Origin of the sequence: Blautia argi (assembly GCF_003287895.1) — a bacterium.
In the GTDB taxonomy this organism is placed as follows: Bacteria; Bacillota; Clostridia; order Lachnospirales; family Lachnospiraceae; genus Blautia; species Blautia argi.
In genome coordinates this window covers 2763531-2878873 of the sequence record NZ_CP030280.1, presented here as the reverse complement: position 1 = coordinate 2878873, position 115343 = coordinate 2763531, and the positions used below count along the sequence as shown (strand labels likewise).

101 protein-coding genes, 10 tRNA genes, 7 pseudogenes and 1 other annotated feature (2 of these 119 cut by a window edge) are annotated in these 115343 nt (G+C 41.2%); of the genes and pseudogenes, 98 read left to right on the top strand and 20 right to left on the bottom strand.

The window, feature by feature from the left end; genetic code table 11:
* From DQQ01_RS13995 to DQQ01_RS13960, 8 genes are all read left to right on the top strand, one after another.
* Positions 1-105, top strand: the 3' portion of a protein-coding gene (locus DQQ01_RS13995; RefSeq protein WP_009247528.1) for a helix-turn-helix domain-containing protein. The gene continues 84 nt to the left of window position 1, outside the view; only the last 105 of its 189 coding nucleotides appear in the window; the start codon falls outside the window, past its left edge; the stop codon is at positions 103-105.
* A complete protein-coding gene (locus DQQ01_RS13990; protein ID WP_009247527.1) occupies positions 106-1197 on the top strand; it encodes a site-specific integrase in 1092 nt (363 codons plus the stop codon). It begins immediately after the preceding gene.
* Complete coding sequence (locus DQQ01_RS13985; RefSeq protein ID WP_009247526.1) at positions 1187-1522, top strand: plasmid mobilization protein; 336 nt, start codon at positions 1187-1189, stop codon at positions 1520-1522. Before DQQ01_RS13990 ends, DQQ01_RS13985 begins: the two co-directional genes overlap by 11 nt.
* The gene (locus DQQ01_RS13980; RefSeq protein WP_009247525.1) at positions 1512-2666 is read left to right on the top strand and encodes an AAA family ATPase; all 1155 of its coding nucleotides are present in this window, start codon (positions 1512-1514) and stop codon (positions 2664-2666) included. The genes DQQ01_RS13985 and DQQ01_RS13980 overlap by 11 nt, the downstream gene beginning before the upstream one ends.
* Before the next feature lie 355 nt (positions 2667-3021).
* On the top strand, positions 3022-4161 hold the full coding sequence (locus DQQ01_RS13975) for a plasmid recombination protein (RefSeq protein ID WP_019190307.1): 1140 nt from the start codon (positions 3022-3024) through the stop codon (positions 4159-4161).
* Positions 4162-4187: 26 nt separating this feature from the next.
* Entirely contained in the window at positions 4188-4565 is a 378-nt protein-coding gene (locus tag DQQ01_RS13970) for a TnpV protein (RefSeq protein WP_009247523.1), read from the top strand.
* 453 nt (positions 4566-5018) lie between these two features.
* Entirely contained in the window at positions 5019-6563 is a 1545-nt protein-coding gene (locus DQQ01_RS13965; RefSeq protein ID WP_009247522.1) for an ATP-binding cassette domain-containing protein, read from the top strand.
* Between the two features lie 84 nt (positions 6564-6647).
* On the top strand, positions 6648-7145 hold the full coding sequence (locus DQQ01_RS13960; protein WP_009247521.1) for a nucleotidyltransferase domain-containing protein: 498 nt from the start codon (positions 6648-6650) through the stop codon (positions 7143-7145).
* Positions 7146-7482: 337 nt separating this feature from the next.
* On the opposite strand, the gene DQQ01_RS13955 is transcribed toward DQQ01_RS13960, so the two are convergent.
* The gene (locus tag DQQ01_RS13955) at positions 7483-7914 is read right to left on the bottom strand and encodes a helix-turn-helix domain-containing protein (RefSeq protein ID WP_111920502.1); all 432 of its coding nucleotides are present in this window, start codon (positions 7912-7914) and stop codon (positions 7483-7485) included.
* A 176-nt stretch (positions 7915-8090) separates the two neighbouring features.
* Between DQQ01_RS13955 and DQQ01_RS13950 the strand changes: the two genes are divergently transcribed.
* The 7 genes and pseudogenes from DQQ01_RS13950 (at position 8091) to DQQ01_RS13920 (ending at position 14324) form a co-directional block, all read left to right on the top strand.
* Positions 8091-8279 carry a hypothetical protein gene (locus DQQ01_RS13950; protein ID WP_003019365.1) on the top strand — a complete coding sequence of 63 codons (189 nt, stop codon included), beginning with the start codon at positions 8091-8093 and terminating at the stop codon, positions 8277-8279.
* Positions 8280-8293: 14 nt separating this feature from the next.
* Positions 8294-9379 (top strand): site-specific integrase, encoded by a 1086-nt coding sequence (locus tag DQQ01_RS13945; RefSeq protein ID WP_111920501.1) that lies wholly within the window; start codon positions 8294-8296, stop codon positions 9377-9379.
* A complete protein-coding gene (locus DQQ01_RS13940; RefSeq protein WP_003019358.1) occupies positions 9372-9734 on the top strand; it encodes a plasmid mobilization protein in 363 nt (120 codons plus the stop codon). Before DQQ01_RS13945 ends, DQQ01_RS13940 begins: the two co-directional genes overlap by 8 nt.
* Positions 9735-9867: 133 nt before the next feature.
* Positions 9868-10879 (top strand): annotated as a pseudogene (locus DQQ01_RS13935) (AAA family ATPase).
* A 72-nt stretch (positions 10880-10951) separates the two neighbouring features.
* The gene (locus tag DQQ01_RS13930) at positions 10952-11185 is read left to right on the top strand and encodes a hypothetical protein (RefSeq protein ID WP_003019356.1); all 234 of its coding nucleotides are present in this window, start codon (positions 10952-10954) and stop codon (positions 11183-11185) included.
* A 257-nt stretch (positions 11186-11442) separates the two neighbouring features.
* On the top strand, positions 11443-12687 hold the full coding sequence (locus tag DQQ01_RS13925; RefSeq protein WP_111920500.1) for a plasmid recombination protein: 1245 nt from the start codon (positions 11443-11445) through the stop codon (positions 12685-12687).
* Positions 12688-13238: 551 nt separating this feature from the next.
* Entirely contained in the window at positions 13239-14324 is a 1086-nt protein-coding gene (locus tag DQQ01_RS13920; RefSeq protein ID WP_111917880.1) for a transposase, read from the top strand.
* 250 nt (positions 14325-14574) lie between these two features.
* Here DQQ01_RS13920 and DQQ01_RS13915 read toward each other — a convergent pair whose 3' ends face one another.
* On the bottom strand, positions 14575-15627 hold the full coding sequence (locus DQQ01_RS13915; RefSeq protein ID WP_052530472.1) for a helix-turn-helix domain-containing protein: 1053 nt from the start codon (positions 15625-15627) through the stop codon (positions 14575-14577).
* Between the two features lie 156 nt (positions 15628-15783).
* On the opposite strand from DQQ01_RS13915, the gene DQQ01_RS13910 reads away from it, so the two are divergent.
* The 30 genes and pseudogenes from DQQ01_RS13910 (at position 15784) to DQQ01_RS13770 (ending at position 39648) form a co-directional block, all read left to right on the top strand.
* Positions 15784-17166 (top strand): MFS transporter, encoded by a 1383-nt coding sequence (locus tag DQQ01_RS13910; protein WP_040351280.1) that lies wholly within the window; start codon positions 15784-15786, stop codon positions 17164-17166.
* A gap of 12 nt (positions 17167-17178) precedes the next feature.
* Positions 17179-19662 (top strand): glycoside hydrolase family 2 protein, encoded by a 2484-nt coding sequence (locus tag DQQ01_RS13905; protein ID WP_111920499.1) that lies wholly within the window; start codon positions 17179-17181, stop codon positions 19660-19662.
* 4 nt (positions 19663-19666) lie between these two features.
* Positions 19667-21199 carry a glycosyl hydrolase 53 family protein gene (locus DQQ01_RS13900; RefSeq protein ID WP_111920498.1) on the top strand — a complete coding sequence of 511 codons (1533 nt, stop codon included), beginning with the start codon at positions 19667-19669 and terminating at the stop codon, positions 21197-21199.
* Between the two features lie 502 nt (positions 21200-21701).
* Complete coding sequence (locus DQQ01_RS13890) at positions 21702-22034, top strand: DUF3784 domain-containing protein (protein ID WP_015542405.1); 333 nt, start codon at positions 21702-21704, stop codon at positions 22032-22034.
* Positions 22035-22063: 29 nt separating this feature from the next.
* Entirely contained in the window at positions 22064-22213 is a 150-nt protein-coding gene (locus DQQ01_RS16115) for a hypothetical protein (RefSeq protein WP_199797965.1), read from the top strand.
* A 485-nt stretch (positions 22214-22698) separates the two neighbouring features.
* Positions 22699-23115: an IS66 family insertion sequence element accessory protein TnpA gene (gene tnpA / locus DQQ01_RS13885; protein WP_111920497.1), complete on the top strand. Its 417-nt coding sequence runs from the start codon at positions 22699-22701 to the stop codon at positions 23113-23115.
* Between the two features lie 50 nt (positions 23116-23165).
* The gene (tnpB, locus tag DQQ01_RS13880; RefSeq protein ID WP_162624330.1) at positions 23166-23447 is read left to right on the top strand and encodes an IS66 family insertion sequence element accessory protein TnpB; all 282 of its coding nucleotides are present in this window, start codon (positions 23166-23168) and stop codon (positions 23445-23447) included.
* A 133-nt stretch (positions 23448-23580) separates the two neighbouring features.
* Positions 23581-25257 (top strand): annotated as a pseudogene (gene tnpC / locus DQQ01_RS13875) (IS66 family transposase).
* Positions 25258-25499: 242 nt separating this feature from the next.
* Positions 25500-26516, top strand: coding sequence for a DNA adenine methylase (locus DQQ01_RS13870; protein ID WP_111920495.1), 1017 nt, complete (start codon positions 25500-25502; stop codon positions 26514-26516).
* Positions 26506-27417 carry a Dam family site-specific DNA-(adenine-N6)-methyltransferase gene (locus DQQ01_RS13865; RefSeq protein ID WP_111920494.1) on the top strand — a complete coding sequence of 304 codons (912 nt, stop codon included), beginning with the start codon at positions 26506-26508 and terminating at the stop codon, positions 27415-27417. Before DQQ01_RS13870 ends, DQQ01_RS13865 begins: the two co-directional genes overlap by 11 nt.
* Positions 27398-28975 carry an AlwI family type II restriction endonuclease gene (locus tag DQQ01_RS13860; RefSeq protein ID WP_207657631.1) on the top strand — a complete coding sequence of 526 codons (1578 nt, stop codon included), beginning with the start codon at positions 27398-27400 and terminating at the stop codon, positions 28973-28975. Before DQQ01_RS13865 ends, DQQ01_RS13860 begins: the two co-directional genes overlap by 20 nt.
* A 3-nt stretch (positions 28976-28978) precedes the next feature.
* The gene (locus DQQ01_RS13855; protein WP_111920492.1) at positions 28979-29743 is read left to right on the top strand and encodes a hypothetical protein; all 765 of its coding nucleotides are present in this window, start codon (positions 28979-28981) and stop codon (positions 29741-29743) included.
* A 162-nt stretch (positions 29744-29905) separates the two neighbouring features.
* The gene (locus DQQ01_RS13850) at positions 29906-30862 is read left to right on the top strand and encodes a TIGR02677 family protein (RefSeq protein ID WP_111920491.1); all 957 of its coding nucleotides are present in this window, start codon (positions 29906-29908) and stop codon (positions 30860-30862) included.
* A complete protein-coding gene (locus DQQ01_RS18265) occupies positions 30828-31073 on the top strand; it encodes a DUF2399 domain-containing protein (protein ID WP_111920490.1) in 246 nt (81 codons plus the stop codon). The genes DQQ01_RS13850 and DQQ01_RS18265 overlap by 35 nt, the downstream gene beginning before the upstream one ends.
* Complete coding sequence (locus tag DQQ01_RS13840; RefSeq protein WP_111920489.1) at positions 31070-32803, top strand: ABC transporter ATP-binding protein; 1734 nt, start codon at positions 31070-31072, stop codon at positions 32801-32803. Before DQQ01_RS18265 ends, DQQ01_RS13840 begins: the two co-directional genes overlap by 4 nt.
* A 19-nt stretch (positions 32804-32822) precedes the next feature.
* On the top strand, positions 32823-34004 hold the full coding sequence (locus DQQ01_RS13835; RefSeq protein WP_111920488.1) for a pyridoxal phosphate-dependent aminotransferase: 1182 nt from the start codon (positions 32823-32825) through the stop codon (positions 34002-34004).
* Between the two features lie 101 nt (positions 34005-34105).
* Positions 34106-34537: a DUF1700 domain-containing protein gene (locus DQQ01_RS13830; RefSeq protein ID WP_111920487.1), complete on the top strand. Its 432-nt coding sequence runs from the start codon at positions 34106-34108 to the stop codon at positions 34535-34537.
* A 291-nt stretch (positions 34538-34828) separates the two neighbouring features.
* On the top strand, positions 34829-34990 hold the full coding sequence (locus DQQ01_RS15960) for a hypothetical protein (protein WP_162624328.1): 162 nt from the start codon (positions 34829-34831) through the stop codon (positions 34988-34990).
* A 175-nt stretch (positions 34991-35165) separates the two neighbouring features.
* Complete coding sequence (locus DQQ01_RS13825; protein WP_111920486.1) at positions 35166-35498, top strand: rhodanese-like domain-containing protein; 333 nt, start codon at positions 35166-35168, stop codon at positions 35496-35498.
* 47 nt (positions 35499-35545) lie between these two features.
* Complete coding sequence (yfcE, locus tag DQQ01_RS13820) at positions 35546-36088, top strand: phosphodiesterase (RefSeq protein ID WP_111920485.1); 543 nt, start codon at positions 35546-35548, stop codon at positions 36086-36088.
* Positions 36088-37266: a THUMP domain-containing class I SAM-dependent RNA methyltransferase gene (locus DQQ01_RS13815; protein WP_111920484.1), complete on the top strand. Its 1179-nt coding sequence runs from the start codon at positions 36088-36090 to the stop codon at positions 37264-37266. Before yfcE ends, DQQ01_RS13815 begins: the two co-directional genes overlap by 1 nt.
* The gene (locus DQQ01_RS13810; RefSeq protein ID WP_111920483.1) at positions 37263-37862 is read left to right on the top strand and encodes an XTP/dITP diphosphatase; all 600 of its coding nucleotides are present in this window, start codon (positions 37263-37265) and stop codon (positions 37860-37862) included. Before DQQ01_RS13815 ends, DQQ01_RS13810 begins: the two co-directional genes overlap by 4 nt.
* A gap of 38 nt (positions 37863-37900) precedes the next feature.
* The gene (locus DQQ01_RS13805) at positions 37901-38380 is read left to right on the top strand and encodes a metallophosphoesterase family protein (RefSeq protein WP_111920482.1); all 480 of its coding nucleotides are present in this window, start codon (positions 37901-37903) and stop codon (positions 38378-38380) included.
* 288 nt (positions 38381-38668) lie between these two features.
* Positions 38669-38743, top strand: a tRNA-Pro gene (locus DQQ01_RS13800).
* Positions 38744-38771: 28 nt separating this feature from the next.
* A tRNA-Gly gene (locus DQQ01_RS13795) sits at positions 38772-38842 on the top strand.
* A gap of 23 nt (positions 38843-38865) precedes the next feature.
* Positions 38866-38939, top strand: a tRNA-Arg gene (locus DQQ01_RS13790).
* 20 nt (positions 38940-38959) lie between these two features.
* Positions 38960-39033, top strand: a tRNA-His gene (locus tag DQQ01_RS13785).
* Positions 39034-39052: 19 nt separating this feature from the next.
* Positions 39053-39124: transfer RNA gene (locus tag DQQ01_RS13780), tRNA-Gln, on the top strand.
* Between the two features lie 15 nt (positions 39125-39139).
* Positions 39140-39212, top strand: a tRNA-Lys gene (locus DQQ01_RS13775).
* A 133-nt stretch (positions 39213-39345) separates the two neighbouring features.
* Positions 39346-39648, top strand: a complete 303-nt coding sequence (locus tag DQQ01_RS13770; protein ID WP_207657630.1) for a hypothetical protein — start codon at positions 39346-39348, stop codon at positions 39646-39648.
* On the opposite strand, the gene DQQ01_RS13765 is transcribed toward DQQ01_RS13770, so the two are convergent.
* Positions 39630-39710: transfer RNA gene (locus tag DQQ01_RS13765), tRNA-Leu, on the bottom strand. The two genes, DQQ01_RS13770 and DQQ01_RS13765, sit on opposite strands and share 19 nt — an antisense overlap.
* A gap of 135 nt (positions 39711-39845) precedes the next feature.
* On the opposite strand from DQQ01_RS13765, the gene DQQ01_RS13760 reads away from it, so the two are divergent.
* Positions 39846-41042 carry an MFS transporter gene (locus tag DQQ01_RS13760; protein WP_111920480.1) on the top strand — a complete coding sequence of 399 codons (1197 nt, stop codon included), beginning with the start codon at positions 39846-39848 and terminating at the stop codon, positions 41040-41042.
* A 77-nt stretch (positions 41043-41119) separates the two neighbouring features.
* Here the strand turns inward: DQQ01_RS13760 and DQQ01_RS13755 are convergent, their stop codons facing one another.
* Positions 41120-42190, bottom strand: coding sequence for a LacI family DNA-binding transcriptional regulator (locus DQQ01_RS13755; RefSeq protein ID WP_111920479.1), 1071 nt, complete (start codon positions 42188-42190; stop codon positions 41120-41122).
* Positions 42191-42496: 306 nt separating this feature from the next.
* Between DQQ01_RS13755 and DQQ01_RS13750 the strand changes: the two genes are divergently transcribed.
* The 6 genes and pseudogenes from DQQ01_RS13750 (at position 42497) to DQQ01_RS13725 (ending at position 49191) form a co-directional block, all read left to right on the top strand.
* On the top strand, positions 42497-43417 hold the full coding sequence (locus DQQ01_RS13750; protein ID WP_111920478.1) for an ABC transporter permease: 921 nt from the start codon (positions 42497-42499) through the stop codon (positions 43415-43417).
* A gap of 42 nt (positions 43418-43459) precedes the next feature.
* Complete coding sequence (locus DQQ01_RS13745; RefSeq protein WP_111920962.1) at positions 43460-44326, top strand: carbohydrate ABC transporter permease; 867 nt, start codon at positions 43460-43462, stop codon at positions 44324-44326.
* Positions 44327-44351: 25 nt separating this feature from the next.
* On the top strand, positions 44352-45965 hold the full coding sequence (locus tag DQQ01_RS13740; RefSeq protein ID WP_111920477.1) for a type 2 periplasmic-binding domain-containing protein: 1614 nt from the start codon (positions 44352-44354) through the stop codon (positions 45963-45965).
* Between the two features lie 35 nt (positions 45966-46000).
* A pseudogene (locus DQQ01_RS18260) lies at positions 46001-47483 on the top strand (glycoside hydrolase family 32 protein).
* A complete protein-coding gene (locus tag DQQ01_RS13730; protein ID WP_111920476.1) occupies positions 47483-48445 on the top strand; it encodes a carbohydrate kinase family protein in 963 nt (320 codons plus the stop codon). The pseudogene DQQ01_RS18260 and the gene DQQ01_RS13730 overlap by 1 nt, the downstream one beginning before the upstream one ends.
* Before the next feature lie 221 nt (positions 48446-48666).
* Positions 48667-49191 carry a DUF6512 family protein gene (locus DQQ01_RS13725; protein WP_111920475.1) on the top strand — a complete coding sequence of 175 codons (525 nt, stop codon included), beginning with the start codon at positions 48667-48669 and terminating at the stop codon, positions 49189-49191.
* A gap of 81 nt (positions 49192-49272) precedes the next feature.
* Here the strand turns inward: DQQ01_RS13725 and DQQ01_RS13720 are convergent, their stop codons facing one another.
* Together DQQ01_RS13720 and DQQ01_RS13715 are read right to left on the bottom strand one after the other, a co-directional pair.
* On the bottom strand, positions 49273-49710 hold the full coding sequence (locus DQQ01_RS13720; protein ID WP_111920474.1) for a cupin domain-containing protein: 438 nt from the start codon (positions 49708-49710) through the stop codon (positions 49273-49275).
* 197 nt (positions 49711-49907) lie between these two features.
* Entirely contained in the window at positions 49908-50624 is a 717-nt protein-coding gene (locus tag DQQ01_RS13715; RefSeq protein ID WP_111920473.1) for an ATP-binding protein, read from the bottom strand.
* A gap of 91 nt (positions 50625-50715) precedes the next feature.
* On the opposite strand from DQQ01_RS13715, the gene DQQ01_RS13710 reads away from it, so the two are divergent.
* Entirely contained in the window at positions 50716-51363 is a 648-nt protein-coding gene (locus DQQ01_RS13710) for a Crp/Fnr family transcriptional regulator (RefSeq protein WP_111920472.1), read from the top strand.
* 343 nt (positions 51364-51706) lie between these two features.
* On the opposite strand, the pseudogene DQQ01_RS18255 reads toward DQQ01_RS13710, so the two are convergent.
* Positions 51707-52051: pseudogene (locus DQQ01_RS18255) on the bottom strand (IS1634 family transposase); the annotation flags it as partial.
* Positions 52052-52368: 317 nt separating this feature from the next.
* On the opposite strand from DQQ01_RS18255, the pseudogene clpB reads away from it, so the two are divergent.
* The 20 genes and pseudogenes from clpB (at position 52369) to DQQ01_RS13600 (ending at position 75865) form a co-directional block, all read left to right on the top strand.
* Positions 52369-54967: pseudogene (clpB, locus tag DQQ01_RS18250) on the top strand (ATP-dependent chaperone ClpB).
* A 12-nt stretch (positions 54968-54979) separates the two neighbouring features.
* On the top strand, positions 54980-55153 hold the full coding sequence (locus tag DQQ01_RS13695) for a DUF4250 domain-containing protein (RefSeq protein WP_111920471.1): 174 nt from the start codon (positions 54980-54982) through the stop codon (positions 55151-55153).
* A gap of 120 nt (positions 55154-55273) precedes the next feature.
* Positions 55274-55942, top strand: coding sequence for a response regulator transcription factor (locus tag DQQ01_RS13690; RefSeq protein WP_111920470.1), 669 nt, complete (start codon positions 55274-55276; stop codon positions 55940-55942).
* A complete protein-coding gene (locus tag DQQ01_RS13685) occupies positions 55939-56952 on the top strand; it encodes a sensor histidine kinase (protein ID WP_111920469.1) in 1014 nt (337 codons plus the stop codon). The genes DQQ01_RS13690 and DQQ01_RS13685 overlap by 4 nt, the downstream gene beginning before the upstream one ends.
* 96 nt (positions 56953-57048) lie before the next feature.
* Complete coding sequence (locus DQQ01_RS13680) at positions 57049-57816, top strand: ABC transporter ATP-binding protein (RefSeq protein ID WP_111920468.1); 768 nt, start codon at positions 57049-57051, stop codon at positions 57814-57816.
* Entirely contained in the window at positions 57806-59830 is a 2025-nt protein-coding gene (locus DQQ01_RS13675) for an FtsX-like permease family protein (RefSeq protein ID WP_111920467.1), read from the top strand. Before DQQ01_RS13680 ends, DQQ01_RS13675 begins: the two co-directional genes overlap by 11 nt.
* Before the next feature lie 142 nt (positions 59831-59972).
* Positions 59973-60210, top strand: a binding site (T-box leader).
* A gap of 60 nt (positions 60211-60270) precedes the next feature.
* The gene (gene proS, locus DQQ01_RS13670; RefSeq protein ID WP_111920466.1) at positions 60271-61710 is read left to right on the top strand and encodes a proline--tRNA ligase; all 1440 of its coding nucleotides are present in this window, start codon (positions 60271-60273) and stop codon (positions 61708-61710) included.
* 2 nt (positions 61711-61712) lie between these two features.
* The gene (locus DQQ01_RS13665) at positions 61713-63032 is read left to right on the top strand and encodes a CCA tRNA nucleotidyltransferase (RefSeq protein WP_111920465.1); all 1320 of its coding nucleotides are present in this window, start codon (positions 61713-61715) and stop codon (positions 63030-63032) included.
* A gap of 84 nt (positions 63033-63116) precedes the next feature.
* Entirely contained in the window at positions 63117-64097 is a 981-nt protein-coding gene (locus DQQ01_RS13660; RefSeq protein ID WP_111920464.1) for a YutH/CotS family kinase-like spore coat protein, read from the top strand.
* Positions 64098-64197: 100 nt separating this feature from the next.
* Positions 64198-65934 (top strand): phospho-sugar mutase, encoded by a 1737-nt coding sequence (locus DQQ01_RS13655; protein ID WP_111920463.1) that lies wholly within the window; start codon positions 64198-64200, stop codon positions 65932-65934.
* A gap of 174 nt (positions 65935-66108) precedes the next feature.
* Positions 66109-66384, top strand: a complete 276-nt coding sequence (locus DQQ01_RS13650) for a non-specific DNA-binding protein Hbs (protein ID WP_111920462.1) — start codon at positions 66109-66111, stop codon at positions 66382-66384.
* A gap of 140 nt (positions 66385-66524) precedes the next feature.
* Positions 66525-66764: an RNA-binding S4 domain-containing protein gene (locus DQQ01_RS13645; protein ID WP_111920961.1), complete on the top strand. Its 240-nt coding sequence runs from the start codon at positions 66525-66527 to the stop codon at positions 66762-66764.
* Between the two features lie 75 nt (positions 66765-66839).
* Positions 66840-67124, top strand: a complete 285-nt coding sequence (yabP, locus tag DQQ01_RS13640) for a sporulation protein YabP (protein ID WP_111920960.1) — start codon at positions 66840-66842, stop codon at positions 67122-67124.
* Between the two features lie 3 nt (positions 67125-67127).
* Positions 67128-67616: a spore cortex biosynthesis protein YabQ gene (gene yabQ / locus DQQ01_RS13635; protein WP_111920461.1), complete on the top strand. Its 489-nt coding sequence runs from the start codon at positions 67128-67130 to the stop codon at positions 67614-67616.
* Positions 67567-67869 (top strand): FtsB family cell division protein, encoded by a 303-nt coding sequence (locus DQQ01_RS13630; protein ID WP_242980406.1) that lies wholly within the window; start codon positions 67567-67569, stop codon positions 67867-67869. The genes yabQ and DQQ01_RS13630 overlap by 50 nt, the downstream gene beginning before the upstream one ends.
* A 125-nt stretch (positions 67870-67994) precedes the next feature.
* A complete protein-coding gene (locus tag DQQ01_RS13625; protein WP_111920460.1) occupies positions 67995-69482 on the top strand; it encodes a SpoIIE family protein phosphatase in 1488 nt (495 codons plus the stop codon).
* A 9-nt stretch (positions 69483-69491) separates the two neighbouring features.
* The gene (gene tilS / locus DQQ01_RS13620) at positions 69492-70937 is read left to right on the top strand and encodes a tRNA lysidine(34) synthetase TilS (RefSeq protein WP_111920459.1); all 1446 of its coding nucleotides are present in this window, start codon (positions 69492-69494) and stop codon (positions 70935-70937) included.
* Positions 70930-71451, top strand: a complete 522-nt coding sequence (hpt, locus tag DQQ01_RS13615; protein WP_111920458.1) for a hypoxanthine phosphoribosyltransferase — start codon at positions 70930-70932, stop codon at positions 71449-71451. Before tilS ends, hpt begins: the two co-directional genes overlap by 8 nt.
* 25 nt (positions 71452-71476) lie before the next feature.
* On the top strand, positions 71477-73291 hold the full coding sequence (gene ftsH / locus DQQ01_RS13610; protein ID WP_199797962.1) for an ATP-dependent zinc metalloprotease FtsH: 1815 nt from the start codon (positions 71477-71479) through the stop codon (positions 73289-73291).
* 465 nt (positions 73292-73756) lie between these two features.
* Positions 73757-75865: a glycoside hydrolase family 13 protein gene (locus DQQ01_RS13600; RefSeq protein ID WP_111920456.1), complete on the top strand. Its 2109-nt coding sequence runs from the start codon at positions 73757-73759 to the stop codon at positions 75863-75865.
* Positions 75866-76088: 223 nt separating this feature from the next.
* On the opposite strand, the gene DQQ01_RS13595 is transcribed toward DQQ01_RS13600, so the two are convergent.
* The 3 genes from DQQ01_RS13595 to DQQ01_RS13585 form a co-directional block, all read right to left on the bottom strand.
* A tRNA-Leu gene (locus DQQ01_RS13595) sits at positions 76089-76175 on the bottom strand.
* A 13-nt stretch (positions 76176-76188) separates the two neighbouring features.
* Positions 76189-76270: transfer RNA gene (locus DQQ01_RS13590), tRNA-Tyr, on the bottom strand.
* Positions 76271-76328: 58 nt separating this feature from the next.
* Positions 76329-76880 (bottom strand): TetR/AcrR family transcriptional regulator, encoded by a 552-nt coding sequence (locus tag DQQ01_RS13585; protein ID WP_111920455.1) that lies wholly within the window; start codon positions 76878-76880, stop codon positions 76329-76331.
* A gap of 132 nt (positions 76881-77012) precedes the next feature.
* Between DQQ01_RS13585 and DQQ01_RS13580 the strand changes: the two genes are divergently transcribed.
* Both DQQ01_RS13580 and DQQ01_RS13575 read left to right on the top strand, forming a co-directional pair.
* Entirely contained in the window at positions 77013-77915 is a 903-nt protein-coding gene (locus tag DQQ01_RS13580) for a DegV family protein (RefSeq protein ID WP_111920454.1), read from the top strand.
* 93 nt (positions 77916-78008) lie between these two features.
* On the top strand, positions 78009-79346 hold the full coding sequence (locus tag DQQ01_RS13575; RefSeq protein WP_111920453.1) for a glycoside hydrolase family 30 protein: 1338 nt from the start codon (positions 78009-78011) through the stop codon (positions 79344-79346).
* A gap of 51 nt (positions 79347-79397) precedes the next feature.
* Here DQQ01_RS13575 and DQQ01_RS16735 read toward each other — a convergent pair whose 3' ends face one another.
* From DQQ01_RS16735 to DQQ01_RS13565, 3 genes are read right to left on the bottom strand one after another with little or no spacing between them, the layout of a single operon-like run.
* Positions 79398-80378 (bottom strand): helix-turn-helix domain-containing protein, encoded by a 981-nt coding sequence (locus DQQ01_RS16735; protein ID WP_242980405.1) that lies wholly within the window; start codon positions 80376-80378, stop codon positions 79398-79400.
* On the bottom strand, positions 80317-80988 hold the full coding sequence (locus DQQ01_RS16730) for a response regulator (RefSeq protein ID WP_242980404.1): 672 nt from the start codon (positions 80986-80988) through the stop codon (positions 80317-80319). Before DQQ01_RS16730 ends, DQQ01_RS16735 begins: the two co-directional genes overlap by 62 nt.
* A 28-nt stretch (positions 80989-81016) precedes the next feature.
* Positions 81017-82759, bottom strand: coding sequence for a sensor histidine kinase (locus DQQ01_RS13565; protein WP_111920452.1), 1743 nt, complete (start codon positions 82757-82759; stop codon positions 81017-81019).
* 237 nt (positions 82760-82996) lie between these two features.
* Here DQQ01_RS13565 and DQQ01_RS13560 point away from each other — a divergent pair, with 237 nt between their 5' ends.
* The 3 genes and pseudogenes from DQQ01_RS13560 to DQQ01_RS13550 all read left to right on the top strand — a co-directional run bounded on the left by DQQ01_RS13560 (position 82997) and on the right by DQQ01_RS13550 (position 86303).
* A complete protein-coding gene (locus tag DQQ01_RS13560) occupies positions 82997-84472 on the top strand; it encodes an ABC transporter substrate-binding protein (RefSeq protein WP_111920957.1) in 1476 nt (491 codons plus the stop codon).
* Between the two features lie 23 nt (positions 84473-84495).
* A pseudogene (locus DQQ01_RS13555) lies at positions 84496-85402 on the top strand (ABC transporter permease).
* Between the two features lie 10 nt (positions 85403-85412).
* Positions 85413-86303, top strand: a complete 891-nt coding sequence (locus DQQ01_RS13550; RefSeq protein ID WP_111920451.1) for a carbohydrate ABC transporter permease — start codon at positions 85413-85415, stop codon at positions 86301-86303.
* Positions 86304-86400: 97 nt separating this feature from the next.
* On the opposite strand, the gene DQQ01_RS13545 is transcribed toward DQQ01_RS13550, so the two are convergent.
* Both DQQ01_RS13545 and DQQ01_RS13540 read right to left on the bottom strand, forming a co-directional pair.
* Positions 86401-88092 carry an ABC-ATPase domain-containing protein gene (locus tag DQQ01_RS13545; RefSeq protein ID WP_111920450.1) on the bottom strand — a complete coding sequence of 564 codons (1692 nt, stop codon included), beginning with the start codon at positions 88090-88092 and terminating at the stop codon, positions 86401-86403.
* Positions 88093-88180: 88 nt separating this feature from the next.
* Positions 88181-88254: transfer RNA gene (locus DQQ01_RS13540), tRNA-Arg, on the bottom strand.
* A 247-nt stretch (positions 88255-88501) separates the two neighbouring features.
* Between DQQ01_RS13540 and DQQ01_RS13535 the strand changes: the two genes are divergently transcribed.
* Both DQQ01_RS13535 and DQQ01_RS13530 read left to right on the top strand, forming a co-directional pair.
* On the top strand, positions 88502-89203 hold the full coding sequence (locus DQQ01_RS13535; protein ID WP_111920449.1) for a DUF975 family protein: 702 nt from the start codon (positions 88502-88504) through the stop codon (positions 89201-89203).
* A 48-nt stretch (positions 89204-89251) separates the two neighbouring features.
* Positions 89252-89845: a hypothetical protein gene (locus DQQ01_RS13530; protein WP_111920448.1), complete on the top strand. Its 594-nt coding sequence runs from the start codon at positions 89252-89254 to the stop codon at positions 89843-89845.
* Positions 89846-89930: 85 nt separating this feature from the next.
* On the opposite strand, the gene DQQ01_RS13525 is transcribed toward DQQ01_RS13530, so the two are convergent.
* Positions 89931-90512, bottom strand: a complete 582-nt coding sequence (locus tag DQQ01_RS13525) for a TetR/AcrR family transcriptional regulator (protein WP_111920447.1) — start codon at positions 90510-90512, stop codon at positions 89931-89933.
* A gap of 201 nt (positions 90513-90713) precedes the next feature.
* Between DQQ01_RS13525 and DQQ01_RS13520 the strand changes: the two genes are divergently transcribed.
* The 3 genes from DQQ01_RS13520 to DQQ01_RS13510 all read left to right on the top strand — a co-directional run bounded on the left by DQQ01_RS13520 (position 90714) and on the right by DQQ01_RS13510 (position 94991).
* On the top strand, positions 90714-92069 hold the full coding sequence (locus DQQ01_RS13520) for a YhgE/Pip domain-containing protein (RefSeq protein ID WP_162624325.1): 1356 nt from the start codon (positions 90714-90716) through the stop codon (positions 92067-92069).
* A gap of 31 nt (positions 92070-92100) precedes the next feature.
* Positions 92101-93702, top strand: a complete 1602-nt coding sequence (locus DQQ01_RS16110) for a YhgE/Pip family protein (protein ID WP_330407743.1) — start codon at positions 92101-92103, stop codon at positions 93700-93702.
* Positions 93703-93896: 194 nt separating this feature from the next.
* Positions 93897-94991 carry a hypothetical protein gene (locus DQQ01_RS13510; protein WP_111920444.1) on the top strand — a complete coding sequence of 365 codons (1095 nt, stop codon included), beginning with the start codon at positions 93897-93899 and terminating at the stop codon, positions 94989-94991.
* A gap of 86 nt (positions 94992-95077) precedes the next feature.
* Here the strand turns inward: DQQ01_RS13510 and DQQ01_RS13505 are convergent, their stop codons facing one another.
* The gene (locus DQQ01_RS13505) at positions 95078-95449 is read right to left on the bottom strand and encodes a metal-dependent transcriptional regulator (RefSeq protein WP_111920443.1); all 372 of its coding nucleotides are present in this window, start codon (positions 95447-95449) and stop codon (positions 95078-95080) included.
* 200 nt (positions 95450-95649) lie between these two features.
* Here DQQ01_RS13505 and asnA point away from each other — a divergent pair, with 200 nt between their 5' ends.
* Positions 95650-96657 carry an aspartate--ammonia ligase gene (gene asnA, locus DQQ01_RS13500; protein WP_111920442.1) on the top strand — a complete coding sequence of 336 codons (1008 nt, stop codon included), beginning with the start codon at positions 95650-95652 and terminating at the stop codon, positions 96655-96657.
* A 75-nt stretch (positions 96658-96732) separates the two neighbouring features.
* Here asnA and DQQ01_RS13495 read toward each other — a convergent pair whose 3' ends face one another.
* Both DQQ01_RS13495 and DQQ01_RS13490 read right to left on the bottom strand, forming a co-directional pair.
* Complete coding sequence (locus DQQ01_RS13495; RefSeq protein ID WP_111920441.1) at positions 96733-97383, bottom strand: SH3 domain-containing protein; 651 nt, start codon at positions 97381-97383, stop codon at positions 96733-96735.
* 146 nt (positions 97384-97529) lie between these two features.
* Positions 97530-98900: an MATE family efflux transporter gene (locus DQQ01_RS13490; protein ID WP_111920440.1), complete on the bottom strand. Its 1371-nt coding sequence runs from the start codon at positions 98898-98900 to the stop codon at positions 97530-97532.
* A 158-nt stretch (positions 98901-99058) separates the two neighbouring features.
* On the opposite strand from DQQ01_RS13490, the gene DQQ01_RS13485 reads away from it, so the two are divergent.
* From DQQ01_RS13485 to DQQ01_RS13465, 5 genes and pseudogenes are all read left to right on the top strand, one after another.
* Complete coding sequence (locus DQQ01_RS13485) at positions 99059-99880, top strand: FAD binding domain-containing protein (RefSeq protein WP_111920956.1); 822 nt, start codon at positions 99059-99061, stop codon at positions 99878-99880.
* Positions 99870-100340, top strand: a complete 471-nt coding sequence (locus tag DQQ01_RS13480; RefSeq protein ID WP_111920439.1) for a (2Fe-2S)-binding protein — start codon at positions 99870-99872, stop codon at positions 100338-100340. Before DQQ01_RS13485 ends, DQQ01_RS13480 begins: the two co-directional genes overlap by 11 nt.
* A pseudogene (locus DQQ01_RS13475) lies at positions 100337-102629 on the top strand (xanthine dehydrogenase family protein molybdopterin-binding subunit). Before DQQ01_RS13480 ends, DQQ01_RS13475 begins: the two are co-directional and overlap by 4 nt.
* 76 nt (positions 102630-102705) lie before the next feature.
* The gene (locus DQQ01_RS13470; protein WP_111920438.1) at positions 102706-104115 is read left to right on the top strand and encodes an APC family permease; all 1410 of its coding nucleotides are present in this window, start codon (positions 102706-102708) and stop codon (positions 104113-104115) included.
* Positions 104116-104189: 74 nt separating this feature from the next.
* Positions 104190-105458, top strand: coding sequence for a M18 family aminopeptidase (locus DQQ01_RS13465; RefSeq protein ID WP_111920437.1), 1269 nt, complete (start codon positions 104190-104192; stop codon positions 105456-105458).
* A gap of 302 nt (positions 105459-105760) precedes the next feature.
* Here DQQ01_RS13465 and DQQ01_RS13460 read toward each other — a convergent pair whose 3' ends face one another.
* A complete protein-coding gene (locus DQQ01_RS13460; RefSeq protein ID WP_111920436.1) occupies positions 105761-106549 on the bottom strand; it encodes a sulfite exporter TauE/SafE family protein in 789 nt (262 codons plus the stop codon).
* 115 nt (positions 106550-106664) lie between these two features.
* On the opposite strand from DQQ01_RS13460, the gene DQQ01_RS13455 reads away from it, so the two are divergent.
* From DQQ01_RS13455 to DQQ01_RS13415, 9 genes are all read left to right on the top strand, one after another.
* A complete protein-coding gene (locus tag DQQ01_RS13455; protein ID WP_111920435.1) occupies positions 106665-107543 on the top strand; it encodes a LysR family transcriptional regulator in 879 nt (292 codons plus the stop codon).
* 255 nt (positions 107544-107798) lie between these two features.
* Positions 107799-109217, top strand: a complete 1419-nt coding sequence (gene rho / locus DQQ01_RS13450; RefSeq protein WP_111920434.1) for a transcription termination factor Rho — start codon at positions 107799-107801, stop codon at positions 109215-109217.
* A gap of 118 nt (positions 109218-109335) precedes the next feature.
* Entirely contained in the window at positions 109336-109539 is a 204-nt protein-coding gene (rpmE, locus tag DQQ01_RS13445) for a 50S ribosomal protein L31 (RefSeq protein WP_003022634.1), read from the top strand.
* A 57-nt stretch (positions 109540-109596) separates the two neighbouring features.
* Positions 109597-110574, top strand: a complete 978-nt coding sequence (locus DQQ01_RS13440; protein WP_111920433.1) for a DUF1385 domain-containing protein — start codon at positions 109597-109599, stop codon at positions 110572-110574.
* A gap of 1 nt (position 110575) precedes the next feature.
* Positions 110576-111433: a peptide chain release factor N(5)-glutamine methyltransferase gene (gene prmC, locus DQQ01_RS13435; protein WP_111920432.1), complete on the top strand. Its 858-nt coding sequence runs from the start codon at positions 110576-110578 to the stop codon at positions 111431-111433.
* Positions 111426-112496 (top strand): peptide chain release factor 1, encoded by a 1071-nt coding sequence (gene prfA, locus DQQ01_RS13430; protein ID WP_111920431.1) that lies wholly within the window; start codon positions 111426-111428, stop codon positions 112494-112496. Before prmC ends, prfA begins: the two co-directional genes overlap by 8 nt.
* A gap of 40 nt (positions 112497-112536) precedes the next feature.
* Positions 112537-113460 carry a nucleotidyltransferase family protein gene (locus DQQ01_RS13425; RefSeq protein WP_111920430.1) on the top strand — a complete coding sequence of 308 codons (924 nt, stop codon included), beginning with the start codon at positions 112537-112539 and terminating at the stop codon, positions 113458-113460.
* 76 nt (positions 113461-113536) lie between these two features.
* Positions 113537-114883 carry a phosphoglucosamine mutase gene (glmM, locus tag DQQ01_RS13420; RefSeq protein ID WP_111920429.1) on the top strand — a complete coding sequence of 449 codons (1347 nt, stop codon included), beginning with the start codon at positions 113537-113539 and terminating at the stop codon, positions 114881-114883.
* Positions 114884-114901: 18 nt separating this feature from the next.
* Positions 114902-115343, top strand: partial view of a tetratricopeptide repeat protein gene (locus tag DQQ01_RS13415; protein ID WP_242980403.1) — the 5' portion only. It continues 590 nt past the right edge of the window; the window shows 442 of its 1032 coding nt (coding positions 1-442); the start codon lies at positions 114902-114904; its stop codon lies off the right edge, out of view.

The window sequence follows — 115343 nt, the reverse complement described above, 5'->3', positions numbered from 1 at the left end:
TTAAATGAGGAATTGAAAGCAAAGGGCTTTATTACGATTGCAGGGCGTGTAAATCGCCAGTATTTTTACGAAAGGCTCTACGGAGCAGGAAAGGGGGAAATGTAAATGCCGGTATTTAAGAATGAAGATAACGGTACTTGGTATGTGATGGCAAGGTATGTGAACTGGAAAGGGGAACGCAAGCAGAAATGCAAGCGTGGCTTTGCTACCAAACGAGAAGCACAGGAATGGGAAAGAATGTTCAAATTGCAGACTTCTTCAGACCTTGATATGAGTTTTGAAGCCTTTACGGAGCTTTATATCAATGATGTGAAGAACCGTTTGAAGGAAAACACGTGGCTTACCAAAGAGCATATCATACGCACAAAGATACTTCCGTATTTCGGGAAACTGAAAATCAGCGAGATTTCCACAAAGGAGATTATTACTTGGCAGAATGAAATGCTTGCCTATCGTGATGAGAAGAAAAAGCCTTATTCACAGACGTATCTGAAAACGCTGCACAATCAGTTGTCCGCCATTTTCAATCACGCTGTCCGCTACTATGAACTGCGTTCCAATCCTGCGGCAAAGGTGGGAAATATGGGACGTGAGGAACACAAGGAAATGCTGTTCTGGACAAAGGAAGAATACAAGAAATTCTCTTTTGAGATGATGGACAAGCCTGTTTCCTTTTATGCGTTTGAAATGCTTTACTGGTGCGGTATCCGAGAGGGCGAGCTGTTAGCTTTGACTCCGGCAGATTTCAACTTTGATAAGGAAACAGTCACAATCAATAAATCCTATCAGCGTTTGAAAGGGCAGGATGTGATTACTTCTCCGAAAACGAAAAAGAGCAACCGCACGATTAAAATGCCGAAGTTTCTGTGTGAGGAAATGAAAGAATATCTCGGTATGCTTTACGGATTGAAGAAGAAAGACCGTATCTTTACGGTGACGAAAAGCTATCTTCATCACGAGATGGACAGAGGGGCAAAGGCGGCAGGCGTGAAGCGTATCCGCATTCACGATCTCCGTCACAGCCACATTTCACTCTTGATTGATATGGGCTTTTCTGCGGTGGCGATTGCTGACCGAGTTGGTCACGAAAGTATTGATATTACTTATCAGTACGCACACCTCTTTCCGTCAAAGCAGATTGAGATGGCAGAAAAATTAGATGATTTAGGGAAAGGAGATTTTGAAAATGTCAGCTAAGAACAGAGATAACAAAAATCGTTGGAGGAATATCACAGTAGGGTTTCGAGTATCGCCCGAAGAAAACGAACTCATTAACAGAGCTGTAGCTCTATCAGGATTGCCAAAACAGGAGTATTGTTACCGCCGTTGCTTAAATCAGGATGTGGTGGTACAGGGCAATCCGAGAGTGTATAAGGCGTTGAAAACGGAATTTGCCACAGTCCTTGCGGAACTGAAAAGGATTGAAGCAGGAAAAGGTGTGGATGATGAACTGCTGAGTGTAATAGAACTGATTTCCATTATTCTCGGCGGTTTGAAAGGAGAGGATGCGAATGGAGAATAAAAAAGAAATGACTATTCCAAATGTATCTGCGGCAACAGATGCGGAACAGTCACTTTCCAAATGTACTGACAATAGTATAGTCAATCAGGATACGGATTTCAAGGGGTACGAGCAATCTTTTGAAGAAATGCAAAGGGAAATACTCAGACAGTTAGACCCTTCCTATCTGAAAACAGTATCAATGACAACGCTGTATGATACGGTGTTTGAGGTTCAGACACCACTTATCGACGGTCTGCTCCAAAGGGGAACTTACCTTTTCGTAGGTTCCCCGAAAGTGGGAAAGAGCTTTATGATGGCACAGCTTGCCTATCATATCAGCACAGGCACACCGCTTTGGGAGTATAAGGTGCGTAAGGCAACGGTGCTTTATTTTGCCCTTGAAGATGATTACCCACGTTTGCAGAAGCGATTGTTTCAGATGTTCGGTGCAAAGGAGACAGGCAATCTGTATTTCGCAACGGAATGTAAAACGGTCAATGGCGGACTGGAAGAACAGATAAGAGGGTTTATGAGGGAACACCCAGACACAGGCTTGATTATCATAGACACCTTAAAGCGTGTGCGTGAAGCAGGCGGAGCAGATTACAGCTACGCAAGTGATTATGATGTTGTGGCAAGGCTGAAAGCGTTGGCAGACAGTTACAAGGTTTCAATGCTTATTGTTCATCATACACGCAAACAAAAATCGGAAGATATATTCGATATGATTTCAGGCACGAATGGTCTGATGGGTGCGGCAGACGGTGCATTTGTTCTCAGTAAGGACAAGCGTACTTCCAACAATGCCACACTTGATGTTGCTGGCAGAGACCAGCAGGATATGAAAATCCATCTTGTAAGGGACAGCGAGCGATTGGTGTGGAACTTTGCAAAATCGGAAACGGAGATGTGGAAAGAACCGCCCGAACCTCTGCTTGAGAAGATAGCGGATACGCTCTTTTCGGAAAGTGACAGATGGGAAGGAACTGCTTCGGAACTTTGCGAAAGGCTTGCGGTGGATATAAAGCCGAATGTACTTTCTTTAAGGCTCAGTATCAACGCAAGCAGGCTGTTTCGTGATTACGGTATCCGTTATCAGAACAGCCGCACACACGACGGAAGAAAGGTTTCACTTTGGAAAGAAACCGAGCAGACGGCGTGACAAACGGTGTCAAAGGTGTCAATGTTTTTGAGAGCAGCACGCTGTGAAAAACATTGTCACCATCGTCACACTTTGACACCGGATAAAGTTTAGGGGAGTGTGCAGAGAGTGCCTTTTCAAAGGCGGCTCTTTGGTCTCGCCTGCTGGCTCGGTCGGTTCGCAGGCGTGTGTGCCACCGGCACACGCTCACCCCTCGGAGAGCCTTCGGAGAACGCAAAACCTGTTTACAGGTCGCATTTTTGATGGGTGTACCCGTCAAAAGTGCTTTTGCGTTACTTTTGACAAAAGTAACAAAACCTGAGAATGTTGAAATTTACAGATGGGAGATGAAAAAATGCAGAGAACGATAAGTGCAATGGTCGGTAAAGGCTCGGTCAATCACAATAGCCGAAAGTTCCGAGCAGAAAATGTAGACGGAACTCGTACTCATCTCAATATCGACTACTGCAATGAAAATATAAAGACAGTTTATCACGAATTGTTTGATGAAGCATTGGAAAGATACAATGCCAAGCAGATAAGGTCAGACCGAAAGATAAAAGATTATTATGAAAAAATCCGAAGTTCCAAGCAGGAAAAACCGTTCCACGAAATCATTTTACAGGTGGGCGGTAAGGGAAATATGAACGCCGATACGGAAAACGGAGAACTGGCAAAGCAGATTTTAGATGAATACTATCAGGGTTTTCAGGAGCGAAATCCACAGCTTCGGGTGTTCTCGGCTCATCTGCATATGGATGAAGCTACACCACATCTGCACATAGATTTTGTACCTTTTACCACAGGCAGCAAGCGTGGACTTGATACAAGAGTGTCACTAAAGCAGGCTCTTGCAACGCAAGGTTTTAAGGGCGGCAGTCGTGGCGATACGGAGTGGTCGCAATGGATACAGTCCGAAAAAGAACAGCTTGCGGCGGTGATGGAACGTTATGGGATTGAGTGGGAACATTTAGGCACACACGAAAAACATCTTTCTGTTTTGGATTATAAAAAGCAGGAAAGAGAAAAAGAAGTGGCGGCATTAGGTGCGAAAATCGAGCAGAAACAGATTGAATTTGATGTGTTGTCGGAACGAGTATTGAACTATGATAAGGCAAAAGACGAGCTGTCAAATCTTGAAATAGAGCTTGATACTGCACCGAAATATCAGTTGCCAGAACCAGAGAAATTTATGACTGCAAAGGCATATAAAACCAAAATGGCAGAGCCGGTTGTAAGGAAATTGAAGCAACTTGTCAAAACGGTGCTTGCCCGCTGCTTTGAGGGGTGGGACAACTATCATAGGCTGAATACAGCGAATGCACAGTTATACCGCACCAATCAGCGTTTGGAGAAAGTCAATGAAAGATTGACCGAAGAAAACAAAATCCTAAAAGCAGAAAATAAAGATTACAGCCTGCTCCGTAAGGTTTTTGGTCGCAAACAGATAGATGATTTGTTGGAGCAGGCAAGAACAGTTAAAGGTCGCAAGCGTGATAATACACGATCACGATAGACAAAAATCACAGGAGGAAAAGGAAAATGACAAAGACAATTTTTGAAGAAATGGGCGGAACTTATAGACAGGTGGGTGATTATTTATTGCCGAACATCACAGTACCAGCCGAAGAAGAAATAGAGCCGATTGGTTTATGGGGGAAACGACATGCAAGGCATTTAAAGGAACACTATAAAGTGTTATATATGAACCTGCTGACAAGCGGAAAGCTGCATAGTTATCTTGCAGAAGTCGATAAGCAAGCAGAGGATATGTTTCTTCGACTGGTAAAGGAATATGCCGACAGACAAGATGTGACGGAACAATTAAAGAAAGATAATCCCTACGAATGGATTGGAAGAATGAATAATATTCAGGCTTGTGTGAGGGAAGTTGTAGGAACGGAGTTGATTTACACATAAGCGTTTTACGGTATGGTGCTCCTGCGTTTGCTGGAGTGCTGTGGTTGTGGTTGTAAAGAGGTTGTGAAAGATTGAATTTCGTAATGGTTGGATGTATAATTAGGAAGTGAAAATTTTAATTTGCACTTCCATAAGGTGAAATGTATTGACAAAAAAAATACAGTATGATAGTATTGCCATTAGAAGAAAGAAAGGCACATTTTGTGTAAGGTGAGGAAATGATTAATAGATAATTTGATTTAAGTAAGACACATATAGTTATTGAGCCTGTAGAGAATAGGTTTGTTTTGTGTACGCTTAAGTTGGATTATCGCAAGAGGCATTTCCTTTGTTTTCCTTTTGGAAAAGAAATAAGGGTCTATTTAGCGAGTCTATTTTTGCGTATGCAAAAAAGACTCGTTTTTGTGTGTTCAAAATAATAATTGGCTCAGACTTCGAAAAGGAGAAACTTTAATGTTGCAGATAAAAAAATTAAATTTAACACATAAAAAAGACCTGAGAATAATTCTTAATGATTTCAACCTTGTGCTAAATGATGGAGATAAGGCAGTTATTATTGGAGAAGAGGGAAATGGGAAATCGACATTAATGAAGTGGATATACAATCCGTCGCTTGTAGAAAACTATATAGAAGCAGATGGGGAAAGGATAATGGGACACGAACGTCTTGGTTATCTTCCGCAGGAGATGCTCGATGAAGATAAGGAAAAAACAATATACGAATATTTTTCTGAAGAGGAAATATTCTGGGAGAAAACGCCTAAAGAATTGTCTGTTATTGCGGGAAAATTTGGAATGAAAAATGATTTTTTCTACAGTAACCAGACAATGGGTAGTCTTTCAGGAGGCGAAAAAGTCAAGACACAACTTATGAGGCTTTTCATTCGCGATGTTTCTGTGCTGTTGTTGGACGAACCTTCCAATGACATCGACATTGCGACGCTTACATTACTGGAAAAAATCATAAATGACTGGAAGCACATTGTGCTTTTTATTTCACACGATGAAACGCTGATAGAGCGTACTGCCAACATGGTGATACATATCGAGCAGATTATACGAAAAACAAAGGCGAGATATACCGTGGCAAAGCTTCCCTATAGACGCTATGTGGAAGAACGGCTTCATAAATTTGAAATCCAAAAACAGCGGGCACTGAGTGACCGTAGGGAGAAAAAGATTCGCGATGAAAAATATCAAAGAGTTATGCAGAGTGTACAAGGTGCATTAAGAAGTTGTACCAGACAAGCACCGTCTGTTGCCAAAAACTTAAAGGACAAAATGCATACGGTTAAGGCAATGGAACGAAGATTTGAAAAAGAAGATGAAAATATGACTCAGATGCCGGAACAGGAAGAAGCAATCTTTGTCAAATTAGGGGATGAAAACTCACACATTCCCGCAGGAAAAACGGTCATAGAATATGAACTTTCAAAGCTTGTGACTCCGGATGGCAAAAGAATTTTAGCAGAAGGAATTCATTTAAAAATAAAAGGTTCAGAAAAAATCTGTATGATAGGAGCCAACGGGGCAGGAAAAACGACTCTTCTAAAAAAGATAGCGGAAGAACTCCTAAATCGGAATGACATTAAAGCAGAATATATGCCTCAAACTTATGAAGACCTGCTGGATTTGGATGTTACACCGGTTGATTACCTTGATAAAACAGGAGATAAAGAAGAGCGTACAAGAATTAGAACATACCTTGGTTCACTTAAATACACACCAGATGAAATGGAGCATCCGATTCGGGAGTTATCAGGCGGACAAAAGGCGAAAGTGCTTCTCTTGAGGATGAGCTTAAGTGGTGCAAATGTTCTTATTCTGGATGAACCGACAAGAAATTTTTCACCATTGTCCGGTCCGGTAATAAGAAAAATGCTCCGAGAATTTCCGGGGGCTGTCATTAGCATTTCTCACGATAGAAAGTATATTGAAGAGGTGTGCGATAAAATATATCAGCTAAATCCTAATGGATTACAGCTAATTGGTGATTGATAACAAAAAGGATGAAAGACTGACAAATTTCAGGCTTTTAGTGAGTTGGAAAGCATACAAAGATTTGAATTTGGAGGATAGATTATGGTACGTACAGAAGATGCATGTGAAATTATAAAATATGCTTTGCAAAACGAAATTAAAGTATATTTAGATGGCGGATGGGGTGTTGATGCACTTCTTAAAAGAGAATCAAGAATACACAATGATATTGATTTGTTTGTTGAACTGAAACATTATCATGATTATATTTATGTGATTAAGCAGCATGGATTTGAGGAAGTAAATACTGATTATACAACGGATGGTCATACTGTCTGGAAAGATGATAAACAAAGAATCATTGATTTACATTGTTTTGAATTTACAGATGACGGAATTGTTTATGAGGGAGATATATTTCCATCAAAAACTTTTTCCGGTATTGGAAAAGTTGGAGATATAACTGTTTCTTGTATTGAACCATTGAGTCAGGTAATGCTTCATTTGGGATATGAACACGATAAAAATGATGTGCATGATGTGATGCTGTTGTGTGAAACATTTCAAATAGCAATACCAGATGAATATAAGGAAAAGTAAAATTTCAGTTTTGTGTTGAATCTCTAAGCAAAATAGCTTATATTTGACATGGCTACATATAGTTATTATCCACAGTATCGAGTAGGTGTTATCAATGCCGATAACAAAATGATAACATTAGCTCGTATAGGCAGGATAATATGGATATATCAAATAATCAAAAGAACGAGAAACATTACAGAGAATAATTCCTAAACAAAAAGCGTTAGTCTTTGTAGAGTTTGAATAATATATTAGAGCCAAGAAATGCCTATTTTACGGGCTTTCTTGGCTCTTCCTATGTCCGTTGACAATCAAATGACAATACTTTTTTAATATGATTGTAAATAATTTCTTCTTATTTAGCTGGGAATTGACTCTTCCAGTCTAAATATTCTTTTTCTGTAATATCTTCATTTCTGAATTTCTGGTACATATCAGCCCATGCTCCAATATGATCCAGCATATTTAAAGAATCATGTCCTTTGTCTTTAAACATGAGCTGCGGTACGCCGGATTCATCCCGGTAGGCGTGCAGACCATATTGATCCTCTAAAGCAAATAATGCGTGCATGACACTAACATAAGTATCAAAGTTTGGATCAGACATGGCGTATGGACTGATCTTTAATGAGTTTGCTATTTTTTCCAATTGTTCTGATGATGGAAAACGATTCCCAAGTTCATAATTTCTAATTGCCGATTCGCTCAATCCGGACATGATTGCCAATTCTTTCTGTGTATATCCTTGATCGATCCGGAATTTTCTTATTTTCTCACCTACTGTCATAAGAAAACACTCCTTTGCTGATTGTTACTTAAAAGTATAGCATAAACAGTTCAAAAATGAAATATAAAAATAAACCGTTCATTTTTGAAATTATTCTATTGACAGTACGGAAGTGAAATGTTATGATGCATATACACCGTTCGATAATGAACTGAAAAAAGAAAGGAGGGATATAGATGGCTAGTAAATTATTTATATCAGCAAAAGAAGTAGCGAAAGAATTAGAAGTATCTGATTCCTATGCGTATCGTTTGATCCGTCAGTTAAATGCTGAATTGGAGCAAAAAGGTTTCGTTGTTGTCAAAGGAAAAATCAGCCGTAAATATTTTGAAGAACGAGTTTACGGTATGAACGAAATGAAATAGCAGGAGGTGATGTTTTGACAGTAATCAAAAACCCAAAATCAAATACTTATGAGGTAAGAACCTATTATAAGGACTGGACCGGCGTAAGAAAGCAGAAGACGAAAAGAGGATTTAAACGCAAATGTGATGCCCAGGAATGGGAAAGAGCGTTTAAATTAAAGGAGAATTTGAGTCTGGATATGTATTTTGAAGATTTCGTAGATCTTTATCTGAATGATATCAAATCCAGAATCAAATATAATACCTGGCTGACGAAAAAGCATATTGTAGAAAAAAAGATTCTCCCATATTTTTCGAAAAAGAAGTTGCAGGAAATAAAACCTTCCGATATTCGACAGTGGCAGAACACCATGATGAACTATCGAAATAAACAAGGAGAAGGCTATTCAAAGGTCTATCTAAAGACCATCCATAATCAGCTGAGTGCAATTTTGAATCATGCAGTTAATTTCTATGATTTGAAAAGCAATGCTGCACGCAAGGCAGGATCTATGGGAAAAGAAAGAACAAAAGAGATGCTTTTCTGGACAAAAGAAGAGTATATGAAGTTCATTGAAGCGGTGGCGGATAAGCCAATCTCCTTTTATGCATTTGAAATCTTATATTGGTGTGGAGTGCGTATGGGAGAGTTGTTAGCACTGACACCGGCAGATTTCGATTTTCAGGCTTGTACTATCCGGATCAATAAGTCTTATCAAAGATTAGAGGGGAAGGATATTATTACGGATCCTAAGACTGTGAAGAGTAATCGTATGATCACCATGCCGGAATTTTTAAGCGAAGAATTAGAAGCGTATATAGGAATGCTGTATGGTTTAAATGAAAATGACAGGATATTCCAAATTTCAAAAAGCTATCTTCATCATGAAATGGATCGTGGTGTGAAGTTGTCAGGAGTGAAGAGAATACGAATCCATGATTTACGACATTCTCACGTGTCATTGTTGATTAATATGGGATATTCTGCGGTGGCAATTGGAGAAAGGGTAGGGCATGAAAGTGTGGAAATCACATATCGATATGCGCATTTATTCCCGACAATCCAAACAGAAATGGCGGAAAATCTAAATCAGGAAAGAGAGGAATATCTGGATGAGTGAAAAAAATAGGGATAACAAGAATCGGTGGCGTAATGTGACCATAGCGTTTCGAATGTCTCCGGAAGAAAATAAAGAGCTAGATTTAAGAGTAAAGATTTGTGGATACCAGACGAGACAAGAATATATCATTGAAAGTGTTTTACATCAAAAAGTCACAGCAGTAGGAAATCCGTTGATGTTAGTACAGTTTAGAAAACAGCTTCGAGGGATTGAAGAGGAACTAAAAAGGTTAACTACATTAGAGGATGCCGATGAAGAGTTGTTTACACCTATTCGAACAATGTTGGAGATATTAAATGCATTTGCAGAAGAAAGAAACTATGAAAGAAGGAAAAAAGAAAAAGCCCAGAAATAATCTGAGCAAGTTCCCTGATTATCAGAATAACTGATATACCATCCTAACAACTTGAGTATATCACAAAATTGTTGTTGCAACAATTGTTAAATTCTGTTTGCCAGGGACTTGCCCGGTTGGGCAGGAGGTGGAAATGGAAGATAATTATAGAGAAGTAAAAAAGGCAGAACCATGCCTGAAATTGATCCACATGGATCAGGTTGAAGTGGAAGAAATCGAATGGCTCTTTTATCCCTTCATACCATATGGGAAGGTCACCATTATTCAGGGAGATCCTGGAGAGGGGAAGACTACGGTAGTGTTGCAGATCATTGCAAAGTTAACAAAAGGAGAAGCAATATTAAGTGAAACAAGCGAAGGAAAATCCGAAGAGACAGGTGTAGAGCCAATCAATGTGATTTATCAAACAGCTGAAGATGGATTGGGCGATACGATCAAACCGAGATTGTTAGCGGCAGGGGCAGATTGTTCCAGAGTTTTGGTAATTGATGACCAGGATCAGCCATTAACAATGGTAGATGCAAGGTTGGAAGAAGCAATCATACAGACGAAAGCAAGACTTGTAGTATTAGATCCAATTCAAGGCTTTCTAGGGGCTGGTGTTGATATGCATAGGGCAAATGAGATTCGTCCATTGATGAAAAGAATCTCTGTATTAGCAGAGAAATATCAATGTGCCATTATTCTGATCGGTCATATGAATAAGAATAGTAATGGAAAATCATCCTATCGTGGATTGGGTTCTATTGACTTTCAAGCGGCAGCAAGAAGCGTGTTGATTGTTGGAAGAGTGAAAGATGAACCGGAAATCCGAGTGATCTGTCATGTAAAGAGTTCTCTTGCTCCGGAAGGAGATGCTATCGCCTTTCGATTAGACAAAGAAAAAGGATTTCATTGGATTGGAAAATATGACATCAGTGCAGAGGACTTATTGTCTGGTGATGGGCGAGGGCAAAAGATCCGAAGTGCGAAAGAATTTTTAAAAGAGATCTTAGCAAATGGATCAATGGAACAGGCAAAAATAGCGGAAGAAGCAGAAGAACGAGGAATTAAAAAGAAAAACACTTTGGAATGCGAAGAAGGAATTACAGATTGATTCTGTGAAGATAGGGAATAAATGGTTCTGGATGTTACAAGAAGAGTAAAGGAAGATGGCAAGATTACCATATCTTAAAGAATAGGGAATCTTGCCACCTTGATTAAAAAGGAGTGAAGTGATGAAAAAAGTACAGATTGATTATGAACTGTTTCGAAAATTGATCTTTTATCATCTGGGTTCAGATGATCAGTATGAAGAAGATATTCGAAATGGCTTGGAAGAAAAATTGGATGCATTAGTCAGACATGAACTCTATACGAAGTATAAGACGGCTCCTTCTGAGGAAGAGCAGGAGAAAGCACGACAGGAATATTTAGATAAGCGTGGAGTGTCAGCTAGTTATCGATGGTGATGTTTGTTTGGGGAATATAGAACAGGAGCGTGGCACGCACCTGTGAATATCAAACAAGGAGAATTGCTGTGTGGTGTAGCCGATACAGTACTGGCTGATTTGAAAGCTCCCGGCAGGGCGCAAGGATACTTTTGATGGACGTTAGGCTGTCGAAAGTGCTTTTGCGTTACTTTTGACAAAAGTAACAAAACATGATCGCCATATCTGGCGTTTTAAAATGAAGGAAAGGAGATTTATTGAAGAGGACAATTAGTTTTATGACAGGGAAAGGCTCCCTGAACCATAACAGTAGAAAATTTCATGCAAAGAATACGGATCCGAACAGAACCCATTGGAACGTTGAATATTGTAATGAAGATATCAAAGATGTATATCATGAATTGTTTGATGATGCCTTGAAGCGTTACAACGATAAGCAGACTCGGAAAGATCGTAAGATCGATGATTACTACGAAAAGATACGTTCCGGGAAACAAGAAAAATTATTTCATGAGGTTATCCTTCAGATCGGTGATAAAGACAATATGGGATCAGAAACGATGGAAGGACAACTTGCTGCAAAGATATTAGATGAATACATGAAAGGATTTCAGGAACGGAATCCTACGTTGCGAGTATTTGCTGCTCATCTGCATTTAGACGAAGCAACGCCACATCTACATATTGATTTTATTCCCTATGTTACAGGAAGTAAGCGAGGACTTGATACAAGAGTATCTTTAAAACAAGCCTTATCGTCATTAGGATTTAAAGGTGGTTCCAGAAGTGAGACGGAGCTAAATCAATGGGTACAATCAGAAAAGGAAAAATTAGCCATGGTCATGAGGGAAAATGAGATAGAATGGGAGCAGAAAGGAACTCATGAACCACATCTTTCTGTGTTGGATTACAAGAAAAAGGTTCGAGAACAGGAAGTAGAAGAATTAACGGAACATAAGAATTTATTGGAACATGATTTGCATGATATCAGCGAATGTGTGGATGAGATCCAAAAGGAAAAAGAACAGGTAGAAAAAGAGAGAGATGCAGTAATTAAAAAGACAGAAGTGTTAGAAAAACGATTTTCTGCACTAAATTCAAAAGCTGGACTTGTTGACTCACATGCACGTGAGTATGGATATTATCCGGAAGAATGGCTGCCAGAAGCCGGAACTTTAGAGTCTGCAAAATCTTACAGGAAGAGAATATTTCCTTTGGTGAAAAAAGTTGCGAACATGATACAGGCATTGTATAGCAAATATTTAGAACTGAAAAGCAAAAATCAAAAGCTATCAGATCGAAACCTGGATCTTGAAAATCGTGTAGATCGGTTGCGAGAAGAAGTATCTGTTATAAAGAAAGAGAATGTAGCTTTGTTAAATGTGTCATATGATATGGATCGGGTTGTAGCTGTTTTGGGAAAAAATAAGGTCAAGGAAGCAATAGAAGTTGCAAAGCATTTGGAACAGGCAAATGCAAAACAAAACATCAAGAAGAAACGTATAGACAGAGATGGTAGATAGAGGGGAATGAGTTATTATAATGCTAAGTTAGAAAGAACCCAGTAAATACAAGGGTTTCGCTGACTTTTGTCCTACGAAAAAATGAGAAATACCATGATGATTTTGATGATGAGTATCGGTATCCGAGTCAAAATTGAGTGGTGAAATGGAGGTTTGCAATAATATAACTCACGGTACTTAGAATATAATATATTGATTGCCTATGTGATGTGGATTTCTTTCCCGCCCGGAAGAGTGATATGTCATGTAGCAATGATGTGAGTTGTTGTAGATGGATAAATGAATAGTTTGTTCTAGCTAACTATGCTTTCATTGTAGCGGATATAGAGAACTGTTATAATAGAAACTATAAATGAGTAAATACCAAATATTGCACAAAATAAAGACACCCGCTGTTGAATGATGTATAATTGAAGTACCAACAAACAACATACTCAAACACCAAGGGGGTGCCCGTTGCAAACAGTATACATCATTCTAACAGTATTTACAATTACTTTAAAACCTTAAAACTCGGCTTATTTTTATCCGATGTGTACCTAAACCATCTGATGACTATCATTGTTTCCGTTTTCCTCCGTGGTTACAGGGGGAAAACTGTAGATTTCGCCGAAGTAAGTAACCAGCATAGAACCACAACCGCCTATTTCCTGAACCACGGCAAGTGGAATGATTCCGCTCTCCAGGATACTTTGAAAAATGCCGTCATACAGGTTATTTATCTGGAAGCGCAACGCTCAGGACAGCCTGTTTTCTGTATTGTGGATGATACGATTGCTTCGCATACCAGGCCTTCGTTACAGGCCGGGCATCCAATTGAAGCGGCGTACTTTCATCAATCCCATTTAAAGGGCTGTCAGGATTATGGGCATCAGATTGTTTCTGTCATGCTTTCCTGTAATGGGCTCATACTGAATTATGCCGACATCCTGTATGACAAATCAAAGTCAAAGATACAGATTGTCCAGGAGATTGCGGATGAACTTCCTGTGGCACCGGTGATTTCCTATTTCCTATGCGACAGCTGGTATACCTCCGTAAAGGTAATGGAGAGTTTTATCCGGAAAGGATTTTATACGATTGGAGCGCTGAAGACCAACCGGGTCATCTATCCATGCGGAATCCGCCAGAAAGTCAGTGAGTTTGCCCTTCATTTGAGAAAAACAGACCGTGCTGTCAGCCTTGTGACCGTTGGCGGCCGTGAATTCTATGTGTATCGCTACGAAGGAGAACTCAATGATATTCCAAACGCGGTGGTTATTATCAGCTATCCCCGGGAAGCTTTTGGAAATCCGAAATCGCTGAGGGTATTTATATCCACAAATGCCGGAATATCCACACAGGAAATCCTTGACACATATACAGAACGGTGGCCAATCGAATTATTTTTCCGTCAGAGCAAAAACAAACTTGCGCTGGACAAATGTCAGATCCGCTCACGGCAGGGAATCGAGCGGTATTGGCTGATCATGTCATTGGTTCATTACATGTGCTGTATGCATTCTGGGAAATACAATACCTTCGAGGAAGGATACCGGTATTTTCAAGATCAAGTCAAAACAGAGCGAATCGGTAATCTGCACCAGTTCATAAAAAATGGCGCGTCACTTGAAGCTGTTTTGAAACTGGTAGGGTAGTTTTGTGCAAATTTCAATATTTGCTCATTTATAGATAGAAATATAAAGAAATAGGTAAATCGGAATTTCGTACATTTTTGAAATGCAATGCAGATGAGAAAGATCTGGATGAGCAGTTTGCAAAGGTATGAAACCAAGCCTGCCCTGATCGGATATACGGTGGAAGCCGAGTTTATCCGGCAAGCCATAACCGGGGCAGCCATACGTCCCATAGAGTAGTGTGATTTTCAATAATAAAACGATATAAGATTTATTTTTGATTACGAAACGAACTTGGCATCATTCCATAGTGATTTTTGAACTGTTTATAAAAATGGGTACGGTTTTTAAAGCCAAGCTGAAATGCAATCTCAGAAATCGAGAGATCCGTTTCTTTGAGCAGATCAATGGCCTTCGTTAAGCGATAGTTCATACAATAACTAGATAAGTTTAAATTGCTGTATTTTTTGATAATCCGATTGATATAATCTCCGCTATAATGCAATTTTGTTTCTAGTTCACTACGTGAAATCAATCCGTTGGAATCTTCTATCATATGGGTTGCTCTGGAAAAAATTAAAAAGTCGTTGTTGTAATCTAATTTCACATGAGTTGTGTGAAAAGCTGTTGTATCACATATAAGTCCTAAAATATTGCAAATATATCCGTCAATCAGATGGGAACTCCCAAAGGTAGGAGAAAGCATAGTTTTTGAGATGCTTTCTCCGTTTTTATACATACAGCGATGTGCAAAATCATTTCCTTGTACCGGAAATATATCAAGGAATTGCTTGTTAGACAGAACATCATTATTTTCACTTTCTTGCAAGAATTTTAAGATTGGACTGTCCAGTATCTCCTGTTCTTCTGCAAAATAGAGATTGTGCGTCTCTTTTATCATCTTAGTGATATATTCCTTGGATAGATTGAGAAAAAATACACGGAAGTTTCCATCAAATCTTTCGGCATGTCTCAAATTTCGGTTAACGATACATCCTGAACCTTTGGGATAGATACGGATAGTATTTTCAATAGAGTTTGTTACAGTCCCGTCTAAAACATACATGAATTCATAGAAATCATGTTGATGTAACACTCGATTTTGACTTGTGAAGATTGTGCTGATGTTTGGAACAATTGTGTGTTTAATGTCAGTCGGGGTAAAATTAGTCAAACTGATATATTCATTTACTTCATCCTTATAATAGGTCTCTAATACGAAACTAAATGGTGTTTCTAAATGATAATATTGATTAAAATGACTTTCTCTTCCATAGATAGTTAATGCATTTTTATAATCTTTATTAAATGATATTTTCGGCATATAAGCACCTCGATTCCCAGATATGTTACAAAGTATATCATATTCCACCAATAAATGATATTGTTGACGAATAATAATTACGATATGATTGAAACATATCATATAGAGAGCTCATGAGCCGGCAAAATGGGCATAACATTTAAGGAGGAAGTTACAATGGGAGAGAATGCTTCGCAAAAAAAATATTTAAAGTTTTATCAAAAGTTAGCTTATGGATCTGGTGATCTTGCATCAAACTGTAGTTATGGATTAGTTTCCAGCTTTTTGTTGTTGTATCTTACAAGTGTAATGGGAATGAATAGTGCTGTGATTGGTACATTGATGTTGGTATCCAAGTGTGTGGACGGAGTTACAGATGTGTTCTTTGGGAATATAATTGACCGAACACATTCTAAAATGGGAAAAGCCAGACCGTGGATGTTATATGCACAAATTGGTGTATCAGGTTGTTTGGCACTGCTTTTCTCAGTTCCGGCAGGAATGGGAAGAACTGCACAGTATGCATATTTCTTCGTATTTTATACCTGTTTAAATGCAATTTTTTATACAGCGAATGGTATTGCATATTCATCATTGACTGCATTGATTACAAAAAACCCAAATGAAAGAGTTCAACTTGGTTCATTCCGTTTCATGTTTGCAGTTGTAACAAATATTGTATTAGGATTTGCAGTAACTTCTGCAGTAAGTGCTTTTGGTGGTGGTGCAAATGGATGGAGAATGGTTGCTATTGTATTTGCAATAATTGCACTTGTTGTAAATACCATCAGTGTTCTTGCTGTGAAAGAACTTCCGGATGAGGAAGTAACTGTGAAAGAGGACGGAAAATCAGCTGAAGATAAATTAAGTTTTCTGGATACAATTAAAGTCCTTTTGAAAAATAAATATTATCTGATGATTGTTGCTATTTACATTGTGTATTATATTATGAGCAATCTTGTTACAGGATCAGGTGTTTTCTTTGCAACATATTATCTTGGAAATGAAGGAATTTATGGATTACTAAATATGATGAAAATGTTTCCGGTAATCTTTGCATTAATTATTGCACCGTTCATTATTAAAAAAGTCGGTAATATGCAGAAGGTAAATACATGGGCATATGGCATCAGTTGTGTACTTGGCATTCCACTGATTTATGCTGCAGTAACGAAAAATATCACACTTTTTCTCATTATTCTTTTCGTAAAAGGCGTATTTGCAGGATTCCTCAGTGGCTCATTGAATGCGTTTATTGCAGAGGCCAGTGCTTACACAACAAGAACAACTGGAATTCGCATGGAAGGAACGATGTACTCTTGTTCTTCTCTCGGTGTTAAAATCGGTGGTGGAATCGGTACAGCTGCAGTGGGCTGGTTATTAGCAGTGGGCGGATTTGTAAATGATGCCGCTGTTCAGACAGCAGGAGCGACAAATATGATTTTATGGATATATCTGATCATTCCGGTTCTCATCGGTGTGCTGATTACATATTTACTTTCCAGACTTGATGTAGAAAAAGCAAATCAGAAATGGGATGAAGAACATCAGAATGTATAGGAGCAGTGTGTTATGGAAAAAATAAAGTTACTAGATAATTGGAAATTCTGTAAAGGGGTGGTTTCCTCATTGAAAATCATGGAGATGTCTGGAAAGGCACCGGAGGTTGTGACCTTACCGCATGATGCAATGATTTATGAGAAACGTACCAAAGAGACAAAGAATGGAAGCCAGACAGGATTTTATCCAGGTGGAATTTATACATACTTTAAAGACATTGATGTGCCAGAAGAATGGGAAAACAGAGCTGCTATTCTGGAATTTGAGGGGATATATGAAACAGCAATGGTATATGTGAATGGGGCATTGGCGGCTACAAACCTGTATGGATACTCAGGATTCTTTGTGGATTTGAAACCATATTTGAATTACGGACAGATGAACCAGATTAAAGTCATTGCAGATAACTCAGCAGAAGAAAACTCCAGATGGTATTCTGGAAGTGGAATTTATCGAGATGTCAATCTATATCTTGGAGGATCCACTTATATTCCGCCGGAAGGTGTGAAAATTACAACGATATCTGCAGATGAAAAAATGGCAAGGTTGGAATTAGCTGTTCAGATAGAAAACATCTCCGAAGATTCCAGAGCAGATGAAGCTCAAGTGGATATTTATTATGAAGGAGCAGTAATTTGTAGTTGTAAGAAAGAAATCACAGATGAGGAATGTGGACTAAAACAGTTCACATGGAATGTGGAGATTGAACATCCACACTTATGGGATACAGAATATCCAAATCTCTATCAAATAGAAGTTACTCTTTTGAAGAATGGAGAAATTCTTGATAAACAGAAGGAACATTTTGGAATCAGAACCATTTATGTAGATGGAAAACACGGGTTCTGCCTAAATGGAAAGTCATTGAATCTGCGGGGAACTTGTTTGCATCATGATAATGGAATTATTGGTGCAGCAACGATATATGATGCGGAACGAAGAAAGATTCGTATTATCAAAGAAGCAGGATTTAACAGTATTAGAAGTTCTCATCATCCAATCAGCAAGGCAATGCTGGATATCTGTGATGAAATGGGGATTATCGTTATGGATGAACTGTTTGATATGTGGACGGTTCATAAAAACAGCCATGATTTTGCCTTACATTTCTTAGATGAATGGGAAAAAGTTACGACCAGAATGGTAAACAAGGACTATAACCATCCGTGTGTAGCAATCTATTCCATCGGAAATGAAATATCCGAGCTCGGAACAACGCGTGGAGTTGAAATCAGCCGGATGCTTTGTAAGAAACTACATGAACTAGATGATACACGATTTACGACTTGTGGCGTGAATGGGTTAAATGCGGCAGGAGCCAGACTATTTGAAATTATGAGAGATGTGGCTCCATTGATTAAACGAAAAGATGAAGGGAATAGCGGTGACAATCAAGGGCAATCCATGGGAAGCAATGCACTCAATGGAATCATGGAGTTCATGTCTGGTGAGGCAGGAGACGCATTTGCAGCACATCCTAAATTATCAGAAGCTATTGCAGGAGTAAGTGATGCGACAGATATTGTAGGATTAAATTACATGACAGGACGCCATGTGTTAGAGGCACAGCTACATCCGAATAAAGCGGTAGTGGGAACGGAAACATTTCCAGCAGATATATTCAGATTGTGGACATTGGTAGAGGATTATTCTCATATTATAGGAGATTTTACCTGGACAGGATATGATTATCTCGGAGAAGCAGGCTGTGGTATTTTTTATTACGATGGAACAAAGAATTTTGGCAGTGTCTATCCGGATCGTCTGGCATATATTGGGGATATCACAATTACAGGGGTACGAAGACCAATCAGTTATTATCGTGAAGTTGTATATGGATTAAGGCATGAACCATATATTGCGGTTGAACGAGTTGATCGTAATGGACAGACTCCATCGAAAACTCCGTGGATGTTTAAAGATAATATTTCCAGCTGGACGTGGACTGGATACGAAGGTACTTCTGCAAGTGTCGATGTCTATTCTGACGCAGAAGAAGTAGAACTCTTTCTGAACGATGAGAGTCTGGGGAGAAAAAAAGCTGGAAAAGAAAACCAATATATGGCTGAATTTACCGTGCCGTATCAAGCAGGAACATTGATGGCAATTGACTATGTGAATGGAATGGAACGGGGACGATATTCATTGGAAACAGCTAAGAAATCAACAACTCTTGATGTGAAAATGGATAAAAAAGTGCTTACTGCCAATGGACAAGATCTGTGTTATCTGAACATTACGCTTTGTGATGAAAGTGGAAAAACGAACCAGCAAGAAATAAAACAGATTACGGTATCTGTTGATGGTGCAGGTAAATTACAAGGTCTTGGAAGTAGTAATCCGTCTAATGAAGAAGATTATTTTGACAGATGTTGTAATACATTTGATGGAGATGCGATGGCATGTGTAAGAGCCGGACATGAATCTGGAATCATTACAGTAACAATTTCAGCAAATGGATGCGAAGATGTAGTAAGAAAAATAGAAGTGAGCTAGCGGCATGAAAAAGCTATATAAGAAAATAGTTTCATTAGTAATGAGTGCGCTTTTAGCAGTAATGGTTTTGCCGGTAACAACTCATGCATCAAATCAGCAAGATAATGATATTGTATACGGTGCGGATATTGGGTGGTTAAGTCAAATGGAAAATCAGGGGATACAATATTTGAATGAGGACGGAAATGTCGATGATGCGTTGTCTGTGTTAAAGAATAAAGGCATTAATGCGGTTCGATTAAGGGTTTTTGTAAATCCGGAGACAGATTTTGTTTGGACAAAACCTGATGGAACAACATGTCTTTTGGGATATTGTGATACTCAAGGGTTGTTATATACTGCGCAAAGAGCCAAAAATCTAGGTATGAAAATCATGCTTGTATTTCATTATAGTGACCATTTTGCAGATCCTTTATGCCAGGATATACCTGAACAATGGTCGGGGGCTTCAGCAAAAGAAATTGAAAAATATGTATATGATTATACATACTATATAATGAATTTTTTGGGAGAAAATGGAATAACTCCTGAATGGGTGCAGGTTGGCAACGAAGTGAGCTATGGTGTTCTATATCCCTATGGAAGTAATCAAACGGGTGATTTCGAGCAACTTACGGCATTTTTAAATAGTGGATATGATGCAGTGAAGGCTGTAAGCCCGAATTCAAAAGTAGTTACACATTTGACACATGGAAGTGGTATTTTACATTTTGAATGGTTTTTTAGTAATTTTATTACAAAATGCGGAGGAAAAACCGATGTAGTAGGACTTTCCTACTACCCGTATTGGACAGGTGGAGATGAGATTGAAAATGTTGCAGTAAATCTATACAATATGGCAACAAAATACGAGAAAGAAGTAATGATTTGTGAAACTGGCGAGGTGGAAACTGATGCAGCTAAAACCTATGAACTGCTTCGTAAAGAAATAAATGCCTTGAATACTGTGCCTGGAAATAAAGGCATTGGCGTTTTCTATTGGGAACCAGAAGCAAATTCACAGTATTTACCAGATGGTTACACATTAGGTGCGACTGAAGAAGTTTCTTCAAATACACTTAGATTTACAGATGCTTTAAATGCTTTCAAAACGGGTACGACATTCTTATCAAATGAGTGCTCATATGAGTTTTATAACGTGAATAGTCAGAAAGCATTTAACGTATGTCAGGGGTCCCAGGATAACAATGCGAGTATAGAACAATATACGTATGGTGGATGGAACAGCCCAAAATGGATATTTGAGCAGGTAGATGGAAACTATTATATTATAAAGAACAAGAACAGTGGTCTTGTTTTGGATGTGAATTCTATGTCCACGCAGGTGGGGGCATCTATTATACAGTATGAATATAATCAAGGATGGAACCAGATGTGGGAAGTGATTGAAAAGGATGATGGTTCATATGCTTTAAAAAATCGATTGAGTGGATTGTATTTAGGCGTTAGAAATAATTCTTCAGCAGATGGTGAGTGGTGTCAGCAAACAAATTTAAGTGAAAGTGGAACATCCTGGTATCTAGTTGTGACGGAATAATAAACTATATTCATGAGATTGTTTATTGTATAAAGATAATCTTGAAGCGTCCTAGGAAGGAAAAACTTCTCAAATCATGGGGCTATCGGTTAATACCGATTTTTAGGCTCTAAATCTTAAAATATGAATCTCCCGTAGAAATCAGTATTTTTAATACTTGAACTTCTTCGGGAGATTTGTATTTTCTAGTTTCTGTATGTATTTTAGGGCGCAAAAATCCTTTAACTGCATTTTGGAAGCATTCTACAATACGAAACGAATTCATAGTCACTGTGATTATATGTCACCAAACGATTATGAAGAGCTGTATCGTAGGCTTCAGCAAGATGAATTGCAGCTGGCAGGTTAAGATGAGGAAAACCTCATTTTAACTTGTACTAAATCTTGACATAGGACCAAGAATATAATAATTTGTTATATATGATTAAGGATGATGAGTAATGCAGAATTTTCGACTTGTGGACTTTAACAACATCGAAATTTGGTGGGAGGTGTTATACAAATGAAACTGGCAGACTTATCAACTGGACCAGACTGGGTAGTATATGTTGGATTTATAATATTTGCTGTACTTTCCATAGTTTTGATTTCTGGACATGGAAGTTGGTTAATTTCCGGATATAATACAGCTTCAAAAGAAGAAAAGGCAAAATATAATGAAAAAAAGCTATGCAGAACAATGGGAATTGGAATGTCTGTTATAGCAATTCTTCTATTAATTATGGGGGTGTTTGAAAATATTTTACCGGCATTTTTTGTGTATATTGCATTGGGTATTATTTTAGCTGATGTTGTGATAATTATTGTCTTGGGAAATACAATATGTAGAAGGTGACAAATTTGAATTTATGGAGGAGGAAGTATATGAGTAACAAAGGAATTATAATTTTGGTAATTATATGGATGCTTTTTTCTTTAGTTTGGTTTTTGGCAGGAAATACTGTAAAGGGAATTATATGGCTATGTGTCGGAGTTATTGCCGTAATCATTGCATTAATAAGGAATAGTAAATAAATTTCAGCTAGCAGGGGAATGGAAGTGCTTTATGAATATTATAGTATTTAAGACTATTAGTTGATTTTAATCTATAGCATATTACTGACAATAAAATGACAATACAATTAGATGAAAACATAGCGAATCCATACAAAACAGTTCAAAAATGAACTGTTTTGGAACTGGAACAACGGGAATACACTACAAAGCAAATAGAACTTTGCGAGTTCGAATAACGGACAGAAAACCTCGGATGCCCATTTTACAAGGGCTTCCGAGGTTTCTTTATGCCTGTTGGTTCTATCTTGGCTCTAATTGATATTACTGTATATAAACGTTCAGTGTTAGAAGCTATGTAGAAGAAAAAATTCCAAAAATAGTAAGCGCTTAAATCTTGGGCAGCTTTACTGTCTACGTTTTTAAACTCATAATGATAGTAAATAGATTTTTACTACACTCCGCTTGATAGGAGATAGAAATTTACTACATTTGGAGGTTTCATTATGAGTAATAAACGTGCTCCAGGACGTTCCTTGGATGAATGGATGGAACTGGTAACCGAATGCAGACAAAGCGGCCTGACAGATGCTGCATGGTGTAATGAACACGGGATATCTCCCAGCTGTTTTTACAATGCAGTTACCCGTCTCCGCAAAAAAGCCTGTCAGATACCGGATCCAGTTGGAAAAGCCAGCACTCTTGACCTTACGTTCCATAAACAGGATGTAGTCCAGATTGCTATAGAACCGGAGTCTTCTCCAGCAGGACTGATTCCAGATAATGGAAACAGTCCTATGCACCTTGACAATTCACATACGATTGAAATCGAAGCAGACGGATTGCTTATACGAATGAGTAATGAGATCAAACCGGTACTTCTGAAGATGCTTATGGATACGCTGAAGGAGTCATTATGTTAGCGGATATCTCAAGTGTTGATGCAATCTATATCGTCTGCGGCAGAACAGATATGCGCAAGTCCATTGATGGATTGTGTGCGATTATCCAGGAACAGTTTTCGATGGATATTGACCATGCACTTTTTCTTTTCTGCGGCCGTAGATGCGACCGTATCAAAGCCATTTTAAAAGAACCTGACGGGATCGTTATGATCTATAAAAGGCTGACCGCCCAGGGATCTTACCGGTGGCCCAGGAATAAATCTGAAGTCCGGAATCTTACATGGCGGGAGTTCGACTGGCTGATGTCCGGCCTTGATATTGAGCAGCCAAAAGCGATTAAGTCAACATGAAAAAGATGCACATAAAACTCGCATTTTTCGCTGTATTTTCAGCACTTTCAAGTCCTGGTAAATCCGCTGTTTTGCTGGGAAAAGTCCCTGTTTTCTGGTATAATGGAAACATCAGAAACAGGAGGAAAAAGCAGTGGCAGACGGTTCTAAAGATATCCAGCTCCGTGAGCTGAAGGACATGATAAACGATCTCAAAAAGATGATAAAAACACTTCAGGCAACTGTCGATGCTGCCAATAAACGGGAAGAGGCTCTTACCCAGGAACGGGATAACCTGAAAGAAGAGATAGACCTTCTCCGTAAAAAACTGTTTGGCACCTCCAGCGAAAAAAGAACCATCGATATTCCAGGCTAGTTAAACTTTTTCAATGAAGCGGAACTGGAACAGGATCCAGAAGCTGCAAAAGCAGAGGATCTTGAAGCACTTCTTCCGGAAAAAACAGCAAAAAAACGAAAAGCAAGAGCTACAGATGCTGAACGGTTTAAGGGAGTTCCTGTTGAGAAAAAGTATCTGGAACTTTCTGAGGAAGAGAAACTCTGCCCTGCCTGTGGCACCCCGCTGAAAGAAATCGGGGAAGAGTTTGTCCGCCGGGAGCTGGTTTTTGTACCGGCAAAACTGAAAGTATATGAATACTATAGTAAGAACTATGAGTGTCCGCAGTGCAAACTTCAGGATATTCCGGTCATCAAAAAAGGAAAAGATGGCAGAGCCCATATGCTTTATGGAATGGCTTCTGCCGGAACAGTTGCCTGGGTAATGTACCAGAAGTTTTGTAATGGTCTCCCATACTACCGTCAGGAAAAGGACTGGAAACAGTATGGCGTAGAGCTCACCAGAGCTACTATGGCAAACTGGGTGATCCGGAATTCCGAAGCGTTTTTTCTTCCTATGTACGAATACTTCCACAGGAAACTTCTGGAACGTGGATTCGCGATGGCAGATGAAACGCCACTTCAGGTTCTGCATGAACCGGAACGCCGCGCTCAGACAAAGTCATATATGTGGCTGTTCCGCAGCGGTGAAGACGGAGGACTACCTATTATCCTCTATAAATATTCGGAAACCCGAGCCGGAGACAATGCTGTAGATTTTCTTCACGGCTTCAAGGGTTATCTGATGTGCGATGGCTATAGTGGGTACAATAAAGTTCCAGATGCCAAACGCACAGCCTGCTGGGCACACATCAGAAGATATCTGGCAGATGCCATTCCCAAGGGAAAAGCTTTGGATTATGCCCAGCCATCCGTACAGGGAATGCTGTACATTAACCAGCTCTTCCATCTGGAAGATGTGATCAGATCAAAGTATTCTTCCTTCGATGCTATCAAAAAGGCGCGTCTTGAAAAAGAAAAGCCGGTAGTAGAAGGCTTTTTGTCGTGGCTTGATCAGCAGAACCCTGCCCGTGGAAGCAGAATGGATAAAGCTGTCACCTACATTCAGAACCGCCGCTCCTATCTGTCCACCTATCTGGAAGATGGCCGTTGCAGTTTTTCTAATAATCTCAGCGAAAATGCGATCCGTCCATTTACAGTAGGCCGTAAAAACTGGTTGTTCTGTGACACACCAAATGGAGCCCAGGCCAGTGCTGTTGTGTACACTATGGTAGAAATGGCAAAAGCCAATGGAGTAAACGTCTATCACTATCTTGCTTATCTGCTGGAAAAAGTGCCTAATGATAGGATGAGCGATGATGAATTAGAACTTCTGGCTCCATGGAACGAAACTGTCAAAGCTGAAATCGAACATCGTGTAAACGAATCAAATCAATTATATGTGAATTGTCAAGGTGCTCCGGCTACTGAAAAGTAGTCGGGGATTTTTTCTATCATACCTAAAAATTAAGCGCTTACCAAAAATATGATTATATATCAAGAAATGGTATCTTTCATTTTCTTTAGATGAATTTGGAGTTTTTCTGCTTTGGACTCCTTGAAGAACAAATGTTCTGAAAAAGCTTGCAATTCCTTAAATAAATGAATATAATATACCATATAAGTTAAGAGAAAACAATCGAAGGCACAATTAAAAAGTAAAGGAAGAGGCTGTTGCACATGTATGACATTAATAATAGAAGATATACAGGAAGTAAATATAAGCTACTTGATTGGATAGAAGAATTGATATTAAATAATTGTGACGGAGAGAGTTTTTTTGATGTGTTTGCAGGCACAGGAATTGTGAGTGTCCATATGAGCAAATATTACAAGAAAGTTATCATGAATGATTTTTTGTTCTCGAATGAAATAATATATAAGGCTTTTTTGGGGAGCGGAGAGTACAATATAGAGGTAATTGAAAAATATAAAAAACAGTTTCAAACAATAAATCCTAGTAAATTAAAGGATAATTATTTTTCGGAAAATTTTGGAGGGAAATACTTTTCATATAATGACGCAAAATTAATAGGCGAGATCAGAGAAGAAATTAAAAGATTAAAAGAAGGATTAACAGATAGAGAATATTGTATCCTTTTAGCCTCTTTATTGTATTCAATGGATAAAATTGCAAATACGGTAGGGCATTATGACGCATATAGAAAAAGAGATAATATTCAAGATAAATTCATTTATGAGTTAATTAATGCAGAGAAAACATCTGATAAATTTGTTATTTATAGAATGGATGCAAATAAATTAGTACGAAAGATAAAAGCAGACATTGCGTTTATTGATCCTCCATATAACAGTCGACAATATAGCAGATTTTATCATGTTTTAGAAAATGTTGTTCAGTGGAAAAAGCCTCGATTAGAAGGAGTTGCGCTGAAGCCACAAGCAGAAAATATGAGTGACTATTGCAGAAGTAATGCTCCTGAGGTTTTTGCTGATTTAATCAAAAATATTGATGTGAAATATATCGTTGTTACATATAACAACACTTATAATTCAAAAAGCAGTTCTTCGAAAAATAAAATTACATTGGAAGAAATAAAAGATATTTTATCATTAAAGGGACAGACGACTGTTTATGAAAAGTCACATCAATGTTTTAATGCTGGGAAGACAGAATTTAGTGATCATAAAGAATTTGTTTTTATAACGAAAGTAGGTACAGGCGATGGAAAATAAAAAAATAATAAGGTCTCCGTTTTTCTATGTGGGAGATAAATATAAGCTTATGCCGCAGCTCAAAGAATTAATGCCAAAGAACATAGAACAGTATATAGAACCATTTGTGGGCGGTGGCAGTTCTTTTTTAAATTCCAAAGGAAATACATACATGTTAAATGATGTGGATTCCTATGTTGTAGAGCTGCATCAGCAAATAGGAAGTTATACTGGTAAATCAGAGGAATTATTTGGAAAATTATTTGATATAATAGATTTTTATGGCTTATCTTGTTCGTATCGTGGAATTTATGTGCCAGAAGAAATGAAAAAGAAATACGTGAAAACTTATTATTCAAAATACAATAAAGAAGCATATATTCGTATGAGAAGAGATTTTAATGCGGAAAAAGATGATTTTCTCAGATTATATCTACTACTGATATATGGATTTAATCATATGATTCGTTTTAATAGAAAGGGTGATTTTAATCTACCTGTGGGGAATGTGGATTTTAATAACAATGTATACCAAGCGTTAAATAATTACCTGGAGTTCATCGGGAAACATAAAATTGAATTTTTTAATATGGATTATATATCCTTTTTGGAAAAGATTGAGTTTGGGAAGAGTTCATATGTGTTTTTGGATCCACCCTATTTGATTTCCATGAGTGAATATAATAAACTGTGGAATGAAAAAAAAGAAGATGAGTTATGCGAATATTTAGATGCTCTAAATGATAAAGGGATTAGATTTGGAATAACAAACTTGATTACTCATAAAGGGAAGGTAAATCAAAGATTTTTAGAGTGGTCGAAAAAATATTTTGCATATGACATAAAGAGTAATTATATTAGTTTTAATGATAATACGATAAAAGCCGATTCACAGGAGGTGTTTGTCACAAATTATGCGTAGCAGAAAAGCTGAGAGCAAACCATTGTCATTTTCGACAACTATGAGAAATCCCAATAGAATTGTAAGATTCTTGAATTGTTTGTTACCGTATGAAAATCAGGTCTTAACGCATGATATAATTATGAAAGTGATATATAATGCAATTAAACAGAAGTTATATACCCCAGTGATAGTTAGAAGAACTCCAGATTTGGCTTGTATTTTAAAGAGTGATGATGAAAAATATTCAGATGCTCAAATCGATTTTATAATTGAAAGAAGTCCCCAAAGGCATAAAGAGGCTGGGTTTGAATATGGCTGGGATTCCAGATTTGATACAATCTTTAAATTGCCGATGGAATTTGGATTTGTTAAATATGCTATGGGAGAACCGATCAGAATTTCAACAACAGGCCATATGTTGATTGATGCAATAAATGGAAAAGAGCCCAATGAAGAAAAGATACAGATGGTATTTCTTAACTCAATGATGAAATATCAAAGTAATAATCCATATAGAAAAAATGCAAATTCAAATGTTCCGCTCATTCTGTTGCTACAAGTATTAAGGTTGTTGAAGGAAGATGCAGAGGAAAACGGTGCAGGAGTTTTTCGGCAAGAATTAAGCCTGTTTATATGTTGGCCGGATAATAATGCCCGATCTTTGTATGAGAAAATAAAGGAAATTAGAAATACGGTTGGTTATTCATATAGCGATGAATATATGTATGAAATTTGTCTGGAGCTATTGGGGGCATCTGATAAACAGCGTAATAGATTTAAACTTTCACAAATATGTGGGGAAGCAGTAGACGAGTATATTCGTAAAATGCGCACGACTGGCATCATATCCTTAAGAGGTCATGGTCGTTTTATAGACTATAATGCCTGGGAAATTGATAAAATTGATTATATTTTGAACAAATATTCGGAATATAGAGCCTTTGAAACAAAGGAGGAATATTTTGAATATATTGGAGAAGTGGATGCTGCTATAATAAAAATGAAAAGTGCGGTTCCGGCAGATACAACAGACTTGAGGAAAGCAACTTTAAAAAAATTTGCGGCAGAATATTCAAAAGAGGAAATATATTTAGAGTTGTGCAAAGTATGCAATAAAACAGCAAGTACAGACTATATGTTAAAATTATTGCCAGGACCTGTGCGATTAGAGTTTTTAACTAGCATTGCCATGGTACAGAATTTTGAAAATTTAGATGTAATGCCCAATTATACTGTAGACGATGAAGGATTGCCGACGAATACAGCATCAGGGGGAAAAGCAGATATCGTGTGTTCGGATAAAGAATATCAGAGCTTGATAGAAGTTACCTTAATGTGCGGCAGACAGGAACAGGTACATAATGAGATTATACCGATAAGAAGACATTTAGTTGAAGAAAAGAAGAATCAGGAAAAGACGTTTTCTGTTTTGGTTGCACCCATAATTCATGAAGATACAAAACAGATTGCAGAGTGGTATAAATTTAAAGAAGATTTGGATATTGTCCCATATGATATTGAGAGATTTTTGAAAAAAATCAAACGGGAAAACAAGATAGCAAGTCTGTTGGAGTGAGGAATGAATAGCGAAGATGTTATAAAATATAGTAAAAGAAATAATAGGATACATAACTCAGTAGACAGAACAGATTTTGTATGTTTAGAAATAAATATTCAGAGAGAAAGCAGATGGTTAAAAAGAGTTTGTTCCTATGCACAAAAAATAGCCCCTAATTTAAATGTTGGGCAGGCTAACTCTTCAGAAGTAAGATCAATAAGCATAGTGGAAATAGACAATCTATCTGGTTTAATTGCAGAATATGCATGTGAAGAAGTCTTAAAGTGGAGATATGGAAAGGAATTGATTATTAAACCGAAAAATAATACTTCACACAATCAAATAGATCTAAAACTGTACAATGGAAAAACAATAGAAGTGAGATCTTCATGTGTGCGTAATGGGATTGATTTTGCTATATTTTCAAAAAACATAAAGACTTTTGATGAGCAGTATTTTGATGTGATTGGTCCTTATTCAAATGAGTACAAGAAGTGTGAATTTTTTAAAGATTATTATATGAGAGTATTATATGAATGTGATAAGCGCAATTTTCTGGATCTTTTAAAGAAGCCTGTAGTAAGATTATTTATTACAGGTGGTGCAACAAAGAAAATGATGAATGATTCACAGTATTATCAGATTAAACATTTGATGCCAGCAGGAGGTCAAGTGAAGGTTGAATCAGATTATAGAGTTATTCCTTTGGCAAAAAGCTTGGATATTAATGAATTTTTTTCAATTCTGGAGAGAGAAAATGAAAAACTAGTTGTCGTTCATTCATGATTCTGAGAAGATACATCACATATAATACAGAATACAAAATCATATTTAAATTTCACCAAACTCCCCCTATACTTTTTTACCAGCTTATGTTATCTTTAACAGGAAACAATGCATCAGACATCTATGATGTCTGCCAATATATTTTACAGAGGATAATACTATATGAGAGTTCAGGAAAAGATGAAAAAGCCGGTGTTGGAGGCAAAATATCTGAATGTGGAAAACACAGACAGATACCGCCCCATCATTCGGCTTTTTTATTTAAAGTATGAAAAACTGAAATACTGGCTGTATCAGGAGGAGGTCTTTGAGGAATTAAAGGAAGACCCGTATTTTGAAGAATATACCATGGAGCAGTGTCAGCAGGATCTGGCAGCCCTGACTTCCTGGGGAAATTTGGTGACGATTCAGGATACCAGAAAGGTTACCACCATTGAAGAATTCAAAAACAAGAAATTTCGGTATCAGCTTTCCGAAACGGCAGTAGAAATTGAGCGTATGGTGATTCGGCTTGAAAATCTCTTTATAGAAGGCTCTTCCCTGGAGCCGACGCTTTTGGAACGAATCCGTTTGAATCTGGGGAAAATAGAGGAAATGGCTGAAAAAGAAGAAGAGAAGCTGTATAGCTGGTGGAATGACCTAAACAATGATTTTATTCGCCTGAATCAGAATTATCAGGACTATATGCGAGAATTAAACAGCGTAAAAGCAGAGGAAATGATGAGAACCAGAGAAATCCTGCTGTTTAAAGACAGGCTTATGGAATATCTGCGCTCTTTTGTCAAAAGCCTTCAGATTCATATGACAGCCATTGAGCAGGAATTAGGAAATGTAAACAAAGGAGCTGTGAGAAGAATCTTGGAAAGAGTAACAGCTTATGAGGTTTCTATTCCGCGTATTGATGTGGAAGTTGAGGAACAGATGATTTATGAAAAAATAAGTGGAAGATGGAAAAGTCTGGTAGAATGGTTTGTGGGAAAGGAGGGACAGGAGTCAGAAGCAGGTAAGGTTTTTGATACGACTCATCAATCAGCAGCCTGCCTGTGCAGCCGTCTGTGTCAGCGGGTAGCCCAGGCTTGCCGCATTGCTTCTTTTAGATTTGCTGAAAGAAGATCATAGCTTCTGGTATGCCGGGGATTTTGACCCGGAAGGACTTTTGATTGCACAGAACTTAAAGGAACGGTATAAAACAGCGCCGCATATCAGGAAGCCATGCTGGAAATTTATCAGGAAGGAACATGAGGATTTACAAACAGCATTGCCAAAGCCCCGTACCTGCCGTATACTGAATACATATTCAATATTATTTACAAAGGAGATACACCCATGACAAAAACACTAAAACGTCTGGCAGGATATTACAAGCCCTACAAGGGACTGTTCTTTTCGGATATGTTCTTTGCCATTCTCGGGGCAGGAATCACCCTGGTGATTCCGCTGCTTGTGCGGTATATTACCAGCACAGTTGTTTACCTTCCGTCAGATAAGTCAACCGACATGATTGTAAAGCTGGGAATTTTTATGATTGTGCTGGTGCTGATAGAAGCATTTTGTAACTTTTACATTGCCTATTACGGACACATTATGGGCGCCAGTATTGAGCGGGATATGAGAAATGAGATTTTCAGCCATTATCAGAAATTATCCTTTGCTTTTTACGACAACCAGAAAGTGGGACATTTGTTGTCCAGAATCACAGCAGATTTATTCGATATCAGCGAATTGCTTCACCACGGCCCTGAAGATTTGGTGATTTCCATTATTAAATTTGTAGGCGCATTCGGAATTTTAATGTTTATCAATGTGCGTTTGGCTTTGGCAGCATTTCTGTTTATTCCCTTTTTGATTCTTTACGCTGTCTATTTTAACAAAAAGATGAAAAGGGCATTCCGGGAAAACAGAGCTAGAATTGCAGACATTAACACCCAGATTGAGGATAGTCTTTCTGGTATCCGCGTGGTAAAATCCTTTGCCAATGAAAAAGTAGAGATGAAGAAATTCCGCCAGGGAAATGAGCGGTTTGTAAACTCTAAGAAACTCAGCTACAAATATATGGGAACCTACAACAGCGGTATGGGGGCATTTACTACTCTGATTACCATTTCCGTGCTGCTGACAGGGGCCTTTTATCTCACAAAAGGAGAAATGCCGGTAGAGGATTTGGTAACCGTGCTTTTGTATATCAATAACTTTACAGACCCGGTGAAAAAGCTGATTACCTTTACCGAGCAGTTCCAGAATGGATATAGCGGGTATTCTCGTTTCCTGGAAATTATGGCGGTTGCCCCGGATATCCAGGATGCGCTGGACGCAGAAGAGGTGTCTGATGTAAAAGGCGCCATTGATTTTGAAAATGTATCCTTTGCCTATGAAGGAACGCAGGAAAAGGTATTAAGCCATGTGAACTTAAAGGTAAAAGCAGGGGAATATGTGGCGCTGGTAGGAAGTTCCGGCGCAGGAAAAACCACTCTTTGCAGTCTGATTCCCCGCTTCTATGATGTGACAGAAGGTCGGGTGCTTTTGGATGGAGAGGATATCCGAGAGCTGAAGCTGCAAAGTCTGAGAAATCAGATAGGAATTGTGCAGCAGGACGTATATTTGTTTGCAGGCACGGTTATGGAAAATATTCGTTACGGAAAGCCGGACGCTACAGATGAGGAAGTGATTCGGGCGGCAAAGGCAGCCAATGCCCATGAATTTATCATGGAATTGGAACAGGGATATGATACGGATATTGGTCAAAGAGGCGTGAAGCTTTCCGGAGGGCAGAAGCAACGTTTGTCCATTGCCAGAGTTTTTCTGAAAAATCCGCCGATTCTGATTTTTGATGAGGCAACTTCTGCCCTGGATAATGAAAGTGAAAAAATTGTGCAGCAATCCCTGGAAAATCTGGCAAAAGACAGAACTACCTTTGTCATTGCCCACAGACTTTCCACCATTCGCAAGGCACAGAGAATTCTGGTGCTGACCGAGGACGGTATTGCAGAAGAAGGAACCCATGAGGAGCTTATGAAAAAGAACGGTATTTACAGCAGTCTGTATAAGCTGTCCTTTGCATAAGGGAAGGGAGATATTTATTATGATAGCAGAGAAAATGAAAAAACTTGTAAATAACAGCTCAGCCATTCGTGCCATGTTTGAGGAAGGAAAGAAAATGGCAGAAAAGTACGGCGCGGAAAACGTCTATGATTTCAGCCTTGGAAATCCCAATGTTCCGGCGCCTGCTGAGGTAAAGGAAGCAATTTTAAAGGAACTGGAGGAAGAAGATTCCCTTATGCTTCATGGCTACATGAGCAACAGTGGATACGAAGATGTCAGAGAGGCTGTGGCACAGTCCTTAAATCAGCGGTTTGGAACTGCTTTTGACCAGAAGAATATTGTTATGACAGTGGGAGCGGCAGGGGGGTTGAACGTAATACTTAAGACCCTCTTAAATCCCGGGGACGAAGTCATGGTCATTGCCCCGTATTTTGGGGAATACAATTCCTATGTGGCAAATTATGACGGCAAGGTAGTGGTTGTCAGTCCGAATACAGATACCTTCCAGCCCAATCTTACAGAGCTGGAGGAAAAGATTACGGAGAAAACAAAAGCTGTGATTGTCAACTCGCCAAACAATCCCACAGGCGTGGTGTATTCAGAGGAAATCATTCAGAAAATGGCGGACATTCTGGAGAAGAAGCAGAGCCGGTTTCAGAGTGATATTTATCTGATTTCTGATGAACCCTACCGGGAGCTGGCATACGATGGGGTAGAAGTGCCGTATCTGACAAAATATTACAGAAATACGATTGTGGCATATTCCTTCAGCAAATCTCTTTCTCTTCCGGGAGAACGTATTGGTTATCTGGTGATTCCGGACGAGGCGGCAGACGGCAGCGAGATTCAGGCAGCAGCGAATGTTGCCACCAGAATTCTGGGATATGTCAATGCACCATCGCTTATGCAGAAGGCAGTGGCAAGATGTCTGGACGCAAGGGCAGATGTGCCTTATTATAACAGAAACAGGGAAACCCTTTATAATGGCTTAAGGGAACTGGGATTTTCCTGTATTAAACCACAGGGTGCCTTTTATCTGTTTGTGAAATCTCCGGTAGAAGATGAAAAGATTTTCTGTGAGGCAGCGAAAAAATATCATATACTACTGGTTCCCGGGTCTTCCTTTGCCTGTCCCGGGTATGTACGGATTGCATACTGCGTATCCTATGAAACCATTGTAAATGCAATGCCTGGCTTCCAAAAACTGGCAGAGGAATTTTAGAAAACTTTTTAGAAAAGTTCATTGTTTTTGGGAGAAACTATGATAAGATGATTCTATATAAAGGGAAATGTAAAGGTATAACAGGATAAGAGGATAAATTTATGAACAGACAGGAATTTTTAAGAATACTCAGAGAAACTCTGCAGAGCCGCCTGACGCCTCAGGAAACAGAGCAGCATGTGGAGTATTACAGAACCTATATAGAAGAAGAAATCCGGGAGGGAAAGACGGAAATGGAAATTCTTGATGTGCTGGGAGATCCCAGATTAATTGCCAGAACCATTCTGGATACAACAGTTTCTTCCGGAAACACACAGCAACAGGATTATTATGAAGAAAGCCGGACAGAAGCCTGTGAGGGGGAGCATACAAAAGTCCCGGATACTGCAAAGAGGATTTTATACCTCTGCGTTGGAATTGCCATTACCTTTGCGGTTTTGTTCTTTATTGTGCGCCTGGTGATATTTCTTCTGCCTGTAGCGCTGGCAGCAGGGGCTGTTTTTCTGGTGATTTCTTATCTTAAGAAGCGATAGGGGAAAACAAAAAAGAAAGAGAAACACCCGACAGGGGAGCTGCCGGGTGTTTCGAGGGGAGTATAAATAATTAAATAAGGGGTTATAATGTAAAAAAAATTTTTGAAGGGTAAATTCTTTTTACAATCCATATTATAATATAAAAGGAAAAAAAATGCAATAATATTATTTTTTTCTTATAAATTTGTTAAAAAATAGGAAATATAATTGTGAAGGATTCTCCGTATATTTTGGAAGATTACAGGGATACTAAGACTGTAACCAAAAAAGTGAAATCAGGAGGAAACAACAATGGCTAAAAATGCAAACAACACAAATAGCACAAATAAAAACAAAGCAGGTGCTTCCAACACAAAAAATTCCTATGCACAGAATAACGGAAGCCAGAACTGTCATACATCTGACAAGGCATCTGATAAAAATGCAGCAGACAACATGAACAGAAATAAATAAAACAGAGTACACCCCTTTTGTAATCAGCCGTCCCACAGCGCCCAAAAGATGCGTTATGGGGCGGCTTTTTGCGACAGAATGGAAGTATGTCGCTGATGCGCCTCACTGCAGCCTTCAGGAGAGCGTATAGCAAAAACTACATATGATATAGTAAAAGCTAAAAGGAAACAGAGCTATGTTGAGTATAGATACCATTGCAGCACAGGAATTAGATGCCTATAAGGACAGAGATGATGTGTTGATTATAGATTTGCGGGACAGGGAGGCTTATGAGGAAAGTCATTTCTGTACAGCAGTAAACATTCCCTATGAAGAGCTGGAGATATGCCGGAAGCTTCCAAGGACAAAGCTGCTGGTTTTATACTGCGAGCGGGGCAGCGCCAGCCTGTTTGCAGCCAGATCCCTGATGAAGATGGGATTCCGGGTGAAATCCGTAGTGGGAGGGATTCGATGTTATCAAGGTTCCAACTTGTATTTTTCCACAGGGCATAGTAGAATAAAAAAATAAACAGAGGGGCTGTGTTATGCGGCCCCGGTATAAAGGAGAACAAAAATATGAAATATATGTTTGCATCAGATATTCACGGCTCTCAGTATTATTGTAAGAAAATGCTGGACGCATATAGAGAGGAAAAAGCAGACCGTTTGATTTTGCTGGGAGATTTGCTCTATCATGGTCCAAGAAATGATTTGCCGAAGGAGTATGCACCAAAGCAGGTCATTGCCATGTTAAATGAGGTAAAGGAAGAGTTGTATGTTGTGAGAGGAAATTGTGATGCAGAGGTAGACCAGATGGTGTTGCAGTTCCCGATTATGGCAGATTATTGTATTCTCATGGACGGGGAAAGAACTATTTATGCCAGCCATGGACATGTATATAATGAAGAACATCTTCCGCCAATGAAGAAAGGGGATATTTTTGTCCATGGGCATACTCATGTGCTGCGAGCAGAGAAAAAAGAAGAGTATACCATTTTAAATCCAGGCTCTGTGTCCATACCAAAGGAAGGAAATATTCCTACATATGCAATTTTGGAGGACGGTCTGTTCAGTATCCGCGGATTTGACGGAGAGATTGTGAAGGAGTTAAAACTTTAATGAAAACGTTTGAATTAATTGCACCCTGTCATTTTGGATTGGAAGCGGTTTTAAAGAGGGAAATTCAGGATTTGGGGTATGAAATCAGCGAAGTAGAGGACGGAAAGGTTACGTTCTGGGGTGACGCAGACGCCATTGTAAGAGCCAATGTGTTTCTTCGCACCACAGAGAGAATTCTTTTAAAAGTTGCAAAGATAAAAGCTACTACATTTGAGGAATTGTTTGACAAAACAAAAGCCCTTCCATGGGAAGAGTTTATCCCTCTGAATGGGAAATTCTGGGTAGCAAAAGCAAATTCTGTAAAGAGTAAGCTGTTCAGTCCCTCGGATATTCAGTCTATTATGAAAAAAGCCATGGTGGAACGGCTGAAATCTGTGTACCATGTGGAATGGTTTGAGGAGGACGGTCCTTCCTACCCCGTTCGTGTGGCCTTTATGAAAGATGTAGCAACCATCGGTATCGATACCACAGGATTGTCTCTGCATAAAAGAGGATATCGTCAGCTTACCAGTAAGGCACCTATTACAGAAACCCTGGCAGCAGCTCTTTTAAAGCTTACGCCCTGGAATAAGGAGCGCATTTTGATCGATCCATTCTGCGGTAGCGGAACCTTTCCTATTGAAGCCGCTATGATGGCGGCAAATATTGCTCCGGGAATGAACAGAAGTTTTCTTTCTGAGGACTGGAAAAATCTGATTTCCAGAAAATACTGGTACAATGTTCATGATGAGGCAAGGGATTTGATGAATCCTAATATTGAAACCGATATCCAGGGCTATGATTTGGACGGAGAAATTGTAAAAGCAGCAAGGGAAAATGCCAAAAGAGCCGGTGTAGAACATTTGATTCATTTTCAGCAAAGAGATGTAAAGGATTTAAGACATTCTAAAAAATACGGATTTGTGGTGACAAATCCGCCTTACGGAGAGCGTATCGAAGAGAGAGAAAATCTTCCTGCGCTTTATGAAACCATTGGAAAGAGCTTTGCGGGACTGGATTCCTGGTCTATGTATCTGATTACAGCCTATGCAGATGCAGAGCGCTATATAGGAAGAAAGGCAGATAAAAACCGTAAAATCTACAATGGTATGATGAAAACCTATTATTATCAGTTTTTAGGCCCAAAACCGCCCAGGAAGAAGGACAGACCGGAAGGAAAGGAGAGAAGCGACCAATGAAAAGAATGATTTTTGCAACCGGAAATGAAAACAAAATGAAAGAAATCAGAGAAATTCTGGGAGATTTACCCCTGGAAATTCTTTCTATGAAGCAGGCAGGGATTTCTGCAGACATTGAGGAGGACGGAACAAGCTTTGAGGAGAATGCGCTGATTAAGGCAAGAGAGGTTTGTCGTCTGGCAGGGGAAATGGTTCTTGCTGATGATTCCGGTCTGGAAATTGATTACTTAAATGGAGAGCCAGGAATTTATTCTGCGCGTTATATGGGAGAGGATACCTCTTACCGTATAAAAAATCAGAATTTAATCGACAGGTTGGAGGGGGTACCGGACGAACAGCGAACAGCCCGTTTTGTGTGTGCCATTGCGGCTGTTTTCCCAAACGGAAAAGAGCTGGTGGTAAGAGGAACTGTGGAAGGCATGATTGGATATGAAGAGCGGGGCGAGAATGGCTTTGGATACGACCCCATTTTTTATCTGCCGGACAGAGGGGTAAGTACCGCAGAACTTCCGCCGGAAGAGAAAAACAGCCTCAGCCACAGAGGAAATGCCCTGCGTAAGATGAAAGAACTTCTGGAGAAAGAGCATTTGCTTTGATGCTGAAAAGTGTATTAGGAAAAGAAGGATAAAACAATATGAAAATATTAATTGTCAGCGATACCCATGGGCATTCCAGCAATCTGGAAAGGGTTCTGGAAACAGATGGGCCTTTTGATCACCTGATTCATCTGGGAGATGTGGAAGGGCAGGAGGATTACATAGAAGTTATTGCAGGCTGTCCGGTACATATGGTGGCAGGAAATAATGACTTTTTCTCGGATTTGCCAAGAGAAGAGGAATTCTGGATTGGAGAATACCATATTTTGATTACCCATGGGCATTATTATGGTGTTTCTGTGGGCACAGACCGTTTGAAGGAAGAGGCTTTGCTTCGAAAAATTGATATTGTAATGTATGGACATACCCACCGTCCGGATCTTGAAATCGAGGAAAATCTGACGGTGCTGAATCCAGGAAGTCTGTCTTATCCAAGACAGTTGGGACGCAAACCCAGTTTTCTTATTATGGAAATCGACAGACAGGGAAAAGCACACTATACCATTCATTATCTGTAGGCCTGTCGGAGGGAGTTGCATCATTGCAGAAGAAAGGCGCTTACCGGGAAATTTTATAAAGACATTTGAGAATATAAAGATTTCCCGGCAGGCGAAAAATCAGTCTGCAATTTATCAAACGTTTTTGCGGGAGTAATTTCTATATGCAGGTGGAGTTTTACGCTTCAATAAACCTGTAAAAAAAAGTTGAAAAAATTTTAAAAAAGGTGTTGACTTTTCTGGAAGGTCATGGTATATTATATTTCGTCGCCGGGCAAGAGAGTTCGGAAGACAAGAAACAACACACTTCGGGGTGTGGCTCAGCTTGGCTAGAGCGCCTGGTTTGGGACCAGGAGGTCGCAGGTTCGAATCCTGTCACCCCGACTGTTTCAAATAAGAAACACTTGATTATGCGGGTGTAGTTCAGTGGTAGAACACCAGCCTTCCAAGCTGGATATGTGGGTTCGATTCCCATCACCCGCTTTCATGAAGCTTCTTCATGAGATGTGTTTGTAGCTCAGCTGGATAGAGCAACGGCCTTCTAAGCCGTGGGTCGGGGGTTCGAATCCCTCCAAGCACGTTTGCATACAAATGCATATGGTGGGTATAGCGCAGTTGGTTAGCGCGCCAGATTGTGGCTCTGGAGGCCAAGGGTTCGAATCCCTTTATCCACCTTTAGCCGTAAGGCGGTCTTGGGCTATCGCCAAGCGGTAAGGCACAGGACTTTGACTCCTGCACTCGCTGGTTCGAATCCAGCTAGCCCAGTTTAATATTATATATGGAGCATTAGCTCAGTCGGTAGAGCACTTGACTTTTAATCAAGTTGTCCGGGGTTCGAATCCCCGATGCTTCACTAAAGAAAGAAGTTCAAATTCTTAGAATATAAGAATTTGGGCTATTTTTTTGTTCTTTATAGGAAAGTTCGTTTCCTATAAAGCAAAAACGCTTCGCGAGGATTCCACTGCGGCGGAATGGAAATGCGCTCTGTGACAAAAACACCTTTTGAGATTTCTCTTAATATAAACGACCCGGAATCAAGGTATGCGGCAGTTGTGTTTGATGCAGAAGGAAATCCCCTTTCACCGGGAAGCTTTGTGGGAACTGAGGGAGAATATGCCATTGGAGAACGGGATATCTCTACTGTATATGTGTATGTATGCGATGCTGTGGAATATATTATCAGGAGGTGCAATTCGATAAATAAAATCCATATTGCTGTAAAAAGAACGGCAGAAAACGCTTTCCCTATGCGCTTTCTGCCGTTTCAGTCTGCGGATAACAGGACTTGAACCTGCACGTCGTGGACACCAGAACCTAAATCTGGCGCGTCTGCCAATTCCGCCATATCCGCGTATGGAATCTCAAACACTATAATTTTATGATATTATTTCGATTTTGTCAAATACTTTTCACATACAAAAGTCTTTTCTTTTACATATAAATTAGGGTATAATTCAATGGAATAAAATAAGAAAGAGAGAGAAGCATGAAGAATAGATACGATAGAACCATTACTGCCTGCTTTCTTGCGTACATTGTACAGGCCATTGTAAATAACTTTGTTCCTTTGTTATTTTTAACCTTTCAGCAAAGCTATCAGATTCCTCTTTCCCAGATTACAATTCTGGTGACTTTTAATTTCGGAGTACAGCTTTTGGTAGATTTGTTTGCAGTAGGTTTTGTAGACAAAATCGGGTATCGGATATCCATGGTAATGGCGCATGTGTTTTCTGCATCAGGACTTCTTCTGCTGCCAATATTACCGGAAATTTTGCCTTCAGCCTTTGCAGGTATTTTGATTGGCGTAATGGTGTATGCCATTGGAGGCGGTCTTTTGGAGGTGCTGGTAAGCCCAGTGGTAGAAGCATGTCCTTCTGATAATAAAGAAAAAGCCATGAGCATGCTCCATTCTTTTTATTGTTGGGGACATGTAGGTGTGGTATTGCTGTCCACCCTGTTTTTTTGTTTTTTCGGAATCGAAAACTGGAAGGTTCTGGCAGTAATATGGGCATTGCTTCCGCTGGCAAATGCTTTTGTGTTTACCAGAGTTCCTATGGTTTCCTTAATAAAAGAGGGAGAAACCGGGCTGCATCTTAAAGAATTATTTGGAATGAAGATTTTTTGGATATTGCTGCTTATGATGATTTGTGCAGGTGCCAGTGAACAGGCGGTAAGCCAGTGGGCGTCTACCTTTGCGGAGAAAGGGCTGGGGATTTCCAAAACTGCGGGAGATTTGGCGGGACCTATGGCTTTTGCAGTTCTTATGGGGGTGTCCAGAGTATTTTACGGGAAATACGGAGAGCGGATTTCTCTGGATCATTTTATGAGAATAAGCTGTGTGCTTTGCGTTGCTTCCTATATGGGGATTTCGCTTAGTCCTGTTCCGGTAGTTAGCCTGCTTTCCTGCGCGGTCTGCGGACTGTCTGTTGGAATTATGTGGCCCGGTACATTCAGTAAGGCGGCCAGGGCTTTGCCAAGAGGAGGAACTGCCATGTTTGCTCTGCTGGCATTAGGAGGTGATTTGGGGTGCTCCGGAGGTCCTGCTTTGGTAGGAGGTGTTGCCAGTCTGGCGGGAGAGAATTTAAAGGTGGGAATTTTTATGGCTATGATATTCCCTGTTCTTTTAATGATTGGGATTTTTTTATGCAAGAAAGTACAAGAGGAAAGAAAATACATGGCATAAAAGAGGATTTCTTGTCCATACACGAAGGAAGAGTAGGCAAGAAATCCTTTTGATGTTTTTTGTTGGTTTAAATGATTTTAGACAAGAGGCATTTTCGTGTTTAAGGTATAGTTTTTGTGGAAGCGCGGTAAAATAATATCTGTGTGTGTATAAGTAACAGTAAAAGGGGAATCAGGATATTTGATTCTGTTTAATAATAGATTTGTTGCGATATAGCCCATATCCTTTCCTTTTATAGATATGGTTGTTAATTGAGGTTCAACAATTTGTGATTCGGGAGAATCATCAAAGCCGGCAACTTTTATATCATCTGGTAGCTTGTAATTCAATGATTTTAGCGCTTTTATTGTACATATTGCAAGGAAATCATTAGCACAGAAGAATGCATCGGGCAATTCCTTTAGGGACTGGATTTTAGAGGCCAGCCAGGAAGGATTATTATATGGCGAAGAGTCATTCTCAAGAATGCAAAAGTCTTTGTAATTACTGCAAGAATTTGTGTGCATTGCTTCTTTGTATCCGTACCATCTTTCAAAAAAGGACTGGCAATGTAAATAATCCCCAACATAACCTATTTTTTTGCATCCTGTGTTTAAAAGGTGTGTAATTAAATGGTAAGTGCTGCTTTTGTTTTCCATATATAGGATATCAGAAGCGATGGTTTTATTTTGGGGATTCGCAAAGGAATCTACAAATAAAGTTGGCGTTTCAAGATTGCATAAGAAATTAGTGTATGTTTCATCAAATAACTCCAGAATTAAAATGGCATCTGTGGAATCTGCATTAAAATTTTCAGGGAGAGAACAGGAAGAAATTATGGTGTCACGGAGTACATAAATAGTTAGCCGGTAACCCAGAGCGCTGATTTTTTTTTGGAAAGAATCCAGTAATGTAGAGCTTAGATACTGGGAACCGGGAACAGATTTTGTGAATAAAGCAATCTCGCGGTTTGTAATTGTTTTATCACATTCATATTCTGCATCCTGTAACAGGCTGAACTGTTTATATCCTAATTCGGTAGCTTTTTGGAATATTAAATCTTTTGTATCTGAAGCAACACATCCAGTACCATTTAAAGCCTTTGAAATTGTGTTGCGGGATAATCCTAATGCGTCTGCTATATCTTGAATGGTAATTCTTTTTTTCATATATAGTCTCCTTTATAGTGATATTTGAATAATAAACCAAAATAATAAAAGTGTCAAATGTAAACTTTAAAAATAAATCAAAGTGTAAGATATGTTTTGAAATATAAATATAGGTGCAAATGCACATATAATAAATGTGCAAATACATAAATAAAAGGTGCAAAATATATTGACACATGAAAGACTATGTGTTAATATACAACTACAAAATGAATTGGAATTCCAAAACAAGTAGTGATTATGCACAAAAATTATTCAAAAGAAACAATTTAGTGTGCAAATGTAAAAGGAGGAGATGTTTATACTATGCAAAAGAAAGTAAGCCGGGCCAAGCGTAATTGTAAATGGAAATACATAAGACAGAACTGGCAATTATATGTGATATTCACATTACCCGCATTTTTGCTGACGATTATTTTTAAGTATATTCCTATGGGTGGAATCTTGATTGCTTTTGAAGATTATAATCCCATGCAGGGGATTTTTGGTAGTGCATGGGTTGGACTTGAACATTTTCAAAGATTCCTTTCTTCGCCGGATTTTATGAACTATCTGGTGAATACGTTAAAGGTTAGTGTGTACGGGCTGTTGTGGGGATTCCCGGTACCGATTATACTGGCATTATTACTGAACCGTATTAGAAAAAAAGCGATTCAGAAGAAAATACAGCTTATTCTGTATGCGCCTAATTTTATTTCTGTTATCGTATTATGTGGTATGATTTTTATTTTCTTATCACCTGTAGGACCAGTAAATAAGCTGTTAGGGACATCTATTAATTTCATGACAATGCCTGAGGCTTTCAGGACTATTTATATTGCGTCAGGAATCTGGCAGGGTGCAGGCTGGGCTTCCATTATGTACACTGCAGCATTAGCAAATGCGAGTACAGAATTAACAGAAGCGGCAATTATGGATGGGGCAAATATTTTTCAGCAGGTTATGAATGTAGATATTCCGGCCATTAAACCAATTATTGTAATCCAGTTTATCTTACAGGCAGGAAACATTATGAGCCTTGGTTTTGAAAAAGCGTTTGCATTACAGACCTCCATGAATCTTCCGGCATCTGAAATTCTTCCAACATATGTATATAAATTAGGTTTACAGATGGGAGATTATAGCTTTTCAACAGCAGTAGGATTGTTTAATTCTGTCATAAATGTAATTTTGCTTGTTTTAGTGAATGCTATTGTCAAAAAGTTTAACGAAGGCGAAGGATTATAGGAGGAGGTGTGGTAAGTGAATAGAAAGTTTTCAAAGCTGTCAATGAAAGATAAAATTTTGCTGGGCAGCGGATATCTGTTATTAGGTTTATTTGTCTTACTGATTATCATTCCATTGGTTTTTGTAGTGATTGCCTCCTTTATGGATCCTAATGTTTTAAACAGCCAGGGAATTACCTTTGATTTTTCTAAATGGTCTTTAAGTGGATATCAGAGAGTGTTTGATAATCAAATGATTTGGAGAGGATTTTTAAATTCTTTGATTTACTCTTTGATTTTTGCGACATTTTCTGTTTTTATTACATTGCTCGCAGCATACCCGCTGTCTAAAAAGGAACTGGTAGGAAGAAAATTTATTAATACAGTATATTTAATTACCATGTTTTTTGGTGGAGGATTAATGCCGACTTATTTGCTGATTAGTAATTTGGGGATGATTGATACAATTTGGGCATTGATTTTGCCAGGAGCAGTAAATGTGTGGAATATCATTCTGGTGCGGACTTATTATCAGTCATTGCCAACAGAGCTAAGAGAGGCTTCAGCAGTAGACGGTGCTTCAGAGGTCATTCATTTCTTTAAAATATTGCTTCCGGTATGTAAACCTATTATTGCTGTTATTTTCTTATGGCAGTTTGTTGGAATGTGGAATAGTTATTTTGATGCAATGATATATCTGGAGGATGCATCTTTACAACCATTGCAGCTCGTATTACGCTCAATTTTGATTCAGAACACACCAGATCCTGGTATGGTAGCAGATATTCAAAGTGCGGCTGAAATGTCAAAAATAGCAGAGCAATTAAAATATGCCACTATTGTAGTGTCAAGTTTGCCATTATTGCTTATGTATCCATTTTTTCAGAAATATTTTGATAAAGGTGTTATGGTTGGCTCTGTAAAAGGTTAAAAATGTGTGGAGGAAAAGATTGAAAATGAAGAATAAAAAAATTCAAAAATTAATTTGTATAGCATTAGTAGGTGTTTCTCTGGTTTCTTTAGCAGGATGCGGTAAAAAGGGAGAAGAAAAACAGAAAATCTTGACTGATGTGTCATTTCCATTGGAAGAATCAGCTTCTTTAAAAGTGATGACAAAAGCAGCAGCTATCTCTACTCAGAATCCAGAAGAAAAGTTGATTTTCCAAAGAATTAAGGAAAAAACAAATGTGGATATTGATTGGACATGTTATGTGGAAGACCAGTTTGTTGATAAACGAAACCTGGCTTTGGCAAAAAAAGATTCACTTCCAGACATTGTATTTAACGCAGATATGGGAAACGTAGATCTTTTGAAATATGCCAAACAGGGTGTGATTGTTCCTGTGGAGAATATGATTGAGGATTATATGCCGAATCTGAAAAAAATTTTGGATGAAAATCCTGAATATACTAAATTGATTACAGCGCCAGATGGACATATTTATTCTTTCCCATGGATTGAGCAGCTGGGAGTAGGAAAAGAAGCAATTCAGGCGATTGGTGGTATGCCGTATATTAATAAAACATGGCTGGATGAATTAGGATTAGAAGTTCCCAAAACCACTGAAGATTTGAAAAAGGTACTGATTGCGTTTAGAGATAAGAATCCGGGAAACGTACAAGGAGTAATTCCTATGTCCTGTAGAATCAATGGTGGAAATGAAGATCTTGGATTTATTCTGGGAGCATTTGGTTATGGGGATAATGCAGATCATATTATGGTGAATGAAAAGAACGAAGTGCTTTATTCTGTAACTGACGAAGGATATAAAAAAGGAATTGCATGGTTACACGAATTACAGGAAGAAAATCTCATTGATCCAGAGGCATATACACAGGATTATGCTACTTACACAGCAAAAGGCAAAAATGGAAGATATGGTTTGTTCTTTGGATGGGATATTTTAAGCATTGCATCGAATCCGGATGATTATATTCCGCTTCCCGCATTAGAAGGTCCAGATGGTATTGTAAATGCAGTTCGCCAGAGTGGAAGTGCAGATGGAGGTTTTCAAACAGGACGTTGTGTTATTACCAGTGCATGTGTAAATCAAGAATTGGCAGCTAAGTGGATTGACTTAATGTATGACCCTGTTCAATCTGTACAGAATAACTGGGGTACTTACGGTGAAGAGGGAAAATCCAATGTTTTCGAGATGACAGAAGAAGGAACACTGAAGCATTTGGAAATTGTAGATGAATCTCCGTATGATGTTCGTGTGCAGCAGATGGTTGGAGGACCACTTGCAGTGTTAGATAGTTACTATGATGTATATACAACTTGTCCTTCTGACGCACAGGAACGAATGGAAGCAGTGAAAAGTTATGTTTCAGATATGAAATATGATATGGTATATCCAAATGTATTTATGAGTCAGGAAGATGCAGAAGCTGTGGCAAGATATGAAACAGATATCAAACAATATGCAGAACAGAAAAAGGCAGACTGGATTTTAAATGGTGGAGTGGAAGACCAGTGGGATGAATACATTCAGAAACTGAATGATTTAGGACTGGAAAAATATCTTGAGATTAAACAGAAATACCTCGATGATTATCTTGCAAAGTAATTGCTTGTGGCAAGGATAGGGTTAAGGAGAGTTTTATGACAAGTCAGATGTTGTGTAAGGCAAGAAAATATGAAGAAATAGCTGAAAAAGTAATAAAAAAAGAGGAAAGACCGGCATTTCATTTTTCACCGCGTACAGGGTGGATGAATGATCCAAATGGATTCTCTTATTACAAAGGGAAGTATCATATGTTTTATCAGTATTATCCATATGATACTAGATGGAATTCTATGCATTGGGGACATGCAGTAAGCGATGATTTACTTCATTGGGAATATGTTCCGGCTGCTTTGGCTCCTGATGAGAATTATGATAAGGAAGGATGTTTTTCCGGCAGTGCTATTGCGCTGCCGGATGGGCGTCAACTTTTGATTTATACGGGGGTAGCCCGTAAAGCACAGGAGGACGGAACGGACTGTGAAATTCAAACTCAGTGTATTGCTGTAGGAGATGGTACGAATTATGAAAAGTATGAAAATAATCCCGTACTGGATGAAAAGCATATACCTGAAGGCAGCAGCAAAGTGGATTTCAGAGACCCAAAAGTTTGGAAAAAAGAAGATGGAAGTTTTGCCTGTGTAGTAGGAAACCGTCCTGCAGATGGAAGTGGTCAGATTTTGCTTTATTCCAGTCTGGATGGGTTCAAGTGGGAATTTGTAAGTGTGTTGGCTGAAAACAGAAATCGGTTTGGAAAAATGTGGGAATGTCCGGATTTTTTTTGAACTGGATGGAAAATATATTTTGCTTGTGAGTCCTCAGTATATGCAGGGAAAAGGATTAGAATATCACAATGGTAACGGTACAGTTTGTTTCGTTGGGGATTTAGATAAAAGTACAAATACCTTTAAAGAAGAAAGTAACCATGCTATTGATTATGGAATTGATTTCTATGCTCCTCAGACTGTTATAGCGCCAGATGGAAGAAGGATTATGATTGGCTGGATGCAGAATTGGGATACGGTTGGGTTTTATTCTCCAGAGAAAAAGTGGTTTGGGCAAATGAGTCTTCCTAGGGAAATTTCTGTTAAAAATGGAAGATTATATCAATGGCCGATTAGAGAATTGGAAGAGCTGCGAGAAGAGAAAGTTGTGTACCATGATGTTACTGTTGAAGGAACTATGAAGCTGGAAGGAATAAAAGGAAGAAAAATTGACCTTGAATTAGAACTTAGTGCAGGGGAAGATTCTTATAAAAAATTTATGCTTCAGTTTGCTCAAAATGAGGAACACTATACATCTGTATGCTTCTGGCCCCAAGAATCTCTTTTGGAGATTGATAGAAAGTTTTCCGGTGCAAGCAAAGATACAGTGCATGAGAGAAAGTGCCAGGTAAATAGTTATAATGGAAAATTGGAAATGAGGGTTATTTTGGATCAGTATAGTGTGGAAGTATTTGTCAATCATGGCGAGCAAGTATTATCCGCAACTCTTTATACAGATCCAGCAGCAGAGGGCATTACCTTTTTAACAGAAGGCAAGGTAAAAATGAATGTTATAAAATACGATTTGCAGGAATAATGCGTATGAAAAAATATGATGTAACAGCTATGGGAGAACTGTTGATTGATTTTACGGAAAATGGTTTTAGTAAACAAGGAAACCCTTTATTTGAGGCAAATCCAGGAGGGGCTCCTTGTAATGTTCTTGCCATGCTCTCTAAACTTGGTTATAAAACCGCTTTTGTTGGAAAAGTAGGAAATGACATATTTGGAAGGCAACTAAAAGTAGCTATTGAAGAAGTAGGAATAGAGAATGGCTTCCTTCTTGTGGATGAAAAGATTCATACTACATTAGCTATTGTACATACCTTAGAAGATGGAGACAGAGATTTTTCTTTTTATCGGAATCCGGGGGCAGATATGATGCTTACAGAAGATGAAGTGCCGGAAAATCTCATTGCTAATTCACGTATGTTTCATTTTGGCACGCTGTCTATGACACATGAAGGAGTGAGGGCAGCTACAAAAAAAGCGGTACAGATTGCACGAAAGTCTGATTGTATAATTTCTTTTGATCCAAATTTGCGTCCACCGCTTTGGAAAAACATGGATGAAGCAAGAGGGCAGGTGCTGTGGGGGCTGAAAAACTGTGATATTCTTAAAATCTCTGATAATGAGATTATATGGCTGACAGGAAAAAAGAATTATACAGAGGGTGTACGTTGGATTTGTGAACGATACCAGATTCCTTTAATCTTTGTTTCTATGGGGAAAGATGGAAGCAGAGCTTACTATAAAGGACATATGATAGAAGTAAAAGCTTTTTTGAATCCTAATACTATTGAAACAACAGGGGCTGGCGATACCTTTATGGGCTGTGTTTTGGGAACCATACTTGAAAAGGGTCTAGAGAACTTAACAGAAAAAGATTTGCATGAGATGCTGGTATTTGCCAACGCTGGTGCCTCCATTATAACCACACGGAAAGGCGCTTTACGTGTAATGCCGGATAAAGAAGAAGTTTTAGAATATATGCAGTAAGAAAGAGCGATGTTGGAGTATCGCTATCATACACATAAACAAAAATTTATAGCTATCGGAAAGAGGCAAAAGAAAGAAACCCCATCTGTGACAATAAAATTCGCACCAAAAGACACCATTTAGGTGTCTTTTGATAAAAAGGAATTCATTTTTTTGGTAGAAAGTTTTTGGCGTAAAAGACATATACTAGTTTGTAGAAAATATATATGAGGTACTGGTATATGAAAAAAATCATCAACTGGCAGATTGCAGGCTTTGCTTTTACTGCTATTATAGGAACGGCTTTTCATTTTCTTTTTGATTTGACAAATGAAAGCATCGTAGCGGCACTTGTCTCCCCGGTGAATGAATCGATATGGGAACACATAAAACTATTGTTTTTTCCCATGCTTGTATATGCTCTCTTTGAATACAGTTTTTGGGGGAAGGAATACGCCCGATTTTGGTGCATAAAACTGAAAGGTATATTAACAGGTATGGCACTAATCCCCACACTATATTACACCTACACAGGTATCATAGGAGAGTCCCTGGATTGGTTTAATATTGTTATCTTTTTTGGAGTGGCAGGATTGGTGTATTTAGTAGAAACCAAAATGTTCCTGGGAAACAAAACGTGCAGAATTCCTTCGGAATATGCCTTTGTAATACTTTGTATTAGCGGCATTGTATTCTTTGTATTTACCTTTTATCCGCCAGAGATTCCGTTCTTTCAGGATCCTGTCAGCAAAACATATGGTTTTTAATTTTGTTATGAATTTTAGCGTGTTCTCCTTAATGTTAAGCGTTGTTACTGTACTCGTCAATTCTAATGAATGCATATGGCATCAATGTTCTTCGCGTTCAGCATCTTCTTTCGTGCGATGCACCGTACCATAAGGATGCTGAGGCGGAGCGTAGAGCGAATAGAGTTTTAACGGACAAACTCCTATATTGACGATATTGTGCCACGTACCTGCGGGGATAAGAATTGCAAAATTTTCGTCCACGCACGCCTGTTCTTGCAAATGATTTCGGCAACTACCCATATAAACTTTGGCTTTGCCACTCTCCACTCGAATGAATTGGTCTACGTCGGGGTGTATTTCTACACCGATGTCACCACATGCGGGTATGCACATCAAAGTCAACTGCATATCCTGCCCCGTCCAAAGTGTCGTGCGGAAGTTATGATTTATATTGGTTGCGTGTCTGATATTAAAAACAAACGGTTCAGAGCCGTAGTCACGGATCTTGGGATGCTCACCCAGATTGCAATTTCGCATAACGATACCTCTTGCTATAGTGTCAGTATTAGTATATGTGTCTTTCGATCGTTTGGATACAATGTCAGCTGTCATCTTCCATACGATACACACCGAGGAAGATATCCTTCACAGCGTATAATGATGCAAGGCTGTAATTGGCAAAAGAAGCATTATATTTGTAGGAATGGAAAAACGCTGTCATTTACACATGTCCGTCATTCAAAGTCAATCCTACCATCAACAGAGATGTTGATGACCTGCCAGGGAATGAATTTTCCACTGGCTTGCAAAGCTTTTTTAGCCGCCAGTTTAAGTCCGCCGCAACAAGGCACTTCCATTCGTACAATGGTCATGCTTTGGATGTCGTTGTTTTGAATAATTTGTGTCAGCTTTTCGCTGTAGTCCACACTGTCCAGCTTGGGGCAGCCGATCAGCGTAATCTTCCCGCGCATAAAATCCTCGTGCATTCTGGCGTAGGCGTATGCGCTGCAATCAGCCGCGATCAACAACTTAGCCCCGTTAAAGTAAGGGGCGTTGACCGGAACCAGCTTGATTTGGCAGGGCCACTGTCCCAGCTGTGAAGCGGTCTGTGCCTGAGTGGGAGATGCTGATTCCTGCATATGTTGAAGGCGCTGCATCCGGCTGCCAGGACATCCCTCATGAACGTCAGCAGAAGTACGGCTCTGTTCTTTCTTTTTTCTCATATTTTCCTGCACAGCCTTTTCGTTATAGGCGGCGGCTTCCCGTTCCACAAAGGAAATCGCGCCGGTCGGGCAGGTGGGTAGGCAGTCGCCCAGACCATCACAATAGTCATCTCGCAGAAGTCTTGCTTTTCCATTCACCATGCCGATTGCACCTTCATGACATGCTTCAGCACAAGCACCACAGCCGTTACATTTTTGTTCATCTATCTGAATAATTTTACGAATCATTCTAAATCCATCCTTTCTCTTGTATTTCCAATGTTATTATAATATAATTAAAAATCAAAGTATGTTGTTATAACAACAGAAGGGAGAAAATGTGAATTTATCTAATACACAACTATTCCGCGGATTAGAAGCAGCTGAAATTACAAACCTTTTGAATTGTCTTAACGCTACAGAGCACAGCTACAAAAAAGGTGAAGTGATCCTTTCAGAAGGAAGTATCACGGAAAATATAGGAATTGTGCTCTCTGGCATGGTGATGATATCGTGCAATGATATTTGGGGAAATAGCAGTGTTTTGGGAAATGTTGCCCCTGGTTCTGTATTTGGCGAAGTATATGCCTGTATTCCAGGTCAACCAATGTTGGTTACAGTGTCTGCTGCAGAAGATACTTCTGCATTATTTATAAATGTAGGGCGTGTTCTGACTACCTGCTCCAAATCCTGTATCTTTCACACAAAACTTGTACAGAATTTGTTGACTGTTTGTGCGCACAAAAGTCTTCAACTTTCCCAAAGGATTCAACATACCAGTTCTAAATCTATACGTGGGCGATTAATGTCTTATTTTTCAGAATGTGCGAAACAATTTGGAGGTAATTCTTTTCTCATTCCATATAACCGCCAACAGTTGGCAGATTATCTGAATGTTGACCGCAGTACCATGTGCAACGAGCTTTCTAAAATGCAAAAAGATGGACTCATTGAGTATAATAAGAATCAGTTTTTATTAAAAGATTGATTAATACTTTGAATTGATACAATAGGTGCTTAGTATGTTTGGTTATCCAAAGAAGTTTGGATTTTCTGACAACATTTTTCCATAAATTGATGTAACCTCTTGAAACCTTGTATTTGCTGGTGCTTTGAAAGATTTTGAAAAACAGTAAAGTGACGTAATATATCATAAAATGGTGTGGTTTGATACGAAAATGGTGTAGTAAATCGGAAAGAATTATTAAATTAGTGTGTTGTATGGAGAGATTATAATCCCATCTTTGACAGTTAGAAAAAGAAAAAATCGCTGCATCCCTCATGTTTACTGGGTTATAGCGATTTTTGCCGTTGTTGCGGACTATAGTATTTTATTCTTTCCCTTTACTTTTTTTCTGAATATTTCTCATCTTACTTTTGGTTATGAACTGATAATCTGTTCAGAAACCACAGACGTCATGAAGATTATCCGTAATTCTTTTTCGTTTGTATAAAGGAATAAATCCCTGTTCCTGTATTCCGGAGAAATTCATTTCTTTTAGAACATCTAATAATTCTTCACATGTATATTTCGCATCCAGTTTTTTCTCAAGGAAGCGGTATATGGTCAATGCAAGAAAACAGATTAGAAAATGTGCTTTGATCCGGTTTTCATCCTGTAAATAGACAGAACTTGCAGAAAAATCTGTTTTCATACTCCGGAAACATTCTTCTATGGGACATTCAGATGCACAGATCACCATGAATGTCTATAATGAACCTGCCGGAAACTGTGACTGCTGTGGTATAAACCATAAGTCGTTGTCGTAAAATGTGGTCAAATCAAGAAAATTGAGCGCGAAAGCAAGTGAAAAACCCCTGTGAAGCCCGTAAAATCAAGCTTTTTCAGGGGTTCTCCAAAAAATTATTAAAAAAATTAGCACTCACCTCTTGACATGGCTAGTAGCTGGTGATATTGTTATAACGTAGATAGAACAAGCGAGCAATATTCAGAGATACTCTGAATACAGAATAACCAAAACGGAGGGATTTTATGAACATTACAAAATTTACACAGAAATCACTTCAGGCTGTTCAGAACTTAGAGAAGACTGCATATGAATTCGGCAATCAGGAAGTCGAGCAGGAGCATTTGCTATATAACCTTTTACATCAGGAGGACAGCCTGATTTTGAAACTCGTTGAAAAAATGGAAATTCAGAAGGAACACTTCATGGACCGCATAGAACAGGCATTAAACGCCAGGACAAAGGTGTCCGGTGGGCAGCCTTACATTGGTCAGTATCTGAACAAAGCCCTGGTCAGCGCAGAGGACGAGGCTGCAAATATGGGAGATGAATATGTTTCCGTAGAGCATCTGTTTTTGGCTCTTCTGAACAATCCAAGCCCCACGATGAAGAAAATCTGGCAGGAATACGGAATTACAAAAGAACGATTTTTACAGGCATTGAGCACAGTAAGGGGAAATCAGAGAGTTACCACAGACAATCCGGAGGTTACTTATGATACTTTAAACAAATATGGTCAGGATTTAGTGGAAAAAGCAAGAGAACAGAAGTTGGATCCGGTTATTGGCAGGGACAGTGAAATTCGGAATGTGATTCGGATTTTGTCCAGAAAGACAAAGAACAATCCCGTGCTTATCGGAGAACCGGGCGTTGGTAAAACAGCGGCAGTAGAAGGCCTTGCTCAGAGGATTGTACAGGGTGATGTACCTGACGGCTTAAAGGACAAGAAAATTTTTGCCCTGGATATGGGCGCTCTGGTAGCCGGAGCTAAATACAGAGGTGAATTTGAGGAACGTTTAAAAGCTGTTCTGGAAGAGGTCAGAAAGAGCGAAGGCCAGATTATTCTCTTTATTGATGAGCTGCATCTGATTGTAGGCGCAGGGAAGACAGACGGTGCCATGGACGCAGGAAATATGTTAAAGCCTATGCTGGCAAGAGGCGAATTGCACTGTATCGGCGCTACTACTCTGGACGAATACCGCAAATATATTGAGAAAGATGCGGCTTTGGAACGTCGTTTCCAGCCGGTTCTGGTCGATGAGCCGACGGTGGAGGATACCATTTCCATTCTTCGTGGCTTAAAGGAGAGATATGAGGTCTTTCATGGCGTAAAGATTACAGACAGCGCTCTGGTAGCTGCCGCAACCTTATCAGACCGCTATATAGCGACCGTTTCCTGCCGGATAAAGCCATTGATTTGGTTGACGAGGCATGCGCGCTGATTAAGACAGAGCTGGATTCCATGCCTACAGAGCTGGACGAAATGCGCAGAAAAATCATGCAGATGGAAATTGAAGAGGCTGCGCTGAAAAAAGAAAACGACCGTTTAAGCCAGGATCGTCTGGTGGATTTGCAGAAAGAAATGGCTGAGCTTCGGGATGCATTCAATACTCAGAAGGCGCAGTGGGATAACGAGAAGTCTACGGTAGAGCGTCTGCAGAAATTAAGAGAGCAGATTGAGGAGATGAACAATCAAATCCAGAAAGCTCAGAGAAACTATGATTTAGACGAGGCTGCAAGGCTGCAGTACGGAGAGCTTCCAAAGCTGCAGAACCAGCTGGCAGCAGAAGAGAGGAGCGGGTAAAAAATCAGGATTTATCTCTGGTTCACGAAAGCGTTACAGACGAAGAAATTGCCAGAATTATTTCCCGTTGGACAGGAATTCCGGTGGCAAAGCTGACAGAAGGAGAAAGAAGTAAAATTCTGCATTTGGAAGATGAGCTGCACAAACGGGTGATTGGACAGGACGAGGGTGTTACCAAGGTAACGGACGCCATTATCCGTTCTAAAGCGGGAATCAAAGATCCTACAAAACCTATTGGTTCTTTCCTGTTTCTGGGACCAACCGGAGTTGGTAAGACAGAGCTTGCCAAGACTCTGGCAGCAACGCTGTTTGATGATGAACAGAACATGGTTCGTATTGATATGAGCGAGTATATGGAGAAATATTCTGTATCCAGACTCATCGGGGCGCCTCCAGGATATGTGGGATATGAGGAAGGCGGACAGCTTACGGAGGCAGTGAGAAGAAAGCCGTATTCGGTTGTGCTTTTTGATGAAATTGAGAAGGCGCACCCAGATGTATTTAATGTGCTTCTCCAGGTGCTGGACGATGGCAGAATTACAGATTCTCAGGGCAGAACCGTAGACTTTAAAAACACAATTCTTATTATGACCTCCAATATCGGTTCTCCGTATCTTCTGGAAGGAATTGAAGAGAACGGCGAGATTAAGCAGGAGGCAAGAGAAGCGGTTGAGCGGGACTTAAGAGGGCATTTCCGTCCTGAATTTTTAAACCGTTTGGATGAAATCATTATGTTTAAGCCTCTTACAAAGGACAATATCGGTGGTATTGTAGACTTGCTTATGGCAGATTTGAACAGAAGATTAAAAGACCAGGAGTTATCTATGGAATTGACAAAAGCTGCAAAAGATTATATTATTGAGGGCGGATATGACCCTGTGTACGGTGCCCGTCCACTGAAGAGATATGTGCAGAAATATGTGGAAACACTGACTGCGAAGCTGATTCTTTCCGGGGATATCAGTACAGACAGCAGGATTGTCATTGATGTGGAAAACGGAGAGCTGACTGCTCACGCAGAAAAGGGACAGCTTTCCTGACAGGAGGCAGCTATGATACCAAAAGACCCAGTGATGCTTTTAAGCTATGTCAATACACAACTTCGTGATTTTTACCCATCCTTTGCAGCATTTTGCGAAGATAAAAGTTTAAGTGCAGAGGAAATTACGGCAAAGCTGGCAGGGATTGATTACGAATACGATACAGGCAGAAATCAGTTTATTTAAGGAAACAGAGAGTTTTCCCATTGCGGATATATGGGGAGGCTCTCTTTTTTTTGTGCTTTCTTTTCTATACGTGTGGCAGTATGATAGAAGGAGGACTGGGAAAGGAGAGGACAGAAGATTATGAAAAAGATAGTGGTAATAGAGGACGATAAGACGCTGCGCCGAGCCTTGGCGGGGCTTTTAGAAGAAAATGGATATCAGGTGTTTTGTGTGGAGGATTTTCTCCATGCAGAAGAGGGGATAAAGGAAGCAGAGCCGGATTTGGTTCTTTTGGACATTATTCTTCCGGGAACTAACGGACAGGAAATTTTGCGGAATCTGCGGAAGACATCAGATCTTCCGGTCATTATGTTAACCAGCAAGACAGGAGAAACCGATGAAATTTTGTCCATGAGCTACGGGGCAGATGATTATATGACAAAGCCCTATAATCCGGCTCTTCTGCTTTTGAAAATAGAAGCGCTTTTCAGGCGTATACAGCCGCAGAGAGAAAAGGAAGAACTGGAATACGCAGGCATGCGGCTGAATCTGCTGCGAAGCACTCTGGCATATGAAGAAAGAGCGGTTATACTTTCTAAAAATGAAATGTCTGTTCTTCATTATCTGATGAAGCATCAGGGAAATATTGTGTCCAGAGATGAACTGATGGACTATTTATGGGACTGCAATGCTTTTGTGGACGATAATACTCTGACGGTAAATATCAACCGACTCAGAAAACGTATGGAGGAGGTAGGAATTTCTGGCAGGATAGAAACCAGGAGAGGGCAGGGATATATACTGATATGAATTTCAAAAATTATATAAAGGATCATTGGTTTGTTCTGGGAATACAACTGGGAACCATGGCAGTTTTACAAGGCGTGTGCCTGTTGTTTCGCGCACCCTTTGCCCTGCAGGTGTTTCTTCTTCTGGCAGAGTGTCTGTCAGGGGCAGGTATTTTGTTCTGTGATTACAAAAGAAAACAGAGGTTTTATACGCAGATGAAGAATCAGCAAAAAAATCTGAAGGAAAAATATCTGCTTATGGAAATGCTGGAAGAGCCGGAATTTCTGGAAGGACAGATTTTCTGTCAGACCATGAGAGAAATGCAGAAATCCATGAACGATGAGATTTTCGGACAGATACGCAGAAATAATGCATTTAAGCGATATGTGGAAACCTGGGTACATGAGGTAAAGCTCCCTATTTCCAGCATCAGGCTGATGTTGCATGAGTACAGAGGCGAATCTGGCAGAGCTTTAAAGGAACAGATAAGCCGTATTGAAAGTCATGTGGAGCAGGTGCTTTATTATCTACGCAGTGAGGTTCCGGAAAAGGATTACCTTATACAGAAATATTCCCTGAAAGAATTGACAGACAGAACCATTGCAGAACACAAGGACAGTCTGATTTTAAACCATATAAAGGTCATACAGAACACACAGGAGGCAGTTGTATGTACGGACGGGAAGTGGCTGCAGTTTATGCTGGGACAGATTTTAAGTAATGCGGTGAAATACAAAAAGGAGAAAGAGGCCTGCATAGAGTTTTGGAGCGAACAGGGAGAACATTGGGTAAAGCTGCATGTCCGGGATAACGGGCTGGGAATCCCAAGGCAGGATTTGCCCAAGGTGTTTGAAAAATCTTTTACCGGAGAGAACGGAAGAAAGGGACAGGCATCTACAGGAATGGGACTGTATCTTTGTAAAACCCTTTGTGAAAGGCTGGGACACAGTTTGGAACTTGAGTCCGAGGAGGGGGTATACACAGAGCTTATTTTGACCTTTATGGAAAATTCTTTTATAGAGCTTTTGTAATCTTACACAGATGTAAGATTTTGTAATACAAAGCCATGGATTTCTTTCCCCTTTCTTCCTATAATAGGGGCATGAAACAGGAAAGGAACAAAAAACATGGAACATTTATTAGAGATTCAAAATCTTATTAAATATTATGGAAGTAAATCCAGTCTGACGAAAGCGGTCAATGACATTAGCTTTACCATGGAAAAAGGGGAATTTACAGCAATTATGGGCGCCAGCGGTTCAGGTAAAACGACGCTTTTAAACTGCATTTCCACCATTGACCGGGTGACCGGAGGACACATTTTTATAAATCAGGAGGAAGTCACCAAATTAAAAGGAAATAAGCTGATGAAATTTCGCCGCAGACAGTTGGGGTTTGTGTTTCAGGATTTTCATCTTCTGGATACACTGACTGCCTTTGACAATATTGCGCTGGCGCTGCAGATTCAAAATGAGAAGCCGGAGATAGTTGAGAAAAAGGTGAAGGAAATGGGGGAAAAGCTGAATATTACAGATGTTTTTCAAAAATATCCCTATGAAATGTCCGGGGGACAAAAGCAACGTTGCGCCTGTGCAAGAGCCATGGTGACAGAGCCTGCCCTGATTCTGGCAGATGAACCTACCGGGGCTTTGGATTCCCAGAGTGCAGGCATGCTTCTCGGAAGCCTGCAGTACATGAACACGGATTTAGACGCTACGATTTTAATGGTGACTCACGATGCCTTTTCCGCCAGCTATACCCAAAGGGTGTTGTTCATGAAGGACGGAAAGCTGTTTCATGAGCTGAGAAGGGGGAAGGACAGCAGGAAGGAATTTTTTGACCGGATTATCCATGTGATTTCTCTTTTGGGAGGTGATTTAAACCATGTTGTTTAAGCTGTCCCTGAAAAATTTCAAAAAGAGTATACGGGATTATTCGATTTACTTTTTTACCCTGATTCTGGGAATCGCAGTATTTTATATTTTTAATGCCATTGAAACCCAGACTGTGATGATGGAAGTCACCAGGACAAAGGCAAATATTATTGAAATGATGAACACGATTTTGGAAGGCGTCAGCCTGCTGATTTCTTTTATTTTGGGCTATCTGATTGTCTATGCTAGCGGCTTTATGCTAAAGAGGCGAAAAGAGGAATTTGGCATTTATCTGATACTGGGAATGAAAAAACGCCAGGTGGCAGGCATGCTCTGTCTGGAAACCGTGTTTATGGGAATGATTTCTCTTGCGGCAGGACTGGTAGTAGGAATGGGGCTTTCGCAGTTTGTATCCCTTTTGGCTTCTTATCTTTTTGAAGCGGATATGTCCAAATTTCGCTTCGTAGTTTCCGGAAAGGCAGTGGGAAAATCTATTTTGTATTTTCTGGTAATTTATCTTGTAGTCATGGTTTTTCAGACCCTTATCATAAGCCGGGCAAGGCTGATTCATTTTCTTTCTGCAAAGCAAAGGAAGGAACGGAATCTTCTGAAAAATCCGGCGCTTTGTGTGATTCTGTTTCTCGTTGCCTGGGTAATTTTAGGACTGGCATATTATAATGTGACGGCAAACAGCGGAAATCTGGAAACAGAGGCTGATGTTATGATGCAGATTTTGCTGGGGTGCGTCGGAACCTTTCTGGTCTTTTGGTCTGCAGCCGGATTTTTTGCAGCAGTTTTGAAAAAAATGCCCGGAATTTACAGAAAGGGATTAAATTCCTTTACCGTGGGAGAGATTTCCAACAAAATAAATTCCACAGTAGTTTCAGAAACCGTGATTTGTCTGCTGATTTTTCTTACGATTTGTATTTTATCAACCGTCTTTACAAGAAAAGAGTATAAGGAAAAGGAAGCAAGGGAACTGGCGCCTGTTTCTGTGTCCATGTCAAAGGAAATGACAGATGAACAGACCATAGGAGAGATTGTGAAAGAGGAAAAGGCGCTGGAAGGAAATGTAAAGAAGCAGGCAGAGATTTTCAGTTATAGAAGTCCGGAAATTACACGAAAAATTCTGTGGGGAGATTACTATGAGCAGATTAAAAAAAGCTACGGAGCTTATTATGCCAAGCAGTTTGGGGAAGAGCAGATAGAAATCATTCCTATTAGTGATTACAATAAAATGGCGGCGCTTTATCATCTGCCTGCCTATGAACTGGAGGAAGACGAATACATCACTCTCACCAATACGGCAGAAGACCAGGAAAATCTGTATGATAAAGGATTACAGTATAATCAGACACTAGAACTGAAAGGGAAAACGTATCATGCAAAGTATGACCAGGTAAAGCGTGGTTTTATGGTGATGAATTATGACAGAACCAATGAAGTGTTTCTGCTTATGCCGGACAGCGTGGAGATTACAGAAGCCCAAAGGGCGAAAAACTACTTTGCAGCTTCTTATAAAAAGGACAGCAGGGAATTTCGAGAGGAAATGGATTTGCATTTAGCCAAACGTATGAACCCTCAAAGAAGTACACACGCCCAGATTTTTGTTTCTACCCAATCTCAGATTTTTGATGATGCCATTGGAAGCAGCGCCATGTTTATTTTCCTGGGATTGTATCTGGGAATCAGCTTTTTGATTTCAGGAGCAGCGATTCTGGCGCTGAAAATGCTCTCAGACGCAGCAGACAGCAGAGAGAAATATGATACTCTACAGAAGCTGGGGTGTGAAAATGGGAAAATCCGAAAAGCCCTGCAAAAGCAAAACGGTATGTTCTTTGCTTTTCCGCTGGCAGTTGCAGGGATTCATTCTGTTTTCGGGATTCAGGTGTGTAAAGAAATGATTTCCATTTATGACACAGGAAGCATTTTACCGGGAATTAGTATTGCCGCAGTGTTGGTGCTGGTGATTTACGGAGGTTATTTTCTGGTGGCACAAATCTGCAGTGAGAGAATTGTGGAAGGAAAGTCATAAGAATAGCATTTTGGAGAAAAATTGCAAGGGGAATCTCTGAAGACCTCTTGACAAACCCTGTAAATTCCAATAGAATTTAACACAGCAGAAGGTTTTCCGGCGATTGCCCGGAAAACCCCTGTCCTGAAATGAAAAAAGGAAGAAACAGGCGAAGAAGAGGATTAGTATGTAAACGGAACTCTAAAGAGAGAAGGCTGTCTGGTGAAAGGTCTTTGTGGGAAGGATACAGAACCTGCCTCGGAGCTGTCTGCGAAAGCAGAACGCGGGCTTTGGCGTTAAAAAAGCAAAGGAAGTGAGCAGTCCGGATTTTTTGATATAGAAAGACATAGGACGGCTAATAAGGGTGGTACCGCCGAAACGAAGACATATCGGTCCCTGAGGACAGGGCTGAGAGTGTCTTTTTTTGTTTTTTACAATGATTATGAAAAAGGAGAAAAATTATGGCAAACAACAAAAAGCTGGTAGAGGCCATTACCTCTATGGAAGAAGATTTTGCACAATGGTACACAGATGTAGTAAAAAAAGCGGATTTGATTGATTATACCAGTGTAAAGGGCTGTATGGTGATTAAGCCTGCAGGTTATGCAATCTGGGAGAATATTCAGCATGAACTGGACAGAAGATTTAAGGAAACAGGGGTGGAGAATGTATATCTGCCAATGTTTATTCCGGAAAGTCTGCTTCAGAAGGAAAAAGACCATGTAGAAGGTTTTGCACCAGAGGTTGCATGGGTGACACACGGCGGTCTGGAACCTTTACAGGAAAGACTTTGTGTGCGTCCTACCTCTGAAACTCTGTTCTGCGATTTTTATGCAAAGGATATCCAGTCCCATAGAGATTTACCGAAGGTATATAACCAGTGGTGTTCAGTTGTGCGTTGGGAAAAGACCACAAGACCCTTCCTTCGCTCCAGAGAATTTTTGTGGCAGGAGGGACACACCGCACATGCAACCGCAGAAGAAGCGGAAGAGAGAACCATACAGATGCTGAATCTCTATGCGGATTTCTGTGAAGAAGTGCTGGCGATTCCAGTTATCAAAGGAAAGAAAACAGACAAGGAGAAATTTGCAGGCGCAGAGGCAACTTATACCATTGAATCCCTGATGCATGACGGAAAGGCGCTGCAGTCCGGTACCAGCCATAACTTTGGCGATGGCTTTGCAAAGGCTTTCGGTATTCAGTACACAGACAAAGAAAATAAACTGCAGTATGTACACCAGACTTCCTGGGGTATGACAACCCGTATGATTGGAGCAATCATCATGGTACACGGAGATAACAGCGGTCTGGTTCTGCCTCCGAGAATTGCACCGGTACAGGCAGTGATTATTCCGATTCAGCAGAGAAAAGAAGGCGTACTGGAAAATGCAGAAAAGCTGCAGGCACAGTTAAAGGCAGCAGGTATTCGCGTGAAGACAGACATGACAGACAAGAGTCCGGGATTCAAGTTTGCAGAGCAGGAAATGAGAGGTATTCCGGTTCGTATTGAGTGCGGTCCAAAGGATATGGAAGCCAATCAGGCAGTTGTGGTAAGAAGAGATACCAGAGAAAAGATTATGGTTTCTCTTGATAATCTGGCAGAAAGCGTACAGCAGATTCTGGATACCATGCAGAAGGATATGTTAGAAAGAGCCAGAGCACACAGAGAAGCCCATACCTATGAGGCAACAGACTATGAAACTTTTAAAAAGACCGTGGAAGAAAAGCCTGGTTTTGTAAAGGCTATGTGGTGCGGCTGCAGAGAATGTGAGGACAAGATTAAAGAAGACGTACAGGCAACCTCCAGATGTATTCCTTTTGAGCAGGAAAACCTGTCTGACAAATGTGTTGTCTGCGGAAAACCTGCGAAAAAAATGGTTTACTGGGGGCGCGCATATTAATTATGAAGATTGAAGTTCCGGAAAAGGTACAGATGATTATCAGGGCTTTGCAGGAACACGGATATGATGCTTATGCGGTAGGGGGCTGTGTTCGTGACAGCCTCCTTCGTCGTTCTCCCGCGGATTGGGATATTACAACCTCTGCAAGGCCCATGGAGGTAAAATCGATTTTCAGGAGAACCGTAGACACAGGACTGCAGCACGGAACCGTGACCGTGCTTGTGGAAAAAGAGGGTTTTGAGGTTACTACTTACCGGATTGACGGGGAGTATGAGGACAGTCGTCATCCCAAAGAAGTGATTTTTACCGGGAATCTGGAAGAGGATTTAAAACGCAGGGATTTTACCATAAATGCCATGGCTTATAATGATAAAACAGGGCTGGTAGATGTCTTTGGCGGGATCCGGGATTTGGAAGGGAAAATTGTCCGATGTGTGGGCAATCCGGAGGAACGGTTTACAGAAGATGCCCTGCGGATTTTAAGAGCCGTGCGTTTTTCCGCCCAGCTTGGCTTTTCCATAGAGGGGGACACCGCCCATTGGGCAAAGAAGCTGGCACCTACCCTTCGCAGAATCAGTGCAGAGCGAATCCAGACAGAACTTGTCAAGCTTTTGGTATCCGCCCACCCGGAATGCTTAAGGACAGCCTGGGAACTGGGGATTACCCAAATTGTGCTGCCGGAATTTGACGAAATGATGGCCACTGAGCAGAAAAATCCCCATCATTTCGGCAGTGTGGGAGAACATACCTTAAAGGCGCTGGCATATACAGAGGCGGATAAGGTGCAGCGCCTTGCCGTATTGTTCCATGACATGGGGAAACCCCTTATGAAAACCACGGATCAAAACGGAATAGACCATTTTCACGGACACCCGAAGGTCAGCGCAGAGCTGGCGGGAAAGATTTTACGCAGACTGCGGTTTGACAATGACACCATACGCAAGGTTACAGAATTGGTATACTGGCATGAATGTCCCTGGGAATGCACACCGAAATCCATCAGAAAAGTCCTGAGCAAAATGACACCAGAACTTTTCCCTGTACTTTTAAAAATTCGCAGGGCAGACGTTATGGCGCAGAGCGATTATTGCAGGGAAGAAAAGTTGGGGCGTCTGGCTGAGAGCCTTCGGCTTTATGAGGAAATCCTGGAAAAAGAAGAGTGTATTTCTGTCAAAATGTTGGCAGTATCCGGCAAAGACCTGATTGCAGCAGGCATGAAGCCGGGAAAAGAGATAGGAGAAACCTTAAATGGGTTTCTGGAGCTGGTTCTGGAAGAGCCGGAAAAAAATACAAAAGAATATTTGCTTTCAAGGATAAAATAATCACAGTCTGCATGGCTTCTAACCCTTCTGATTCCTGCATAGAATGAAAAGAGCGCGAAGCAGGAGTAAAAGGAGGAAAAGCAAGTGTATGACCATGGATTAAGTATCTTAGAGCAATACGGCCTGGAATCCACTGCCGTGTACCGTACAAGAGGAGCCATAATCTGTGAAACAGAGGAAGGAAGAGTGCTGATAAGAGAATTTTGCGGGACACCCAGGAAGCTGGAGAACCAGGCTGTTCTTTTGTCTGAGATAGCCGGGAAATGCCAGGTGTTTGTAGATGAGCTTCTTCCCAATCAGGAGGGGGCCTATATCTCTGTAGACAGGGAAAATACAGCGTATATTGTGAAACGCTGGTTTGAGGGCAGAGAATGCGATGCCCGTTATGAGGGAGATGTCTGTACCGGAGCGGCGGCTCTGGCAAGTTTACATAAAGTGATGAAAATGCCGGTACAGAGTCATTATGTCAGAGAATCTCTGATTCGAGAGTATCAAAGGCATAATGCAGAACTTCGAAAAATCCGCAAATTTGTGTCTGTCAAGAAGAAAAAGAATGATTTTGAACTGCGCTTCCTGGACAGTATCCGTTGTTTTCTGGGACACGCGGAGGCTGCGCTTTATAGATTGGAGCATTCAGGCTATGAGCAGTTAAGAACATGGGCATTGGAACAGGGAAGTATCTGCCATGGAGAATACAATCAGCACAATGTTTGGATTTTAAGTGATAAGGAACATGTAGCAGTGACGAATTTTGACAAATGGGGATTCGATGTACAGGCAGCAGATTTGTATCAGTTTATGAGAAAAATCCTGGAAAAGCATGACTGGAATCTGAAGCTGGGACAAAAGCTTCTGGAAAGCTATGAGGCAGTTCGTCCGCTTTCTGAAGCTGAAAAGGAATATCTGGCGCTTCGTTTTTCCTATCCGGAGAAATACTGGAAGCTGGCTAACTATTATTATACCCACAACAAAGCCTGGATTTCGGAAAAAAATCTGGAGAAGCTGAAAAAGCTAATGGCACAGTATGAAAAATGGCAGAATTTTTCGGGAAAAATGCTATTGTAAACAGAATAAAAGTCCGTGCAGGATTTGAAATTTGATTTGTGATAGTGTATAATATCCACAAAAGAAGTGCAGGAGAAGTCTGCACAGGGAGGTAATAGAGATGGATTATAAAAAACTTTATGAAGAGTGGCTGGCAAATCCGTATTTTGATGAAAATACAAAAGCAGAGTTAAAAGCCATTGAAAAGGATGAAAATGAAATCAAGGAACGTTTTTATAAAGATCTGGAGTTCGGCACAGCAGGTCTGCGCGGCGTTATCGGTGCAGGTACAAACCGTATGAATATCTATACAGTCAGAAAGACCACACAGGGGCTGGCAAATTATATTGCAGCCGTGGGCGGACAGGCTAAAGGTGTTGCCATTGCTCATGATTCCCGCCGTATGTCACCGGAATTTGCAAAGGAAGCAGCTCTTTGTCTGGCTGCAAACGGCATAAAGGCTTATATTTTTGATTCTTTAAGACCGACACCGGAACTGTCCTTTGCTGTACGCAAATTAGGCTGTATTGCAGGTATTAATATTACAGCAAGCCATAACCCGCCGGAATACAATGGTTATAAGGTATACTGGGAAGACGGGGCACAGATTACACCGCCTCATGATACCGGTATTATGGGCGAAGTTCAGAAAGTAACCGATTACAATACAGTAAAGACCATGAATGAGGAAGCTGCAAAAGAAGCAGGACTTTTCGTGGTTATCGGTCAGGAAATTGACGATGCTTACATGGAAGAGTTAAAGAGCCAGGTTCTGCACATGGACGCGATCAAAGACATGGCAAAGGAACTGAAAATCGTATACAGCCCTCTTCATGGAACAGGAAATATTCCTGCAAGACGTGTGTTAAAGGAGCTGGGCTTTGAAAATGTATATGTAGTAAAAGAGCAGGAGCTTCCTGACGGAGAATTTCCTACAGTCAGCTATCCGAATCCTGAGGCAGACGAAGCCTTTGACCTGGGACTGAAGCTGGCAAAGGAAGTAGACGCAGATTTAGTACTGGCTACAGACCCTGATGCAGACCGTCTGGGCGTGCGTGTGAAAGACAGCAAGACAGGAGAATATCATACTCTTACCGGAAATATGTCCGGTTGCCTGCTGGCAGACTATGAAATCGGACAGAGAAAAGAGATAAACGGCTCTCTTCCGGCTGACGGCGCTATGATTTCTACCATTGTTACCACCAACATGGCAGCAGCTATTGCAAAATACTATGGCGTAAGATTCATTGAAGTGCTGACAGGCTTTAAGTATATCGGACAGCAGATTCTGGGCTTTGAAACAAAGGGTGAAGGCACTTATCTCTTTGGCTTCGAGGAAAGCTACGGCTGTCTGATTGGCACACATGCAAGAGATAAGGACGCGATTGTGGCAACTATGGCTCTGTGCGAGGCAGCAGCTTACTATAAGACAAAGAACATGACACTTTGGGACGCTATGATTGCCATGTATGAAAAATACGGCTATTACAAAGATGATATTCAGTCTATTACATTAAAAGGTATAGAGGGACTGGAAAAAATTCAGACAATCCTGGAGAATTTAAGAAAGAATCCTCCGGCAGAAATCGGCAGCTACAAGGTACTTTCTGCAAGAGATTACAAGGCAGACACCATTGTGAACATGGAAACAAAGGAAGTAAAGACAACCGGACTTCCAAGCTCCAATGTGCTGTATTATGACCTGAACGATGACGCATGGGTTTGCGTTCGTCCTTCCGGTACAGAGCCGAAGATTAAGATTTATTATGGCATCAAGGGAAACTCTTTAGAGGACGCAGATGCAAAATCAGCAGCCCTTGGAAAAGAAGTAAAGGCACTCATTGACAAAATGATGTAAATACCGCAAATCTCCTGCAAAGAACACGGTAATATGCTTGACAAACCTGTGGAAACAGGGTATAAATATCTGTAGACCGCAGGAAGAAGCGGTGACTTTAAGATGTATCAGAAGCAGGAGGCGCCGCCACGGCAGGCTTTTCTGCAAGGCTAAATTATTTAGGAGGAAATACTCATGAACAGAACAGAATTAGTTGCTGCTATGGCAGAAAAATCACAGTTATCCAAAAAAGATGCAGAATCAGCTTTAAAGGCTTTTATTGATGTTGTATCCGAAGAAATGCAGAAAGGTGAAAAAATCCAGTTGGTTGGATTCGGTACTTTTGAAGTTTCTGAAAGAGCAGCAAGAGAGGGAAGAAATCCTCAGACAGGTGAAACCATGACAATTGCAGCATCTAAATCTCCGAAGTTCAAAGCAGGAAAGGCTTTAAAAGATTTAGTAAACGCTTAAGAAATGCAGGAAAGAGAGAGGTGCTGTTGCACAAAGCAGCTTCCGGGAAACCATATGCTTTGCAGGATAGGGGTTCGGAAGGCTCTGTGTACAGCGCCCCTTTCTTTTTATATGCGGATTTATATAAAGGGAGCGAGAGTATGAGATTAGATAAGTATTTGAAAGTATCCAGACTGATTAAGCGCAGAACCGTAGCAAACGAGGCCTGTGATGCAGGCAGGGTACTGATTAATGACAAGCCTGCCAAGGCATCTGCTCAGGTGAAGGCAGGGGATATTCTGGAAATCCGTTTCGGAAGCAAGAATGTCCGCGTAGAGGTGTTGGATGTGCAGGAGACTGTTAAGAAAGAGGCAGCAGGAGATTTGTTTAAGTATCTGTAAAATCCGAAAGCAGCATATTTTTCCCTTTTGCCCCATATAATCTTTTCAGGAAGATTGGTATGGGGGAAGGCAGTTTTGGAAGAAAAGCAGAGAAAAGCAGTTCATAAAATTCAGATTACAGACAGAAGTACAGGTACGGTCACGGGCGTAAAGGACGTCAATTCCTTTGACGAAAAGGAAATCAGTCTGGTGACAGAGGAAGGTGTGCTGATGATAAAGGGCGAGGAGCTTCATGTAACCAGGCTGGATCTGGAAAAGCAGGAGATCGATCTTGCAGGAAGGGTGGATAGTCTGGCATACAGTCAGGGAATTGCAAAAGCCAAAGGCGGAGAAGGTATGCTGAAAAGGCTTTTGGGATAGGGCATGAGCGCCTATATGCAGGAAGAACTGCTTTTCTTTTGCCGGGCTTTCTGGTCCGGGGTGTGCCTGGCAGCAGGCTATGAGCTGCTCCTTGTTTTTCGGAATCTGGTTTCCCACAGATCTTTTCTTATCGGTATGGAGGACATTGTTTACTGGTGCTGTGTAGCTTTGTACCTGTTTCGAATGATTTACCAGGGGAATGACGGCGTTATCCGAAGCTATGTACTGCTGTCCGTGTGTCTGGGCGCCTTTGTTTTCCACATAGGGCCGGGAAGAGTGCTGGCAGAGTTTTTAACCCGTATTTTCAGAGAAATATTCCGTTTTCTGAGGTTGGCGGCAAAACCTCTTGGAAAGTGGAGAAAAAGGTTGAAATTTCTATGGGATAGAGTTAAAATTTCCCTATATGAACAAAAGGCTATGCAGAAAATCAGGAAATGGAAAAATGAAGAAAAGAAAAAAGAGAAATTCCCAAAACAAAATCGCAATGCTTAGTATTACCTTTGTTGTGGCAGTCCTGTTTATTGCCATGATGACAAAGAGCCTGAAGCTGCAGCAGCAGATTTCAGACTGCAGGACAGAGATAAAGGCAGTGGAAAGCCAGATGGAAGAAGAGAAAGAACGTACAAAAGAGATTGATGAGATAAAAGAACGCATGGACACAGACGAATATGTGGCAGAGGTTGCCAGAGAAAAGCTGGGGCTTGTAAAGGATAATGAGATTGTGTTCAAGGAAGAGGAAAAATAGCACACAAAAAGGCCGATTTTGTCTGAAAGTTTTTTGTGCAGGAAGACGGTTTTTGACAAAGTTTGAGAACAAAAGCATCTATAATACTCCATGGATAGCGGTTGCTTATGCAGGGAGGGAACGAGATGCAGGAATGGATTATTGCCATGCTCGTAATCAGTGTACTGCTTATATTACGGGACATGGCAAAAACTATTTTTTCGGAAACGAAGAAAAGTGCGGCAGCCTTGGCTTATGACCGGCACCCGCAGAAAGAAAAAATGCAGCGCTATGCAGATTCTTTTCAGAAGCTGGCAGACAGTTTTTACGGATTGCCCTATCGGAAGGATTATCTTTCCGCATCAGAAATTGATGCCATGGTATCAGAGGTACAGGAGGGAGTGTGCCGCAGATGTCACTTAAACCAGGTCTGCTGGAAGCAGCAGTCTGTACAGTCTTATCAGAGAGTTTATCACCTGCTTCGTGTTATGGAGGAAAATGATGAGGAAGCCTTTCGAAAAGTAAGGGCAGACCTGACAGGAGTCTGTATCAGCCAGGGAAAACTGGTGCAGGAAGCAGAACGGCTTATGGAGCGGGAAAGACAGAACCTGATCTGGAACAACAAGCTTTTGGAAAACCGCATGGCAGTGGCAGAGCAGCTTTCAGAAATGGCGCAGCTTATGAAAATGCTTTCCAGAGATTTGTTTGACATGACAGAGGCAGATGTGCAGTTTCGGGAGGAATTTGCCAGAAGACTGAAGAAAAAACATATACTGGTAAGGAATGTCTGGTTTTTGGAGCAGCCAGACGGAAAACTGCGGTATTATGCAGAGCTGAAGACAAAGGGCGGAGGTTGTGTGTGTGCAGCAGAGGCAGCGTCTGTACTTTCCGGCTTGTGTGGGACTCGCATGGTGGCAAGGACAGAGGGAAAGACACTTATCAGCAAGGAGTTTTCCATTCTGGGCTTTGCTGAAGAGGTGAATTTTAAAATGCTCTATGGAGCTGCAAAGATTACCAAGGAAAAGGAAACCATTTCCGGGGACAATTACACCTGTACCACAGAGGAGAATGGGCAGTTTTTCATGTGTCTTTCTGACGGCATGGGTTCCGGGCTGGAAGCATGTCAGGAGAGCGAAAGTATTGTGGACACTCTGGAGCAGTTGGTAGAAGCGGGGTTTTCCGGGGAAACCGCAGCGCGAATGGTAAATTCCGTGCTGAATCTGAAGAACCGTAACGGCAGGTTTTCTACTGTGGATATTTCCATGGTGGATTTGTATTCCGGTATGTGTCATTTCCTGAAAGCAGGAGCAGCAACCACCTTTATTAAGAGAGATCACTGGGTAGAAGCTATTTCCTCTACCAGTCTGGCGCTGGGGCTGGTACAGCAGGCGGATTTTGAATCTGCGTCTAAGAAGCTGTACGAGGGAGATTTTCTTATTATGGTGACAGACGGTGTGCTGGACGCCCTGCCCCCGGAGGAACCGGAGGAGCTGATGAAGGAGATTATTCTGCAGACTCATGCAAATGCGGCGCAGGAGTTGGGACGGGGGATTTTAGAGCGGGTGCTTACATACAGTGAATACCGGGCAACGGACGATATGACTGTGCTGACAGCCGGATTATGGAGGAAATAAGACAGAGCAATGAACATGGAAGAAAAGGTGTTTTCCTATATAGAGAAATACAACATGATAGAAACGGGCAGCCAGGTGATTGTCGGACTTTCCGGCGGTGCAGATTCGGTGTGCCTGTTGTTTTTGTTAAAGCAATATCAGAAGAGGAGGAACTTCCAGCTTTACGGACTGCATGTGAATCATGGAATACGGGGAGCAGAGGCAAAAAGAGATGAGGCATTTTCCAGGGAACTGTGCCAGCGTTTTCAAATTCCCTTTCGTGCATATGAGTTTAATGTACCGTGTATGGCAGCTAAAGAAAAGCTGTCCTTAGAGGAGGCGGGACGAAATGCCAGAAGGGCGGCATTTTTAAAGCTGGCAGAAGAACTGCAGGAAGGCAGGGACGGGCAGGCGGCAGAAACTGTTCCCAAATACGGCGAAAAAGCATGCTCAGCAGAGCATACAGCTTTCAACGGAAGGATTCAAATTGCCCTGGCGCATCATGAGAATGACAATGCAGAAACCATGCTCCACAATCTGATTCGGGGAACTGGGGCAGCAGGCCTTGGGGGAATCCGGCCAGTGCGGACAGCAGATTTTACAAGTGGAAGGCTTCGGTATATTCGCCCCCTTCTGTGTGTTTCCAGAAGAGAAATTGAAGAGTTTTTAACAGAAAAGCAACTTTCCTGGATAACAGACAGTACCAATCTGGAACTGGAGTATACCAGAAATAAAATCCGGCATCAGTTGATACCAATGTTGGAAATGTTGAATCCGGCGGCTGTGCAGCATATGGGACAGACAGCTCAGAACATGCTGCTCATTGAGGAATATTTGCAGGAACAGGCAGATACACTGTATAAAGCCTATGTGGAGCCTTTGGAAGAGGGATATTGTATCAAAAAGGAGCTTTTTGGAGAAAAGGAGCTTATGCAGTCCTATGTGGTGATGAATGTGCTGGCACAGGCTGCAGGCGGACGCAGGAACCTTACGTCCGCACATATACAGGAGGTTCTGGCTCTTGCAAAAGGGCGCACAGGCGCTTCTATTTCTCTTACGGGAGGGCTTTTTGCCAGCCAGGTGTATGGAGCGGTTCATATTACACATAAAAGGCAGCAAGAGAACCCGCTTTTTCCTATGGAATTTCAGGTGCTTCCATGGGAAATGGGGCAAATTGAGGAAAAAACATATACGAAATGGTTTGATTATGATAAAATAAAGAGTAGTCTGGAAGTCAGACACCGCAGAAGCGGTGATTTTTTCACTGTAAATGCACAGGGAGGAAGAAAAAAGCTGAAGGACTATTTTATTGACTGTAAAATACCAAGGGAGAAAAGGGAAAGCCTGACTCTTCTGGCAGACGGTTCTCATATTTTGTGGATTGTGGGATACCGTATCAGCGAATATTATAAAGTTACCAGTCAGACAAAACAAGTATTAAAAGTACAGGTAAAAGGAGTAAACAAAGATGAGTGAAAAAATCCGTCAGTTATTGAGCGAGGAAGAAGTAGACCGTAAAATCCGCGAAATCGGAGAACAGATCAGCAGGGATTACCAGGGAAAAAGCGTACATTTAATCTGTGTGTTAAAGGGCGGCGTGTTTTTTACATGTGAGCTGGCAAAGAGAATTTCTGTGCCGGTAAGTATGGACTTTATGTCTGTATCCAGCTATGGAGATGATACCAGCTCCAGCGGTGTGGTTCGGATTGTAAAGGATCTGGACGAAACCATTGAAGGTAAGGACGTGCTGATTGTGGAGGATATTATTGACTCCGGACGTACCCTCAGCCATCTGATTGAAATTCTGAAACAGAGAAATCCAAAGAGCCTGCGTCTGTGTACCCTTCTGGACAAACCGGAACGCAGAGTCAAAGACGTAAAGGTGGATTATGTATGCTTTAATATTCCAGATGAATTTGTAGTGGGATATGGATTGGATTATGCGCAGAAATACAGAAATCTGCCATATATCGGAGTTGTAGAACTGTAAGAGGTTGGAAAGGAGAAACAACAAGGTGGAGAAGCAGTCAAGAAGCTGGATAACACCTCTGCTGTTTTTGCTGGTGGTACTGTGTGTGGGAGGAATGTTAGTCAGCCGCTTTACCGAGAGGAATGACTATACCATGGAAGCACTGGACCAGGCAATGGAGGACAGCCAGGTGACAGAGGTGTTTATCCGCCCGAATAAAGAAGTGCCTACAGGAAAGGTACTGGTGCGTCTGAAAACAGGCGAGGAAAGAGAGTTTACAGCTCTTGATGTAAAGGAAGTGCAGGAAAAGATAGAGGAATCCGGAGAAGATATCTCTGTGAAAGTGGGAGATGTACCGAGAGATAGTGTTTTTCTCACTTCTGTGATGCCTCTGCTGCTCACCGGTCTTCTGGTTTTCTTCATGTTTGGTATGATGAACCGTCAGATGTCAGGAGGCGGGAGCAATGCCAAAATGATGAATTTCGGCAAGAGCCGGGCAAAAATGTCTACAGATGCGGATAAGAAAGTGACCTTTAAAGAGGTTGCCGGCCTGCAGGAAGAAAAGGAAGAGTTGGAGGAAATTGTGGACTTTTTGAAGGAGCCGCAAAAATATGTAAAGGTGGGAGCCAGAATTCCAAAGGGTGTGCTTTTGGTGGGCCCTCCGGGAACAGGTAAAACTCTTTTGGCAAAAGCTGTGGCAGGAGAAGCTGGGGTTCCTTTTTTCTCTATTTCAGGTTCTGATTTTGTAGAAATGTTTGTGGGTGTGGGAGCTTCCAGAGTCAGGGATTTATTCGAAGAGGCAAAGAAAAATGCGCCCTGTATTATTTTTATTGATGAGATTGATGCAGTTGCCAGAAGGAGAGGTACTGGCATGGGCGGTGGACATGACGAGAGAGAGCAGACCTTAAACCAGCTTCTGGTGGAAATGGACGGATTTGGTGTCAATGAAGGTATTATTGTTATGTCAGCAACCAACCGTGTAGATATTCTGGATCCGGCAATCCTGCGACCGGGACGCTTTGACCGCAAGGTCGGTGTGGGAAGACCGGATATTAAGGGAAGAGAAGAGATTTTAAAGGTGCATGCAGCTAAAAAGCCTTTGGGAGAAGATGTGGATTTAGAAGAGGTGGCAAGGACCACAGCCGGATATACAGGTGCGGATCTGGAAAACCTGATGAATGAGGCAGCGATTCTCACAGCAAAGGACGGCAGATACTTTATTAACCAGAGTGATATCCGCCGGGCATTTATTAAGACCGGAATTGGTGCAGAAAAGAAAAGCCGGGTGATTTCCGAAAAAGAAAAGAAAATTACAGCTTATCATGAAGCAGGTCACGCAATTTTATTCCATGTGCTTCCGGAAATGGAGCCTGTGCATACCATTTCCATTATTCCCACGGGAATCGGTGCGGCAGGCTATACCATGCCGCTGCCGGGAAAAGACGAAATGTTTAACAGCAGAAAAAAAATGTTGGAGAATATAGTAGTGTCCCTGGGCGGACGGATTGCAGAGGAGCTGATTTTTGATGATATTACAACAGGAGCTTCTCAGGATATTAAGCAGGCATCTCAGATGGCCAGAGCTATGGTAACACAGTACGGGATGTCTGATAAGGTGGGTATGATTCACTACGGTAGTGACGAAGATGAGGTATTTATTGGAAGAGATCTGGCGCATACCCGGAATTATGCGGAAGAAACTGCTGCACTCATTGACAGCGAAGTGAAGCGGATTATTGACGAGTCCTATGCAAAAGCAAAGGAAATTTTAAAAGAGCATGAGGACGTTCTGCACAGGTGTGCAAATCTTCTGATTGAAAAGGAGAAAATCGGCAGAGAAGAGTTTGAAGCTTTATTTTAAGAGGGTTTTGTGCAGGATACTGGAAAAAATAAAAAATGAAAAGTTTTTGCTATGTTCAAAATGGTCAAAAAAGACTTTCAAAAAAAAAGAAGATTGTGCAGACTTTTCCCGGGCTTCATGGTATTATAATAACTGTAAAAACCCCCCAATACATTATATAGTTTTTGCTACACCCCATAAGAAGAAATACCTTCTCCAAAAACGCCAGTCGAAAGATTGGCGTTTTTACGTTATAGGAAATTTGCTTTCTTATAACGTAAAATTCTCCGGAGGAGCGCACTGTGGCGGAACGGAATTGTGTCGTTGATGAATTATTCCGTTATACAGAAAAGTCCGGGAAATGTGCCATTTTCAGGAAAAAGTAGTTGTATATAAAAGGTGGGTGGGATAAAATAAAGACATGACAGAAATTCGGCAAATCAGGAAATACTTAAATGTTTTGCATGAGGATAGAGAGGATTCGGTATGGATTACAAAAATCTGGCAGAAACGAAAAAGATTCAGGAATATGTAGCAAATATGCGTTCCGCTTTTAATAAACGTGCGGTGTTCAGCGATGAAACAGAGCATTACCGGACACCGGCAGAACCGGAGGCAGGGGATACCGTGAATATTCGTATCCGTACAAAAGCGAACAACGTGGACGCAGTGTATCTGGTATCAGGAGAGAAGAAGCGGCAGATGAAGCTGATAAAGACAAAAGACGGTTTTGATTATTATGGAACAGATATAGAATTACAAAATGAATCAATCCGTTATTTTTTTGAGATTATTTCCGGAAAATTTCGCTGCTATTACAATCAGGCAGGAATTACCAGAGAAATTGACGAGCATTACTCCTTTGGAATTGTGCCAGGTTTTCGAACACCGGACTGGGCAAAGGGAGCGGTTATGTATCAGATTTTTACAGACCGGTTCTGCAATGGGGATCCTGCCAATGACGTGGTAACAGGGGAATACTGCTATATTAATGAAAAGGTACAGAAAATAGAGGATTGGAACCGTCCGCCTCAGGCTATGGACGTCCGGGATTTCTATGGAGGAGATCTGCAGGGAGTTATGGATAAGCTGGACTATCTGCAGGACTTAGGCGTGGAGGTTATTTATTTTAATCCTCTGTTTGTATCTCCTTCCAATCACAAATACGATATTCAGGACTATGATTATATTGATCCACATTATGGGAAAATTGTCAGTGACGGAGGGGATACGCTGGCAGACTGGGATAAGGACAATTCCCATGCCACCCGCTATATCCGCCGGGTAACGGACAAGGATAATCTGGAGGCCAGCAATGCTTTTTTTGCAGAACTTGTAGAAGAGATTCACAAAAGAGGTATGAAGGTGATTCTGGACGGCGTGTTTAACCATTGCGGTTCTTTTAATAAGTGGCTGGACAGGGAGAAAATTTATGAGAACCAGCAGGGATATGAAAAGGGCGCTTATGTGTCCGCAGACAGCCCTTATCGCTCTTTCTTCCGCTTTAATAATCCCAATGGCTGGCCTTATAATCAGGATTATGACGGCTGGTGGGGACATGCGACCCTGCCGAAGCTGAATTATGAGGAATCCAGGGACTTGTATGAGTATATTATGCATGTAGGCAGAAAATGGGTTTCTCCGCCGTATAATGCAGACGGCTGGCGCCTTGATGTGGCAGCGGATTTGGGACACAGCGATGAGTACAATCACCAGTTCTGGAGGGACTTCAGAAAAAATGTGAAGGAGGCAAATCCAAATGCCATTATTCTGGCAGAGCATTATGGAGATGCAAAGCCATGGCTGGAAGGCGACCAGTGGGATACAGTCATGAATTATGATGCGTTTATGGAGCCTGTGACCTGGTTTTTGACCGGTATGGAAAAGCACAGCGACGAGTACAATGAAGGCATGTATGGAAACAGCGACAGTTTTATTGGCGCCATGAAATATCATATGGCAAGCTTTTACGGTCCTTCTCTTATGACTGCCATGAATGAGCTTTCCAATCACGACCATTCCCGTTTTCTTACCAGAACCAATCACAAGGTAGGACGTGTGGGAACTCTGGGAAGTGAAGCGGCCCAGATCGGTGTGAATAAGGCGGTATTTCGGGAGGCGGTTGCCATTCAGATGACCTGGCCGGGTGCGCCTACCATTTATTATGGAGATGAGGCCGGACTTTGTGGTTTTACAGACCCGGACAACCGGAGAACCTATCCATGGGGCAGAGAGGATCAGGAACTGATTGCTTATCACAGGGAGATGATAAAGATTCACAGGGAAAACAGAGAACTGGTTACAGGTTCTTTGAAATTTCTTGCCAATGATTATCAGCAGTTGAGCTATGGACGGTTTACGGAAACAGAGAAAATGGTGATTACGCTGAATAATACCAATGAAACGAAAATGGTGGAACTGACAGTGTGGGAATTGGGAATTCCGAGAACAAGAACTGTGAAATTTAAGCAGCTTATGGTGACTGGTGACTTTGGGTACAGTCCGGTAAAGAAAATTCACGAGTGTAAGGCAGGGGTGCTTCATCTGGAAGTGCCGGCTCATGGGGCAATCATGGTGCGGTGTGTGCTGGAATAGAGAGAAAGAAGAGGCAGGAAAATCATGGCGGGTCATGGTTTTTCTGCCTGTTTTGTTGTGGGGAGAAATAAAGAGTCGGGTAAGTTATAAAAAAGCGATATAGAAGATATGGATACAAAAGAATAGAAGTCTGAAGAATAATATCTTAAAATAGTGATTATTTCAAAATAAAATAAAACCAGAAGAAAAGTTGTAAAACAACATTTTTCCTGGTTTTTAAGAATGCCGCAGACCGGAATCGAACCGGTACGGGAGTATAAGTCCCGCAGGATTTTAAGTCCTGTGCGTCTGCCTGTTCCGCCACTGCGGCATTTGGTGATTGATGGGCGATGGTGGATTCGAACCACCGAAGGCGTTGCCAGCAGATTTACAGTCTGTCCCCTTTGGCCACTCGGGAAATCGCCCATATCAATTTTTCGACCATTAGAATTATATCACACATCAATAAAATTGCAAGTGGTTTTTAGGATTTTTTGTCATGAAACCTGTGATTTTTCAGCTGGTCGCAGATAAGAGCAGCAATGGTTTCCGGCTTTTCCTCCATACCATCTTCAATCCAGTGCATGTAGAGATTATAAAGAGCGCCGGAATAGTAATAAAGCTGATATTTATCCAAGGCTGTTCCCTGTTCTGAACCGGTAACAGAAAGCATGTACATGTCCAGTCCCTTTAGCAAAATTTCTGCCCGGTTTGCTTTTTTCAGGCACAGCACATAGTCTTTATATTTTTTCAGGTACTTCAGACTGTAGAGAATATGCTCGTAGCTCTGAAAGTCAGAGAGAAAGGAAGAACCGGAAAATTCAGCAGCATATTCCCGGACAATGCGGTACATATAATCAATGAGAATGTCGTCCTTGGATTTGTAGTGGCGGTAATAGGACATGCGGGATACACCGGCCCGGCTGGTCAGGTCAGTAATGCTGATGGAGTTGTAATCCTGTTTCTGCATAAGCTGCAGCAATGCGTCCATAAGGCAGTCCCGGGTAAATTCTTTTGAAGCAGGTGAGGTTTTCATGAACAAAAACTCCTTTTTGTAACAGTTTAAAGTATACTTATTGTTTTGAAAAAGATTTGGTGTTACAATCGTCACATTAACTATATACAAAGAATAACAAAATTTTGCCGGGAAAGCAAGAAAGGTCGAAAAATGAAATTTGCAATCATCAGTGACAGCTCATGCGACTTAGCAGAGTCTTATGTGGAGCAGGAACAGGTTTCCGTAGTTCCTTTTTATGTATCTTTTGATGGAGAACATTATTTAAAAGAAGGAAAAGAAGCGAAAATTACAGAATTTTATCAGAAGATGGCAGACAATCCGGAATGCTATCCAAAGACCTCTATGCCTTCTGTGCAGGACTATATAGATGCTTTTCGTTCTTTTGCAGAAAAAGAAATTCCGGTGTTATGTATTTGTCTGACACAAACCTTTAGTGGTTCTATGCAGGCGGCAGTGAATGCAAAGGCAGAGGTGGAGGAAGAGTTTCCAAACGCCAGAATTGAAATACTGGATTCTCAGCTGGTTACAGGTCTTCAGGGGCTGCTGGTAAAAGAGGCTGTACGTCTTAGAAATGCAGAATTAGAGCTTGACGAGGCGCTGCCGGCATTAGAACAAATCCGCAGTACAGGACATATTTTCTTTACAACAAAGGATTTGAAATATCTGGAGCATGGCGGAAGAATCGGAAAAGCGGCGTGTCTTGCAGGGAGCATGCTCAATATAAAACCCATTCTCCAGTTTTATGACAGAGAGTTAGGTCCTACAGAGCTTTGCAGGGGCAGAAAGAAATCCCTTCACAAGATTATTGAAAAGTTTTTCTCGTATGTAGAGCAGGAAAAAATCTGTCTGGAGGATTATATGCTGATAACAGGGGAAGGATTGGACGTGCCGGAATATCAGACCTTTAAAGAGGAACTGAAGACGGATCTTAAAAAGAGAGGCTATGAGATAGAACAGTGGGAGGAAATCCAGATAGGGGCAACCATTGGCGTGCATACAGGACCATATCCGTTGGGTGTGGGGATTTTGAAAAAATGTAAAATAGAAAATTGAGTCAGAAAAGTAATAGAAAGAAGTCTGAAATGTTTCTTACATTTTTAACCGGATATGCTAGACTGTAGGTAAATAAAGAATCGGGAGGTTATTATGGAACTCGAAGTATTTACCACATATGGCACAGGGAGCTGGAAGGAACAATTTCATCAGGTAATTAATCTGAAGGAAGACCCGGGAGCAGAAAACCAGGTAGTGAATCTGTATCCGGAGGTGAAGTTTGAAAAAATAGAGGGATTTGGCGGAGCTGTCACAGATGCTGCCGCATATGTATATTCTCTGATGAATGAAGCGCAGAAGAAGCAGCTGATGGAAACTTATTTTTCACCGGAAAGAATGAAATATGGCCTTGTAAGAATCCATATGGATAGTTGTGATTTTTCTACGGAAATGTACGAAGCAATGTCAGATGAAAAAGATACGGAACTGCGTTCTTTTTCTTTTTCCAGAACGGAAAAATATATTCTTCCAATGCTGCAGGACGCACAAAAAGCGGCCGGAAAACCGCTGAAGATTATGCTTTCTCCATGGTCCCCGCCGGCATTTATGAAAACAAACGGGCAGAGAACCTTTGGAGGTTCTTTAAAACCGGAGTATAGAAAACTGTGGGCGGATTATATTTGCAGATATATTTTGGAATTTGAAAAAAGAGGTTTTCAGGTACAGAGAATGTCCTTGCAGAATGAACCAAAGGCTGTGCAAACATGGGACTCCTGTATTTATACAGCAGCAGAAGAAAAGGAATTTTTACGGGATTTTATGTATCCTGCATTGAAAGAGCATGGACTGGAGCATGTGGAAATTTTTATCTGGGATCACAATAAAGAAAGAGTGTATGAGCGAATCAACGAAATTGTGGATTCAACTACCAGGGATATGGTAGCCGGAATTGCATTTCACTGGTACAGCGGCGACCATTTTGAAGCCTTAGAGCTGGTGAGAAACAAATTTCCGGATAAAAAAATGATTATTTCAGAAAGCTGTATTGAATACAGTAAATTTGCGGAAGAAGATGTTATCCATGGCGCCTTAAACTTGTCCCATGAAATTATCGGGGATTTAAACCACGGAATGACGGCTTTTTATGACTGGAACCTTTTGTTAGATGAAAAGGGCGGACCAAACCATGTAGGAAACTTCTGTCATGCGCCGTTTCTCTATGATACGGTTCAGAAAAAACTGATGCCTCAGCTGATACAACAGCATTTTGAACATTTTTCTCATTATATTCATACAGGGGCAGTGAGAATTGGGTATAGTAAATATGCCGAAGGAATTGATGTAACTGCCTATGAAAATCCAAATGGAGAAATTATTACCGTGTTGTTGAACAAAACCGGGGAAATTTTGCCTGTAAATATCAGAATACAGGGAAAACTGGCAGAAGTGCTTTTATATCCGGAATCTATTACCACCGGAATTTTAAAATAGGAAAAAGGGGGAAGAAGATGCGAAAAAACAACTTCTTCCCTCTTTTTTGTTTTAATGACACAGCTTGCGGTATTCATTTGGCGTATAGCTGGTTACATCTTTAAAGAGCTTTGAAAAATAGGAATAGTTTCCATATCCCACCTTAGAGGCTACGGTTGCAACAGGAATGTCAGGACTGTTTAAAAGTTCTTTTGCTTTTTCTATCCGATATTCCGTGATGTAGTTCACAATAGATTTTTGCGTTTGTTTTTTGAAAAGGCGAGCCATATAATCCGGATTCAGATAAACAAGGTCGGACAGTGTTGTTCTGGTGATGTCTTCTGCATAATGCTGGTGAATATAGTTTAAAATCAAATCAATTACAGAATGTTCTTCCTTAATGAAACTGCTGTAGTCAATGGCTCTGGTCAGCAGATAAGAAAGATACTGCTCCATATACAGGGGGGATTCACAGGCATGAGCAATGAGAAGACTGGTTTCTTCCGTGCCGAAAAGTATGTGTGCCTCGATACCGTTATTTTGCAAAAAGGAGAACACAACCTGTTCCATATCCAGACGAAGGCGAAGCAGGATTTCTTTATTCAGCATTTTTTTGGCAGAAAGCTGGCTTAAATAGGTTTTTATGTTTTTTAAGGCAGCAGAGAGATTCTTTTGCTCTAAAAAGGTCTGTATGATATCCAGAGAGGGAGGGGTGTAAGGAATCTCCCGATGGATATAGCTGCTTAACAGCAAAGGTGTGTTTGTCTGACTTAAGTTATTTTCTCTCATGGTTCTAAGGGGTTGCAGAATGTCCGGAAGCCGGAATAGCGGAACCTCCTCTGAAAGACAGCAGGATATCTCACAGTGTAAAAATCTGTCAATGTTTTGAAATAAAAGCTTCAGACAGTTTAGGAGAGGCGTTCTTACATCTTCAAAGCAAACATTTCCGATAATCAGCATGTATTCAAAATGTTGTAAGGTAACAATTCCTTCATATAAGATAAAGGAATTTTGCAGGGTTTCTGTGGCTATATTCCGAAAAAGAAAAATCAATGGTAGAACTTCCCATTTCCTTTTGTAATTCTGTGGAAGGATAAATTTTAAATAGAATCGGAACGAATTTATGGGTGGGCTCATAAGGGAGGGCTTTTTGAGTCATCTTATGCTCCAGTACGGAAGCTTCCTTTAGCATGGGATTAAAAAACAAATCCCGCCAGAATAAATCCGTAACAGCCTGCTGATTTGTGACCCAGTGCTTGCTCTCTGTACAGGTTTTGTTCCAGTTCGCCTCTTCGTTTACCTTGTCTGCCGCTTTTGCCAAAATATGAAATAATTGTCCGAAATCTACAGGTTTCAGCAGGTAGTCCATGGTAGAAAGAGAAAGTGCCTTTTGCGCGTAGTTAAAGTCCGCATAGCTGGTAAGAAAGATAAAAAGGATATCCATTTTGGAATCTCTTACCCAGGACAGCAAATCCAGACCGCTTTGTCCCGGCATTTCAATGTCGCAGACACAGATTTGAATTTCCTGCTCGTTTATAATATTTTGTGCCTGTTTTACATTACAGGCTGTATAAACATGAGAAATGTGCAGTGCATTCCAGTCTATTTTTTTCTTCAGGGCCGCAATGACAAAGCGGTCATCATCTACTAATAACACGTTCATATTAGAAATCCTCCTTTGAAACCGTCATCTATATATTGGCAGGAAGCAGAATTGTAACACAGGCGCCGCCCTGGGGAAGGTTGGAAAAAGTAATTGCCGCCGTATCCTTTTCATAGAAAAGTTTCAGGCGTTTGATGGCGTTTGTAATTCCAATCCTGTGTCCGTTTACTGGTTCCAGTGACTGTGCATGATTTAAGTCATAAAGGACGTCTTCCGGGAATCCGCTTCCGGTATCGGTAATCTGAATCTGAATATTTTTGTGTGGGTTCTCTGCAGCGCCTGACCAGTGTATTTCGGTTTTTACAACGATTGGTTCATCTGAGGTAGCGGCATGCTTTACAGAGTTTTCAATAAAGGTTTGAATTAAAATAGGGAGAATTCGAACATGTTCCGTGCCTTTTTCGGTATAAATTCTGTAGTCAAATCCATCTCCGTATCTTAATTTTTGAATTTTCATATAGTCTTCAATGTGTTTTACTTCTTCCTGTAACAGCACAAAATCCTGAGGATTTTGAAAAATGTAACGAAAATAGTTTGAAGTAATCATGGACATTTCCATAATTTCTTCATAAAGCTGGGTCTGTGCCATGCTATAAATGGTATTCAGACAGTTTAAGAAAAAGTGCGGGCGTATCTGCAACTGAAGATAGCTCGTAAAAGTTTTTTGTTTTTCCAGTTCTTTTTCGTAAATATCGATTTTCAGTTTCTTAATCTGGCGCATGAGATTTTTAAACTGTAGGTTTGCCTGTTCCAGTTCCAGAAGCTGTGTGTCCTTAAAATCCATAATCTCTGTGGAATCATCAAATCGGGACAGATTTTCTGAAAAGGCTTTAATCGGGCGCAGTACCTTTTGCTGCATATAGAGCATGGAGCTGAATAAAATAATGGCTACCAGCAAAACTGCGCCGGCAAGAATGAACTGAATAACAATAACCTGTTCATATGCCTGCATTTTGTTTAATATAATCAGTGGGTGGAAGCTGCCCATGGTCAGAGCGCCACTGATTATGAGATAGGAGCCTTGTACAGAAACTAAGGGGACATCAGAGTCTGCATCTCCTTTCGGGAAGGAAAGCTGCTGTGTTTTAAGTTTGTCTGTCTGTGTAAGAAGATGTCCTTCCGGAGAAGCGAGGGCAACGAAGCCGTCTTTTCCCAGGTCCACCTGTTTCAGCGGTTTCACAATGTTTTTAGCAGAAATAAAACAGCCGACGAAATTATCACCGGAATGAAAAATTTTAAAGAAATAAATATCAGATTTCAGCTTTAAAATCTCCCAGGAATCGGAATAAGAAGGCAGGGCATTATGATGATTCATGTAGGAAATCAGCGCAGCATCTAATTCCTCTGCTTCCTTTGCTGTTAAGTCCTGGTAAACAGCTGTTGGACGAAGAAATCTCTGGTTTTCTTTATTATAGATGAAAATTTGATAACCTTCTTCAAAAGATTCCATAAATGTATCCACATCTCGGTGAACCTTTTCAAATGTGTGAAGGAGTTCCAGTTTATTATCTGTTTCTAAAACGGTTTTAAAATCATCGCTTTCTGTAAGACGGCGTATCAGATATTTATTGATAGAAATATGTGCGGTATCAATCTGGGATATGTATAGGGAGGTGGTATCCTGTAATGTCTGTACCGTTTGACTCCGCATGGAATGAATGACATAAATGCTGATAATACTGTCCAAAAGGACGACTGGAAGCAAAAAAATCAGTAAAATTTTTATGATATAATCAATGGAGTGTCTGTTTGTGCGGTGCTTTCTTCTCATTTTTGATTTTCCCTCCGAACGATTGTTTGTAAAATAATTATAGCAAATTTCCGACAAAATGATAATAAGATTCCGACTTTCTGTTGAAACAAAACCGACCTGTTGAAGGAAAAAAAGAAAAGAAAAATCGGATTTTTAGAAACAGGAAGTCTGTATTTTTCTATAAGAAGACAGAGAAAAAGGTATAATAGAAGCATAAAAGCGGACCGCACAAAAAAAGTATATGAGGTGAATAAAATGAAAAGGAAAATTTTAGCAGTTGTTTTGGCAGCAGCAATGGCGACCACTTGTCTGACCGCATGTGGAAGCGGAAAGTCAGAAGGGAAGAAGGGTTCTTCTGACGAAACTTATACGGTAACAATGGCTTATGTTGGTGACAAAAAAGAAGATACGGAAAGAATCGAAAAGAAAATCAATGAAATCATGAAAAAAGATATTAACATGGAAATTGATTTAGAGCCTATCAGCTGGGGAGCTTATGCAGAAACCATGAAGTTGATTTTATCAGGAGGAGAGAAAATGGATATTGTTCCGATTCTGGTAGACCAGGCGAACTCCATGGTGAATGCAAAACAGGTTATAGATTTATCTGAATATCTGGATAAGTACGGAAAGAATATTAATGCACTTTTGGGAGATACGGCAAAAGCAGCCAATATCGGTGGTTATGTATATGGTGTTACAACAGGAAGAGAGTGGTTCTGCCAGAGTTCTGCAATTATGCGTAAGGACATTTTAGAGGAGTGTCAGATTGACCCATCTACCATTAAAACATATCAGGATTTGACCGATGTGTTTGCAAAAGTAAAAGAAAAGTATCCGGATATGACTATGATGGCAAGCAATAACAGTACGACCCCGGACACGAAGTATGAAATGGTAGATACTCTTACCGACGGCTTTGGTGTTCTGATGAACCAGGGACAGGAAACAACAGTCGAAAACTATTATGCAACAGATGAATACAGAGAATTTGTAGAAACCATGTATGACTGGCAACAAAAAGGATATTTATCAAAAGATGCTGCCACAACCACAGAAGGTGTTGAAAATCAGGTAAAAGCAGGTGCTGCCTTTTCTTATTTTGCACCAAACAAACCTGGATATGATACAAGAGCAGAGCTTCTTTGCGGAACAGAAATGGCAATTGCGCCATTGTCAGAGCCATGGGCAGGAACGGCACAGATTTCTTTCCTGACGTACGGCATCAGCTCCAGTTGTACAGACAAAGATAAAGCAATGCAGTGTCTGGATTACATGTATGGAAACAAAGATGTGCTGAACCTTCTGAACTGGGGAGAAGAGGGCGTAGATTATGAGGTAAAAGACGAAGAAAACAATATTATCGGTTATCCGGAAGGAAAAGATGATACAAACACCTATCATCTGGCAGAAGGCTGGCAGCTTTTCAATCAGTTTGAGATGTATATCTGGGAAGGTGACAGCCCTGACATCTGGAAAGAAACAAAAGTTATGAATGAAAGCGCATTAAAATCAAAGGCATTTGGATTTACTTATGATTCTACAGGCGTGACAAATGAACTGGCAGCTCTGAGTAATGTAAAAGCACAGTATGCAGCAGCTCTTGGATCCGGTTCTGTAAATCCAGATGAAGTGCTTCCCAAATTCCTTGAAGAACTGGAGAAAGCGGGAATTGATAAAGTAATTCAGACAAAGCAGGAGCAGCTGGATAAATGGCTGGGCAGAAAATGAAAAGTAGAAAAGAGAGATGAATGATGAAAAAAGCAAAGCTGAAAAAATGGGCGCCGCTGTATTTGATGATGCTGCCAGGGCTGGTATATCTTTTCATAAATAACTATATGCCTATGGCAGGACTGGTTGTAGCATTTAAAAATTATAATGTAGTTGACGGAATTTTCGGAAGTCCCTGGACAGGCTTTGATAATTTTACCTATCTGTTTCAGGACGCATGGACAATTACCAGAAACACGTTGTTGTATAATCTTGCATTTATTGTGATAAACCTGGTATTGGGTGTTGCTTTTGCTATTTTTATCTGTGATATTAAAAACAAAAAATGCAAAACCGTTTATCAGAGTGCAATTTTACTGCCGTTTCTGATGTCTATTGTAATTGTCAGTTATATTACCTTTGCTTTTTTCAGCGGGGAGAATGGCATGCTGAATAAAACCATTCTTCCCCTGCTGGGGAAAGAACCCATATCCTGGTATACGGAGCCTAAATATTGGCCTCTGATTCTGATTATTGTAAATACATGGAAAGGTGTGGGATATGGCTGCCTGATTTATATTTCCAGCATATCCGGTATTGATCCGTCCTTTTATGAAGCTGCGGAATTAGACGGAGCATCAAAATGGAAACAGATTCGTTACATTACGTTGCCGTCTATTATGCCGTCAATTATTACATTGACACTTTTTAAATGTAGGAAGAATTTTCTATTCCGATTTTGGTCTGTTTTATCAGGTGACACAAAACTCCGGTCAGCTTTATAATGCAACGAATGTTATTGATACCTATGTTTACAGAGCTCTTTTGCAGTCCGGTAATATTGGAATGGCATCAGCGGCAGGCTTTTATCAGTCTATTGTAGGATTTATCTGTGTTATGGGGGCAAATCTTCTGGTGAAAAAGATAAGCCCTGAAAATGCAATGTTTTAGGAGGCGGATTATGGTACGGAGTAAAAGTGCAAAAAGATTTGAAATACTGGCGCATACAGTCATGATTTTTGTGACAGTTTGTATTGTGCTTCCTTTTATCCTGCTGTTTATGTCTTCGATTACTTCTGAAACAGCGCTGGTAAGAGATGGATATTCCTTTTTTCCAAAGGAATTCAGTTTAGATGCATATGGATTTATTGTGGATAATGCATCAAATGTATTTCGGGCATATGGAATTACGATTTTTGTAACTGTAGTGGGAACAGCGATTAATCTGGCGATGTCAGCGCTTCTGGCATATCCGCTGTCCCTGAAAAATTTACCGGGAAGAAGAATTCTCAGCTTCTACATATTTTTTACCATGTTGTTTAATGGCGGACTGGTACCTACTTATCTGATGTATACCGGGATTTTTCATATTAACAATACGCTTTTGGCATATATTGTACCGGGATTTCTTATGAGTGCCATGAATGTCATGCTGATTCGTACTTTCTTTGCAAACAGCATTCCAGATGCGCTGTTTGAGGCGGCTCAGATTGACGGGGCAAGCCAGTTTCAGATTTTCGGCAAAATTGTGCTTCCTCTGGGAAAGCCGATTCTGGTAGCTATGGGATTACTTTCCGGATTGGGATACTGGAATGACTGGACAAATGGTTTGTACTACATAAGAGATACACAATTGTACGGAATTCAAAATTTACTGAATAAAATGATTACAGACCTTACAGCATTGACGCAGAATGCATCGGGAGCTTCCACTACAGCGATTGCGGATATCCCTTCAGCGTCTGTGCGTATGGCAATTGCATTTGTAGCCATGCTGCCAATTTTGTGTCTGTATCCGTTTTTACAGAAATATTTTACAAAAGGAATTGCGCTGGGAGCAGTAAAAGGATAAAAAGATTAAAAAAATATTGGGAATATTTATACGAACCGGTTTTGGGGAGAGGTATAAATATTCCCAATTATTTTAGAGAAGAGAAGTATTTTCTGCCTTATCTCCGATACCGGTTAAAGCAGGAATAAATTTCCTGGCGTCTTGGCATGGCAAGCCCGCAGGGGGTATAAGAACTGCTGCAGATACCGGCAAGTCCCTCTTTTTTCAGCTTTTCTTCTAAAAGCTCAATGACTTGGGAAACGGTCTTTTTGTTGTCAATGAGATGTTCTCTGGCATAGCGGAGCAATTCTCCAAGAGCGGCTGTCTGCTCGGAATCTACAAGCTGTTCGATATACCGCAAATCCACGTTTTCCTTTCCAATGGAAAAGGAATCTTTCCCTTGTTTTTTTAGCTTTAATTCTTTATAGGCGTCTCTCTTTATTGCAGGAGCTGTCATAGTACGCCGGAAATTTGGCATGGAAAAGACAGGAGCCGGGGAAGGAAGGAGGGGATATTCGGCACACAGTTTTTTTACTTTTTCTGTAATATCCAGCGCTTTATAACTGTCCATTTGAATGACCGTGTCTGCAATGTGGAAGAAAGCGCCTGAACTTCCGGCAACCAGAATGGTGGAAATGCCGGCCTTGCTGTACAAATCCCGGGCGCGTTCCAGAAACGGGGTAATGGGTTCCTTATCCCGGCTGATAACCTGCTGTATAAAGGTATCCCGTACCATAAAGTTGGTGGCAGAGGTATCCTCATCTAAAAGAAGAAGCTTTGTGCCTGCTTCCATGCCCTCTACAATTCCTGCTGCCTGGGAGGTGCTGCCGCTGGCGTCCAGGGTAGAGAAGCAGTGGGTGTCTTTTTTGTTCGGCAGGTCATTAATAAACAGAGAAATATCCACATCTTTAATGAATCTGCCGTCCTCTGAGCGTAGCTTTAAGGCTGTGCTGTCTGTGATAACATATTCTCTGCCATCTCCCAAAATGTGGTTATATACACCTGTTTCCAGTGCATTTAAAAGCGTGGATTTGCCGTGATAGCCACCGCCTGCAATCAGAGTAATGCCTTTTGGAATTCCCATACCGGTAAGTTTGCCCCTGTGAGGAAGGAAAAGCTCTGTTTTCAGAGAGGCAGGAGAGGTAAAAGGTATGCTGTTTTTCATGGGCTTTTGAGATACGCCGCTCTGTCTGGGCAGAATCGCACCATCAGCGACAAAGGCGGCAAGATTTCGCTTTTCCAGCTCTTTTCGGACAAACATCTGGTCTTCTGCCAGGAAAATAACCTCTTCTACAGATTTCTTATTCAGATTTTTATAATACAGAGCTTTCTGTATACATATAGGAAGAAAATCAAAAAAGATTTTTTCCAGTTCAAAGGCATTGATGGTTCTGCCGTTTGCAGGAAATCCTACAGTAAAACGCACAATCAGTTCTTTTGCAGTAATCTGACAGGCAGTGCGTTCCAGAATTTCCTGTCCGCAGTGCGTGGTGGAAATCAGACCGCTTTTGCCTGAACCTTTTGCTTTGAAGCTATAGGAAGCAATTTGCTCCTCAAATTTTCGAAGAAGATAGTCCTGAAGCGCAATACAGGTTTCCCGGGAAGCCAGGCAGAAGTCCGGGAAGCCTGCAAGCTTTCTGGAAATTCGGATACTGATGTGAGAGGGAGAGGCAAAGGGATCTCCCTGCACATGGTCAATACAGAGCTGATAATCTCCGAAATCATAGGTGCCCTTTAAAGTTTTGTAGGCAGGATAGCTTTTTCTGTTAATAGAAGAGAGCTGCTGTCTTAAATGAGATGAAGTAAACATAGGAAAACTCCTTTCAAAGTGAATATGTGCTGCACAGGAAAATTTCGGTAAAAACAAAAAAACCTTATATCCGAAGATATAAGGTTTACGTGCGTTAGAGGATTCGAACCCCCGACCTTTTGGTCCGTAGCCAAACGCTCTATCCAGCTGAGCTAAACGCACATTTGTTACTGTTTGTCATCTGTGTTCCTCAGCAACAAAATTGATTATACGGTAAAGAGAGAGAAATGTCAACACTTTTTTGAAAAAAATATTTATTTTTTTTGGAGTGAATATTGTGGAAAGTTTACAGAAACTGTAGTAATATATAATAATATAATACTAAAAAAAGTAGAACGAGAGAATTTTCTGACATTAAAGTGAATTTACGGGATTCCTTTTCAGCAGAAAAGAAAAAGGAGGGTGTGGTATGGAATATGGAGCGAATTGGAGCAGACTGGAACTGAAAACAAAGGCAAAAGAAGCATTCAGAGGAAATTATGGTTCCTGTGTACTTATGAGTATAATTCTGATGTTGCTTTCAGGTGTTGTAACGGCTATGGAACGTGTTGGGGACGAGGAATACTATTTTATTGAATGGGGCGTTGTGATCGGCGTAAGTATTCTTTCTATTCTGCTTGGTATTTTTCTCTGGAATGTATTTACTGTGGGAGGCTGCCGTTTCTTTGTGGAAAACAGAGATTATAATGCACCGGTATCGAAGATTTTGTTTGGATTTCAGGGTTCTCATTACGGAAATGTTGTGTGGGTTATGTTTTTGATGAACCTGAAGATTTTTCTCTGGACATTGCTGTTTATTATTCCGGGGATTGTTAAAACCTATGAATATATGATGGTTCCTTATATTCTGGCAGAACAGCCGGACATCAGACAGGAAGACGCCTTTGCTATTTCCAGACAGATGATGAGAAATCAGAAGTTTGACGCTTTTTGTCTTCAGCTTTCCTTCCTGGGGTGGGATTTGCTGGCAGTATTTACCTGTGGACTTGCAGGAATTTTCTGGAGTTTCCCATACTACTATGCAACAGAGGCAGAGCTTTATGCAGTGTTAAGAGATGACTGGCTGCAAAAGCAAAATTCGGGGTCAGGACAGGATACGAGAACAGAATAGACGATGTAAGGGGAATATTTTAAAAGAAATATAAAGGGGAGAAGAACCATGGAACAGGAATTAAATTTCCGTAGCTCTGTAGGAGGCTACAAAAAAGATGATGTTATTGAATATGTAGAAAATACCAATGAAGAAATTTTCCGCCTGAAAAAGGAGAAGGAAGAAGAAGCTGCCGGTTATCAGGCAAAGATTCAGGAGCTGGAGGGGCTTTTACGTCAGGAAGAAACAAACAGCTCTCAGTTGGCTGAAGAACAGGAACAGAAACTTACAAGGCTGGAGGAAGAAAATCAACGGCTTCAGGAAGCCCTGGATAAAATGGAAACAAAATGGAAAGATGCCTATGAGGAATATGTGCGCACAGATAATGAAAAGCAGATGTTAAAAGATAAGCTGGCAAGAGAAATTCTGCGTTTGAGAGGAGAAAATCAGACACTGCGGGAAAAATGGAAGGAAGCAGAGCGTCAGATTGGTTCTCAGGCAGACTATGAGGCGGTTCATCAGGCTGTTTCTGAGGTGCAGTATAAGATTGCAGAATATGTAAATGTGATTAACAAGACGCAGCAGAGTTTGGCAGAAACTTACCAGGGGATGAATGGAATTAAGAAAAAGCTGGCTGCAAAAATGACAAAAGAAGAGGAATAAGGAAAAGAAAGAATAGAGAATACAGAGGCCGTCGCATAAAATGGCAATCAGGAATATGCGACGACCTCTTTTTATGTGATTATTTTTACGCAGGCTGAGGGTAAAAGGTTTTTACTGCATTGATAATCAGCTTAAAAGCAATTTCAGCCATTTCCTGAGGCGACTCATTGGTATCAGATGTGAGCCAGGTTTTAATTAAGCCTATGCACCCGGTAAGGCAGAAGGAATACGAATACTTCAGTTCTTCGATATTATCGGGAAAGGTTTCCCGCAGAACGTTGAGGCTGTGTGCGGAAATCAGGTTTTCAATTCTGTGAATAAAGGCGATATCTCCGTTAGGACCGAATAGTGCGTTGCAGATATCTTTATTTTCAGCCAGAATACGGAAAATATCTTCCACAAAAGGAAGGCTGTCTTCTGTGAAAGGGCTTACCGGGTGAGTGTGAAAGGTATCCCGGATTTCTCTGGTGAGTTCGTCTTCAATAGAATGAAGCAGGTCATAAATATCCGTATAGTGCAGATAAAAGGTAGAACGATTGATATCGACCTCATTTACCAGTTCCTTTACTGTGATTTCCTTAATGCTTTTCTGCTTCATGAGTCTGGCAAGCCCAAGTCTGAGCTGGGCTTTTGTCTTTCTCACGCGCCGGTCTGTTTTTTCAGCCATAATAAATCCTCCTGTCTTTTCAGAATCTTAAAAAAATATAAAATATAGACAAAAAAATGCTGTATGTCCATTAATAGACGAAGAGCAGTTCTATTAATGGTTGTCACTTTATTTTTCCTTTAGTATAATGTAACGTGAAAAAATAATCAACACAATATCTATTAAACTATGTTTGGTCTAGATACGAAAGGAGATAAGAACATGCTTAAGCGAGAATGGAAAAAGCTTTTGAACAACAAGCTGATGCTGCTGGTAGTGGTTGCAGTGATTGCAATCCCGACAATTTATACAACGCTTTTTCTTGGCTCTATGTGGGATCCCTATGGCAATGTGGATAAGCTGCCGGTGGCTGTGGTCAATGAAGACAGACCAGTGGTCTATGAAGGGAAAAAATTAGATGTTGGAAACCAAATGGTGGAAAACTTAAAAGAAGATGCTTCTCTGGATTTTCACTTCACAGATGCGTCTGCAGCAAGGGAAGGCCTGAAGGATGGAACCTATTATATGGTTATCACCATACCGGAGAACTTTTCTTCTAATGCGGCAACTTTGACGGATGAAAATCCGCAGAAAATGGAGCTTTCCTATGATACCAATCCGGGTACAAACTATATTGCTTCAAAGATGAGTGGAACCGCTATGGAAAAGATAGAAAGCAGTATCCGTGAGGAAGTAACTAAAACTTATACAGAAACGGTATTTGACCAGATCGCGGAAGTGGGAGATGGCATGCAGGAGGCAGCGGACGGTTCCAAAGCCTTAAAGGAAGGAGCCAAAGAACTGGCGGACGGCAATCAGACCATTACGGAAAATTTAAAAACTCTGGCAGACAGTTCTCTTGTCTTTCGTGATGGTAGCCAGACTCTGACAGAAGGGCTGAAAGCCTATGTCGACGGAGTAAGTACAGTTGGCAGCGGGGCAAAGGAACTGGATAACGGAGCAGCCGCCTTAAAGGAGGGGCTGGTACAGTTAAATGGACAGCTCCCTACATTGACAGCAGGAGTTTCGGCACTTTCGGACGGAACGAGCCGTCTGGCAGATGGGGCAGAAGCAGCAAAACAGGGAAGCGAAGCTTTAAGCAGCGGAGCCTCTCAGGTGGACAGCAATCTGCAGACCCTAAATGAGGGGCTGGCGCAGCTGGAAGCAGCCACTGCCAACTTACCGGCACAGACTGCACAGTTGGATAACGGTGTGGGAAGTGTACAGGCAGGAACAGAAAGCCTGCAGGCAGGTCTGGAGGAGTTACAGACAGGAGCAAAGCAGCTGGCAGACAGTACAGATTTTGTCAGCAGTCAGCTGCAGACAGGAAATACAGAGGCTTTTTCTCAGATTCGTGCCGGAGCCCAGTCCATGAAGGATAAGGTTGACAGCTTTCTGGGAATGCTGGGCAGTCAGAATACCGGAAGCGTTCAGGGATTTGATGTGTCCGGGATTCAGGGAGAGGCTGAATCAGATTGCAGAAGGCAGCGGAAACGCTTATGCAGGTGCAGAAACAGCCTCTTATGCAGCGGCAAATACCGGTGCAGCAGGAGGTACAGATGTTTCTTATTTATATGATTCCCTCAGTCAGGCTGTGGAAGCCCAGGATATGGACGCTGTAGCAGCCATTGCCAATGAGGCAATTTCGGCAGCACAGAGCAATAAAGCAGCGGCTGATGATGCGGCAGGAAGACTTGCAGCAGCAGGAGAGGCTTTAAACAACAGCAGCGCAGCTCTTTCACAGGCAGGAGAGAATATGGAACGGGCAGCCGGACTTTCACAGACTGTCGCAGGAATGACCGGGACGCCTTCAGAAGCCGGCATTTTATCTGATACATTGAAGGGGCAGCTACAGGAAATGTCTGCCGGACTGCAGCAGATTATAGATGGTACAGTTGCTGCAGAAACACAGCTGAATCAGGGCGTCAGCTATGGACTGGGACAGTTAAAGGCCGGTGTAACCGGTCAGCTTCAGCCGGGAATTGAAAAACTAAGTGCAGGTACAGGAAGTCTTTCCGCAGGAGTTTCAGAGGTGAAGAAGGGAACCTCTGTGCTGGCAGAAGCTTCCGGCGTACTGACACAGGGAATTCACACTGCAAATGCAGGTGGACAGCAGTTGAAACAGCAGGGAACAGAAGTACTGAAAGACGGGGCGGCAGATTTGGACGAAGGTTTACATACTCTTCAGACAGGAAGCAGGGATTTGAACAATGGAGTGCAGGCCCTGGCAGGTAACGTTCCCACTCTGACTGCAGGGGTAGGTCAGCTGACAGACGGTTCTCTGAAATTAAAAGAGGGAACCGGCGCCTTGGTACAGGGAACCGGAGAATTGACAGCAAATAATACAACCTTGTTAAGCGGCAGCAGTCAGTTAGGTGATGGCGCAAAGCAAATCAGCGAAGGTGCAAATCTGCTTTATGAAGGAAGTCAGACTCTTGGCGATGGAATTATGCAGGTGAAAGACGGAGGTCAGACACTGGAGGAAAGTCTGGCAGACGGAGCAAAAACAGTAAAAGAAACCAATACAGGAGAGGATACGGTAGATATGTTTGCCGCTCCTGTGGATATTCACGAAACACAGATTACAACCGTAGAAAACAACGGGCATGCCATGGCGCCTTATATGATGTCTGTGGCACTTTGGGTGGGCTGCATTGCTTTCAGCCTTATGTATCCGCTGACAAAGTATTCAGGTAAGCTTACCTCCGGTATTGCCTGGTGGGCAAGTAAGGCATCAGTATTGTATCTGATTGCTGTTTTGCAGGCCGTTGTTATGGTCTTCATGCTGCATGTATGCGATGGTTTTGAACCGGTAGAAACAGCAAAAACCCTTGCAGTGGCATGTATGGCATCTCTTGCCTTTATGGCGATTATGTACTTCTTTACCAATACCTTCGGTAAAGTAGGAAGTTTCCTGATGCTGGTATTTATGGTCATTCAGCTCGCAGGCTCTGTAGGAACGTATCCTCTGGAACTGTCCGGCTCCTTTGTACCATATCTCCATGACTGGGTACCGTTTACTTATACGGTAGAGGCATTCAGAAGCACAATTTCAGGAGGAGAGAGCATACAGGAGGCTATGATTTTCCTGGCAGTGATTTTTGTGATATTCACAGCGCTTACCATCTGGGAATTCCAGATAAGGGCAAGAAAAATCAAGGCAAAAAAACATACTTTAGATGAATGGCTGGAAGAAAAAGGACTGGCCTAACATACAGAAAAGAAGAGAAATCCGCAGAGCAGCAGGAATGGGAAAATCCAGATGCAGCTTTGCGGATTTTTTATGCGTTGAGAAAAGAAGTGGGGATAGAAAAGCAGGCGATGACATGTTAGAATAAAAGGAAATGAAAGCATAGAGAAGAAACAGTATGGGAAGACTTCTGAGATAGGAAAGAGGGGAGCCAGATGGAAAAACAGATATATGAGATTATGCACGAAAACGAAAAAACGGCAGAGATTGACACTGCAGGACACAGCAAAATTTATCGGGAAGATTTTATGCCCTATGCGCTTTATCTGGAAGAGGAAGAGGATATTGATACTCTGGTAAATAACATTACCAATTTTTATTATTGGTGTGCCACCCGGGTTTTGACTCTTGACCGAAAATATGCAAAGGAAATTTTAAACAGCATTGGTATGAAGCAGGCGGTGACAGACCGTGACAGGGCAGAGATTGCGTTGTCTTACAGGTGTGCCTCTCTTACAGATGTTTTCTGGGTTAGGAAAAAGGGAGAACAGGTATCCTTTCGGGAAATTAATTTGTATGAGAATCATCTGGATAATGTTTTTATGGATATTGCTCTGAGAGGCAGACAATATACAGTAAATAATGAGGACCTGGCAAAAGACCTGTCTACAAATGGAGTATTTCCCAAGGCGTGGCAGAGAAAGCAGGAAGGGTTTGTGCTTTTAAAAGACGGAGGACGTGAGGCTGTGGAAAGAGAATTGCTGGCAAGTCAGATATGCCAATGTTTTGCAGCCAGCCAGGTGGTATATGAAAAAGCCTTTTTTGATAAAGAGCCGGTTACACTTAGCTGGAATATAACGTCAAAGGAGTATTCCATAGTATCTATGGAGTCTTTTGAAATTTATATACAGAATCATGGCGGCAGTGTGCGGGAAGCTGTTTTAGCCCTGGACAGCTACAATTATTACATGATGAATATTCTGGATTATCTGACCGGAAATACAGACAGACATTGGGGAAACTGGGGAGTTCTGGTGGAGAATCAGAGGAATAAACCAGTGTCCCTGCATAAGCTTATGGATTTTAATCAGGCCTTCCATGCATACGATAAGATAGAAGGAAGCAACTGCCAGACCGGGTTTGGAGAGCGAATGACACAGAGGGAGGCGGCACAAAAGGCAGTGAGAGAAATCGGACTGAATCAGCGAAAACAAATAAAACAGGAACTGTTCTCCTTTTTCCCGGAATATTGGGAAATGTTCCAAAAAAGACTGGAACTCTTAAAGGATACAGAGAAACAAAAGGGGTAATGGAAAAGAAAGAGTATGGATATGGCTGTACAAAACAGGAATCTGGTGTACTGTTTTGTGCAGCCATATATAACACAGGGATAACATTATTTTTTGTGCATTTCTGTATGACGCTTAATTGCCTGAAAGCTTTCTGTGCTGATGACGTGTTCCATACGGCATGCGTCTTCAGCAGCAGTCTGCGGATTAACGCCCAGATGGATCAGCCAGGCGCTTAAAAGCTCATGACGTTCATATATTTTTTCTGCAATGGTACGTCCGGATTCTGTCAGAGTGATAAAGCCTTCCCGGTCAACATTTATGTATCCGTTTACACGGAGATTTTTCATAGCAACGCTGACGCTGGGCTTGGAGAAAGAAAGTTCATTGGCAATATCAATAGAACGCACCTGGGGTTTTCGTTTTCCGATAACCAGGATTGTTTCCAGATAATTTTCGGCAGATTCGTGTATTTCCATATGTATTGCTCCTCCCAAACAAAATATATTATCAACAGAATAGCATATTTCGGGTGGGAGTTCAAACAGAAAAAGTCAGTTTTTGTGGGCGGACTATGTCTGTAAAATAAATTTCGTGTTTACATTACCGTATTTTTGTATTACACTAAGCACAGTGTTTTAATACTATGAAAACTTAAAATCTCACAGGAGGAAAGCATATGGGAAAAGTAATTATACCGGAAAATTATAAATCCTGTTTATCCAGATATGAAACACAGGAAGCAATCGGTGCCATTAAGAATCTTATGCAGAAAAAGCTTTGTATGGCATTGAAATTAAAAAGGGTGACCGCGCCGCTGTTTGTAGACCCGGCTTCCGGGCTGAATGATGATTTGAATGGAATTGAGCGCCCGGTTACTTTTGACATTCCAGATGCAGGGGTGAATGCACAAGTGGTACATTCTCTGGCAAAATGGAAACGTATGGCGCTGTATCATTATGATTTCCGCGTAGGAAAAGGACTTCTTACGGATATGAATGCAGTCCGCAGGGACGAAGAACTGGATAATTTACATTCCGTTTATGTAGACCAGTGGGATTGGGAAAAAATTATTACCAGAGAAGACCGGAATCTGGAGTATCTGAAAAGTACGGTCAACCGGATTGTGGGCGCTATCTGCAATGCTCTGGACGAAATTAAATACCAGTATGAGCATTTGGACACAGAGCTTTGCAGAGAGGTTGCTTTTATTACCTCACAGGAACTGGAGGATTTATATCCGAATCTGACGCCAAAGGAAAGAGAAAATGCTTACACAAAAGAACACAAAACCGTATGTATTATGCAGATTGGAGATGTGCTGGCTTCCGGTGAAAGACACGATGGGAGAGCTCCGGACTATGACGACTGGAAATTAAACTGTGATATTCTTTTCTGGCATGAGCCTTTGCAGTGTGCCCTTGAAATTTCCTCCATGGGAATCCGTGTAGATGAAAAAGCCCTGGACGAACAGCTTACAAAGGCAGGCTGTGATGACAGAAGAAATCTTCCTTTCCACAAAATGCTTCTGGAGGGCAAACTGCCTCTGACTATCGGGGGCGGTATCGGACAGTCCAGAATCTGCATGCTGCTTCTGGGAAAAGTGCATGTGGGAGAGGTTCAGGCATCTCTTTGGGACGAAGAAACTTTAAAAGCCTGCAAAAAAGCAGGAATCGAAATTTTATAGGAAAAAGGCGGTGCTGCATCAAATACATACCGGGAAATTTCCGGATTGCTGTTTGGTGCAGCACCGCCTTTTTGGCTAGTAAAAAATATAATCCTGCCAGACATATCCCGTCTGGTTTTCATAGATAATCCGATACCAGCCATTTTCGCAGATACCTGTTACCCGTACAGAATCGCCTCCATCTAACTGACCTAAAATTTCAGAACCTGATTGTGCATCAGAGCGGACATTTACGCCGCTTATAATGGTTCCGGTACCGTTTGTTTCTTCTACAGAAACGCCGCTTTCAGGAGTATCCTGTCCGGCCTCCTGACTGTTTACAGCAGAACCGTTTACATTTGTCAGACCTTCTTCTGCTTTCTCTGCCAGGTTTAATACACCGGAATTGTCTTCTGTAGAAATGATTTTCCGAACCTTTGCATTGCCGGAACCCCCGTCTTTTACAGAACCGGTATAAACAATGGTGATATTGTTTCCCGGAATAATGCCATTTTCCAGTTCCAGACTGGCATCTGAGCAATTATCAAAGGTCAGTTTTTCTCCTGTATCTGTTTCCAGGGAAAGCTCTGAACCGGTAAACCGTGTTAAGGTTCCGCTTACAGAAGCGGATACGGCATCTAGCGCTGCCTCTTCCTGTGCCTCTTTATCCTTGCCGCAGGCGGGGAGAGCCAGTAAACTTATGATGAGCATCAGCAAAGCATATTTTTTTGAGAACTGTTTTTTCATGAGCAAGACCTCCTGTTTCGTAAAACTTATAAGGTTTCAGATTCCTTTTATTCAAATTTCTTCAAAGGAATATACAGCAAAATAATATATCCGTTTCAGCAAAAGATTATGACAAAAGCATACAGGGCAGCAGAGAACCAGCATGCCTATGGTTGCGCTTCCCGCTTTTCCAGATGTTTTTTAAAAATCAGCAAAAAGGCAATGGTGGACATCACAGCGCCGATACCGTCTGCCAGAGGCTGTGCGTAGAAAGCGCTTCTGGCGCCAAAGAAAACAGGCAGTATCATAGTAAAGAGCATATAATCTCCCTTTCGCCAGAGCGAAAGCACCAGGGCGGTTTTGCTGCGCCCAAGAGCAGTAAAACCGTCCACGAATACATACTGAAAGCTTAAAGGGATTATCATCAGGGTAAATACACTGATTCCCCAGGTGCAAAGCTGCAGCTGAACCGGGTCTTTGGTAAAAATACGGATAAAAGATTCCGGTATAATCCGGGAAATCAGGAACATGACAGTGGTAAAGCACAGACATAGAAGCAAAATATATTTCTCTGCTTTTTTCACCCGTTTTATTTCTCTTGCTCCATAGTTATAGCTTAAAATGGCCTGGGTACCGCTGGAAATACCAAGCATGGGACCGGTAATCAGCATCATGTAGCTCTGGACAATGGTGGCGCAGGTAATGAGAATATCTCCTTCCTTCGGGCCTCCGTATTTCTGCAACACGGTATTCAGTACAATGATAATCACACTGTCTGTTGCCAGAATCAAGAAAGGGGAAATGCCAAGCCCGATAATTTTCTTCACAATCAGCGGAGAAAAGGATTTTTTCCGAAGCCATGTAATGCGTATGGGAATTTTCTTTCCTGTGAGAAAACAAAAAGCAAAGGCACAGGATGCAAACTGGGCGATTACAGTGGCAACGGCTGCCCCTGCCACCTTCATATCCAGGACAAAGATAAAAACAGGGTCTAAAAGGATATTCGTTACAGCTCCCATAAGCACGGTTACCATACCAATGGCGGGAAAGCCCTGACAGGTAATAAAATAATTCAGTCCAATAGCCATTAGGGCAAAAAAGGTTCCGGCGGTATAAATGGTCAGGTAAGAATCTGCGTAAGGGAAGGTCACAGAGCTTGCGCCGAACCAGTTCAGCAGATGCTTTTTGCTGAGTAAAAACAGAATTGTCAGCAAAACGGAAAATACAGTCAGCATGGCAAAGCTGTGAGCCAGTATGGATTCTGCCTGCTTTTTACGTCCTGCTCCCATACGCATGGCCATAAGGATAGAGCCGCCCAGCCCTATAAGAGTACCAAAGGACGTCAGTAAGGTGACGATAGGCCCGCAGACGCCCACACCTGCCAGGGCAGCATCGCCGATTTTAGGAATATTCCCGATAAATATGCGGTCAATGGTACTGTATAAGACTGTGACAAACTGAGCAATCATGGAGGGAATCGCCAGCTTTAAGACCAGAGGGCCAATCCTGTCCTGTCCCAGGTCAGTTGTGTGTTTCATAGTCAAAATCTCCTTCTTTTCCTCAATATCTGTAAAAAACAGACATAGATGTAATTATTTTAATACGACTTTCCAAAAAAGGAAAGAGAAAATACTTGCCACCTGTAAAAACCCTGTATTATACTGGAATTAAATGTAGAAATCAGAGAGGAAAGGCTATGTTAAAGATTAAAGAATATGTAAAGGTAAAAGACCTGGAAGAGGCGTACCTTTTGAATCAGAAAAGAACCGCCTGTGTGCTTGGCGGGATGGTATGGCTGAAAATGGGAAACCGAAATGTCAGCACAGCCATTGATTTATCCGGACTGGGTCTGGACACCATAGAAGAAACAGAGGAGGAATTCAGAATCGGTGCTATGACGTCCCTGCATGCACTGGAAACCCATAAGGGGCTGGAGGCATATACCAAAGACGCCATGAAGGAAAGCCTGCGTCACATTGTAGGCGTACAGTTTCGCAACTGTGCCACAGTAGGAGGAAGCATTTTCGGCAGATACGGATTTTCTGATGTGCTGACCATGTTTTTAGCTATGGATTCTTATGTAGAGCTTTACAAAGGGGGCGTTGTACCGTTGGCTCAATTTGCACAGAGCAAGCCGGATCGGGATATTTTGGTGCGGATTCTTGTGAAGAAAAGACCGGTAAGAACCGTATACCTAAGTCAGAGAAACAGCAGCACAGATTTTCCTGTACTGACTTGCAGTGTAGGGCTGTTTGCAGACGGGGAAGTCAGAGCAGCAGTAGGCGCCTGTCCGCAAAGGGCAAGATTGGTGCCGGATACCCAGGGGATTTTAAAAGATTTTCTGAATAAAAATCAGGAAGAACAGGAGAAATCTGCTATGGATTTTGCACAGTATGCAAAGGAAACTGTGAAGACAGGAAGTAATATGAGAGCTTCCAAAGAATACAGAAGCCATTTAACAGGCGTTCTGGTAAAACGGGCATTACAGGCAGCAGGAGGTATGGAAAATGGAAATTAAATTCTGGCTGAATGGGGAAAAGACACAGGTGCAGGCAGAGCCGGACGCCTTGCTTCTGGATACCCTGCGGGAACTGGGCTGTTATAGTGTAAAAAGAGGTTGTGAAACAGCTAACTGCGGACTGTGTACAGTCTTAATGGAGGATAAGCCGGTGCTTTCCTGCAGCATGCTTACAGCAAGGGCAGAGGGAAAGCATGTGGTAACGCTGGAAGGTATGCAGGAGGAAGCAAAGGAGTTTGGAGATTTTCTGGCAGGAGAGGGAGCGGAACAGTGCGGATTCTGTAATCCCGGATTTATCATGAACGTATTTGCTATGTTAAAGGAGCTGGAGAATCCTTCAGAGGCGGAAATTAATGAATATCTGGCAGGAAATCTGTGCCGCTGTTCCGGCTTTATGGGACAGACCAGAAGTATTCTGAAATTTCTGGAAGCGAAAAAGGAAGGCGGTGGGAAGGAATGAGTTATGTAAATCAGCCTATGAAGAAAAAGGACGCAGAAGCCCTTGTAACAGGTCAACCAGTATACACCGATGATCTGGCGCCAAAGGACTGTCTGATTGTAAAGGTCTTAAGAAGTCCCCACGCCCATGCCATGATTGAGGAAATCCGTACAGACGCAGCGAAAAAGGTTCCGGGGATTGCCTGTGTTCTGACCTACAAAGATGTGCCTCAGGAGAGGTTTACCTTTGCAGGCCAGACTTATCCGGAATTAAGTCCCTACGACAGACTGATTCTGGACCGTCATATCCGGTTTGTGGGAGATGCAGTTGCCATTGTGGCGGGAGAAACTGAAAAAGCAGTGGATAAGGCAATGAAAATCATTAAGGTACGCTATGAGCTTTTGGAACCAGTGCTGGATTTCCACAAGGCAAAGGATAATCCTGTGCTGCTTCATCCGGAGGATAACTGGGAATCAAAAGTACCGGTAGGGGCAGATAATAAGAGAAACCTCTGTGCTTCAAAGGTGGAAGCTCTGGGCGATGTGGACGCAGTTCTGGCAGACTGTAAATATGTGGTAGAGAGAACTTATCATACAAAAGCCAATCAGCAGGCAATGATGGAAACCCTTCCGAGCCTATACGTATCTGGACTATTTCGGCAGGTTAAATGTGGTTGCCTCTACCCAGGTTCCTTTCCATGTCAGAAGAATCCTGGGACGGGCTTTAGGAATCGGTGCATCTAACGTAAGAGTTATCAAACCGCGTATTGGCGGCGGATTTGGGGCAAAACAGACCTCTGTGGCAGAGGTATATCCTGCTCTTGTAACGCTGAAGACAAAACGTCCGGCAAAAATGATTTTCTCCAGATATGAATCTCAGATTTGCTCCTCTCCTCGCCATGAAATGGAGGTAAAGGTGCGTCTGGGTGCGGATGAGCAGGGAATTTTAAAGGCGATTGATATTTATACGCTGTCCAATACCGGTGCTTACGGAGAGCATGGCCCCACTACAGTAGGCCTGTCCGGTCATAAGCCTCTTGGTCTGTACGGAAATACAGAGGCATACCGCTTTGCCTTTGATGTTGTTTATACAAATCACATGTCAGCAGGAGCATACCGCGGATACGGGGCAACCCAGGGGATTTTTGCAGTGGAATCAGCAGTGGACGAGCTGGCAGAACAGATGCATATGGATCCGGTGCGCTTCAGAGAACTGAATATGTCAAAAGAAGGCGGGAAATTCATCGGCTATGACGGCAGTCCGTGGGTCACAAGCTGTACGCTGGATAAATGTCTGGAAAAGGCAAAGCAAATGATTGGCTGGGACGAAAAATATCCCAGAAGAGATATGGGAAATGGAAAAATCCGTGGGGTAGGAGCAGCCCTTGCCATGCAGGGTTCTGCCATTGCAGGGGTTGACGTAGGCGGCGCAACAATTAAACTGGGAGAGGACGGCTCTTATACCTTAAGTCTTGGGGCAACCGATATGGGAACCGGCTGTGATACCATTCTTTCCCAGATGGCGGCAGATGTACTGGAAACGGAATTTGACAATATTGTGGTCTTTGGTGTGGATACGGATATTTCTCCTTATGACTCCGGTTCTTACGCTTCTGCCACAACCTATGTCACTGGAATGGCAGTTGCAGATGCCTGCAAAGAATTGAGAGAAAAAATCAGGGCGCTGGGAGCAGAAATGCTGGAAGCGGCAGCAGAAGAGGTGGAATTTGACGGAAAGCGTGTGTATGTTCTGGACGGAAGCCGGGAGGTTTCTTTGCAGGAGATTGCAGTAAAGGGAACCTGTGGAAACAACGAATCTCTTCATGTAACCGTAAACCGCTCCTCTAAGATTTCACCGCCTCCCTTTATGGCAGGTGTTGCTGAGGTAGAAGTGGACACAGAAACCGGAAGTGTGGAATTAATTGATTATGCGGCAGTGGTAGACTGCGGAACTCCCGTAAATCCCAACCTGGCAAGAGTACAGACAGAGGGTGGTCTGGCACAGGGAATCGGCATGGCGTTGTACGAGGATATTCAGTACAATGAAAAGGGACAGCTTCGGAATAATTCCTTTATGCAGTACAAGATTCCAAGCCGTGTGGATATTCAGAAAATCCGTGTGGATTTTGCCCCAAGCTATGAAAAATCTCACCCCTTTGGTGCAAAATCCATTGGTGAGATTGTTATCAACACCCCTTGTCCTGCCATTGCCAATGCGGTGTACAATGCAGTGGGCGTCCGTGTGCGGGAAATGCCCATAAAACCGGAAAAAATTGCTATGGAGTTAGCTTCAAGAGAAAGGGATATTTGACTATAATTAGACACTTTCTTTCGTATAATCACAAAGCGTCAAAGAATAATAAAATAATCATTAAGGAGAAGAAGTGATGAAAAACCACGAAAGTGAAAAAAAGATCATGTGGTATAGCCTTGCTTTTATGGCATTCTCCACAGTATGGGGTTTTGGAAATGTTATAAACGGCTTTTCTGAATACGGCGGTTTACAAGCGATTGTTTCATGGGCTTTGATTTTTGCCGTATATTTCGTACCATATGCTCTTATGGTGGGTGAGATGGGAAGCGCCTTCAAAGATGCCGGTGGCGGTGTGAGTTCCTGGATTCTGGAAACCATTGGACCGAGAATGGCTTATCTGGCAGGTTGGACTTACTGGATTGTGCATATGCCTTATATTTCACAGAAGCCAAACGGTTCTGTGATCGCGGCAAGCTGGGCAATCTTCAGAGATGCCAGAATCAGCCAGATGAACGTAAGAGTGCTGGCAGTAATCTGTCTGGTGCTGTTCCTGTTCGCAGTATGGGTTGCGTCAAGAGGAATCGGTGTTTTGAAAAAGCTGACTTCCCTGGCAGGTTCTACCATGTTTATTATGTCCCTGTTGTTTATTGTTATGATGATTGCAGCACCGGCTATTACCGGAGCAAAGGTTATGGATATTGACTGGTCCTTAAAGACCTTTATGCCAACTTTTGACAGCAAGTTCTTCCTGAACCTGTCTATTCTGGTCTTTGCAGTAGGCGGTTGTGAGAAGATTTCGCCTTATGTAAATAAGATGAAGAATCCGTCCAGGGACTTCTCAAGAGGTATGATTTCTCTTGCGATCATGGTTACAGTCTGTGCAGTGCTTGGAACCATTGCCCTTGGTATGATGTTTGATTCCAACAACATTCCTGAGGACTTAATGACAAATGGTGCTTACTACGCATTCCAGACATTAGGTGAATATTACCATGTAGGTGACTTCTTTGTAGTGGTATATGCGATTACAAACCTCATCGGACAGTTTGCAGTTATGATTCTGTCTATTGATGCGCCTCTTCGTATGCTGCTTGACAGTGCAGATGAAAACTATATTCCAAAGGCACTGTTCAAACAGAACAAATATGGTACTTACACAAACGGACATAAGATGGTTACCATCATTGTATCCATTCTGATCATTGTTCCGGCTTTGGGTATTGAAAGTGTAGACGTACTGGTAAAATGGCTGGTAAAAGTAAACTCTGTATGTATGCCTCTTCGTTATCTGTGGGTATTTGTGGCATACATTGCATTGAAAAAAGCAGGAGATAAATTCCACGCTGAATACCGTTTTGTAAAGAGCAAGACTGTAGGTATTGTGTTTGGTGTATGGTGCTTCGCCTTTACTGCTATTGCATGTATTCTGGGGATTTATTCCGAGGATACCTTCCAGTTGGTGCTGAACATTGTAACACCGTTCGTACTCATTGGACTTGGCTTTATTATGCCGGTCATTGCAAGACGTTCTAAAAACAAATAATTTATAACAGGGGGTTGTCACACGGACAGTAGTGTTTCGTGGGGCAGCTCTTCTGTCTTTTTGGAGGTAAAAAGATGTATAAGGAAACAGCAAAAGAATTAATTCAGTTTATTGAGAAAAGCCCTACCTGCTTTCATGCAGTGGCTTCTATGAAGGAAATTCTGGAGAAGGCAGGATATGTGGAATTAAAGGAAACAGACAAATGGACAGTTAAAAAAGGCGGAAGATATTTTGTTACGAGAAATGACTCTTCCCTGATTGCCTTTGCGGTACCGGAAGAAGGGATGAAGGGATTCCGTATCATGGCAAGTCACAGCGATTCTCCCTGCTTTAAAATTAAGGAAAATCCGGAAATGACAGTGGATAACAAATATGTGAAGCTGAACGTAGAGCGTTATGGCGGCATGATTTGTGCGCCATGGTTTGACAGACCGTTGTCTGTGGCTGGCCGTGTGATTGTAAAAGAGGGCGAAAAACTGGTGACAAAGCTGGTGGACGTGGACAGAGATTTGCTGCTGATCCCCAATCTGGCGATTCACATGAACCGGGAGGTCAATGACGGATACAAGTACAATGCACAGAAAGATTTATTGCCATTGTTTGGGGACATTGCTGCAAAAGATACGTTTATGAAAACTGTAGCTGAAGCGGCAGACGTACAGGAAGAGGACATTCTGGGACATGATTTGTTCCTGTATAACAGAGAAAAGGGCAGCATCTGGGGCGCCAACGAGGAATATGTTTCCATAGGAAGGCTGGATGACTTACAGTGTGCATTTTCTTCCTTAAAAGGCTTTCTGGCAGGAGAAAAGCAGGAGTATATGGGCGTACACTGTGTGCTGGATAATGAAGAAGTGGGAAGCGGAACAAAGCAGGGAGCAGCCTCTACCTTCCTGTATGATGTACTGGTGCGTGTAAATCAGGCTCTCGGCGGGGATTATGAGGATTATTTAAGATATCTGGCAGACAGCTTTATGGTATCTGCGGACAATGCTCATGCTGTTCACCCCAATTATACAGAGAAAGCAGACCCGGTAAACCGTCCGTATTTAAATGAAGGCATTGTAATTAAGCATAGCGCAAATCAGAAATACTGTACAGACGGCGTTTCCGCAGCCATGTTTAAGGATTTGTGCCACAAGGCAGATGTGCCGTTCCAGACCTTTACCAACCGGTCTGATATTTTGGGCGGATCTACCCTTGGGAATATTTCCAATACCAAGGTGGCGTTAAATGCAGTGGATATCGGACTGCCTCAGTTGGCTATGCACTCTCCATATGAAACCGTGGGAGTGAAGGATACAGAATATCTCATTCGCGTGGCTGAGGAATTATTTGCGTAACAAAGAAGAGAGAGGCCATCCTGAAAAGTTTAAAACCTCGCAAAAATGAGTAGGAGAAGTACTTTAAAAGTTTCTCTTACTCATTTTTTAAAAATTTCAGGAAGATGAACTTCACTGGTATGTATAAATCTTTCGGCAGCTGTGAAATCTTTAAAGATTCCGTTTCCAATTTCAGCAGTTCCCGTCTAAAGTTGAAGAAGGACAGGTTACAGAGCAGATTTTGGAGTTGATGAAAGAAGGGGCTGTAGTTTTACAACGTTTCTTCTATTATTTATTATAATGATAGAAAGCGGCACAGGATTTTATCTTACAAATTTCATAATATTATAAATATTAATAAGAATAATCAAAACCATCAGTCCAATGAACAGTTTATCTACAGTCTTGTCTTCTATCTTTTTATTTACCTTTCGTCCAAAAGCGCCTCCGGCAATACCGCCAATTACCATGAAAACTAATGTGATTAACTGAAAATCAGGGACACTTTTTGTTGCCAGAGAAGACAGCAGGCTGGCTATCTGGGAAAAGAAAATAATGTACAGCGAGTTTTCAGCAGCAACCTTTGTAGACATAGAAAAGAAGAAAAACAGAACTACCAGGTTGATAGGCCCTCCGCCAATACCAAGGAAGGAGGAGAGAACTCCAAGAAAAATACCAATGCAGATACAGACAACCGGGTTTACAATGCGGTACGTTTTAATACGTGCCTTATAAATGGTGTAGACTAGGGTACCAAGAGTCACAATAAGCAGGCAGGCAGCCTGTACAGCGCCGACTTTGTTTTTATCAGGACTCAGGGACGAAATAAGGGAGAAAAGGTATTTTCCAAGAAGTCCTCCGGCGGCTGCTCCCAGTGCAAGGGGGAGTCCGGTTTTCTGTTCTACATGGGATTCTCCGCTCAGTTTGTTTTTGATAACAGAGTAGGTGGACATGGAAAGTACCGTGCAGCCGGACAGGAAGCTTATGGTGGCAACGTCCATAATGCCAAAAGCGTCCAGAACGGGTTTGATAATGACTCCGCCTCCAATGCCGCAGATTGCACCAATAACAGAGGCTGAAAAACAGATTAGAAAAATTAATAATAATACCATTATGATACCTCACTTTTGTATAGTTATATTTATTTTAGTCTTTTCATGGATATATAGCAATTCTTATGTTATTATGGTATATATAACAAAAATATTATGTATAGGGGAGAAAAGTATGACACTCAGACATTTACGCATTTTTTCAGAAGTATGCAGGCAGGAGAGTATTACCCTTGCAGCAGAGCGTATGAATATGGCCCAGCCAGCGGTGAGTTATGCTATTCGAGAATTGGAAAGCTATTATGGAACAAAGCTGTTTGAGCGTATGAATCGAAGACTTTATATTACAGAATCCGGGGAACAGCTTCTTTTGTATGCAGATTCTATATTGTCCCAGTTTGATGAGGCGAGGGACGTTTTAAGAGATGTGCATGCAGTGACAAAAGTAAGGGTAGGAACCAATGTATCCTTTGGAATCAGCCGTTTTCCTGAAATGCTTTCTGAATTTTCGAAGCAGTATCCTCAAATTCCTCTTTATACCAGAGTGGAAAATTCCAGACAGATAGAACAACATCTCATGAGAAATGAGCTGGATTTTGGAATTATGGATTATCCCCTGAATCCGCGCTTTTTTGTCTGCCACCCTGTGGGAAAGGATATTATGACTGCAGTATGTGCCTGTTCTTATGAAATCAGGAACAGGGTAACGCTGGAGGAACTCTGCGAATATCCTCTTTTGTTGCGTGAAAAGGGAAGTGGTTCGAGAAATATGACAGAAGAATTTGTAGAAAAATATAAAAGAAAGCTGAATATTCTTATGGAAAGCATCAGTGTCCAGAGTTTGATAGAAGTCTGCAGCAAAGGGTTGGGAGTGCTTATGATTTCCAAATCCATTGTTGCGCCTTTTATGGAGAACTATAAGTTAAAGGAAATTAAGATACAGAATACAGAAGTCACAAGAGAATATTATTTTGTTCATCATAAAAGTAAGTTTTTAACAAAGAGTATGAAGGCATTTCAAGAATATATGACAGCGCGGACAGAAAAAGTATAGGAAAAATATACAAAAATCAGAGGTCAGGGAAAAGAAAGCCAACAAATACTTTGCAAACAGAGAAAAGTGTGCTATGATGATTCATATATCAAAGATATACGGTTACAGTGTCAGAAGCGAACGTAGATTCATGTCAATTCAGACGATTTTCCTGTTTATTGTTAAAATGAAAAAATAAGTAGTATTTTTTTACAGTTCCGGGTTTGAAACTGTAGGAAAAATGCAATGGAATGAAATTTCAGAAAGGAATTTGTAATGAGAGAAAAGTATGATTCATTGTCATTAGGGGCATTAAAAGAAATTGCAAAGGCAAGAGGATTAAAAGGTATTTCAACACTGAAAAAAAGTGAACTGGTAGAACGAATGGTACAGGAAGACGAGAAGGATAAAAAAGCGGCAGAACAGAAAAAGCAGGAAGAAGCATCTGAAACAACTGCAGAACGCAGGACAGAAATCAGAACAGAGGCAAGAGAAGAGAAAAGGGCTGTATCAAGGGAGGAAAATCAGGAGAATCGCAGTGCAAGAGCGCCTATGGAGCAGTCTGAGTTGGACAGCGGAATTACGGTAAAGGGAATTTTAGAGGTGCTTCCTGATGGCTATGGGTTTATCCGAAGTGATAATTATCTTCCTGGGGACAATGATGTGTATGTATCTCCGTCCCAAATTCGCAGATTTAATTTAAAGACCGGAGATATTTTAAGAGGGAATACGAGAGTAAAAAGTCAGAATGAAAAATTTTCTGCGCTGCTTTATGTGACTCATATCAACGGATTTAAGGCCAACGAGATGCAGCGTATGAATTTTGAGGATATGACACCCATATTCCCAAATGAAAGACTTCATCTGGAGCGTCCGGGCGGAAGTATGGCCATGAGAATTACAGATCTTGTAAGCCCTATCGGAAAGGGACAGAGAGGAATGATTGTATCTCCGCCAAAGGCTGGTAAGACAACCCTTTTAAAAGATACGGCAAAATCTATTCTGCGGAACAACCCGGAAATGCATTTGATTATCCTGCTTATTGACGAGCGTCCGGAAGAGGTTACGGATATGAAAGAGGCAATTAAGGGGAAAAATGTGGAAATTATTTATTCCACTTTTGATGAATTACCGGAACATCATAAACGAGTATCCGAAATGACGATTGAGCGTGCAAAGCGTCTGGTAGAACACAAAAAAGACGTTACCATTTTCATTGACAGTATTACCAGACTGGCAAGGGCATACAACCTGACTGTTCCGCCAAGCGGACGTACTCTTTCCGGAGGTCTGGATCCGGCTGCCCTGCACATGCCCAAGCGTTTCTTTGGTGCTGCCAGAAACATGAGAGAGGGTGGAAGCCTGACAATTCTGGCAACAGCTTTAGTGGATACAGGAAGCAAAATGGACGATGTTGTCTATGAAGAATTTAAGGGTACAGGCAATATGGAACTTGTACTGGATAGAAAGCTTCAGGAAAAGAGGGTCTTCCCTGCCATTGATATTGCCAAATCCGGCACCAGAAGAGAGGATCTGCTTCTGGACAGAGAAGAGCAGGAAGCTGTGGATATTATGCGGAAGGCATTAAATGGTATGAAGTCAGATGAAGCTACTGAAAATATTCTGAATATGTTTGCAAGAACAAAGGATAATGCGGAATTTGTGCAAATGGTGAAAAAGCAGAGGATTCTTTAAAGAAAACCTTAATAAGCCTTGCATTTGGAATGAGAATATGATATAATTCAAAAGCTGTTTGAATTTGAAAACGCAATAAAACAATATAAATAATCAAAATATATAAGAGGTGAATAAAATGAGAGAAGGAATCCATCCAAATTACCAGGAATGTACAGTAACTTGCAACTGTGGAAATACATTTAAGACAGGTTCTACAAAATCTGAACTCCGTGTAGAAGTTTGCTCTAAATGTCATCCTTTCTATACAGGACAGCAGAAAGCTGCACAGGCTCGTGGACGTATTGATAAGTTCAACAAGAAATACGGCATGAATAAATAAGAGATAGAAGAGGCTGAGGTTTGAGGACTTCGGCCTCTTGTTGCGTTTGGAGGAAACATGAAATCATCGAACATTGGCGGACAGGCTGTAATGGAAGGCATTATGATGCGTCACGGGGACGTATATTCTGTTGCAGTGCGAAAGCCGGATAAAGAAATAGAGGTCAAGGTTGAAGATTATAAAAGCATTATAAAAAATAGGAAAATTCTGAGGCTTCCCATTATACGCGGTGTGTTTAACTTTATAGATTCTCTGGTGGTGGGGACAAAATGTCTGATGTATTCCGCCACTTTTTTTGAAGAGGAGGAAGAACTGGAAAAGCGCAAGGCTCTGTCAGGAGAAGAAAGGGAGAAGCAGGAGGCGAAAAAGGAAAAAGAAGATAAGGTGCTTATGACTGCCACCGTTATTTTTTCGGTTGTACTTTCTGTGGGTCTTTTTATGGTATTGCCCTATTTGCTGGCAAGTCTTTTGCATAAGGTAGGAGCAAGCGAACATCTTGTAACTGTGGCAGAGGCGTTTGTGCGAGTGGTACTGTTTCTGTCCTATATGCTGCTGATTTCTAAGATGCAGGATATCCAGAGGGTGTTTATGTATCATGGCGCAGAGCATAAGTGTATAAATTGTGTAGAAAACGGAAAACCACTGACTGTGGAGAATGTTATGGCAAGCTCACGGTTTCACAAGCGCTGCGGAACCAGCTTTCTGTTTTTTGTGATTATTATCAGTGTTATTTTCTTTTTGGGATTTTTTGCAATCGTTCCCATAAAGACTATGTGGCTGCGGATTGTAGTGCGTATTTTGCTGGTACCGGTGATTGCCGGAGTATCCTATGAATTTATTAAGTTGGCAGGAAACAGCGACAATGGGGCAGTTGCCTTTCTTTCCAAGCCAGGGCTGGCACTGCAGAAACTGACTACAAAGGAGCCTACACCGGATATGGCGGAGGTGGCAATTCAGGCTGTAGAAGCTGTCTTTGACTGGAGAGCCTATCTGGAAGAGAATTTCCAACAGACACAGGCAGACGGGGAAGATTAATATGGCAACATACAGAGAATTACTGGAAAACGGAAAGAAATATTTAAAAGAAAAACAAATAGAGGACGGAAATCTGGACGCCTGGCTTCTTATGGAGCATGTGTGCGGGATTTCCAGAACATGGTATTTTGTTCATGAACAAGAGGAAGCGCCAAAAGAGCAGGAAACAGAATATCGAAGACTTTTCAGGCTGCGTGGGGAAAAAATACCCTTACAGCAGCTTACCCATGAAGCGTATTTCTATGGAATGAAATTTTATGTAAATGAGCATGTGCTGATTCCAAGGCAGGATACAGAAGTCCTGGTAGAGGAAGTGCTGAAGGAAGCAAAAGCCGGGAAGGGACTGAGGATTCTGGATATGTGTACCGGAAGCGGCTGTATTTTGCTCAGTCTTCTGGCAAATCTGGAGGAGTCAGAGGGAACAGGTGCAGACCTTTCCCGGGAAGCCCTGAAGGTGGCAGAAAGAAACGGAAAAATGCTGGGACTTTCGGCACAGTGGATAAACAGTGATTTGTTTCAGCAGATTTCGGGAAAATATGATATTCTGGTGTCAAATCCCCCGTATATTCAGACTGCAGTGATTGAGGGGCTTATGGAAGAAGTGAAGTGCCATGAGCCCAGAATGGCTCTGGACGGAAAAGAGGACGGCCTGTATTTTTACCGAAAAATTACAGAGCAGGCAGGTGCATTTTTGAATCCGGGAGGGCTTCTTGCTTTTGAAATCGGCTATGACCAGGGAGAAGCTGTTGCCCGGCTTTTGAAAGAACAGGGCTATGAAGAGATACAGATAATCAAAGACCTGGCAGGACTTGACCGGGTGGTAACAGGAAAGAAAAATCAGGAGGAAAATCATGTTTGATAAATTAGAGGACATCTTAGTCCGCCTTGAGGAAATATTAAATGAATTAAATGAGCCGACAGTGGCAAATGATGCGAGATTTCAGAAGCTGATGAAAGAGCAGAGCGATTTGCAGCCTATTGCAGATGCATATAATGAATACAAACGCTGCAAGGAAACCGTAGAGGACAGTCTGATGATGTTAGATGAGGAATCTGACGAGGATATGCGGGACATGTTAAAAGAAGAGTTGTCAGAGGCGAAGAAGAGAATTGAAGAACTGGAAAAGGAGCTGAAAATTCTGCTTCTGCCAAAAGACCCTAATGATGAGAAAAACGTTATTGTGGAAATCCGTGCAGGTGCAGGCGGTGATGAGGCTGCACTGTTCGCAGCAGAAATCTACAGAATGTATGTTAAATATGCAGAATCCCAGAACTGGAAAACAGAAATGATGAGCCTGAATGAAAACGGCATTGGTGGGTTTAAGGAAGTTACCTTTATGATTAACGGAAAAGGCGCTTATTCCAGACTGAAATATGAAAGCGGTGTACATCGTGTACAGCGTGTGCCGGAAACAGAAAGTGGCGGACGTATCCATACTTCCACCATTACAGTGGCAATTATGCCGGAGGCAGAAGAAATTGATTTTGAGTTGGATTTAAATGACTGTAAATTTGATGTGTTCCGGGCTTCTGGAAATGGTGGACAGTGCGTCAACACCACAGACTCTGCAGTGCGTCTTACACATATCCCTACTGGAATTGTAATTTCCTGTCAGGACGAGAAATCACAGTTGAAAAACAAGGATAAAGCTTTAAAGGTTCTTCGTTCCAGACTATATGATATGGAATTACAGAAGCGTCACGATGCAGAAGCGGAGGCAAGAAGAAGCCAGGTAGGTACAGGCGATCGTTCTGAAAAAATCAGAACCTACAATTTCCCTCAGGGCCGTGTGACAGATCATAGAATTAAATTGACTCTTCACAGGCTGGACAGTATTCTGAACGGGGATTTGGAAGAGATTATAGACTCTTTAATTGCTGCAGACCAAAGCGCTCGCTTAAGCGGTCTGGAGAATTCATAAATAAAGAGAAAAGTTTTTTGAAATAAGGAGAAGTGAGAGTATGAAAAAAACAGCATTAGTCATCATGGCAGCAGGAATCGGAAGCCGTTTCGGCAAAGGGATCAAACAGCTTGCAAAAGTAGGCCCAAGTGGGGAAATTATTATGGACTACTCCATTCATGATGCTCTGGAAGCTGGCTTTAATAAAGTGGTTTTTATTATCCGCAGGGATATTGAAGAAGAATTCCGTAGCATTATCGGAAACAGAATTGAGAAGATTACAGAAGTAGAGTATGTATATCAGGATATCAATGATTTGCCGGAAGGCTTTGTCTGCCCGGCTGACCGTACAAAGCCGTGGGGAACAGGCCATGCCGTACTGGCAGCGAAAAAAGTGATTCAGGAGCCTTTTATTGTCATTAACGCAGATGATTATTACGGAAAAGAAGCTTTTGTAAAAATTCATGATTATCTGGTAGAAGAAAAACCGGCTGGGAATAAGATGGATATCTGTATGGCAGGCTTTATTCTGGAAAATACTTTAAGTGACAATGGTGGCGTAACAAGGGGTGTTTGTGCTTTAGATGAAAACAAAAATCTGATGAGTGTTACAGAAACCTATAATATTCAGAAAACACCGGAAGGACCTGCATCTGTAGATGAAGAAACCGGTGAAAAGACCATGCTGGATTCTCAGACATTGGTTTCCATGAACATGTGGGGGCTGACACCGGAATTTCTGGAGGTACTGGAGAAAGGCTTTGCAGAATTTCTGGCAGAGGTAAAACCGGGAGAAATCAAGAAGGAATACCTGCTTCCGGCAGTGGTTGACCAGATGATTAAGGAAAACAAAGCAGAGGTAGCAGTTTTAAAAACCCATGATACCTGGTTTGGCGTAACTTATCAGGAAGATAAAGAGAAAGTAATGGAATCTTTTAAAGAATTGGTAAAAAAAGGAGTATATAAAGAACAGCTCTTTTCATAATCATATTTTTGTGTTATCTTATTAAAGGATAAAAAGATAAAAAAAATGAATGATTGTGTAAAAAAGGAGTTAAGCTATGGGAAAATATTTTGGAACCGATGGTTTTCGCGGTGAGGCAAATGTAAATCTGACAGTAGAGCATGCATTTAAAGTGGGAAGATTTCTGGGCTGGTATTTCGGAAGAGAACATAAGGCACAGATTGTTATCGGAAAAGATACCAGAAGAAGCAGCTATATGTTTGAGTATTCTCTGGTAGCAGGTCTGACGGCTTCCGGTGCAGATGTGTATCTTCTCCATGTAACTACGACCCCCAGTGTTTCCTATGTTGTGCGTACAGAAAATTTCGACTGCGGTATCATGATTTCTGCCAGCCATAATCCTTTCTATGACAATGGAATTAAAATTATCAATGGAAACGGACAGAAAATGGAGGCTTCCGTGGAAGAGCAGATTGAAGCTTATATCGACGGTGAAATGGAAGAATTACCTCTGGCAAAAAGAGAGAATATTGGACGCACTGTAGACTTTTCAGCAGGAAGAAACCGCTATATCGGCTATCTGATTTCCATTCCCACCAGAGCGTTTAAAAACGTACGCATTGGTCTGGACTGTTCAAACGGAAGCGCTTCTGCTATAGCAAAGAGCGTTTTTGATGCTTTAGGTGCGAAAACCTATGTAATCCACAACAATCCGGACGGAACCAATATTAATGCTGATTGCGGCTCCACACATATCAATGAGTTGAAAGCCTTTGTAAAGGAAAATGGACTGGACGTGGGATTTGCTTATGATGGTGATGCAGACAGATGCATTGCTGTAGACGATAAGGGAGAAGAGGTCAATGGGGATCTGATCCTCTATGTGTGCGGCAAGTATATGAAGGAATGCGGAAAATTAAATAACGATACCATTGTGACAACGGTTATGTCCAATCTGGGTCTGTATAAGGCATGTGACAGAGAAGGAATCCGCTATGAAAAAACAGCGGTAGGTGATAAATATGTCTGCGAAAATATGATGGCAAACGGACACTCCATTGGCGGAGAGCAGTCCGGACATATTATTTTCTCTAAGCATGCAACAACAGGAGATGGAATTCTGACTTCTTTAAAGCTTATGGAAGTGATTATTGAGAAAAAGGTTCCGCTCAGCACACTCACAAGAGAGGTTACAATTTATCCTCAGGTGCTGAAAAACGTAAGGGTTCATGATAAAAAGACGGCAAGAGAAAATCAGAAAGTAATCGAAGCTGTAGCAGAGGTAGAAAAGGCTCTGGGAGAGGACGGCAGAATTCTGGTCAGAGAGAGCGGCACAGAGCCATTGATTCGTGTTATGGTGGAAGCAGCTACAGACGAAATCTGTGAGTCTTATGCAGATAAGGTTGTGGAAGTTATGCGTTCTGAAAATCTGATTGCCGAATAAGGAAATGAGGTTAAACAGGTGAAAAAAGGATTTGTTTTGGCAGCAGTTGTGCTGTGTTTTCTGGGCGGCTGTAAGGGCAGTGAACCTACCGCATATGAGGTTGGCACAGAACATCTGGAAAAAGAGAAGTACACACAGGCGATTGAAAATTTTCAAAATGCGATTCAGGAGGGCGACCATACAGTGCAGTCCTGGAGAGGGATTGGAATAGCCTGGAGCGGACAGGGCGTTTTTGATAAGGCGGAAGAAGCTTTTATAACAGCTTTGGGACTGACAGAACGTTCAGAAAAGGCGTTGAAAACAGATTTGTATTTTTACCTGGCAGACGCCCTGTATCATCAGGGAAAATATGAAAAATGTGCAGAAACCTGCAGTGAGCTTTTAAAGCAGCAGAAAAAAAAGGACGCTTATTTCCTGCGGGGAAGTGCGTACTTGCGGATGGACGAATATAAAAAGGCGG

Excerpts from the sequence above, each read along its gene's own strand:
- DQQ01_RS13990 (WP_009247527.1), top strand. The coding sequence starts at position 106 with ATGCCGGTATTTAAGAATGAAGATAACGGTACTTGGTATGTGATGGCA.
- DQQ01_RS13985 (WP_009247526.1), top strand. The coding sequence starts at position 1,187 with ATGTCAGCTAAGAACAGAGATAACAAAAATCGTTGGAGGAATATCACA.
- DQQ01_RS13980 (WP_009247525.1), top strand. The coding sequence starts at position 1,512 with ATGGAGAATAAAAAAGAAATGACTATTCCAAATGTATCTGCGGCAACA.
- DQQ01_RS13975 (WP_019190307.1), top strand. The coding sequence starts at position 3,022 with ATGGTCGGTAAAGGCTCGGTCAATCACAATAGCCGAAAGTTCCGAGCA.
- DQQ01_RS13970 (WP_009247523.1), top strand. The coding sequence starts at position 4,188 with ATGACAAAGACAATTTTTGAAGAAATGGGCGGAACTTATAGACAGGTG.
- DQQ01_RS13965 (WP_009247522.1), top strand. The coding sequence starts at position 5,019 with ATGTTGCAGATAAAAAAATTAAATTTAACACATAAAAAAGACCTGAGA.
- DQQ01_RS13960 (WP_009247521.1), top strand. The coding sequence starts at position 6,648 with ATGGTACGTACAGAAGATGCATGTGAAATTATAAAATATGCTTTGCAA.
- DQQ01_RS13955 (WP_111920502.1), bottom strand. The coding sequence starts at position 7,914 with ATGACAGTAGGTGAGAAAATAAGAAAATTCCGGATCGATCAAGGATAT.
- DQQ01_RS13950 (WP_003019365.1), top strand. The coding sequence starts at position 8,091 with ATGGCTAGTAAATTATTTATATCAGCAAAAGAAGTAGCGAAAGAATTA.
- DQQ01_RS13940 (WP_003019358.1), top strand. The coding sequence starts at position 9,372 with ATGAGTGAAAAAAATAGGGATAACAAGAATCGGTGGCGTAATGTGACC.
- DQQ01_RS13930 (WP_003019356.1), top strand. The coding sequence starts at position 10,952 with ATGAAAAAAGTACAGATTGATTATGAACTGTTTCGAAAATTGATCTTT.
- DQQ01_RS13925 (WP_111920500.1), top strand. The coding sequence starts at position 11,443 with ATGACAGGGAAAGGCTCCCTGAACCATAACAGTAGAAAATTTCATGCA.
- DQQ01_RS13920 (WP_111917880.1), top strand. The coding sequence starts at position 13,239 with ATGACTATCATTGTTTCCGTTTTCCTCCGTGGTTACAGGGGGAAAACT.
- DQQ01_RS13915 (WP_052530472.1), bottom strand. The coding sequence starts at position 15,627 with ATGCCGAAAATATCATTTAATAAAGATTATAAAAATGCATTAACTATC.
- DQQ01_RS13910 (WP_040351280.1), top strand. The coding sequence starts at position 15,784 with ATGGGAGAGAATGCTTCGCAAAAAAAATATTTAAAGTTTTATCAAAAG.
- DQQ01_RS13905 (WP_111920499.1), top strand. The coding sequence starts at position 17,179 with ATGGAAAAAATAAAGTTACTAGATAATTGGAAATTCTGTAAAGGGGTG.
- DQQ01_RS13900 (WP_111920498.1), top strand. The coding sequence starts at position 19,667 with ATGAAAAAGCTATATAAGAAAATAGTTTCATTAGTAATGAGTGCGCTT.
- DQQ01_RS13890 (WP_015542405.1), top strand. The coding sequence starts at position 21,702 with ATGAAACTGGCAGACTTATCAACTGGACCAGACTGGGTAGTATATGTT.
- DQQ01_RS16115 (WP_199797965.1), top strand. The coding sequence starts at position 22,064 with ATGAGTAACAAAGGAATTATAATTTTGGTAATTATATGGATGCTTTTT.
- tnpA (WP_111920497.1), top strand. The coding sequence starts at position 22,699 with ATGAGTAATAAACGTGCTCCAGGACGTTCCTTGGATGAATGGATGGAA.
- tnpB (WP_162624330.1), top strand. The coding sequence starts at position 23,166 with ATGCGCAAGTCCATTGATGGATTGTGTGCGATTATCCAGGAACAGTTT.
- DQQ01_RS13870 (WP_111920495.1), top strand. The coding sequence starts at position 25,500 with ATGTATGACATTAATAATAGAAGATATACAGGAAGTAAATATAAGCTA.
- DQQ01_RS13865 (WP_111920494.1), top strand. The coding sequence starts at position 26,506 with ATGGAAAATAAAAAAATAATAAGGTCTCCGTTTTTCTATGTGGGAGAT.
- DQQ01_RS13855 (WP_111920492.1), top strand. The coding sequence starts at position 28,979 with ATGAATAGCGAAGATGTTATAAAATATAGTAAAAGAAATAATAGGATA.
- DQQ01_RS13850 (WP_111920491.1), top strand. The coding sequence starts at position 29,906 with ATGAGAGTTCAGGAAAAGATGAAAAAGCCGGTGTTGGAGGCAAAATAT.
- DQQ01_RS13840 (WP_111920489.1), top strand. The coding sequence starts at position 31,070 with ATGACAAAAACACTAAAACGTCTGGCAGGATATTACAAGCCCTACAAG.
- DQQ01_RS13835 (WP_111920488.1), top strand. The coding sequence starts at position 32,823 with ATGATAGCAGAGAAAATGAAAAAACTTGTAAATAACAGCTCAGCCATT.
- DQQ01_RS13830 (WP_111920487.1), top strand. The coding sequence starts at position 34,106 with ATGAACAGACAGGAATTTTTAAGAATACTCAGAGAAACTCTGCAGAGC.
- DQQ01_RS15960 (WP_162624328.1), top strand. The coding sequence starts at position 34,829 with ATGGCTAAAAATGCAAACAACACAAATAGCACAAATAAAAACAAAGCA.
- DQQ01_RS13825 (WP_111920486.1), top strand. The coding sequence starts at position 35,166 with ATGTTGAGTATAGATACCATTGCAGCACAGGAATTAGATGCCTATAAG.
- yfcE (WP_111920485.1), top strand. The coding sequence starts at position 35,546 with ATGAAATATATGTTTGCATCAGATATTCACGGCTCTCAGTATTATTGT.
- DQQ01_RS13815 (WP_111920484.1), top strand. The coding sequence starts at position 36,088 with ATGAAAACGTTTGAATTAATTGCACCCTGTCATTTTGGATTGGAAGCG.
- DQQ01_RS13810 (WP_111920483.1), top strand. The coding sequence starts at position 37,263 with ATGAAAAGAATGATTTTTGCAACCGGAAATGAAAACAAAATGAAAGAA.
- DQQ01_RS13805 (WP_111920482.1), top strand. The coding sequence starts at position 37,901 with ATGAAAATATTAATTGTCAGCGATACCCATGGGCATTCCAGCAATCTG.
- DQQ01_RS13760 (WP_111920480.1), top strand. The coding sequence starts at position 39,846 with ATGAAGAATAGATACGATAGAACCATTACTGCCTGCTTTCTTGCGTAC.
- DQQ01_RS13755 (WP_111920479.1), bottom strand. The coding sequence starts at position 42,190 with ATGAAAAAAAGAATTACCATTCAAGATATAGCAGACGCATTAGGATTA.
- DQQ01_RS13750 (WP_111920478.1), top strand. The coding sequence starts at position 42,497 with ATGCAAAAGAAAGTAAGCCGGGCCAAGCGTAATTGTAAATGGAAATAC.
- DQQ01_RS13745 (WP_111920962.1), top strand. The coding sequence starts at position 43,460 with ATGAAAGATAAAATTTTGCTGGGCAGCGGATATCTGTTATTAGGTTTA.
- DQQ01_RS13740 (WP_111920477.1), top strand. The coding sequence starts at position 44,352 with ATGAAGAATAAAAAAATTCAAAAATTAATTTGTATAGCATTAGTAGGT.
- DQQ01_RS13730 (WP_111920476.1), top strand. The coding sequence starts at position 47,483 with ATGCGTATGAAAAAATATGATGTAACAGCTATGGGAGAACTGTTGATT.
- DQQ01_RS13725 (WP_111920475.1), top strand. The coding sequence starts at position 48,667 with ATGAAAAAAATCATCAACTGGCAGATTGCAGGCTTTGCTTTTACTGCT.
- DQQ01_RS13720 (WP_111920474.1), bottom strand. The coding sequence starts at position 49,710 with ATGCGAAATTGCAATCTGGGTGAGCATCCCAAGATCCGTGACTACGGC.
- DQQ01_RS13715 (WP_111920473.1), bottom strand. The coding sequence starts at position 50,624 with ATGATTCGTAAAATTATTCAGATAGATGAACAAAAATGTAACGGCTGT.
- DQQ01_RS13695 (WP_111920471.1), top strand. The coding sequence starts at position 54,980 with ATGATACCAAAAGACCCAGTGATGCTTTTAAGCTATGTCAATACACAA.
- DQQ01_RS13690 (WP_111920470.1), top strand. The coding sequence starts at position 55,274 with ATGAAAAAGATAGTGGTAATAGAGGACGATAAGACGCTGCGCCGAGCC.
- DQQ01_RS13685 (WP_111920469.1), top strand. The coding sequence starts at position 55,939 with ATGAATTTCAAAAATTATATAAAGGATCATTGGTTTGTTCTGGGAATA.
- DQQ01_RS13680 (WP_111920468.1), top strand. The coding sequence starts at position 57,049 with ATGGAACATTTATTAGAGATTCAAAATCTTATTAAATATTATGGAAGT.
- DQQ01_RS13675 (WP_111920467.1), top strand. The coding sequence starts at position 57,806 with ATGTTGTTTAAGCTGTCCCTGAAAAATTTCAAAAAGAGTATACGGGAT.
- proS (WP_111920466.1), top strand. The coding sequence starts at position 60,271 with ATGGCAAACAACAAAAAGCTGGTAGAGGCCATTACCTCTATGGAAGAA.
- DQQ01_RS13665 (WP_111920465.1), top strand. The coding sequence starts at position 61,713 with ATGAAGATTGAAGTTCCGGAAAAGGTACAGATGATTATCAGGGCTTTG.
- DQQ01_RS13655 (WP_111920463.1), top strand. The coding sequence starts at position 64,198 with ATGGATTATAAAAAACTTTATGAAGAGTGGCTGGCAAATCCGTATTTT.
- DQQ01_RS13650 (WP_111920462.1), top strand. The coding sequence starts at position 66,109 with ATGAACAGAACAGAATTAGTTGCTGCTATGGCAGAAAAATCACAGTTA.
- DQQ01_RS13645 (WP_111920961.1), top strand. The coding sequence starts at position 66,525 with ATGAGATTAGATAAGTATTTGAAAGTATCCAGACTGATTAAGCGCAGA.
- yabQ (WP_111920461.1), top strand. The coding sequence starts at position 67,128 with ATGAGCGCCTATATGCAGGAAGAACTGCTTTTCTTTTGCCGGGCTTTC.
- DQQ01_RS13630 (WP_242980406.1), top strand. The coding sequence starts at position 67,567 with ATGAAGAAAAGAAAAAAGAGAAATTCCCAAAACAAAATCGCAATGCTT.
- DQQ01_RS13625 (WP_111920460.1), top strand. The coding sequence starts at position 67,995 with ATGCAGGAATGGATTATTGCCATGCTCGTAATCAGTGTACTGCTTATA.
- tilS (WP_111920459.1), top strand. The coding sequence starts at position 69,492 with ATGAACATGGAAGAAAAGGTGTTTTCCTATATAGAGAAATACAACATG.
- hpt (WP_111920458.1), top strand. The coding sequence starts at position 70,930 with ATGAGTGAAAAAATCCGTCAGTTATTGAGCGAGGAAGAAGTAGACCGT.
- DQQ01_RS13600 (WP_111920456.1), top strand. The coding sequence starts at position 73,757 with ATGGATTACAAAAATCTGGCAGAAACGAAAAAGATTCAGGAATATGTA.
- DQQ01_RS13585 (WP_111920455.1), bottom strand. The coding sequence starts at position 76,880 with ATGAAAACCTCACCTGCTTCAAAAGAATTTACCCGGGACTGCCTTATG.
- DQQ01_RS13580 (WP_111920454.1), top strand. The coding sequence starts at position 77,013 with ATGAAATTTGCAATCATCAGTGACAGCTCATGCGACTTAGCAGAGTCT.
- DQQ01_RS13575 (WP_111920453.1), top strand. The coding sequence starts at position 78,009 with ATGGAACTCGAAGTATTTACCACATATGGCACAGGGAGCTGGAAGGAA.
- DQQ01_RS16730 (WP_242980404.1), bottom strand. The coding sequence starts at position 80,988 with ATGAACGTGTTATTAGTAGATGATGACCGCTTTGTCATTGCGGCCCTG.
- DQQ01_RS13565 (WP_111920452.1), bottom strand. The coding sequence starts at position 82,759 with ATGAGAAGAAAGCACCGCACAAACAGACACTCCATTGATTATATCATA.
- DQQ01_RS13560 (WP_111920957.1), top strand. The coding sequence starts at position 82,997 with ATGAAAAGGAAAATTTTAGCAGTTGTTTTGGCAGCAGCAATGGCGACC.
- DQQ01_RS13550 (WP_111920451.1), top strand. The coding sequence starts at position 85,413 with ATGGTACGGAGTAAAAGTGCAAAAAGATTTGAAATACTGGCGCATACA.
- DQQ01_RS13545 (WP_111920450.1), bottom strand. The coding sequence starts at position 88,092 with ATGTTTACTTCATCTCATTTAAGACAGCAGCTCTCTTCTATTAACAGA.
- DQQ01_RS13535 (WP_111920449.1), top strand. The coding sequence starts at position 88,502 with ATGGAATATGGAGCGAATTGGAGCAGACTGGAACTGAAAACAAAGGCA.
- DQQ01_RS13530 (WP_111920448.1), top strand. The coding sequence starts at position 89,252 with ATGGAACAGGAATTAAATTTCCGTAGCTCTGTAGGAGGCTACAAAAAA.
- DQQ01_RS13525 (WP_111920447.1), bottom strand. The coding sequence starts at position 90,512 with ATGGCTGAAAAAACAGACCGGCGCGTGAGAAAGACAAAAGCCCAGCTC.
- DQQ01_RS13520 (WP_162624325.1), top strand. The coding sequence starts at position 90,714 with ATGCTTAAGCGAGAATGGAAAAAGCTTTTGAACAACAAGCTGATGCTG.
- DQQ01_RS16110 (WP_330407743.1), top strand. The coding sequence starts at position 92,101 with ATGGACGCTGTAGCAGCCATTGCCAATGAGGCAATTTCGGCAGCACAG.
- DQQ01_RS13510 (WP_111920444.1), top strand. The coding sequence starts at position 93,897 with ATGGAAAAACAGATATATGAGATTATGCACGAAAACGAAAAAACGGCA.
- DQQ01_RS13505 (WP_111920443.1), bottom strand. The coding sequence starts at position 95,449 with ATGGAAATACACGAATCTGCCGAAAATTATCTGGAAACAATCCTGGTT.
- asnA (WP_111920442.1), top strand. The coding sequence starts at position 95,650 with ATGGGAAAAGTAATTATACCGGAAAATTATAAATCCTGTTTATCCAGA.
- DQQ01_RS13495 (WP_111920441.1), bottom strand. The coding sequence starts at position 97,383 with ATGAAAAAACAGTTCTCAAAAAAATATGCTTTGCTGATGCTCATCATA.
- DQQ01_RS13490 (WP_111920440.1), bottom strand. The coding sequence starts at position 98,900 with ATGAAACACACAACTGACCTGGGACAGGACAGGATTGGCCCTCTGGTC.
- DQQ01_RS13485 (WP_111920956.1), top strand. The coding sequence starts at position 99,059 with ATGTTAAAGATTAAAGAATATGTAAAGGTAAAAGACCTGGAAGAGGCG.
- DQQ01_RS13480 (WP_111920439.1), top strand. The coding sequence starts at position 99,870 with ATGGAAATTAAATTCTGGCTGAATGGGGAAAAGACACAGGTGCAGGCA.
- DQQ01_RS13470 (WP_111920438.1), top strand. The coding sequence starts at position 102,706 with ATGAAAAACCACGAAAGTGAAAAAAAGATCATGTGGTATAGCCTTGCT.
- DQQ01_RS13465 (WP_111920437.1), top strand. The coding sequence starts at position 104,190 with ATGTATAAGGAAACAGCAAAAGAATTAATTCAGTTTATTGAGAAAAGC.
- DQQ01_RS13460 (WP_111920436.1), bottom strand. The coding sequence starts at position 106,549 with ATGGTATTATTATTAATTTTTCTAATCTGTTTTTCAGCCTCTGTTATT.
- DQQ01_RS13455 (WP_111920435.1), top strand. The coding sequence starts at position 106,665 with ATGACACTCAGACATTTACGCATTTTTTCAGAAGTATGCAGGCAGGAG.
- rho (WP_111920434.1), top strand. The coding sequence starts at position 107,799 with ATGAGAGAAAAGTATGATTCATTGTCATTAGGGGCATTAAAAGAAATT.
- rpmE (WP_003022634.1), top strand. The coding sequence starts at position 109,336 with ATGAGAGAAGGAATCCATCCAAATTACCAGGAATGTACAGTAACTTGC.
- DQQ01_RS13440 (WP_111920433.1), top strand. The coding sequence starts at position 109,597 with ATGAAATCATCGAACATTGGCGGACAGGCTGTAATGGAAGGCATTATG.
- prmC (WP_111920432.1), top strand. The coding sequence starts at position 110,576 with ATGGCAACATACAGAGAATTACTGGAAAACGGAAAGAAATATTTAAAA.
- prfA (WP_111920431.1), top strand. The coding sequence starts at position 111,426 with ATGTTTGATAAATTAGAGGACATCTTAGTCCGCCTTGAGGAAATATTA.
- DQQ01_RS13425 (WP_111920430.1), top strand. The coding sequence starts at position 112,537 with ATGAAAAAAACAGCATTAGTCATCATGGCAGCAGGAATCGGAAGCCGT.
- glmM (WP_111920429.1), top strand. The coding sequence starts at position 113,537 with ATGGGAAAATATTTTGGAACCGATGGTTTTCGCGGTGAGGCAAATGTA.